Origin of the sequence: Geodermatophilus arenarius (assembly GCF_042654585.1) — a bacterium.
Lineage (GTDB): Bacteria > Actinomycetota > Actinomycetes > Mycobacteriales > Geodermatophilaceae > Geodermatophilus > Geodermatophilus arenarius.
Genome location: NZ_JBHSGR010000022.1, coordinates 1 through 91,563 on the forward strand (window position 1 = coordinate 1; position 91,563 = coordinate 91,563).

Here is a 91,563-nt window from a genome sequence, read left to right on the forward strand (position 1 = left end):
GCACACGACGGCGCCCGTCCCCTCCGGCCGGAGGGGACGGGCGCCGTCGTGTGCGTGCCGGTCGGCTACTCGGCGTCGAGGTCCTGGGCCACCAGGCCGGCGATGTGCTCGACCACCGAGGCGTCGTCGCTGGTCACGGTGACCTCGGCGCCCTTCTGGGCACCGAGCGTCATGATCATCAACGGCGACCCGGCGTCGACGGGGTTGCCTCCGGGGGTGGCCAGGGTGACCGGGACGCCGGCCTTGCCCACGGCCTCCGCGATGAGCGCGGCGGGGCGGGCGTGCAGGCCGACCCGGGAGCCGACGGTGACGGTCTGACTGGGCATGGGATGGATGTCCTCGCTGCTCGGGGTGGGTGGTGGGGTCGAGCCTGCCGTGTCAGGCGCGCGTGGGCGCGTCGACGGTCGCGGCGGGCGCCGCGGTGTGGGCGTGCGCCAGGTCGACGGCGTCCTCGGGGACGGCCTCGGCCTTGGGCCGGCCGATGTTCTTGGCGACGACGACCGCGATGGCACCGACGATCGTGCCGACGAGCAGCGCCAGGAGGAACATCAGGATCCCGTTCATCGCGAAGAACACGAAGATCCCGCCGTGGGGAGCCTGCAGCTCGACGCCGGCACCGGCCACGATGGCCCCGGCAGTCGCCGCGCCCAGCATGATCGACGGGATGACCCGCAGCGGGTCGGCCGCGGCGAACGGGATGGCGCCCTCGGTGATGAACGCGGCACCCAGCAACCACGCGGCCTTGCCGTTGTCCCGCTCGGCCGGGGTGAACACCTTCGGCCGGAGGGCGGAGGCCAGGGCCAGGGCGAGCGGCGGGACCATGCCGGCGGCCATGACGGTCGCCATGATGACCAGCGGGAAGCGGTCCGCGCCGGGGTCGCCGAGGTCGACCGCGGCCAGGCCGGTGGTGGCGAAGGCGTAGGCCGCCTTGTTGACCGGACCACCCATGTCGAAGGCCATCATCAGGCCGAGGATGATGCCGAGCAGGATCACCGAGCTGCCGGACAGGCCGTTGAGCCAGTTGGTGAGGCCCTCGGTCGCGGCGGCGAGGGGCCGGCCGAGCACGAGGAACATCAGCCCGCCGGCGACGAGCGTGGCGCCGAGCGGGATGATCACGACCGGCATCAGCCCCCGGGCGAAGGCCGGCACCTTGAGCCGGGACAGCCACAGCGCGGTCAGCCCGGCGATGACGCCGCCGACGATGCCGCCGAGGAAGCCGGCGCTGACGAAGCTGGCCACGGTGCCCACGACGAAGCCGGGGGCGATGCCGGGCCGGTCGGCGATCGCGTAGGCGATGTAGCCGGCCAGGGCCGGGACGAGGAAGCTGAACGCGAGCTGGCCGAGCTTGAGGAGCACGGCGCCGAGATACGCGGACAAGCCGCCGTCGGGCAGGTCCGCCAGCGAGTTGTTGATGACGATGTCGTCGGCGGTGGCGGTGATGTCGTAGCCGCCGAGGAGGAAGCCGAGGGCGATCAGCAGACCCCCGGCGGCGACGAACGGGATCATGTAGCTCACGCCGGTCAGCAGCCAGCGCCGGATCTCCGCGCCCAGGCTCGGCCTGGGGCCGGTGGCGGCACCGTCGGACGCGGCGGCGGCCGTGCCGGGCACCCGTCGGGCGTTGGGGTCGTCGGCGGCGGCCAGCGCCTCGCGGACCATCACGTCGGGCTCGTTGATGGCCCGCTTGGTCCCCGACTGCACCAGGGGCTTGCCGGCGAAGCGCTCCTGGTCCTTGACGCCCACGTCGACGGCGAAGATGACCGCGTCCGCGGAGCGGATGACGGCCGGGTCCAGGGGAGTGGAACCCGAGGAGCCCTGCGTCTCGACCACCAGGTCGACGCCGGCGGCCTGCGCCGCGGCGGTGAGCTTGTCGGCGGCCATGTAGGTGTGCGCGATCCCGGTCGGGCAGGCGCTGACGGCGACCAGCTTCCGCCGCGCGGCCGGGGCGGCGGCAGGAGCGTCGGCGGGAGCGGCCGACGGCGCCGCGGCGGCCGGCGCGGTGGCGGGGGCCGGGACCGACGGGGCCGCGGTCGCGCCGGCCGCCGGCTGCGGGGAGACGACCTCCTCGACCAGCCGGACGACGTCCTCCGCCGAGCCCGCGGCCCGCAGGGAGGCCACGAAGTCCGGCCGGACCAGCGCGCGGGCCAGCGCCGAGAGCAGGGTGAGGTGGTCGGCGTCGCCGGCGGCGGGCGCCGCGATCAGGAAGACCAGGTCGGCCGCGCCGTCCGCGGCGCCGAAGTCGACCCCCGGGGTCAGCCGGGCGAAGGCCAGCGACGCCTGGGTGACCGCGGCCGACCGGCAGTGCGGGATGGCGATGCCGCCGGGCAGGCCCGTGGCGGCCTGCGCCTCGCGGGCGAGCGCGTCACCGGCGAGCGCCTCGGCGCCGGTGGCCCGGCCGGCGTCGGCCACCAGGCCGGCCAGCCGGCGGACGACCGCGGCCTTGTCGGAGCCGAGGTCGGCGTCGAGGACGACCAGCTCGGGCGTGATGAGTGCGGACATGACGGACCTTCCGGGGCGTCAGGGGACGTCGCGGCCGGCGGCCGGGACGGGCTCGGGGAGGGGAGGGGTGCCGGGCAGGCCGGGGGACACCTCGACGGCGTCCGGGTGGACCTGCTCCGGCGTGGGGACGGCGGAGCCCGGCAGCGCGGCGGCGGCCGAGCCGGTGGCGACCGCGCGGCGCAGCCGCTCGGCGGGCGGGGCGCCGGCCAGGTCGGCCAGCAGGTGGCCGGCCAAGCTCGAGTCGCCGGCGCCGACGGTGCTGCGGACGGCGATCCGCGGCGCGCGCGCCGACCACACGCCGTCGGCCGTGGACAGCACCGCGCCGGCACCGCCCAGGGTCAGCAGCACCTCGCCGACGCCGCCGGCGTGCAGGGCCCGCACCGCCGCGAGGAGGACGGCGGGGTCGGCGAGCAGCGCGGCCTCGGTCGTGCCGGCGACCTGGGCCAGCTCCTCGGCGTTGGGCTTGAGCAGGTCCGGCGCGGACGCGGCGCCCGCGGCGAGCAGCGCCCGCAGCGGCCCCTCGGAGGTGTCGACGGCGACCCGGGCGCCGGTGCCGCGGACGGCGCGGACCAGCTCGGCGTACCAGTCCTCGGGCGTGCCGGGCGGCAGCGAGCCGGACAGCACCACCCAGTCGGCGCCCGCGGCGGCCGCGGCCACGGCGGCGGCGAGCGCGGCGCGCAGGCCGGCGTCCAGCGGGGTGCCGGGCTCGTTGAGCTTGGTGGTGGTCCCGTCGGGCTCGGTGAGCGAGTAGTTGGTGCGCACCGGGGCGCCGGTGGGAACGGTGACCAGCGGCAGGTGCAGCGCGTGCAGCGCGGTCACCAGCGGGTCGGTGGGGTCGGCGGGCACGACGGCGAGGACGTCGGCGCCGGCGGCCGCCAGCGCGCGGGCGACGTTGACGCCCTTGCCGCCGGGCTCGGTGGAGCTCGCGCCCAGCCGGGCGACCTCGCCGCGGGCCAGCGCGCCGGGGAGGGCCAGCGTCCGGTCCAGGCTGGGGTTCGCCGTCAGCGTGACGACCCGTCCCCCGCTCACGCGACCACGACCTCGACGCCCGCGGCGTCCAGCTCGTCGAGGACCGCGGGGTCGGCGCCGTCGTCGGTGACGACGACGTCGACGTCGTCGAGGGAGGCGAAGCGGACCAGGTGCTCGCGGCCGAGCTTGCTGCTGTCGGCCAGCACGACCACCCGCTGCCCGGCCCGCACCATCGCCCGCTTCACCGAGGCCTCGGCCTCGTCCGGGGTGGTCAGGCCGTGGCCGGGGGTGATGCCGTTGGTGCCGAGGAAGGCGACGTCGACCCGCAGCTCGGCCAGCGCCCGCACCGGCGTCTCGCCGACCGCGCACTGGGTGAGCCCGCGGACGCGGCCGCCGAGCAGGTGCAGCGTCACGCCCGGCGCGTTGGCCAGCCGGGCGGCGATCGGCACCGCGTTGGTGGCCACGAACAGCGACCGGTCGACCGGCAGCACCTCGGCCAGCGCGGCGGTGGTGCTGCCGCCGTCGAGCAGCAGGCTGCCGCCGCGGCCGGGCAGCAGGTCCAGCGCCGCCGAGGCGATCTTCCGCTTGGCCTCGGCGCGGGTGGCGTTGCGCTCGGCCAGCGCCGTCTCCATGAGCGTCAGCGACCCGGCGGGGACCGCGCCGCCGTGCACGCGCCGCAGGACACCGGCCCGCTCGAGGACGGCGAGGTCCCGGCGCACCGTCTCGGTGGTGACCCCGAACTGCTCGGCCACCGCGGTGACCGCGATCCGCCCCTGCTCGGCGACCAGCGTGGCGATCGCCTGCTGGCGTTCCTCGGCGTACACCCCGTCGACCCCCTCGGTCGTCGTCCCCGGCGTCCTCCGGAGGCCGGTGGCGGTGCCCGAACATGTGGGAACGGGCTTGTGTCTCTGTGGTTGTACGTTGGTTACGTTGACAAGTCAACACGCTTTCGTGATTGTGGTCACCGACGGACGACGAGGTCCCCGACCGACATCCCTCCGACCGACGCGAGGTCCGCATGTCCACCACCGCCGCCGCCAGCACCGTGCTCACCGGGACCCCGGTCGTCCCCGGCGTGGTCCTCGGTCCCGTCGTCCGGCCCTCCGGTGCCGTCCGGCTGCCCGCCGAGGCGTTCGACGAGCTGCCGGAGTCCGCCCGGGAGGAGGAGCGGGCGCGCTTCACCGCGGCGGCCGAGGCCGTCGCGGGCCGCCTGGCCGACCGCGCCGCGGCGGCGACGGGGATGACCGCGGAGGTCCTGTCGGCGACCGCCGGCATGGCCCGCGACCGCGGGCTGCTCGGCGCGGTGGAGCAGCGGATCGGCGCCGGCGTCCCCGCCGCGGTGGCGACGGTGCAGGCCGCGCAGCAGTTCGTCGACGTCTTCACCTCGCTGGGCGGCGTCATGGCCGAGCGGGTGACCGACGTGCGCGACGTCCGCGACCGCGTCGTCGCCGAGCTGACCGGCCAGGGCGAGCCCGGCGTCCCCGCGCCCGAGCGGCCGTCGGTCCTGCTCGCCGACGACCTCGCGCCCGCCGACACCGCCGGCCTCGACCCCGCCCGCATCGTCGGGCTGGCCACCCGCCTGGGCGGGACCACCAGCCACACCGCGATCATCGCCCGGCAGCTGGGCCTGCCCCTCGTCGTCGCGGTGGAGGGGCTGGACGCCGTCCCCGCCGGCGCGACCGTGCTGCTCGACGCCGAGGAGGGCACCGTCACCGTCGACCCCGACCCGGCGGTGGCCGCCGGCCAGCTCGAGGCCGCCCGCCGCGCGGCCGAGGCCCTGGCCGGCTACCAGGGGCCGGCCGCCACGCGCGACGGCGTCCCGGTCCCCGTGCTGGCCAACGTGCAGGACGGTGACGGCACCCGGGCGGCGCTGGCCGCGCACGCCGAGGGCGTCGGCCTGTTCCGCACCGAGCTCGCCTTCCTCGGCCGGGCCGCCGAGCCGACCGTCGAGGAGCAGGCGAGCGGCTACGCCGACGTCCTCGAGGCCGCGGCCGGCCGCCGGGTCGTCCTGCGCACCCTCGACGCCGGCTCGGACAAGCCGCTGGAGTTCGCGACCCCGCCGGAGGAGGCCAACCCCGCGCTCGGCGTCCGCGGCCTGCGGGTGGCCCGCCGTGACCCCGGCCTGCTCGACCGCCAGCTCGACGCCGTCGCCGAGGCCGCCCGCCGCACCGGCGCCACGCCCTGGGTGATGGCGCCGATGGTCGCCACCGAGGGCGAGGCCGCGGACTTCGCCGCCCGGGTGCGCGAGCGCGGGCTGGTGCCCGGCGTCATGGTCGAGGTGCCCTCGGCGGCGCTGCTGGCCGACCGCGTGCTCCGGCACGTCGACTTCCTGTCCATCGGCACCAACGACCTGTCGCAGTACGCGCTGGCCGCCGACCGGCTCTCCGCGGACCTGGCCGACCTCACCGACCCGTGGCAGCCGGCGCTGCTGGCCCTGGTCGAGCTGACCGCGGCCGCGGGCCGGCGGGCGGGCAAGCCGGTCGGCGTCTGCGGTGAGGCGGCGGCCGACCCGCTGCTCGCCTGCGTCCTCGTCGGCCTCGGCGTCACCTCGCTGTCCTGCGCCGGCTCCGCCGTCGCCGGGGTCGGGGCGCGGCTGGCCACGGTCGACCTCGCCGCCTGCCGGGAGGCCGCGGAGCCGGCGATGGCCGCCGACGACCCGCGCGCCGGCCGCCCCGCCGCCCGGGCGGTGCTCGCCCGCGCCTGACGACACCGCCGCGCGGGTGTCCGCGCCGCCGTCACCTGGTGACCGATCCCACCCTCCCGGGTGAACGATCGTCGGACATCTCCTGACACGCCCTGCGATCCTTCGGAATACTCAGGACGTCACCTGCTTTACTACAGGTGCACGACGACGAGAGCACCGAAGAGGAGACACGGACATGTCCATCGGGACCACCTGGCGGCAGCGTCGGCAGGCGGCTCGCACGCGGCGGGCCATCGACCGGGCCCTCGCCCGCAGCAGCAGCCCGGCGATGCGCGACGAGCTGCTCACCATGGCCAACAGCAACTCGTTCCACACGCGCGGCCTCTGAGCGCCCGGCCGCTCCCCCGCGGCGTACCCGCACGGCCCCGGTCTGCCTCCGCAGCCCGGGGCCGACTGCTGTCCGGGGCACCCCCGGACGGGGGAGCGGCGTCCGGGACCGCGCCGTCCCGCTCAACCCGGCGGCCCCGGGTGCCGATCGTCCCGGCGTGAGCGCAGCAGGACCCGCGGACGGGCCCGTTCCCCCGGTGGAGGCCCGTGAGACGTCGGGTGCGACCACCGGGCTGGTCCTCGCCTTCGTCCGCCAGCACGCCGGCGACGACGCGGCCGAGGAGGTCCTGCGCCGCGCGGGCGTGCCGTTCACGGCCGACGAGCTGTCCCGGCCCTCCACCTGGACCAGCTACGACACCCGCATCCGCCTGTTCACCGCGGCCACCGAGGTGCTGGGCGACCCCGGCGTGATGTTCCGCATCGGGGCGGAGTCCCTGCGGACCGGCATGAACCCGAGCGTCGTCGTCCTCGTGCGGGCCATGGGCTCACCGCGGCAGGTGTTCGCCCGGCTGCCGCGCGCGGTCGCCAACTTCACCACCACCTCGACGATGGAGGTGGTGCGCTCCGACGCCACGTCCGCGACGCTGCGCTACCGGCTGCACGAGGGCTACGCCCACTCGCGGCTGGACTGCGACTACGCGCGCGGGCTGATCAGCATGGTGCCGACCATCTTCGGCCTGGCCCCGGCCGCCGTCGTCCACGAGGAGTGCGAGTCCTCCGGCGGCGAGGCCTGCGTCTACCACCTGACCTGGGAGCGCCGCGGCCGGTGGCCGCGCCGGCGCCGCGGCGCGGACGCGGCCGACCCCGAGCTCGTCGCGCTGCGCCAGCAGGTCCGCAGCCTGCAGTCGGCGGCCACCGACCTGGTCGAGGGCGGGGACCTCGAGACCGTCCTGCGGCGGATCGTGGAGCGCGCGGCGGCCGCCGTCCTCGCCCCCGCCTACCTGCTCGCCGTCTCCTCCCCGCGCGGCGGCGCCCCGCTCGTGCACAGCTCGGGCCTGGCGCCCGCCGAGGTGCCGCCGCTGGTCGCGCGGCTGCTCGCCGGCGCGGACCTGGGCCCCGGCGCGGTGACCGTCGACGTCGCCTCCGCCCGCCGGACCCACGGCCGGCTGGCCGCCCTCCACCGCCCCGGCGACGGCGGCCTCGGCGACGAGCGGGCCATGCTCGCCGCCTACGCCGGCCACGCCGCGGCCGCCCTCGACCTCGTGCTGGCCCTCGAGGACAGCCGGCTGGAGGCCCGCCGGGCCGGCGCCCTCCTGGAGCTGGCGCACGGCCTGGCCCAGGCCGGTGAGGCGCCGGAGGTGTGCGCCGTCGTCGCCGGGGCCCTGCCCGGCATCGTCGGCTGCGGCAGCTCCGGCGTCCTGCTCTGGGACCCGGCCGGCGGCGTGCTGCGGGCGGAGTCCTGCGCCGGGCTGTCCCCGGAGCAGGAGGAGGTCCTGCGGTCGGCGGCCCTGCGGGCCGGGGACGTGCCCGAGGTCTTCGGCATCCTCACCGACCGGGAGCCCCGCGTGATCGGCGCGACCGGCGCCAGCGCCCCGATGCGCGACCTGCTCGCCGCGATGCACCTCACCGACGTCGTCGCCGTGCCGCTGCTCGCCGGCACCACCTTCCTCGGCGTGGTCACCGCCAGCTGGGCCGACGGCGAGGTCAGCCAGGCCCTCGACGCCGACGTCCTCGCCCGGCTGCGCGGTGTCGGCGACCAGGCGTCCACCGCGCTGCAGAAGGCCCGGCTGCTGGAGACCGTCCGGCACCAGGCCACCCACGACGCGCTCACCGGGCTGCCCAACCGGGTCCTCTTCCGCGACCGGCTGGCCGCGGCGCTGGCCGCCGTCGCCCCCACCGGCTCCGTCGGCGTGCTGTTCTGCGACCTCGACCGGTTCAAGGCGGTCAACGACACCCTCGGCCACGCCGCCGGCGACGAGCTGCTGCGCCAGGTGTCGGCCCGGCTGCGGGCCGCGGTGCGCCCCGGCGACACCGTCGGCCGGCTCAGCGGCGACGAGTTCGCCGTCCTGCTGCCCCGGCTGGCCGCACCGGCCGACGCCGACGCCGTCGTGCGCCGGGTGGCGGCGGCCTTCACCGAGCCGTTCCGTCTCGACGGCGTCCCCGCGGCGGTCGGCACGAGCACCGGCGTCGCCGTGCACACCGGCCCCGGCGGCGACGCCGAGCGGCTGCTGCAGGAGGCCGACGCGGCCATGTACCGGCACAAGCACCGCGACCGCCCGGCGGCCCCGGCCCCGCGGTCGGCGGACTAGGCGGCCTCGTCCGGCGAGCACCTCGGCCCCTCCGCGGGGGCGGCGGGGCCTCCCTCAGTCGCGGAGCTTCGCGCGCAGCGCGGCCTGCTCGGCGGCGCCGAAGCCGTGCTCGTCGAGCCAGCCCAGCGGCCCGCCGTGCCGCTCGCCCAGGATCTCCAGCAGCCGGCGCATGGTCGCCGCCCGCGGCGTGTGGCTGGCGACGTCGCGGCGGGTCATGTCGTCGGCGTACGTCGGCGACCGGCGCAGCTTCGCCACCAGTGCCTCGATGACCTCGGCGGTCAGCGCGTAGTCGGCGACGATCTCCTCGTCGGACACCCCGGCCACGGCCAGGCAGAACATGGCGACGACGCCGGTGCGGTCCTTGCCCGCGGCGCAGTGCACGACCGCCGCGCCGTCGCTGGCCACGATCGCCCGCAGCGCCGCCAGCACGTTCTCCGGGCGGTGGTGCAGGTAGCCGAGGTAGGAGCGCACCGCCGGCGGCTCGACCTCGTCGGCCTCGGTGGTCTGCCGCGGCAGCACCGTCTCGGCCCAGTCGGCCGGCAGGTCGGGGACCTCGTCCTCCTCGACGGCGAACACGTCGGTGTGGTGGCCCCGCTCGGGCAGCAGGCTGAGGTGCCGGTGCGTGACCTCGGCGACCGCGCGCAGCGGGCCGCGGCCCTCGAGCAGCACCTCGGCGGTGGTGCGCAGGTCGATCACGTCGCTCAGGCGCAGGTCCTCGAGCAGCCGCCGCACGTCCTCGTCGCTGAGGGTCTGCAGGTTGTCGCTGCGCAGCACGCGGCCGAACGCCGTCACGCCGCCGTCGGTGGTGGGCAGGCCGCCCAGGTCGCGCGTGTTCGTCGTCCCGTCGAGCCGCAGCCAGCGGTCGGTGCGCACGTCATCGGAGGTCGAGGTCACCCGTCCGACGGTACGGGCCCGTGGTGAACGTCCCGTGCCGCCCGGAGAGGTGTGCTCGCTCACCACAGGGACGGGTGTGGCTGTGGAGGTCACTGACATGGGCAGTCCGTGACGGGCTCCCTACGGTGTGGTCCAGACCACGCCGGACGGGACCGTCCGGAGCAGCAACCGTGCACCGCCGCACACACCGAGGAGCTCGCCATGTCGCGTCCCCGCCACCGGTCCCGGACCGCCGTCCTCGCCACGGGCGCCGCGCTGGCCCTGTCGGTCGCCGCCTGCGGCAGCCCCACCGCCGCCTCGTCGGGCGGGAGCGGCGGGGACGGCGGCGGCGAGGGCGAGCCGATCCGGGTCGGGCTCGTCTTCTCCTCCACCGGGCCGCTGGCCACCTACGGCGAGCAGTACCTGCAGGGCTTCGAGGCCGGCCTGGACTACGCCACCGACGGCACCGGCGAGGTCGACGGCCGGCCGATCGAGATCGTCGAGCGCGACGACGCCGGCGACCCCGCCAAGGCCGTCGCCGAGGCCACCGACCTCATCGGCCAGGGCGTGCAGGTGCTCGCCGGGTCCACCGCCTCGGGCGTGGCCACCCAGGTCGCGCCGCTGGCCGAGCAGAACGACGTCCTGTTCATCTCCGGGCCGGCCGCCACCGACGCGGTGACCGGCGTCAACGACAACACCTTCCGGTCGGGCCGGCAGACCTACCAGGACATCCTCACCGCGCAGTCGTTCATCGGCGACGCGCAGGGCAAGACCGTGCTGGTCTTCGCCCAGGACAGCGCCTTCGGCCAGGCCAACGTCGGCGCCGTCACCGCCGTCCTCGGCGAGGCCGGGGCCACGGTCACCCCGCTGCTGGTGCCGGCCAGCGCCACCGACTTCACGCCGTTCGCCTCCCAGGCCCGCGACGCCGGCGCCGACCTGGTCTTCGTCGCCTGGGCCGGGGAGACCGCGCCGGCCATGTGGCAGGCGATGGGCCAGCAGGGCGTGCTCGACTCCACCACCGTCGTCACCGGCCTGGACATCCGCGCCAGCTACGCCACCTACGGCGCGCAGGCCACGCAGATCGACTACCTGTCGCACTTCTTCGCCGAGGCCGTCGACAACGAGGTCAGCCAGGCGATGACCGAGCGGGTCGAGGAGGCCGGCGGCACGGTCGACCTGTTCACCCCGGACGGCTTCACCGCCGCGCAGATGGTCGTGCACGCGCTCCAGGAGGGCGGCGACGACGTCGGCGCCATGGTCGAGGCACTCGAGGGCTGGCAGTTCGACGGCGTCAAGGGCGAGCTGACCATCCGCGAGGAGGACCACGCGCTCCTGCAGCCGATGTTCCAGGCCCGCCTGGAGCAGCAGGGCGACGAGCTCGTCCCGGTGCTCGTCGAGACCCTCGACCCGGAGGCCACCGCGCCGCCGGTCGCCACCTCCTGACCCAGGCGCTCCTCCCGAGGACCGGGCAGTGACCACCTCCCTCCCCGCCCCGGCACCGGCCGCCCGCCCCGCGGGCGAGCCGGTGCTCCGGGTGGCCGGCCTGACCTGCGCGATCGGCGGCGCGGTCATCGTCTCCGACGTCTCCCTCGACGTCGCCCCCGGCGAGTTCGTCGCCGTCATCGGGCCCAACGGGGCGGGCAAGACCTCCCTGTTCAACCTGCTCTCCGGGCTGCTGCCGGTCACCGCCGGCACGATCACCCTGGACGGCACCGACATCACCCGCGCCGGCCCGGCCGCGCGGGCCCGCCTGGGACTGGGCCGGACCTTCCAGTCCTCGTCGGTGTTCGCGGGCCTCGGCGTCCGGGAGAACGTGCGCCTGGCGGCGCAGGCCCGGCTCGGCGGCAGCCTGCGGCCCTGGCAGCGGGTGCGCCCCTCGGACCGGGCGTTCGAGGTGGCCGAGCGGGCGCTGGGCCGGGTGGGCCTCGCCGCCCGCGGCGACGCGCTCGCCGGGTCCCTCTCCCACGGCGACAAGCGCAAGCTGGAACTGGCGATCCTGCTGGCCACCGACCCCGCCGTCGTGCTGCTCGACGAGCCGATGGCCGGCGTCAGCACCGGGGAGGTCGCCGGCCTCACCCAGGTCATCGCCGACGTGCACCGCGAGGAGGGCCGGACGGTGCTCATGGTCGAGCACCACATGGACGTCCTGCTCGGCCTCGCCGACCGGGTCGCCGTCATGCACCACGGCGCGCTGCTCGCCCTGGACACCCCGGCACGGGTCACCGCCGACCCCGTCGTCCAGGAGGCCTACCTGGGGGACCAGCTGTGACCGCCGACCGGCCGGTGCTGCTCCGGCTCTCCGACGTGCACGTCCGGCTGTCCGGATCGCACATCCTGCAGGGGGTCGACCTCACCGTCCGCCGCGGCGGGGTGACGGCCCTGCTCGGCCGCAACGGCGCGGGCAAGACGACGACGGTGAAGTCGGTGCTCGGCCTGGTGCCCTCGACCGGCCGCATCGAGCTCACCGACGCCGCCGGCCGCGTGCACCGGCTGTCGGGCCGGCGCACCCACGACGTCGTCCGGCTCGGCGTCGGCTACGCGCCCGAGGACCGCGAGGTCTTCGGCGGGCTGACCGTGGCCGAGAACCTCACGCTGGCCGAGCGGCGCGACTCCGCGCACCACCACGACCGCGTGTACGAGCTGTTCCCGGAGCTCGCGAAGCGCAGCCGCCAGCTGGCCGGGACCCTCTCGGGCGGCCAGCAGCAGATGGTGGCCATCGCCCGGCTGCTGCTCAACGACAACCAGCTGCTGCTCGTCGACGAGCCGACCAAGGGCCTGGCGCCGCTGCTGGTCGCCGAGGTCGCCGACGTGCTCGCCCGCGCCGCCGAGGAGGTGACGGTGCTGCTCGTCGAGCAGAACCTGTCCGTGGTGCGCCGCATGGCCACCGACGCCGTCGTCGTCGACCAGGGGCGCGCGGTGTGGAGCGGGTCGGCGCCGGAGCTGCTGGCCGACGCCGACCGCACCCGCGAGCTGCTCGGCGTCGCCTCGAGCGGGGGTGCGCACGCAGTGGGCGAGCTCGCGAGCCCACCGGGGACAGAGCCACGGGTGCGCGTGCACCGGACGAGCGCCGGCGAGGCCGGCGCGTGAGCACCATCGTGCTGCTGACCGTCACGGGCCTCGGGCTCGCGGCGCTGTACTTCCTCGTCGCCTCCGGGCTCTCGCTGATCTTCGGGCTGATGGGCGTGCTCAACTTCGCCCACGGCGCCTTCCTCACCATCGGCGCCTACGGCACCTGGTGGGCCTCGGAGAACCTGCCCGGCGCCGGGTCCGGCGGGTGGGGCTTCGCGTTCGCCGTCGCCTTCGGGGTCGCCGTCGGCACGGTCGTCGCGGCGCTGATCGAGCTGCTGCTGATCCGCCCGCTCTACGAGCGGCACATCGAGCAGGTGCTGGTCACCGTGGGGCTGAGCCTGGCGCTGGTCGCGCTGGTGCGGGCGATCTGGGGCGCCGACCCGCGGCCCTTCCCCGCGCCGGCCTGGGCCAAGGACACGACGTCGGTGCTCGGCGCCAGCGTGCCCAACGACCGCTTCCTGCTCATCGGCAGCGCCGTCGTCGTGCTGCTCGCCGTGCTGGCCTTCCTCCGCTACACCCGCTTCGGCCTGGTCATCCGCGCCGGCGTGGAGAACCGGTCGATGGTGACCGCGCTCGGCATCGACGTGCGGCGGGCGTTCACCCTGGTCTTCGCCATCGGCGGCGCGTTCGCCGCGCTGGCCGGCGCCCTCGGCGGCGTCTACCTCGGCTCGATCTCGCCGGGCCAGGGCACCTCGCTGCTGATCTTCGCCTTCATCGTCGTCGTCATCGGCGGGATGAGCTCGATCACCGGCGCCGCGGTGGCGGCGGTCCTCGTCGGGCTGGTGCAGCAGTTCGCCAACTACTACGCGGCCAGCGGGGTGGGGGACCTGTCGGTCGTCCTGCTGCTCGCCGTCGTCCTGCTGACCCGCCCCGGCGGGCTGACTGCGAGGGTGGCATGAGCCGGAACCTGACGCGGCTGGCGCCGCTGGTCGTCCTCGTCGTCCTGGCGGTCCTGCCGTACTCCACGTTGCAGGTCCCGGGCCTCTTCGACGGCGTCCTCAACAGCCCCGGCACCCTCCAGCTGCTGGCGCTGTGCCTTGTCTTCGGCGGGGTGGCGCTGTCCTACGACCTGCTGTTCGGGTTCACCGGGCTGCTGTCGTTCGGGCACGCGCTCTACTTCGCGGCCGGCACGTACGTGGCCAACCTGGCGCTGACCGAGCTCGGCTGGGGCCTGGGCGCGGCGCTCGCGCTGACCACCGTGGTCGGCATCGCGCTGCCGCTGCTGGTCGGCGGGGTGGCGCTGCGGGTGTCGGGCATCGCCTTCTCCATGGTCACGCTGGCCATGGCGCAGGTCGGGTCGATCGTCGTCCTGCGCGACCCCGGCGGCCTGACCGGCGGCGAGGAGGGCCTGGCGCTGGACCGCTCGAACGTGCCCGACGCGTTCGTCGGCGTCCTCAACACCGTCAACCTGTACTGGCTGGCGCTGGCCTACCTCGCCGTCGTCTACGTCGTCGTCGCGTGGGTGACCGGCTCGCGGGCCGGGCGGGTGTGGCAGGCGATCCGGGAGAACGAGCGCCGGGTCGAGGTGCTGGGCCTGCGGCCCTACTCGTTCAAGCTGGTCGTCTTCGTCCTCGCCGGCCTGCTGGCCGCGCTCGGCGGGGTGGTGCACCTGCTGCTGCTCGGCGGCTCCACGCCCCGGACGACGACCGCCGACTTCACCCTCGGCCTGCTGGTCATGGTGGTGCTCGGCGGGGCGGGCAGCCGGTGGGGCGCGGTGCTCGGTGGCGTCCTCTACACCTACCTCGACAGCCGGCTCACCGACCTCGCCTCCTCGCCCGCCGTGCAGGACCTGCCGGCCTGGCTGCGGGTGCCGCTGTCGGAGCCGCTGTTCCTGCTCGGGGCGCTGTTCGTGGTGGTCGTGTTCTTCGTGCCGGGCGGCATCGCGGGCCTGGTCGCCCGGCTGCGCGAGCGCCGCTCGGGCCGCCGTCCCTCGGCGCCCACCGGTGGGGAGACCCCGCCGCCGGGCCGGGTGGTCGAGCAGCTGCGCGAGACGGCGTCCCGCGGGGTGGGCGTCGGCGCGGCCGGCCCCCGCGACGGCGTCTGACGCGGGATCCGCAGCACGATCAGCTGACCTGATCATGCCGCGTCCTGGCTCACCGTCGACCGTGAGCCAGGACGCGCTGCGGTGAGCTAGGACGCCAGCAGCGCGTCGCAGACCTCGACCAGCCGCCGCCGCAGCGGGGCCGCGCGCCCGGCGAACCCCCGCTGCGCGGCCACGTACTCCGCCTTGCCCTCGGCCGTCTCGATCCGCACCGGCGCGTAGCCGCGGTCGGCCAGGTCGTAGGGCGAGGCCCGCATGTCCAGCTCGCGCACCTCGACGGCGAGCTCGAAGCAGTCGGCCACCAGCTCGCCAGGCACCGCGGGGGAGAGCTTGTAGGCCCACTTGTAGAGGTCCATCGTCGCGTGCAGGCAGCCCGGCTGCTCCATCGCGACCTGCGTCTCCCGCGTCGGCTGCAGCCGGTTGAGCCCGACGGCGGACGGCGTGAAGAACCGGAACGCGTCGAAGTGGCTGCACCGGATCGCGTGCGCCTCCACCACGGCGTCGGTGCCCGCCTGCCCCAGCCGCAGCGGGACCGCGTGCCGCCGCTCGTCGGCGCGGTGCACCATCGCCCACTCGTGCAGCCCGAAGCAGCCGGTCTGCGCCGGCCGGGACGCGGTGGCGGCGAGCAGGTCCCGCACGAAGCGGACGGTCGGCGCCCGGTCGGCCAGCCAGGCGGCGACGTCGAGCCGCACCGCGCCGTCGCCGCCGGTCGCGTACCAGCGCCAGGCGGCGTGCGGCGCCGGTCCCTCCGCCGACGGCGCCAGCGCGACGCCCGGGCCCGGGTGCCACCGGCGCAGCCGCGACGGCGTCTCCGAGTAGTAGGTGAACAGGAAGTCCAGCACCGGGTGCTCCTCGCCCCGACGGCGGCGCTCGCGGTGCGGCGCCGTCCACCGCTCCACGCGCGCGGCGGGCGCGGCCGCCCGCGCCGTCCACTCGGCCGCCGGCAGGCAGGGGAGGACGGCGGTCACCGGACCAGGGTAGGAGGGACCTCGGACCCACCGGCCGGGGACGCGACGGTGCCAGCCTGGGGGCCTGCGACGAGGGAGGCGATCGCCATGGCCGGCGACGCGCGGACCACCCCGAAGCCCCTGCTCTGCCGCCTGGGGCTGCACGCCTACGTGCAGCGGCACCCCGACGACGAGCGGCTGCGCGGCCCCGGCCACGAGGTCTGCCGGCGCTGCGGCCGGCGCCGGGACGTCGGGATCGACAGCATCGTCCCGCCGGGTGTCATGGGCTGACCGCTGCGCCCTCGGCGGTGGTCAGCCGGTGCAGCCGCAGCGCCAGCTGCACCTCCAGCGCCCGCTCCGGTGCGGACCAGTCGCGGCCCAGCAGCCGGCCCACCCGGTCCAGCCGCTGGGTGACCGTGTTGACGTGCACGTTGAGCACCTCGGCCGCCCGCGCGGGGGAGCCGCCGGTGTCGAACCAGGCGCGCAGCGTGGCCACCAGGTCGGTGCCGCGGCGGGCGTCGTAGTCGAGCACCGGTGCCAGCGTCGCCTGCACGAAGCCGGGCACGTCGCGGCCCTCGCCCACCAGCAGGCCGACGAAGCCCAGCTCGTCCGCGCTCGCCGACTCCCCGGTGCGGCCCAGCGCCTGCAGCGTCGAGGCGCACCGCCCGGCCTCGGCCCAGGCGCCGGCCACGGCGGCCGGGCCGGGTGCGGGCCCGGCGCCGCCGGCGGTGACCGGCCGCCCGACCGCCGCGGCCACCTCCCGGCGCACGAGCGCGGCCGCCGCCCCCGGCGCGAGGTCGGGCAGGCACAGGACGACGCGGCCGTCGCGGGCCCCGGCGAGCCCGCCGCGGGTGGCGGCGAGGTGCGCGGCGGCGGCCAGCGCCCGGCCGCGGCAGCGCTCCTCCACCCGGACGACGACGACCGACGCCGGCCGGTCCAGGTCGGTGCCCAGCCGGCGGGCGCGCTCGCGCAGGCCGTCGGGGTCGCGCAGCGGGACGGTCAGCAGCTCGTCGAGCAGCTCGCCGCGCACCCGGCTCTCGGCCTCGCCGGCGGTCCGCCGGATGAGCAGCAGCAGCGCGGTGACCAGCGCGGCGCGCTCGAGGATGCGCTGGTCGGCGTCGGACAGGTCGCCCTCGCGCTGCAGCACCAGCCCGCCGAGCAGGTCGCTGTCCACGGTCACCGCCGCGGTCCACCAGTCGCCGTCGCGCACCGTGCGGCCGGTGGAGCGGGCCAGCGCCAGCGCGCCGGCGGGGTCGGGCGGGAGGGCGCCCCCGTCGGCCGCGGGCGACGGGCGGCCCTCCTCGTCGAGCACGGTGATCCGGCCGCCCAGCGCCTCGGTCACCGCCGCGGCCACGCCCTCGACGCCGCCCCCGCGGAGCACGACGTCGATGAACCGGTCGTGCGCTCCCGCGGCCCGCTCCACCGACTCGGTGTGCTCCCGCAGCTCCCGGGTGGCCGCCGACAGCTCCTCCAGGGCGGCCCGGGTCTCCTCCAGCAGCCGCGCGTTGTCCAGCGCGATCGCCGCGTGCGCGGCCAGCGAGCCGAGCAGCGCCACCTCGGACCGGTCGAAGGTCCGCTCGGCGCGGTCGGCGGCGTAGAGCACCCCGATCACCTGCGACCCGCGGATCAGCGGCACGCCGAGGATGGCGACCAGGCCCTCCTCGCGGACGCCGCCGTTGATGTCGTCGGTGTGGTGGAACCGGGCGTCGTCGAAGTAGCTCGCCGTCGCGTAGGGCGCGGCCGTCTGGGCCACGAGCCCGCCCAGCCCCTCGCCCATCGGCAGCCGCAGCGCCTGGAAGCGCGCGGACACCGAGCCGTCGGTCACCCGCATGTAGGTGTCGCCGTGGGCGTCGTCGTTGAGCGTCAGGTACGAGACGTCGGTGCCCAGCAGCTGGCGGGCGCGGCGGACGATCGCGGTGAGCACCGAGTCGACGCCGCGCAGCGTGGCGAGGTCGCTCGCGGTGTCGAACAGCGCCGACAGCTCCGACTCCCGGCGGCGGCGGGCGGCGAAGGCGGCGCGCACCTGCAGCGCCAGGAGCCGGACCCGTTCCAGCTCGGCCAGCGTGGCGGGGTCCGCGCCCGCGGCCCGGGCGCGCACCAGCGGGCCCTCGTACTCGATGGCCGCGGCGTCGTCGAGGACCATCTGCAGGTACTCGGCGGCCGCCGAGGGGACCCGGGACGTGCGGCCGGGGCCGTCGGCGGGCGGTGCTGCGGTCCGGGCCACGACCGGCATTGTCACCGGCCGGGCGATCAGTGGGCGGTCCACCCGCCGTCCATGAGCAGCGAGGTGCCGGTGACCGAGGCCGCGGCGGGGGAGCAGAGCCAGGCGACGGCGTCGGCGACCTCGGCCGGCTCGATCAGCCGCTTGAGCGCCGCCGGCGCCAGCATGACCCGCTCGACGACCTCGTCCTCGGAGATCCCGTGGCTGCGGGCCTGGTCGGCGATCTGCCCCTCGACCAGCGGCGTCCGCACGTAGGCCGGGGCGACGCAGTTGGAGGTGACCCCGTGCGGGGCACCCTCGAGCGCCACCACCTTCGACAGGCCCTCGAGCGCGTGCTTGGCGGTGACGTAGGCGGACTTGAACGGCGACGCCCGGTGCCCGTGCACCGAGCTGACGTTGACCACCCGGCCCCAGCCGCGCCGGTACATGTGCGGCAGCGCGCCGCGCACCAGCCGGAACGGCGCCTCGACCATCAGCCGCTGGATGGTGGAGAAGACCTCGACGGGGAACTCGTGCAGCGGCGCGACGTGCTGGAACCCGGCGTTGTTGACCAGCACGTCGACGTCGAGGTCGAGCGCGTCGACGGCGGTCAGGTCGGAGAGGTCGACGGCGACGGCGGTGCCGCCCACGGTGCGGGCCGCCTCCTCGGCCGCCGCGCCGTCCCGGTCGACGACGACCACCGCGGCACCGGCCTCGGCCAGCCGGGCGGCGACCGCACGGCCGATGCCCGACCCCCCGCCGGTCACCATCGCCCGCCGTCCCTCGAGGTCCTTCGCGCTCATGGCGGCGACGCTAGGCCGCGGGTGCGACCCCTCCCACGGCGGCGGCACACACACCTGCGGCGCCGGTGGTGGGTGCCGCCCACACCGGGTGTCCCGGCCGGTCGGGGCACGGTCCCGCCGCGGGACATGTCCGCGGACCACATGACCTGGTTCACAGAACTGGCCTCCGGCACATGGGCAGGCCCCCGCGCGCTTCCTAGCGTCGGTCGGGTCCGGATCCGTCCACCGAGGAGAACCGCGTGTCCGCACCCGCCCAGACCCACCGGAGACGGAGCTTCGGCCGCGTCGTCGGTGCGAGCATCATCGGCACCACCGTCGAGTGGTACGACTTCTTCCTCTACGGCTCGGCCGCCGCGCTCGTCTTCGGCCCGCTGTTCTTCCCCGACTCGTCCGACTTCGCCGGCGTGCTGCTGGCCTTCGGCACCTACGCCATCGGCTTCGCGGCCCGCCCCATCGGCGCGCTGGTCTTCGGCCACTTCGGCGACCGCGTCGGGCGCAAGAAGCTGCTGGTCGTCTCGCTGCTCATGATGGGCAGCGCCACCTTCGCCATCGGCCTGCTCCCGACCTACGCGACCGTCGGCGCGCTCGCCCCGCTGCTGCTGGTGTTCCTCCGCCTGGTGCAGGGCTTCGCCCTCGGCGGCGAGTGGGGCGGTGCGGTCCTCATCGTCTCCGAGCACGGCCGGCCCGAGAACCGCGGCTTCTGGGCCTCCTGGCCGCAGGCCGGGGCGCCCGCCGGCCAGCTCCTCTCCACCGCCGTGCTCGCGGTGCTGGCTGCCGTCCAGTCCGACGCGGCCTTCGAGTCCTGGGGCTGGCGCATCCCGTTCCTGCTCTCGGCCGTGCTCATCCTGGTCGGCCTGTGGGTGCGGCTGGCGGTCAGCGAGTCGCCGGTGTTCCTCGAGGCCCAGCGCGCCGCCGAGGAGAAGGCCCGGGAGACCGGCGCGGCCGAGCAGGCGCCGATCACCGTCGTCCTCCAGCGCTACAAGCGCGAGGTGCTCGTCGCCATGGGCGCCCGCATCGCCGAGAACGTCGCCTTCTACATCCTCACGGCGTTCACCACGGCCTACCTCACCAAGGCGCTCGGCCTGGACGCCTCGTTCGCCCTGAACGCGCTGCTCGTCGCGTCCGCGGTGCACCTGGTGACGATCCCGATGTGGGGCGCGCTGTCCGACCGCGTCGGCCGGCGGCCGGTCTACCTCCTCGGCGCCGCCGGCACCGGCATCTGGGGCTTCGTCCTGTTCGGCCTGTTCGACACCGGGAGCTTCGCCCTCGTCGTGCTGGCGCTGATCGTCGGCCTGCTGTTCCACGGCGCCATGTACGGCCCGCAGGCGGCGTTCTTCGCCGAGCTGTTCGGCACCAAGGCCCGCTACACCGGCGTCTCCATCGGCGCCCAGCTGGCGTCCCTGGTCGCCGGCGCGCCCGCGCCACTGATCGCGGTCGCCCTGCTCGGCAGCTTCGACGACCCGAGCCCGACCCGCGTGGCCGTCTACCTGGCCGCCTGCGCCGTCGTCACGCTCGTGGCGGTCCTCGCCTACGGCGAGACCCGCGTCCGCGACCTCGCCGCGGACGACGCCGTCGGGACGACGGCGGACCGGGCGGGCGCCCGGGTGTAGCCGCACCCGCTCCCGCCACGGGGCACCCCTGACACGTGTCAGGGGTGCCCCGTGCGTCTGCGGGCCCAGGTCGTGAGGGACGGCACCTGTGCCGGGCCCGGACCGGCGGCAGCGTGGGGACGTGCCCCGGAGGACCGGCCGACAAGGAGCCGGCGGGGCGCGAGGAGGAGGCCCCGTGCAGCTCACCCACCCGCGCGCCGACGTCCGCACCCGCGGGGACGCCGGCGCTCCCGCCGTCGAGGTCACCGACCTGCGCCGCCGTCACGGCGCCGTCGAGGCCGTCCGCGGCATCAGCTTCGAGGTCCACCCCGGCGAGGTGTTCGCCCTGCTCGGCGTCAACGGCGCCGGCAAGACCTCCGCGCTGGAGGTGCTCGAGGGCCTGGCCCCGGCCTCGGGCGGCACCGTCCGCGTGCTCGGCGCCGACCCGGTGGCCGACCGCGCCGCCGTCCGCCCGCACCTCGGCGTGCTGCTGCAGTCCAGCGGCCTGCCCGCCGACCTCACCGTCCGCGAGACGGTGGCGACCTGGGCGGCCACGCTCACCGGACCCCGGCCGGTGGCCGAGGCCCTGGAGCAGGTCGACCTGACCGGCCGCGCCGACGTCCGCGTGCGCAGCCTCTCCGGCGGCGAGCGGCGCCGGCTCGACCTCACGCTGGCGCTGCTCGGCTCGCCGCGCGTCGTCGTCCTCGACGAGCCCACCACGGGGCTGGACCCCGAGAGCCGCCGCGCGGTGTGGGAGCTGGTCCGCCGCCGCGTGGCCGGCGGCGCCGCGGTCGTGCTCACCACGCACCACCTCGAGGAGGCCGAGGAGCTCGCCGATCGGATCGCGGTCATGCGGGCCGGCCGGATCGTCCTCTCCGGCACCGCGGCCGAGATCGCCGCCACCCGGCCCGCCACGGTCCGCTTCACCCTGCCGGCGGCGGCCCCCGGGCTGCCGGCCGTCCCCGGCGCCGAGGTCGTGGCCACGACGCCGCGGGTCGTGCTGCACACCCGCGCGCTGCAGCCCGTCCTCACCCGCCTGCTGGCCTGGGCCGACGAGCACGGGCTGGTCCTCGGCGACCTGCAGGCCCGCGCCGCCTCGCTCGAGCAGGCCTTCCTCGCCGTCGCCGACGGCGCCGACCCGTCCTGACCGCACGATCCGGGAGGAGCCCCCGATGACCGCCACCACCGCGCCCGCCCCGTCCCGCCTGCAGCGGGTCGCCGCGCTCGCCGGCGCCGAGACCCGGCTGCTGCTGCGCAACCGCACCGCCGTCGTCAACTCGCTGCTGCTGCCGCTGTTCCTCGTCGCGTTCGTGCCCGTGGCCGGGCTCGGCGGCGACGGGCCGCTGGGCCCGCGCCTGGTCGTCACCGCGTTCGCCGTGACCCTGGTCTTCCTCACCTACCACAACCTGGTGACCACCTACGTCGCCCGCCGCGAGGAGCTGGTGCTGCAGCGGATGCGCAGCGGCGAGCTCACCCCCGGCGAGGTGCTGCTGGGCACCGCCGTCCCCACCCTGCTGGTGACCCTCGCGCAGGTGGTCCTCGTGCTGGCCGGCACCGCCGTGATCGGGGAGTGGTCGGCTCCGACCGACGTCGTCCTGCCCCTGGTGGCCCTGCTCGGCGGGATGCTCCTGATGACGCTGCTGGCCGCGGCGAGCACCTCGTTCACCCGCACCGCCGAGAGCGCGCAGATCACCACGCTGCCGCTGGTGGTGCTCGCCTCGATCACCTCCGGCATCGTCGTGCCGCTGACCGCCTTCCCCGAGCAGGTCGCGCAGGTGGTGCGGCTGACCCCGATCGAGCCGGTCGTCGAGCTCGCCCGGCTGGGCCTGGCCGGGCAGACGTGGGACGGCCGGTCGGTCGACTGGGCCGCCGCGCCCCAGCCGCTGCTGGTCCTCGCGGCCTGGATCGCCGTCGCCGCCGCCGTGGCGCCCCGGGTCTTCCGGTGGGCGCCCCGCAGGTGAGCGACGCGGCCCCCGGCGGTCGGTACGGCAGCATGGGCGCCGTGCCGACCGTCGCGCGCTGGTGGCGGGACCGCTCGGACCCCCAGCGCCTGGACCTCTACACCCGCTGGTCGTTCTACGCCTGGCTCGGCCTGACGCCGGCGTGGGCGCTGCTGGTCGTCGCCGGTGCGGGTCTCGGCGACACCGGGACCGCGCGGCTGTACCTGGCCGGCTCGGTGCTCGTCGCCGTCACCACGGTGCTGCTCGCGCGGGCCGGGCTGGCCGCCCGCGCGACGCAGCGCCCGCTGCCCGGCCGCCCGCTGGTCGCCGACGCGGTGGCCGCGGCGCTGGCCTCCGCCCTCGGCGTGGCCGCGACCGTCGGCGCGGGCGCCGACCCCGAGGGCCGGTGGCTGGTGGTGCTGCCCCCGGCGATGCTGCTCACCGCGGTCTCCCCGGTGTGGACGTCGCGGGCGCTGGCCCGCGCCGCGGCCGTCGTCGGGCTGGGCGTCGGCGCGCTGGCGCTGGCGTCGGGGGAGGTCTGGCCGGCCGCGCTGGTGCTCGCGGTGACGTTCGCGGTCGCCGTCACGGGCCTCGTGCTCGCCTTCCGCTTCTCCGTGTGGGTGCTCGACGTCGTCGTCGCGATGGAGCGCAGCCGCGGCGTGCAGCTGCAGCTCGCCGTCGCCGAGGAGCGGCTGCGCTTCGCCCGCGACCTGCACGACGTCATGGGCCGCGACCTCTCGGCGATCGCGGTGAAGAGCCAGCTGGCCGGGGAGCTGGTGCGGCGGCAGCGGCCCGAGGCGGCCGACGAGGTCGCGGACATCAGCCGGATCGCCGAGCGGTCGCTGCGCGAGGTCCGCGACGTCGTCCGCGGCTACCGCAGCACCGACCTGGCCGGCGAGCTGGCCGGCGCCCGCTCGGTGCTGCGGGCGGCCGGCATCGCCTGCACGGTGCACGGCGAGGAGCACGGCGCCGCCCTGCCCGAGCCGGTGCAGGCGGCGCTGGGCTGGGTGGTGCGCGAGGCGGTCACCAACGTCCTGCGGCACAGCTCCGCGGCCGAGTGCACGGTCACGCTGACGGCCGGGGACCCGGTGCGGCTGAGGGTGGAGAACGACGGCGCCGGCCGGGCCGGCGCCGGCTGGGGCAACGGACTGCGCGGGCTGTCCGAGCGGCTGGCGGCCGCCTCCGGCCGGCTGTCCGCGGGGCGGCACGGGGACCGGTTCGTCGTCGAGGCCCGGGTGCCCGCCCGGGCGGTGGAGGAGGTGCGGTGATCCGGGTGCTGCTCGCCGACGACGAGAACCTCATCCGCTCGGCGCTGGCGGCGCTGCTGGCGCTGGAGGACGACCTGGAGGTGGTCGCGCAGGCCGCCTCCGGCGACGAGGCGCTGGCCATGGCGCGGGCGCACGCCCCCGACGTCGCCGTCCTGGACCTGCAGATGCCCGACCTCGACGGCATCACCGTCGCCGCCCGGCTGGGATCGCTGGTGCCCGGCTGCGCGTCGGTCATCGTCACCGGGCACGGGCGCGCGGGGCACCTCAAGCGGGCGCTGGCGGCGGGCGTGCGCGGCTTCCTGCCCAAGACCGTGGCGGCGCCGGTGCTCACCGACGTCGTCCGGACGGTGGCGCGCGGCGGCCGCTACGTCGACCCGGAGCTGGCCGCCGAGGCCATCAGCGCCGGCGACAGCCCGCTCACGCCGCGCGAGGCCGACGTCCTGGAGCTGGCCGCGGGCGGCGCTCCCGTCGAGGAGATCGCCGCCCGCGCCCACCTGTCACCCGGGACGGTGCGCAACCACCTGTCGTCGGCCGCGGGCAAGCTCGGCGCGGCCAACCGGCACGCCGCCGTGGAGGTCGCCCGCCGCCACGGCTGGATCTAGCCCGCCGCCGCGGCCGGGATCAGCTGGCCTCGTTGCCGCCGCGCACCACGGAGTCGTCCCGCTGGGCGTCGTCGTCGGTGGTGAGGGTCGTGTCCTGCTCGCCGCCGTCGGACCGGTCCTCGCCGGGGACGCCGTCGACCATGTTGCTCGCGGTCGGACCGTCGGTGGTGTCCGGGGACTCGCGGTAGCCGGTGTGCTCGGTCTCGCTCATCAGTCCGATCTCCCTCCGGAACGGGGCGTGGGTCCCGGGACCTCGCCGGACGGGCCGTCCGTCCGGGCCCGGGCGACGTCGCTGTCGGCGCGTGCCGGCAGGTCGTCGCCGGAGGCGGCGTCCCGCTCGAGGGCCTCGTCGCGGGTGAGGGGGACGTCGTCGAAGCCGGTCCCGGTGCTGCTGTTGTCGCCCGAGCCCGACGCGGTCGGGACGCCCTGCTGGATGCGGTCGCTGCCCTGCGGGTCGGTCATGGTGCCTCCTGTCCGACGACGCTGTCGCGGGAGGCCATGCCCGCCGTCGCCCCCGCGAAACGGACGACGGCCGCGGGCCGCGGTGAGGTCCTGGAACGGCCACCCCGCCGGGCCCGGCGCCGGGCGTGCGGGGCGGGGGGAGGGGGTCCTCCTAGAACGCGCCCTCGGGGACCTCCATGAGCGCGTTGTCGGTGGCCTCGACGATGGCGCGCTCGCCGGCCAGGCGCGGCAGCACCTGGGTGGTGAAGAAGCGGGTGGCGGCGAGCTTGCCCTCGTAGAACAGGCGGTCCTTCCCGCTCACCTCGCCGGCCAGGGCGGCCAGCGCCACCTCGGACTGGCGGACCAGCAGCCACGCGGTGACCAGGTCGCCGACGGCCAGCAGCAGCCGGCTGGTGTTCTGGCCGACCTCGTAGAGCCTGGTCACGTCCTCCTGGGCGCCGGTGAGCTGCCCGAACATGGCGGCGAGCATCGCCTGGACCTCGCCGAGGGCGGTCGCGAGGTGCGCCCGCTCCTCCTTGAGCCGGCCGTTGCCGGCCTCGGCGTCGATGGTGGCCTGGATCTGCGAGGCCAGCCAGGTCAGCGCGACGCCGCCGTCCTTGACGACCTTCCGGAAGAAGAAGTCCTGGCCCTGGATCGCCGTCGTGCCCTCGTAGAGGGTGTCGATCTTGGAGTCCCGGATGTACTGCTCGATCGGGTAGTCCTGCAGGTAGCCCGAGCCGCCCAGGGTCTGCAGCGACTCCTGCGTGAGCAGCTGGGTGGCCCGCTCGGAGCCGAAGCCCTTGACCACCGGCAGCAGCAGGTCGTTGACGCGCGCGGCGAGCCTCGCCTCCTCGCCGTCGGCGGTGCCGGCGGCCTCGGCCTCGGTGACCCGGTCGCGGAAGCTCGCCGTGTACAGGTACAGCGCCCGCATGCCCTCGGCGTAGGCCTTCTGCAGCATCAGCGAGCGGCGCACGTCGGGGTGGTGGGTGATGGTCACCCGGGGGGCGTCCTTCGACGTCGCGGTGAGGTCGGCGCCCTGCACCCGCTCCTTGGCGAAGGCCAGCGCCTGCTGGTAGCCCGCCGACAGGGTGGCGATCGCCTTGGTGCCCACGAACATGCGGGCGTGCTCGATGACCTTGAACATCTGCGCGATGCCGTCGTGCACGTCGCCGACCAGCCAGCCCCTGGCCGGGACCGGCCCGTCGCCGAAGGTGAGCTCGCAGGTCGTGGAGACCTTGAGGCCCATCTTCTTCTCGACGTTGGTCACGTACACGCCGTTGCGCTCACCGAGCGCGCCGGTCCCGAGGTCGACGTGGAACTTCGGGACGACGAACAGCGACAGGCCCTTGGTGCCGGGCTTCGCGCCCTCGGGGCGGGCGAGCACCAGGTGGACGATGTTGTCGGACAGGTCGTGCTCGGCGGAGGTGATGAACCGCTTCACGCCGGTGATGTGCCACGAGCCGTCGGGCTGCTGCACGGCCTTCGTCCGGCCGGCGCCCACGTCGGAGCCGGCGTCCGGCTCGGTGAGCACCATGGTGGCGCCCCACCGGTGCTCGATCATCAGCTCGGCGAGCCGCTTCTGCTCGGCGTTGCCGAGCTCGTGCAGGACGGCGGCGAAGGCGGCCCACGCGCCGTACATGAACACGGCGGGGTTGGCGCCGAGCACCATCTCGAACGCGCCCCAGGTCAGCGCGTGCGGGGCGCCGAAGCCGCCGAGCTCCTCGGGCAGGTCCAGGCGGTACCACTCGCCGTCCTCGATGGCCCGCACCGAGCGCTTGAAGCTCTCCGGCAGCGTCACCGAGTGCGTGGCCGGGTCGAACACCGGCGGGTTGCGGTCGGCGTCGGCGAAGCTCTCGGCGATCGGACCCTCGGCCAGCCGCCGGATCTCGGCGAGCACGCCGCGCGCGGTCTCGGCGTCCATCTGCGCGAACGGGCCGGTGCCGAACCGGTCCTTGGTGTCGAGGAACTCGAACAGGTTGAACTCGAGGTCCCGCAGGTTCGCGGTGTAGTGGCTCATGCGGTCTGGCTCCGTTGCTCCGTACCGGGGGGACGGCGGGCAGGGGTGCCTACTCGCCGGTAACGAACGTTATTACCGGCGGGTAACCAGGAGCAAGGCCGCGGCCCGGGACACGCCCGCAGGGGTCAGGCGCGTCCCGGGCAGGGGTCAGCGGTTGCGGCGGCGGGCGCGCAGCACGAGGCCGGCCAGCGACGCGACGAGCGCCCCGAGCGCCGCGGCGATGAGCAGCGCCACCACCAGCGGCGCCTGCACGTCACCGAAGACGAGGCTGATCTGCACCGTCTGGCCGTTGAACACGACGAACAGCACCAGCAGGACGGTGACGAACAGCAGCAGGCCGAGGGCGAGGCCGCGGCCGACGGTGCGGCCGGCCGCCCCGGCGCGCGACGGCCCGGAGGGGCGGGGCGTCGCGGGGGAGGTGCCGGCGGGGGAGCCGCCGGCGGACGTCGACGGGGTGCCGTAGCCGCCGGCGGACGTCGACGGGGTGCCGTAGCCGCCGGCGAGCGGGTCGCTGCCGGGCGCGGACGTGCCGGACGTGGGGTACCGGGGGTCGGCGGGCGAACCGGGAGCAGTCATGATCACGGACTGTCCGCGGGACGGCTCCCTCAAACCGCGGACCCCGGGGTTCCGCTCGGGGAGCGGGGCCTCAGTCCCGGTGCGCGGCCGGCTCGGTCTCCGCCGGCGGCCAGGACGGGCCGGCGGCGCCGTCGGCCGGGCCGGTCGCCTCGGGGCCGTCGGAGTCGGGCGCCGGCGGGCCGGACGTGCTGCTGCCCAGCGGGCCGACGGAGCGGGGCTCGTCCGGCTCGGGCATCTTCTGCTCGCGGGTGCTCACCCGCCCGAGTCTGCGGCCCCGGCGGGCGGGCGGCGACCGGACGGCGTCAGTCGTCGAGCGCGGGGCCGGCCTCGTGCGCGGGGTGCCCGGCGGTGCGCTCGCGCTGCTTCATGCGCGCTTCGAACACGTGCCGGTCGCCGTCGGCCAGCTCCTCGCGGGCCCGCTCGTCGAAGGCGCGGAACACCGACCAGTAGTTCGCGTCGTAGTCCTCGACGATCTGGAAGGTCCACCGGTCGGCGATGACGTTGCGGCCCACGAGGTCGCGGTCGAGGTCGTCGGCGAGCTCGGTGTGCCCGGCCTTCCGGAACAGCTCCACCGCCTCCTGCAGGAGCAGGTCCGCCTTGCCGGAGTGCTGGTGGAAGCCGTAGAGCTGGCCCCGGGCCTGCTCGATCGTCTCCAGCGCCTCGGAGAGCTTGCCGAGGCCCTCGACGGTCGTGTCGTCCAGGTCGGGGCGGCTGCGGTCCACGGTCACCGGCCCATCCTGCGGGCCCGGGGCCGGGCCCGCCCGGCGAGCGGTGCGGCTCCCCGCCGGGCGCCGGGTCAGGCGGGGACGGCGACCGGCCCGGCGGGAACCGCGGCGGAGGCGGCGACCGCGAGGTCGGTGAGCTGCTCGGCCAGCGCGCGCCCGTGGGCGGCCGGGCCGTCGGGGCCGAGCAGGCCGCCGGAGAGGTACATGCCGTCGATGATCAGGTGGACCTGGGCGGCGAGGTCCTCCCCGAAGCCGGGCGCGACCTGCTCGGCCAGCCGCTCGAGGCGGGCGTGCAGCTCGAACTTGTAGTCGGCGGCCGCGCTGCGGGCCGGGTGCGCCGGGTCGTCGTACTCGCTGCTGACGTTGGTGAACGGGCAGCCGCGGAAGCCGGCGCGGGTGACGTCGGCGTCGACGTACTCGACGACGGCGAGCAGCGCGGCGCGCGGGTCGTGCTCGTGCAGCAGCAGGAGCTCGTCGACGTGCCCGAGCACCGTGGCCGCCTTGCGGGCCAGGTAGGCGCCGACCAGCTCGTCCTTGCTCTTGAACAGCCGGTAGACGGTCATCTTGCCCAGGCCCGTCTCGCGGACGAGCTCGTCCATGCCGACGCTGCGCGAGCTGCGGGCGGAGAACAGCCGCTCCGCGGTGTCGAGGACGATCGCCTCCCGCTCCGCGCGGCTGCGGCGGACCGGGGCGGGGCTGTCGGCGTCGGCGTCGGCGAAGGAGAGGGCGGCGGCGGTCACGCGGTGGATCGTGCCGCCTGCCGTGACGGATCAGTTCGCGGCACGCCGGGTGCCCGGCACGGCTGCGCGCTCGTGGGTGCCGAGGGGCGAACGCGCAGGTCGGGGCGGTGGTGAAGCGTGGGACCGCTGTGACGACGCGGCGGGCGCGTCAGGCGCGGCGGGTGCGGCGCGGGTTGGCCGGCAGCTGGACGACGCGCTCGGCGGCCGCCTGGGCGGCACCGGACCCCGGGGCCGGCGGGGTGCCGGTGGCGTCGTCGCGGATCCGGTCCTCGGGCCGCACCTCGGCCATGCGGGCCGGCCTGCCCCGCTCGGCCCGGGGGAACGGCCCCCGGCGGGGACCGCACCCGCCCGGGGGTGGGACGTCCGCCACCCCGGGGCGCGGCACGGCCGGGCCGTGCCGGGCCCCGGCCGGGACGGGTCCGTCCCGGTCAGACGTCGGGGCTCTCGGCCGGGCCGTCGCCCAGCGGCTGCCCCTCGGCGGGCTCCTCGGAGCGCGGGGTGCGCCCGGCGTCGCCCTCGTCGCCGGGCGGGTCGCCCTCCGCGCGCTCGGGCGTGCGCGGCGGCCGTTCGGGCTCGGTCACGGCGTCCTCCTCGGGATGCGGCGGTGCGGTCGGGGAGGCCTTGCCCACCTGCGCGCCCGCCAACCCCGGGTCAGTCCACGCGCACCGCCGCGGGCACCCGCGGCAGCACCGCCCGGACCGCGGCCGCGTCGGGCAGGGCGCCCCGCGCGCCCGGGCCGGTCGTCGACAGCGCCGCGGACGCGACCGCCTCCCGCACCGCGCCCGCCAGGTCCGCGCCCCGCGCGACGGCGGCGCCTGCAGCAGCACCGGACCGTCCGCCGGCACCACGAGCGCGCCCCGGGCGCCCAGGGTCACCACGGTGGCCGCGGCGCCGAGGGTGCGGGCGAGGGCGGCCAGCTCCGCGGGCGCCCGCGGCCCCGGGTCCGCGCCGGCCAGCTGCACCAGCTCGTGCTCGTTGGGCACCAGCACCGCCACCCGCCGCAGCAGCTCCGGCGGCAGCGGCTGCGGCGGCGCGGGGGTGAGCACGACGGTGCCCGACGCCGCGTCCGCGGCCGCCCGCACGGTCGGCAGGGGCACCTCGAGCTGCAGGAGCACCACCGCGGCCCGCCGCACGGCCGGCACGTCGACGTCGTCCGGCGTCAGCTCCCCGTTGGCCCCGGGGACGACGACGATGAGGTTCTCCCCGCTGCCGTCCTCGACCGGGATCGTCGCCGAGCCGGTCGGGTGCCCCGGCGTCGGGAGGACCAGGGCGGTGTCCACCCCGGCGTCGGCCAGCGCCGCCCGCTGCCGCTCCCCGGCCGGGTCGTCGCCCACCCGGCCGACCATCGCCACCCCGGACCCGGCCAGCCGCCCGGCGGCCGCCGCCTGGTTGGCGCCCTTGCCGCCGGGGGCGAGCACCGCCGCCCGCCCGACGACGGTCTCGCCGCGGCCGGGCAGCCGCCCGACCGCGACCAGCACGTCCTCGTTGAGGCTGCCGACGACGGTGACGGACACGGGCGACCTCCGGGAGCGCGGTGACGACGGCGCTCAGTCTGCGGGCCGCACCCCGTCGTCCGGCGGGCCGGGCCGGTGGGCGGTGTCCGCGCGCCGCGCCCACAGCGGCAGCCCGTACCAGGTCGCCGTCCCGACGAGCAGGACGCCCACCCCGGCGACGACGCCCGGTCCGCGGCCCAGGGCGACGTCGAGGACGAGCAGCACGCCGGAGCTGATCGCCAGCACGAGCAGGGCCAGGCCCACCAGGAGCAGCCGGTCGCCGACCACGACGAGCACCGCCTTGCGCCGCCGGCGGAACACCAGCCGGTGGAAGGCGACCGGGGCGATGAGGGCGACCGTCGCCAGCGCCGAGGCCAGCAGCGTGACGGTGTAGACGGTGAGCTGGAAGCCGTCGAGCTCGGTGAACCGCTGGGTGAAGGCCAGGCCGAGCAGGAAGGCGAACAGCACCTGCACGCCGGTGATCGCGACCCGCAGCTCCTGCAGCAGCTCGGCGAGGTTCCGGTCGAGGACCTGGTCGAGGCTCTCCCCGCGGGCCTCGGCGTTCTGGGTCGCGGTGGCGACGTCGACGCCGCCGGCGCGCCCGCGCGTCGTCGTCCTCCCGTCGCCGTCCCCACCCGGCACCACGGCCCCCGGGTACCCGGGACGGCGCCCGCCTACCCGGTCCGTGCCCGCGCGCCGTTTCCCGAGGTCGGCGCCGCGGTACCGCCCGGGGGAGACCGACCGAGGAGGGGCCGTGGCCGACGACGACCGGGACGCGATCAGGAAGGACTTCGACGGGGCGGTCAACATGAGCGCCTCGGAGCTGGAGCGGTGGCTGGCCACCGACGAGTCGCAGTCGGTGGGGCAGAAGAGCGGCGGGTCGGGGGAGTCCACCGGGCACGAGTCCGGACGGCGGATCGTCGAGCTCCTGCGCAAGGAGCAGGGCGACCTCACCGACGACGACTACGCGCACATGCGGAAGGTCCACGGCTACGTCCAGCGGCACCTGGCTCAGGAGCCGGCGAAGGAGGACGTCGAGGACTCCAGGTGGCGGTACTCGCTGATGAACTGGGGCCACGACCCGCTGAAGAAGGGCTGACCCCGCCCGTGCGCATCGACGACCCCCGCCGCAACGACCCGGCCCAGTACGACGACCTGGCCGACCAGTGGTGGGAGGTCTCGGGCGGCTTCGCCATGCTGCACTGGCTGGCCGCCCACCGGGCCCGGTACATCCCCCCGGCGCCGGGCCCCGGCGCCCTGCTGGTCGACCTCGCCTGCGGCGGCGGGCTCATGGCCCCGCACGCCGCCCGCCTGGGCTACCGGCACGTCGGCGTCGACCTGGGTGCCGCCGGGCTGGCGGTGGCCGCCCGGCACGGGGTGTGCGCCGTCCGCGGCTCGGTGCTCGCGGTGCCGCTGCGGGACGGGTGCGCCGACGTCGTCGTGGCCGGGGAGATCCTCGAGCACGTCGCCGACGACGTCGCGGTGCTCACCGAGGCCGCGCGGCTGCTGCGCCCCGGCGGCACGCTGGTCATCGACGCCATCGCCGCGACCCGGCTGGCGGAGCTGATCGCCGTCCGGCTCATGGAGCGCGTCCCCGGCGGGCCGCCGCCGGGCATCCACGACCCCGCCCTGTTCGTCGACCGGCGCCGGCTGCTCGCCGCCGCCGACGGCCTCGGCCTGGACCTGCGGCTCGTGGGGCTGCGGCCGTCGGTGCGCGACCTGGTCGCCTGGCGGCTCGGCCGGCGCGACGTCGTCCGCATGCGCGAGCTGCCCACGACGGCGGTGCTGTTCGCCGGCCACGGCCGCCGGCGCGACGCTGCGCGTCCGCCGGGTGACGGCACGCCACCCGAGGAGCGCCGCACCGCCTCCGCCCGTACGGTCGGGGCGTGATCGCCTCGCTGAGCAGCGCGTTCCCCCGGGAGCCCCGCGGGTGAGCGCCGCCGTGCTGACCGGCGCCGGAGCCGCCCTCCCGGCGACCCTCGACCAGGACGCGGCGTGGGAGGGCTTCTTCGCCCGCCACTACGAGGGCGTCCGCGCCGCCCGGCGGATCTGGGCGAGCGCCGGCGTGCGCACCCGGCACGCGGTCGCCAACCCGGTCGACGAGGACCTCAGCCGGTGGAGCACCGGCGCGCGCATGGCCCGCTACGTGGAGGAGGCGCTGCCGCTGGGGAAGCAGGCGGTCGCCGGGGCGCTCGACGACGCCGGCCTCGCGCCGGGCGACGTCGGCCTGTTCGCCGTCGCCACCTGCACCGGGTACGCGACCCCCGGGCTGGACATCCGGCTGGCCAGCGACCTGGGCATGCCCGCCGGTCTGCAGCGGTTGCTGGTCGGGCACATGGGCTGCTACGCCGCGCTGCCCGGGCTGGCCGCCGTCGGCGACTTCGTGGCCGCGCGCTCGCGCCCGGCGGTGCTGCTGTGCTGCGAGCTGACCAGCCTGCACGTGCAGCCGGCGCAGCGGGACCTGGACCAGGTGGTCGCGCACGCGCTGTTCTCCGACGCCGCGGCCGCCGTCGTCGTCGAGCCCGGCGCCGCACGCGGGCGGCGGCTGGCCGGCGTGGTCGCGCGCACCGACCCCTCGACGGCCGACCACATGACCTGGGACGTCACCGACCTCGGCTTCCGCATGGGCCTGTCCCCGCGGGTGCCCGACGTGCTGTCCCGGCACGTGGGCGACGTCGTCGCGGAGCTGCTCGACGGCGCGGGCCTGCGGGTCGAGGACGTCGCCGGGTGGGCGGTGCACCCCGGGGGCCCGCGGATCATCGACGTCGCCCGCGACGAGCTCGGCCTCGCCGAGGCGCAGGTCGCGGCGTCCCGCCGGGTGCTGGCCGAGCACGGCAACTGCTCCTCGGCCACCGTGCTGCTCGTCCTCCAGGAGCTCGGCGACGTCGACGGTCCGGTGGTCGCGATGGCCTTCGGACCGGGGTTGACCCTGTACGCAGCGTTGCTCCTGCCGATCTGACCTCGCAGGACCCTCCGTTTCCGCACTACCCTCTGTGATCCTGATCACGATCGTGGAGGGGGGCGGTCATGGTCACCGGTGCGTCCGTCCGCGTGTTCCTGGTCGACGACCACGAGGTGGTGCGTCGGGGCGTGGCCGAGGTCCTCGAGGACGACCCGGGGCTGGCGGTCGTCGGCGAGGCGGGCAGCGTCACCGAGGCCCTGGCCCGCTGCCCGGCGGTCCGGCCCGACGTCGTCCTCGTGGACATGCGGCTGCCCGACGGCGACGGCGCCGAGCTGATCCGCGAGCTGGGGGAGCGGCTGCCCGGGGTCCGCTGCCTGGTGCTGTCCAGCTACGCCGACGAGGCGGCCGTCGCCGCGGCCGCGGCGGCGGGGGCGGCCGGCTACGTCGTGAAGCAGGTGCGCGGCGCGGACCTGGTCTCGGCGGTGCACACGGTCGCGGGCGGCGGCACGCTGGCGGGCTGGCCCGGGCGGCGGCCGGGGTCCGGGCCCGACGGCGACCGGCGCCTGGCCGCGCTCACCGAGCAGGAGCGCACCGTGCTCATGCTGATCGGGGAGGGGCTGACCAACCGGCAGATCGGCGAGCGGATGGGCCTGGCCGAGAAGACGGTCAAGAACTACACCAGCCACCTGCTGGCCAAGCTGGGGCTGGAGCGGCGCACCCAGGCCGCGATCCTGGCCACCGAGCTGCGCGGCCGCCGGTCCTCCTGACCGGCGGGCCGGGCACTCAGGACCGCTGCGCCCACCCCGGCACCGTCCAGGTCACCTCGGTGCCCGCCGGTCCCCCGGTCGCGGTCAGCCGGCCGCCGCGGCGCTCGGCCCGCTCGGCCAGGTTGGCCAGCCCGCTGCGGACCGTGACCGCGGGCAGCCCGCGGCCGTCGTCGGTGACCCGGACGGACACCGGCGCGCCCGGCCCGTCCTCCCCGACCTCGACCGACACCTCGACCCGGCTCGCGTCCGCGTGCCGGACGACGTTGGTCACGAGCTCCCGCACCACCGCCAGCAGGTCGGTGGCCAGGCCCGCGGGCAGGCCGTCGAGGTCGCCGCGCAGCCGCAGCCCGGGTTGCACCGCCGAGCCCTCCGTGGCCTGCCGCACGGCGTCGGCCACCCCCGCGGCCAGGCCCTCGGGGACGACGTCGTCGTGGAGGCCGAAGATCGCCGAACGGATCTGCCGCAGCGTCCCGTCCAGCTCGTCGACGCTGCGCCCGATGCGGCGGGCGGCGTAGGGGTCGACCTCCTCCAGCGCCCGGCTGATCCGGTCCAGCGAGAGCGCCGTCGCGTAGATCCGCTGGACGACGTGGTCGTGCAGGTCACGGGCGATCCGGTCGCGGTCGGCCTGCACCTGCAGCCGGCGCTCGCGCCGCTGGCTGCGCGCCAGCTCCAGCGCCAGCCCCGCCTGACCGGCGAACGCGGACAGCGCCTCGAGGACCTCCGCGTCGAACGGCTCCCGGTCGGCGCGGCGCAGGCAGACCAGGGTCCCCAGGGCCGGGCCGAGCGGGACGATGACCGCGGAGCGGGCGCCGCGGACGAGCTCGACGGCGACCTCGGCGTGCCGGCCCAGCACGGGGTCCGCCGCGACGTCCTCGACCAGCTCCCCCAGCCCGGTGCGGTGCACCCGGCCGACGTGGGTGTCCTCGAGCGGGACCCGCACCCCGTCGAGCTCGCCGGCCATGTAACCGGCCGAGGCCACGATGGTCAGCGCCTCGGGGTCGCCCTCCTGTGCGATGAGCAGTGCCCCGGCCTCGGCGTCGCTCAGCGCGACGGCCCGTTCGGCCACCGTCAGCAGCACCTCGGCCGGGTCCTCACCCGACAGCAGCTCGGTGGCCACCTCGGTGCCGGCCTGCACCCACGCCCGGCGGCGCTCGGCGGCCTCCGCCAGCCGCGCGTTCTCGATGGCCAGGCCCGCGGCCGCGGCCAGCGCCAGCACCGCCTCCTCGTCGGCCTCGGTGAACGGGCCGCCGGTGCGCTTCTCGGTCAGGTAGAGGTGGCCGAAGACGGCGTCGCGGACGCACACCGGCACCCCGAGGAAGGACTGCATCGGCGGGTGGCCGGCCGGGAAGCCGACGGAGTCGGGGTGGGACCCGAGGTCGTCGAGCCGCAGCGGCCGGGGGTGGTCGACCAGCAGGCCGAGGATGCCGGCGCCGGCCGGGAGGCGGTCGATGCCGGCGCGCGTCTCCTCGTCCATGCCGACGATGACGAAGCGGTCCAGCCGCCGCCCGTCGCGGGTGAGGACGCCGAGCGCGCCGTAGGTGGCGTCGGCGTGCGCGACCGCCGCCTCGACGATGGCGTGCAGCGTCGCCTCGAGGTGCTCGCCGGCCGCGGCCGCCCGCACGCCGGCGGCGAGCGCCGGCGGCGTGCCCTCCGGGCCGGGCGGGGTCACGGCCCGTCCGGAGGGGTCCTGCTGCGCGTCGGGGCGGCCGTCCGCCGGGGTGGTCCCGCCGGAGGGTTCACGCACCGTGCGCGAGGCGGCGGCTCGGGTGGCGCGGCACGACCTGCCGCAGGAGGGCGCGTCCCGATCCGTTCACCAGCACCAGGTCACCGCCGCGGCCGGCGCCGACGAGGGCCTCGAGCAGCGGCCGCTCCAGGGTGGCGGTGCGGACGCGGCCGGTCACGCCCGTCTCGGCGATGGCGCGGACGACCTGGGCCTCGATCCGCTCGAGGACCACGGCGCGGGTCTGCTCCGCGGCCGCGCGCTGTCCGGTCAGCGTCCTCTCGCCGCCGTCGACGACGTCGACGGCGAGCACGGTCCCCTCGCGGCGGGCCGCCTCGCGCAGCGCCCAGACCAGGGCGCCGTAGCCGGAGGGCGAGCCGTCGACGTGGACGACGAGCGAGGGCGCGGGACGACGGGAGAACTGCGGGACGAGCCGGACGGGCTCGACGGGCTGAAGGGACCGGTCCTCGGGCGGAACGGGAGCGGTCGGATCTGCCATGCAGTGATCCTCGCGACACGCGGCGCGTCGGGACAGGGACCAAGGGCCCGGTCAGCCCTCGCGGGCCCCCGTGACGACCGCGGTCCCGTCCTCCCCGGGGCCGAGGACGTCCGCCCGCAGCCCGGCGGCGGCGAGCACCGCGGCGAGCACGGGCGCCTGGTCCTCCCCCGCCTCGGCCAGCAGGACCCCGCCCGGGGCGAGCCAGGCCGGGGCGCCCGCGGCCACGCGCCGGTGCACGTCGAGGCCGTCCGTGCCCCCGTCGAGCGCCGTCCGGGGCTCGTGCAGGCGCGCCTCGGGCGGCAGCAGGGGCAGCGCCGCGGTGGGCACGTACGGCGCGTTGACCACCAGGACGTCGACCCGCCCGTGCAGCCGCCGCGGCAGCGCGTCGAACAGGTCGCCGCCGTGCACCTGCCCGCCCACCGGCGCGAGGTTGCGCCGGGCGTGGTGCAGCGCGGCGGGGGCGACGTCGGCGGCGTGCAGCTCGGCCAGCTCGACGGCGGTGGCCAGCGCGAGGCCGACCGCGCCGCAGCCGCAGCACAGGTCGACCGCGACCGGCGGGCGCCCGTGCCGGTCCCGCGCCGCCCGCGCCACCTCCACCGCCCGCGCGACCAGGGCCGCGGTGCGCCGCCGCGGCACGAAGACCCCGGGGCCGACGGAGACCCGCAGGCCGCAGAACTCCACCTCGCCGAGGACGTGCTCCAGCGGCTCGCCGGCCACCCGCCGTCCGGCGAGGGCGTCGAGCTCCTCCGGTGTGGCCGCGGCGGCGGTCAGCAGGCGGGCCTCGTCCTCGGCGAAGACGCAGCCGGCGGCGCGCAGCCGCGCGACGAGGGCGTCGGTGGCCGCGGCGGAGAGCCCGGGGCTCATCCCCGGCCTCCGCGGGACGGGTCCACGGACAGACCCTGGCACGGCCGCCGGTCCGCGGCCCGGCCGGGCGTCAGTGCGGGGACGCGGCCGGGACGTCCTGCCTGGTGGTGCGGGGCACCGGGGCGGCCCGCAGGGCGGCGCCGGGGGAGTGCGGCCGGCGGCGCTCGGCCCCGGTGGCCACCGCCTCCTCGTGGACCGCCTCCTGGTGCACCGCCTCCTCGTGCACCGCCTTCTGGTGCACCGCCTCCTCGTGCGCCGCGGCGGGCAGGGGACGACCGAGGTGGTAGCCCTGCCCGTACCCGACGCCGAGCCCGCGGAGCGCGGCCAGCTCGTCGGCGGTCTCGATGCCCTCGGCCACGAGGTCCAGGCCGAGCGTCTGGCCCAGCTGCACGATCGCGCCGATGACCGCGTGGTCCTCCGGGCTCGTGGCCACGCCGTCGACGAAGGACTTGTCGATCTTGAGGACGTCGATGGGGAACCGGCGCAGGTAGCCCAGTGACGAGTAGCCGGTGCCGAAGTCGTCGAGGGCCAACCGGACGCCGAGGTCCTTGACCTCCTCCAGCTTGCCGGTGGTGGCGGCGGCGTCCTGCACGAGCAGCGACTCGGTGATCTCGAGGGTCAGCCGCCGCGGGTCCAGGCCGGAGCGGTCCAGCGCCTCGGCGACGTCGCCGACGAGGCTGGGGTGCTGGAACTGGCGCACCGACACGTTGACGCTCATCCGCGGGCCGCTGCCGTCCGGTCGCTGCCACGCGGCGGCCTGGCGGGTGGCCTCCCGGAGCACCCAGCGGCCGATCGGGACGATCAGGCCGCTGTCCTCGGCCAGCGCGATGAACCGCGCCGGCGGCACCAGCCCGTGCGTGGGGTGCTGCCAGCGCACCAGGGCCTCGTAGCCGCTGGTCGTGGCCGACGCCAGGTCGACGATCGGCTGGTAGTGGAGGACGAGCTCCTGCCGGTCCAGCGCCTGGTAGAGGTCGGCGAGCAGGCGCTCGCGCTCGAGGTGCGCGGCGTGGTGGCTGGGCTGGAAGGTCTCGTAGCGCCCCTTGCCGCTGGACTTGGCCACGTACATGGCGATGTCCGCCGCGCGCAGCAGGCCCAGGCCGCTGGCGGCGCACGTCGCCGAGGTGGCGATGCCCATGCTCACGCTGGCGCGGACGGCGCGGTCGGCGACGTGGACCGGCTGGGCGAGGGCGGCCAGCACGCGCTCGGCGACCAGGGGCGCCAGCTCTCCGCTGCGCGCGCCGCTCATCAGCACGGCGAACTCGTCGCCGGCCAGGCGGGCGAGGGTGTCCTCGGGGCGCAGGCAGCCGCCGACCCGCTGGGCGACCACCCGCAGCAGGGCGTCGCCGCCGTCGTGGCCGAGGTTGTCGTTGACGGTCTTGAGGTTGTCCAGGTCCAGGAACAGCACCGCCGACGGGGTGCCGGTGACCCGCTCGCGTTCCTCCGCCGCGCGCAGGCGCTCCATGAACAGCGCCCGGTTGGGCAGGCCGGTCAGGGGGTCGTGGAAGGCCTGCACGCGCAGCTGGTCCTCGAGCTCCTTGCGGTCGCTGGTGTCGCGCGTGGTGAGCACGATGCCGCTGACGGCCGGGTCGTCGAGCAGGTTGCGGGCGGCGGTGTCGGTCCAGCGCCAGGAGCCGTTGCGGTGCCGCATGCGGGCGGCCGGCCAGGTCGCCGGCGGCTCCCCGGCGGCCACGCGGCCGAGGTGCTCGCGGAAGCCCCGCACGTCCTCGGGGTGGACCAGGTCGTGGACGTCTGTGCCGATCAGCGTCCCCGGCGGGTAGCCGAGGACCCAGCCCACCGACGGGGTCTGGTACGTCACGGTGCCCGCGGTGTCGACGACGGTGATGACGTCCGAGGCGTTGCGGACCAGCGACCGGAAGTGCTCCCCCGCCTCCAGGGCGTCGAGCAGGCTGTTGAAGGCGCGGGCGGTCTCGCCGAGCTGGTCGTCGGAGTCCACGGTGATCCGCTGCGACGTCGACTGCGACCAGTCCCCGGTCCGGCTGGCGTGCGAGATGGTCTGCGCCACCGAGTGCAGGTGGGTGCTGAGGACGGCCAGCCGCCCACCGACCAGGCACCGGCACAGCGTGTAGCTCAGCCCGCCGACCAGGAAGCCGGCGACGAGACAGGCCGCCCGGAACACCGGGCGGTCGGCGTACTGGGCGGGGACCCCGAGGCCCGTGGCGAACGGCGGGAAGACCAGCCCGACCGCGATGCCGAGGCCGACCATCCACACCGCGAGGTCCCAGAACACCCGCGAGGTGAGACGGAAACCCCGGGGCCGTCGCCGGTCGCCGTCGACCCGGAGCTGCAAGGCACTCATGCCCAGGGACGTCGTCACCGTGCCCGGGCGCTTTGAGGCCGGTGACCGGAGATCACCCTCAGGGGGTGGACCCGGGCGGGAGGCGCGGCGCCGGGCTCGATTTCGGCCGGGACGTGCCGATGGGGATCCCATGCGACTGGTTCCCGACACCTCCCCGGGCCGGCTCGTCGGCGAGGACGTCCGCGTCCCGACGGCCGGCGGGGGGCTCACCCGCTACGTCGACCTCGACGCCGCGGCCACCAGCTCGTCGTCGGTCCGGGTGGCCCGGGCGGTGCAGGAGTTCCTGCCCCGCTACTCGAGCGTGCACCGCGGTGCCGGCGCGAAGTCCCGGTACACCAGCGCCCGCTACGAGGCCGCCCGCGAGACCGTGCTCGCCTTCGTCGGGGCGGACCCCGCCACGCACGAGACCGTCTTCGTCCGCAACACCACCGAGGCGCTGAACGCGCTGGCGTTCCGGCTCGGGCTCGAGCCGGACGACGTGGTGCTCACCACCGCGGTCGAGCACCACGCCAACCTGCTGCCGTGGCGCCGCGCCGCGCGGCTGCGGGTGGTCGAGGTCGGCGCCGGGGGGACCTTCACGGCCGAGGACGTCGTCGCCGCGCTCGACCAGCGCCCGACCCCGCGAGTCCTGACCCTCACCGGCGCCTCCAACGTCACCGGCTGGCTGCCCGACCTGGCCGCCATCACCGCCGCCGCCCGGGAGCGCGGCGTGTTCGTGGTGGTGGACGCCGCCCAGCTGGCGCCGCACCGGCCGATCGACGTGACCGCCCTCGGCGTCGACGCCCTCGCCCTGTCGGGGCACAAGGCGTACGCGCCCTTCGGCGCCGGCGCGCTCGTCGCCCCGCGGAGCCTGCTCGGCCGCGGCGAGCCCCTGCTGGTCGGCGGCGGCGCGGTCCGGGCGGTCTCCTTCGACGACGTCGTGTGGGCCGGTGCCCCCGACCGGGACGAGGCCGGTTCGCCGAACGTCGTCGGCGCGGTCGCGCTGGCCGCCGCGGCCGAGGAGCTGGCCGAGGACTGGCCCGGCCTGCTCGCCCACGAGCGCGCCCTCACCGCGGCGCTGGACGCCGAGCTCGCGACGGTCCCGGGGCTGCGCCGCCTCGGCCCGGTGACGGGGGACCGGCTGCCCGTGGCGGCCTTCCTCCTCGACGACCTCCCGCACGGTCTGGTGGCCGCCCGGCTGTCCGCGGAGTTCGGGATCGGCGTGCGCAGCGGCTGCTTCTGCGCCCACCCGTACATGGCCCGCCTGCTGGAACTGAGCGAGGAGCAGGTCCGCGCCTTCCACGACGCGGCCCGGGCCGGCGAGGTCCGGCTGCCCGGCGCCGTGCGCGCCAGCGCCAACCGCGGGACGACCCTGGACGACGTCGCGGCGCTCGGGGCGGCGCTGCGCACCGTCGCGGCGACGCCGGAGGAGAGCGCCCGCTACCGCGTCGACGAGCGGGGCGAGTACCTGCCCGGTGAGGCGCGGACGCCGGTCCTGCTGGGGGCCTGACCCCGGGAGGTCAGACGCGGGCGAGCAGCGACCTCAGCGGCGGCGGGTACGCCGCGGGCTCCAGCCGCTCGACGAGGGCGCGCGCGTAGCGGGCCTTGCGCCCGCTGGTGGTGCCGAGGAAGCGGCGCAGCTGCGCGTCGGCCGGGCGCCCGCGCTGCGCCGGCTGCCGCCGGAAGGTGGTCAGGGCGTGGGCCTCGCGGTGCTCGGCGACGGCCGCCTCGACCCCGGCCGTCCCCACCGCCCGGACGAGCTCGTCCTCGAGGTCGGCGACGCAGGCGGAGAACCCGGCCGTCGCCGGGTCGGGCACCCCGAGCGCCCGGCGGACGACGTCCCGCTCGGCGAGGTCGTAGAGGCCGGCCACGCGGACGCCGGGACCGATCGCGGCCAGGTGGCGGCGGACGGCGTGCGCACCGCCCATCGCGACCACGTCCACGCCCTCGGCGGCCAGGTCCCGGCCCAGGCCCCGCGCGGCCGCCAGCACGGCCTCGCGGTCGCTGACCCCCTCGACGAGCACCACCGCGCGGAGGACGGGCGGGAGCGGCACGGGCGGACGGTCCCACGCGGGGAGCGGGGAGGCCACCGGGTTGCCGGGTGGAGCGGAGGAGAGCGGGTGACGGGAATCGAACCCGCACTGTCAGCTTGGGAAGCTGATGTTCTGCCATTGAACTACACCCGCGACGGCCTGACGGCCGGACGCCAGCGTAGCAAGGGCGGCGGCATCGGTCGGCAGGCCGGGGTCAGCCGGCGGGCCGGGGGCTGCGGATGGTCACCGTGGTCCCCTCCGGCCCCGGAACCGCGGTGACGTCGGCGAACGCGCTCATGAGCATCGAGCCGCGGCCGCGGTCCATGCTCGACGTCCGCTCCTTCCACTGCCCGTGGTCGCGCACCGCGATCTCCACCGCGCCGCCGTCGACGGCCACCCGGACGTCCACGTACGGCTCGCGCGGGTCCTGCGCGTGCTCCACCGCGTTGGTGGCGGCCTCGCAGGCGGCCAGCACGAGGTCGTGGACGCGGTCCTCGTCCAGGCCGGCGTCGGTGAGCAGCGCCCGCAGCCGGCGGCGCAGCGGCGGGATCGCCGCCGCGCTCGAGGGGAACCGCCAGGTCGTCGTCGTCGCACCCGGGAGGTGCGCCGGGGTCGGCGCCGCGGGGGCGGCCGGGACGGCGTCGGCGGCGCGGGGACGCGGCGGCGCGGGAGCGGGGACGGCCGGGGCGGACGGCGACGGGGCGGCCGGGGGCGCCGGCTCCCGCCGGCCCCGGGAGCGCTCGAGGACCGCGCGCAGCCGGCCGAGCAGCTCCGCGGACTCGAACGGCTTGGGCAGGTAGTCGTCGACGCCGGCGTCGAAGCCCTCGACCGCGGCCTCCTGCCCGGCCCGCGCGGTGAGCATGACCACCGGGACGGCGCGCGTCGCGGGGTCGGCCCGCAGCGCGCGCAGCAGCCCGAACCCGTCCAGGCCCGGCATCATCACGTCGCTCAGGACGACGTCGGGACGCACCCGCGCGACGTCGCGCAGGGCCGCCTCGCCGTCGGCCGCCGTCCGCACCGTCCACGACGGCGACAGCAGCCGGGCGAGGTAGGCGCGCATGTCGGCGTTGTCGTCGACGACGAGCACGGTGCCCAGCGGGTCGGGCGACGGGGCGGGCCGGCGCAGGTCGTCGTCCCACGGGGTGAGCGCGGCCGCGCGGACCGCGGCTGCCGACGCGGGCGGCGGGGTGTCGGTGTCCGGCTCGCCGAAGGGCAGCCGCACGGTGAAGGTGCTCCCGGCGCCGGGCTCGCTCTCCACCTCCACGGTGCCGCCGTGCAGCGCGACCAGCTCCCGGACCATCGCCAGGCCCAGGCCGGTGCCCTCCCGGCTGCGCGCGGGGGAGCCGGTCACCCGGTGGAACCGCTCGAACAGCGCCGGCAGCTCGGCGGCGGGGATGCCCACGCCGGTGTCGGCCACCCGCAGGACCACCTCGTCGCCCTCGGCGCGCAGGGAGACGGTGATGCCGCCGACGAAGGTGTACTTGACCGCGTTGGCGACCAGGTTGAGGACGACCTTCTCCCACATCCGCGGGTCCACCGCGGCGGGGCGGGGCAGCGGCGGGCAGTCGACGTCGAGGGTCAGGCCGGCCCGCTCGGCCGCGGCGCGCAGCACGCCGGCCAGCTCGCCGGTGCAGGCGGCGAGGTCCGTGGCCACCCGCACCGCGGCCGTGCGCCCGGCCTCGATGCTCACGAACTCCAGCAGGTCGTCGACCAGGCGCTTGAGCCGCTGGCCGTTGCGCAGGGCGAGGGTGAGCCGCTCGCGCACCGGCTCCGGCAGCTCCCCGCCCGAGTCGGCGAGCGCGTCGGCGATCGGGGCCAGCAGCAGGGTCAGCGGCGTGCGCAGCTCGTGGCTGACGTCGGAGAAGAACGTCGTCTTGGCCCGGTCCAGCTCGGCCAGCGCCTCCGCCCGGGCGCGCTCGGCGGCGTAGGCGCGCGCGTCGGTGACCGCGCCGGCGACCTGCGCGGCCAGCAGCTGGTGGAAGGTGCGGTACTCCTCGTCCAGCGCCCGGTTGGGGCTGACGCCGACCAGCAGGGCGCCCACCGTCTCGCGCCCCGCTCCGCCCGACAGCGGCAGCGCGACCGCCCGCTCCACCTCGTCACCGAACGGCCCGCCGGGCACGTGCAGGCCGGCGACGTCGACCGCGCCGAGCTCGGCCGCCGCGCCCACCGCCGCCGGCAGCGCCGCGGCGCCGACGCCCGCGGTGGCCACCCGGTGCAGCCGGCCCTCGCCGTCGCCCAGGTAGACCGCGGCGAACGGGACGTCGAGCGGGTCGGCCCCCAGCGCCCCGCACACCCGGACGGCCAGGTCGCGCTCGTCCTCGCGCCGGCCGGCCGCGGTGGCCACCTCGTGCAGCAGCCGCTGCCGCCGCTCGGCCACCACCTGGCGGGTCACCTCGGTGCACACCGCGTGCATCCCGGCCACCTCGCCGTCGTCCCCGAAGGCGGGGGCGTGCGAGACGGTGAAGTAGGTCTCCTCGCGGTAGCCGGCGCGCTCGAGCAGCAGCAGGAGCTGCGGGATCCACGAGGCCTCGCGGGTGGCCATCGCCCGCTCGACCGGCTCCTGCAGCGCGGCCCAGCCCTCGGCGAGGGTGATCCGCAGGTCGTCGCCGATGGCGCCGGGGTGCTTCGCGCCGATCAGCGTGGCGTAGGCGTCGTTGTAGAACTGCGTGTACTCCGGGCCCCAGGTCAGGATCATGGGGAACCGCGAGGCCAGCACGGTGCGGACGGCGTAGCGCAGGCTCGCCGGCCAGCTCTCCACCGGCCCGACCGGCGTCGTCGCCCAGTCGAAGGCGGCCATCAGCCGGCCGTTCTCGCTGCCGCCGGCGAAGACGTCCTCGGTCCCGGGGCCCGCCGCGACGCCGCGGACCCCGCCGGACGCGACGGGATCCGGCGCCACGCACACCTCCCGGCACAGCCGTGCGGACGCGGGCGGGACCGCCGCCGGCGCGTCAGGACCTCGGGAGCCGAGCTGCTCCCCGCTGCTCGAACGGTACATCCGTGACCCGGGACCCCACCGGCCGTGCCGGGGTCAGCGCCGCATCTCGGCCAGGAACCCGGTGGCCTCCGAGCGCAGCCGCTCGGCCATCTGGGACAGGCCGGTGACGTCGGTGTCCGCGGTGCCCAGCGACGCCGTGCCGTCGACGGCCGCGGCGATCCCGTCGACCAGGCCGTTCATGTCGGTGACCGTGGTGCCGACCGAGCCGATGACGGCGGTGACGTCGTCGCAGGCCGCGCGGATCGCCTCGACCTGCGCGGTCACCCGCTCGGTGGCCTGCGCGGTCTGGTCGGCGAGGTCCTTGACCTCGGAGGCGACGACGGCGAAGCCCTTGCCGGCCTCCCCGGCGCGGGCGGCCTCGATCGTGGCGTTGAGCGCCAGCAGGCGGGTCTGCGCGGCCACGGACTCGATGAGGGCGATGACCTCGCGGATCTCGGCCGAGGTGCGGGTCAGGGAGCCGAGCGTGCCGGTCGCGTTGCCCACCTCGGCCGACGCCGCCGACGCCGCGCTGGTCAGCCCGGCGGCGGACGCACTCATCTCCGTGGCCGCCGTCGCGACCTGCTCGCTCATCGCCAGCACCACCGACTCGAACGCGTCGGCCAGCCGCAGCCGCGAGGTCTGCGCCTCGGTGACCCGCCCGGCGGTCGCCCGCATGGCGTCGCGGGCGGTGTTGATGTCGGTGGCCGCGTGCCGGTAGGCGCCGTGCAGCCCGGTGCGCAGCACGCTGCGGTGGAAGCGGCCCTCGGCGGCGGCGGCCAGCGCCGCCCGGGACTCGCGCACGAAGGCGTCGCTGACGTCGAGCGCGCGGTTGACGCCGTGCCGCAGCGCGGCCAGTTCCGGCACGGCGTCCGAGCCGTCGACCGGCACGGCCCGCGCCTCCAGGTCGCCGCGCGCGGCCGCCTCGCAGGTCTCGGTCAGCCGGCGCACGAACGCGCGGTGGACCTCGAGCTCCGCGGCGTCGGAGCGGGTGCGGGAGCGTGCCATCTCAGTCCTCCTCCTCGGCGATGACCGACCACACGAAGTCCGCGTAGGACGCCGCGTGCTCGCCGATCAGCCGGTCGAACAGCTCGGACGACGCCGCGACGGCCGCGCGGGCGTTCGGGTGCCGCCGCTCCTCGGCCAGGAGGCGCTCGTAGATCGGGCGGACGCGGTCGACCGCCCGGCGGGAGGGCCGGCGGCGGTTGGAGTGGTAGCCCACGACCGACCCGTCGGCGCCGTAGGACGGCGTCACGTGCGCCAGCACCCAGTAGTGCGCGCCGTCGGCGGCCAGGTTGTCGATGTAGGCGAATAGCTCCTGCCGGGCGGCGAGGGTGTCCCACAGCAGCGTGAACACCGCGCGCGGCATGTCGGGGTGCCGGATGAGGTTGTGCGGCTGCCCGATGACCTCGTCGAGGGTGTAGGCGCCCACCCGCAGGAACACGTCGTTCGCGTACGTGATCACCCCGCGCGGGTCGGTCTTGGAGACGATGAGCTCCTCGGCCGCGAACGTCCGTTCCTCACCCGTCGGCCGCACGGCGAGGCGGCCGGCGCGCGGTGCGGTCCGGGGGCGGGTGTCCAGCACGCGGTGTCCTCCTGCGTCCGGCGGGTCGTCCCGGCAGGTATCGGCAGGAACCGTCCGGACACGACCCGAACCGGGGGGTCCGGGACCTCCGTCCCGCGGGAAGCGGAGGGGGCGCCCGGCGGCCTCCCTAGACTCCGCGCCATGCTGCTGTCCGACCGCGACATCCGCGCCGCGATCGCCGAGGGGCGTCTCGGCATCGAGCCGCACGACGCGGGGCTGGTGCAGCCCTCGAGCATCGACGTCCGGCTCGACCGCTACTTCCGGGTGTTCAACAACGCCCGCTACACCCACATCGACCCCGCCCAGCAGCAGGACGACCTGACCACCCTGGTCGAGCCCGACGGCGACGAGCCGTTCGTCCTGCACCCCGGCGAGTTCGTCCTCGGCTCCACGCTCGAGGTCGTCACCATCCCCGACGACCTCGCCGCCCGGCTGGAGGGCAAGAGCTCGCTCGGGCGCCTGGGGCTGCTCACCCACTCGACGGCGGGCTTCGTCGACCCCGGCTTCTCCGGCCACATCACGCTGGAGCTGTCGAACGTGGCCAACCTGCCGATCACGCTGTGGCCGGGCATGAAGATCGGCCAGCTGTGCCTGTTCCGGCTCACCGGCCCGGCCGAGCACCCGTACGGCTCGGCGGTGTACGGCTCCCGCTACCAGGACCAGCGCGGGCCGACGCCGTCTCGCTCGTTCCGGAACTTCACCCGCGCGGAGACCCGGCGGGCGCAGGGCTGACCGCCGCCGCCGGCGACCAGCCGGGCACCTCGTCGTCGACGAACCGGTCCCGGGTGACCAGCCACCCGGTGACCGTGAGCCCGACGGTGGCGACGGCGACGAGCACGAACATGCCGGTGTAGCCGCCGGTCGCGCCGCGCAGCACGCCGACCAGCAGCGGCCCGGCGCCGGCGAGGACGTACCCCCAGCCCTGCGTGACCGTGGACAGCGCGGCCGTCGTCTCCGGCGTCCGGGCGCGCAGCCCGATCAGCGCCAGCACCATGCTGAAGGTGCCCATGCCGACGGCGAGCACGCTCATCCACAGCCACGGCAGCGTGCGCGGGGCCAGCCACAGGCCGCTCCAGCCGACGACGTAGCAGGCCATGAAGCCCAGCAGCAGCGGCCGCTGCCACCGCTGGCGGACGGTGAGCGACGGGGTGACCGCGTTGACCGGGATGACGACGACCGAGTTGATCCCGAGCAGCAGCCCGGCGGTGGCCGCGCTCAGGCCGGAGTCGCGCAGGTACTGCGCCGACCAGCCCATGACGACGTAGGCCTGCGTCGCCTGCAGGCCGAAGAACGCCGCCAGGGTGAGCGCCAGCGGGCTGCGCGCCAGCGGCGCCATCCGCACCGCGCGGTGGGTGCCCCGGCTCGCACCGGGGGGGCGCGGGGCGAGGAACCACGGCACCGCGGCGACCAGCGCGAGCAGCGCCCACACGCCGATGGCCCACCGCCAGCCGCCCGGGCCGACGGCGGCGGCGATCGGCGCGGTGGAGATTGCCGCGACGGCCCCGCCGATGGCCATGGACGCGCTGTAGGCGCCCACCAGCAGGCCGGTGCGCGCGGGGAACCAGCGCTTCACCAGGCCGGGCAGCAGCACGTTGCCCAGCGCGCCGCCGACCATCGCCAGCACCGTGCCGGCGACGAACAGCGGGAACGAGTCGACGACTGCCCGCAGCACCAGCCCGGCGGCCATGGTGAGCAGCGCGCCGGCCAGCACGTGCGCGTCCCGGAACCGGGCGGCCAGCGGCGGCCCGGCGAAGCCGATGGCGGCGAAGCACAGCACCGGCAGCGTCGTCACCACGCCGGCCGCGGCGCTGGAGACGCCCAGGCCGCGCTCGAGCTCCTCGAGCACCGGGCCGACGGTGCTCACCGCCGTCCGCAGGTTCGCGGCGGTCAGCACGATGGCGACCGCGACGAGCGCGAGTCCGCGCCGTCGCTCGCCGGCCGTCGGGATCGGGGGAGCGTCGTCGGCCGTGCGGGTCACCCGTCGATGGTCCCCCGCACGTCCGGCCCGCCCGGAGGCGGGTGCACGGGCCAACCGTCTAGGTGCGCAGTCCCGTGCGTGGCGTGGCCTCGAAGCGGGGCAGCACCTGGGGGACCCGCCGCCACAGCACCCGCTGCAGGAGCAGCGTGACCACGGCGGCCAGCAGGATGCCGGCGAGGTTGATCCCCAGCTGCAGGGCCGCGCGCCAGAACTCGGCGCCGCCGCCCAGGGCCAGCGACACGGCCATGTCCGCGGCGGCGGGCACCGTCGTCACGGAGATGAAGACGCCGACCAGCGCCCCGCTCTTCGCCGACGTCAGCGACAGCACGCCGGCGATGCCGGCCAGCACCGCCACCACCACCGACCAGTGGTCCGGCGCGGTGATGAACCCGGTCTGCGGGCGGTCCGTGGTGAGCACCCCGGGGTCGACCCAGCCCAGCCCGCGGGCGGCGAGCGCGGCCAGCGCGGTGACCGCGATCGCCAGGACGAAGCCGGCGAGCAGCGCGCGGGCCGCCGCCCGCGCGACCCCGCGCCGCCGGTGCACGAGCGCGACGGCGAGCCCCGCCAGCGGGGCGAACTCCGGGCCGAGCACCATCGCGCCGATGACCAGGACCGCCGAGTCGTTGACGATCGCGATGCCGGCCAGCAGCGTCGCGATGGTCAGGAACGACAGGTAGGAGACCGACAGCGACGAGTCCGCGGCCGTCGTCCGCACCACCTGCTCCCAGACGACGGCGTCCGAGCCGTCGCCCGGCGCGGCCTCCTCCGCCCGCTCGGCGACGGCGGAGACGGCCGTGTCCACGGCCTCGATCGCGATGCCGCCGTCGCGGTCGACGTGCAGCTCGCGCAGCGCCCCGACGAGGGCGTCGGCGGACTCGCGGGCGACGTCGGCGAGGAGCAGGTCGCCGGGCGGCTCGACCGAGGCGCCGGGCAGCACGGCGAGGTGGGCGGTCCCGGGGCAGCGGGTGAACAGGTCGCGGACGGCGTCGGTCCGGTCGGGCGGGACGGTCACCCGCAGCTGCAGCAGCACGCGCGGTGTTCTACCGGAGGACCGGCCCCCGAGACGGCGGACGCCGCCGGCGAGGAGCTGCCTTGCCGACGGCGTCCGTCAGGGTGGTGCGGGTCCTCGCTCAGGCCTGGCCGTGGCCGGTGGCGGCGGAGCCGGTGCCCGCGACGTCGTCGTCCGCGGTGCCGACCTCGGCGCCGTGCTCGGTGCCCGGGGTGCCGACCGGCGCCATCGAGCGCAGCAGGATCTGGCTGACGTCGAGGACCTCGACGTGCTCGGCGGCCTCGCCGTTCTGCTTCTTCGCCGTCAGGGCGTCCGACAGCATCGTGATGCAGAACGGGCACGCCGTGGAGATGACGTCCGGGTCGAGGCCGAGGGCCTCCTCGGTGCGCTCCACGTTGATCCGCTTGCCGATCTTCTCCTCCATCCACATGCGCGCCCCGCCGGCGCCGCAGCAGAAGCCGCGGTCCTTGCAGCGGTGCATCTCCTGGGTGGAGAGGCCCTGCACGCTGTCGAGGATCTCCCGCGGCGGCGTGTAGACCTTGTTGTGCCGGCCCAGGAAGCACGGGTCGTGGTAGGTGACCTTGCGGTCCACCGGCGTCACCGGGGTGAGCCGGCCCTCCTCCACCAGCTGGCTGAGCAGCTGCGTGTGGTGGACGACCTCGTACTCGCCGCCGACCTGCGGGTACTCCCGGCCGAGCGAGTTGAAGCAGTGCGGGCAGGTCGTGACGATCTTGCGGGTGCCCGGCACGCGGCCCTCGAAGACGCCGTTCAGGGTCTCGACGTTCTCCTGGGCCATCATCTGGAAGACGAACTCGTTGCCCATGCGGCGGGCGGGGTCGCCCGAGCAGGTCTCCCCGGAGCCCAGGACGGCGAACTCGACGCCGGCGGTGTGCAGCAGCTCGGCGACGGCCTTGGTGACCTTCTTGGCGCGGTCGTCGATGGCGCCGGCGCAGCCGACCCAGAACAGGTACTCGACGTCGTAGGGCAGCGGGCCGTCGGCCATGCGGACCTCGAAGTCGACCTCCTTGATCCAGTCCTCGCGGGTGCTCGGGCTGACGCCCCAGGGGTTGCCGCGGTTCTCGAGGTTGCGCAGCATCACGCCGGCCTCGGACGGGAAGTTCGACTCGATGAGCACCTGGTAGCGGCGCATGTCGTCGATGTGGTCGATGTGCTCGATGTCGACCGGGCACTGCTCGACGCAGGCGCCGCAGTTGGTGCAGCTCCACAGGACGTCGGGGTCGATGACCCCGCCCTCCTCGAGGGTGCCGACCAGCGGGCGGTGCGCCTGCGCGTCGTTGGTGCCCTCGATGCGCGCGTAGCCGGAGGCCCAGACCTGCTCGTCGCTGGGCTTGAGGACGTCGAAGTCCGGGGCGGTCTCGGCGGCGGTCTTCTCACCCAGGAGGTACGGGGCCTTGGCGTACAGGTGGTCCCGCAGGTCCATGATCACCATCTTGGGAGACAGCGGCTTGCCCGTGTTCCAGGCAGGGCACTGGCTCTGGCACCGCCCGCACTCGGTGCAGGTGGTGAAGTCGAGCATCCCCTTCCAGGTGAAGTCCTCGATCTTGCCGCGACCGAAGACGTCGTCCTCGCCCGGGTCCTCGAAGTCGATCGGCTTGCCGTTCGAGGTCATGGGCTGCAGCGGGCCGAGGGCCGGGGCGCCGCTGGTGCCCTCGCGCTTGAAGTAGATGTTCGGGAAGGCGCTGAACCGGTGCCAGGCGACGCCCATGTTGAGCGTGCGGCTGAGGACGACCAGCCAGACCAGCGAGACGACGATCTTCACGAACGCGACGACGCTGAGCAGGTCCGGGCTGTCGGGCAGCACGGTGGCCAGCAGGCCCGAGACCGGGTGCGACCAGGCCGGCGCCTCGGTGAGGTCCGAGGAGATCTTGAGCGCGCGGATCAGCAGGATGCAGATGCCGACGGTCAGGACGACGGCCTCGACGAAGTAGCCGCGCCCCTCGTTGGACCCGGCGAAGCGGCTCGCGCGGCCCTGGCGGCGCGGGTGGTCCTTCTGGCGCCGGTAGATCAGGTACAGGATGCCGAGGATCGTCCCGGTGCCGATGACGTCGGCGAAGAGGTTCCACAGGCTCCACTCGCCGAGCAGCGGCAGGTGGAAGGCCGGGTTCCAGACCTCGCCGAAGGCCTCGACCAGGGTGAGGAACAGGCCGTAGAAGCCGACGAAGACGAACCAGTGGGCGGCGCCGATGGCCGACCACTTGAGCATCCGGGTGTGGCCGAGCGACTCGACCAGCAGGGTCTTCATCCGCGGGCCGAACGGCCCGAACCGGCTGCTGTCGGCCTGGCCGGTGCGGATGATCCGGACCATCGCCCGGACGGCCTTGTAGGCGAGGACGACCGACACGATGAGGAACAGCACGCTGATCGTGCCGAGCACGATCTGCAGGGGGCCCGTCATGATTCCCTCTCCCCACGCCTCTGCGGCGTCGGTTGACTCCGTCCGCACCGGACGACGAGAAGGGTCCCGCCGCCGTCTCCGGCCCTGAGGACCGGGGGCGGATCACGCGCGGGCTGCGGTGCCCACGCAGCCCAGCACGATAGCCGGGGTGCGTTTAGGTTACTCGGCAGTAACCGGAGGCGGGGCGCCCCGATCCGAGGCGGTCCGACGGTGCTCCCCGCCCACCGACCGGCGTCCTGACGTGCGGTTTCGCGACCTGGGGATCCGGCTGGAACACGACGGAGGCGTGTTTCCGCGCAGGCGCCGTCGGGGTGGGGAGTGACCGGGCTCACGCCCCCGGGTCACGCCCCGGTCACCGCGTCCCGGCCGTCGCATGATCAGGCCGCCTGATCGTGCCGCGTCCTGGTGCAGCGCCGACGGTGAGCCAGGAGGCGTCGTGGTGAGCCAGGACGGTGTCGCGACGTCGTCCACAGGTTCCGTGGGGACCTCGGCGCGGTCGCCGCAAGATCGAAGACTGTCGACGTGCACCCGGAACTCGCCCGCCTCGCGGCCGCCCGACTCGGCGTCTTCACCGCGCGAGAGGCCGTGCGCGTCGGCTACCGACCCGACGAGATCCGCTCCGAGCTGAGCGCCGGCCACTGGCGCTGGTTGCGGCGAGGCGTCTACGTCCGCGCCCGAGACCTCGCTGCCGCCGAGTCGGACGTCCGGCTCCGGCACCTCCTCGACTGCGTCGCGGTCCTGCTCGCCCTGGCTCCCGGTCCGGTCCTGAGCCACACCTCCGCCGCCCGGGTCCACCGCCTCGTCCTCCCCGAGGACGTCGACGGGGCCGTGCGGCTGACCCACCCGGGCCAGTGGCGGCGCGGTCGGGGTTACGTCGTCGCCCGGGCTTCGCTCCCGGACGGTGACCTCGGGCGACTCGCCGGATTCGGCGTGACCGCGCCGGCGCGGACGCTCGTCGACTGCGCCCGGGAGTGGGACCTCGTGGACTCGGTGGTGGCGATGGACGCCGCACTGCACGACCGGCTCGCCGGACGGGAAGACCTGCAGGCTGCCGTCCTCCGTGCGGTGCACTGGGTCGGCATCGGCGACGCGGCGCGGGCCCTCGGGCTCGCGGACGGCCGCGCGGAGTCCCCGCTCGAGTCCCGTGGTCGGCTCGCGTTGATCGAGGCCGGACTGCCCCGTCCGGAGTTGCAGGTCGAGGTGCACGGTCCGCGAGGCTTCGTCGCGCGGGTCGACGCCTGGTACGACGACGCCGGAGTCGCCATCGAGTTCGACGGGCGGGTGAAGTACCTCGACCCCCTCGACGGCCGGCATCCCGGGGAGGTGCTCTGGCGGGAGAAGCGGCGCGAGGACCTCCTGCGCGCGCTGGGCATCCGGGTCGTGCGCCTGGCACACGAGGACCTCGTGCCCGGACGGCGGCGCGAACTCGAGGCCCGGGTGGGTGGGCTCCTGGCGGCCCCGGCGGTCGGGCCACGCCGGTATCGCGTCGTCCGCACCGTCGAGCCCACCAGGGGGACCGGGCCGATCGCGGCGTCGTCGACCTAGCTCGCCGTCGTGCGTCCTGGCTCACCGCCGACGCTGAGTCAGGACGCAGCACGATCAGGCCGCCTGATCGTGCGCAACTCGACCCCTCGGGAACACCGCCGGGTGGTCTGCCGTTACGGTGGGCAGGAAAGTTGAGCGGACCCCGCGCAAGGCGGGAGGTCCCTCGACCGACCCCCACGACACCCAGCACCACCCGAGCACACGGAAGAGGAGCCAGCTCCATGGCACGAGCGGTCGGCATCGACCTCGGCACCACCAACTCCGTCGTCACCGTCCTGGAGGGCGGCGAGCCGACGGTCATCGCCAACAGCGAGGGCTCGCGCACCACGCCCTCGGTCGTCGCGTTCGCCAAGAACGGCGAGGTCCTGGTGGGCCAGTCGGCCAAGAACCAGGCGGTCACCAACGTCGACCGGACCATCCGGTCGGTGAAGCGCCACATGGGCACCAACTGGCAGACCGGCGAGATCGACGGCAAGCGCTACACGCCGCAGGAGATCAGCGCCCGCATCCTGCAGAAGCTCAAGCGGGACGCCGAGACCTACCTGGGCGAGACGGTCACCGACGCCGTCATCACCGTCCCCGCCTACTTCGAGGACGCGCAGCGCCAGGCCACCAAGGAGGCCGGTGAGATCGCGGGCCTCAACGTCCTGCGCATCGTCAACGAGCCGACCGCGGCCGCGCTGGCCTACGGCCTGGACAAGGGCGAGACCGAGCAGACGATCCTCGTCTTCGACCTCGGTGGCGGCACGTTCGACGTCTCGCTGCTCGAGATCGGCGAGGGCGTCATCGAGGTGAAGGCCACCGCCGGTGACAACCACCTCGGCGGTGACGACTGGGACGAGCGGATCGTCAAGCACCTGGTGCAGACGTTCAACGCCCAGAACGGCATCGACCTGTCCAAGGACAAGCTGGCCATGCAGCGCCTCCGCGAGGCCGCCGAGAAGGCCAAGATCGAGCTGTCCGGCGCGCAGTCGACCAACGTCAACCTGCCCTACATCACCGCCGGCGCCGAGGGCCCGCTGCACCTCGACGTCACGATGACCCGCGCCGAGTTCCAGCGGCTCACCCAGGACCTGCTCGACCGCACCCGCGCGCCGTTCAACCAGGCGATCCGCGACGCCGGCATCTCCGTCGGCGAGATCGACCACGTCGTCCTGGTGGGTGGCTCGACCCGCATGCCGGCCGTCACCGACCTGGTCCGCGAGCTGACCGGCGGCAAGGAGCCCAACAAGGGCGTCAACCCGGACGAGGTCGTCGCCATCGGCGCCGCCCTGCAGGCCGGCGTCCTCAAGGGCGAGGTCAAGGACGTCCTGCTGCTCGACGTCACCCCGCTGTCCCTCGGCATCGAGACCAAGGGCGGGATCATGACCAAGCTCATCGAGCGCAACACCACGATCCCGACCAAGCGCTCCGAGATCTTCACGACGGCCGACGACAACCAGCCGTCCGTGCAGATCCAGGTGTTCCAGGGCGAGCGCGAGATGGCGATGTACAACAAGAAGCTCGGCATGTTCGAGCTGACCGGTCTGCCGCCGGCGCCGCGCGGCGTCCCGCAGATCGAGGTCGCCTTCGACATCGACGCCAACGGCATCGTGCACGTGTCCGCCAAGGACCTGGGCACGGGCAAGGAGCAGTCGATGACCATCACCGGCGGCTCGGCCCTCCCCAAGGAGGACATCGAGCGGATGATGCGCGACGCCGAGGCCCACGCCGAGGAGGACAAGCGCCGCCGCGAGGAGGCCGAGACCCGCAACCTGGCGGAGTCGCTGCAGTACCAGACCGAGAAGTTCCTCGCGGAGAACGGCGAGCGCATCCCGGCCGACAAGAAGGAGGAGCTCGGCGAGGCCCTGACCGAGCTGCGCTCCGCCCTCGGCGGCTCGGACATCGCCGCGATCAAGTCGGCGCAGGAGAAGGTCGCCCGCGTCTCGCAGGAGGTCGGCGGCGCGCTCTACGCCCAGCAGGCCCAGGCGGGTGACGGCGCCGGCGCCGGTGCCGGTGCCGCGGGCGCCTCGGGTGACGGGTTCGGCGCGTCGGCCCCGTCCGGCGACGACGACGTCGTCGACGCCGAGATCGTCGACGAGGACACCGACCGCCGATGAGCCAGGGGGACGAGCAGCCGCGGGTCGTGATCCGGGACAAGCGGCGGATCGACCCCGTCAGCGGTGAGGTGCGGACGCCGGCCGGCGAGCAGCCGGCCGGCGTCCCGCCCCGCCCGGCTCCGGCACAGACACCGGCCCACCCATCGCCAGGGGAGCAGATGACCGAGAACCAGACCGCCGCCCCGGAGGCCCCGGCGGCGCCGGTCGTCGACAGCGCCGCGGACGGCGACCTGTCGCGCCAGCTGACCGAGCGCACCGAGGACCTGCAGCGGGTCACCGCCGAGTACGCCAACTACCGGCGGCGGGTCGACCGGGACCGGCAGCTGGTCGTCGACCAGGCGGCCGAGCGCTTCGCCGCCCAGCTGTTCCCGATCGTCGACGACATCGAGCGGGCCCGGGACCACGGCGACCTGACCGGCGCCTTCAAGGTGGTCGCCGACCGCGTGCTCGGGCTGCTCGACGGCCTGGGCGTGGAGGCCTTCGGCGTCGCGGGGGACCCGTTCGACCCGTCGCTGCACGAGGCCGTCCTGCACGACACGTCCGACCACGTCACGGTGCCCACCGCGACGACGGTCCTGCGGCAGGGTTTCCGCCGGGGCGACCGCGTGCTGCGCACGGCCATGGTGTCCGTGACCGAGCCCGCGGGCGGCGCCGCGGACGCCCCCGAGCAGGAGGCGACCGGCGGCGGCGTGCCGGGGGAGACCCCGGCCGCCGGCTGACCGGCCGCCACCAGACGCAGAGAGGAGGCGTCCGATGAGCACCCGGGACTTCATCGAGAAGGACTACTACGCCGCGCTGGGCGTCTCCCAGGGCGCTGACGCCGCGGAGATCAAGAAGGCCTACCGCCAGCTCGCCCGCGACCTGCACCCGGACAAGAACCCGGGCAACACGCAGGCCGAGGCGCGCTTCAAGGAGGTCTCCGAGGCCTACGACGTGCTGTCCGACCCCAAGCGGCGGGCCGAGTACGACGACGCCCGCCGGCTGTTCGGCTCCGGCGGCGCCGGGGCGCGTGCCGGGTTCCCCGGGGGCTTCCCCGGCGGGACCGGCGGCGGCCAGCCGTTCGACCTGGGCGACCTCTTCGGCGGAGCCGGGGGCGCCGGGACGCGCGGCGGGGGCGGCGGGCTCGGCGACCTGTTCGGCAACCTCTTCGGCGGTGCCGCACCGGGCTCGGCCCGGGCCCGCTCCCAGGCGGCGTCCGGGCCGGCCCGCGGGCAGGACGTCGAGACCGAGGCCACCCTCTCCTTCGAGGAGGCCGTCCTCGGTGTCACCGTGCCGCTGCGGATGCAGAGCCCGGGCACCTGCCCGACCTGCTCCGGCAGCGGCGCCCGCCCGGGCACCTCGCCGCACACCTGCGAGGTGTGCGGCGGCGCCGGGGTCACCAGCCGCAGCCAGGGCGCGTTCGCCTTCTCCGAGCCGTGCCGCAACTGCCGCGGCACCGGCCAGGTGGTCGACGACCCGTGCCCGACCTGCCAGGGCGACGGCGTCACCACCCAGACCCGCACGATCACCGTGCGGATCCCGGCCGGCGTCAAGGACGGGCAGCGGATCCGGCTGGCCGGCAAGGGCGCGCCGGGACGGCGGGGCGGCCCCGCCGGCGACCTGTTCGTGGTCGTGCACGTCAGCGACCACGAGCTGTTCGGCCGCAAGGGCGACGACATCACCCTCACCGTGCCGGTCACCTTCCCCGAGGCGGTCCTCGGCACGACGCTGACCGTGCCGACCCTGGACGGCAACGTCACGCTCAAGGTGCCCGCCGGCACGGCGAGCGGCCGCACGCTGCGGGTCCGGGGCCGGGGCGTGCCCGGCCGCGGCCGCAACGGCGACCTGCTGGTGACCGTGGAGGTCGCCGTCCCGCAGCGGCTCTCGGCCGAGGCCGAGCGGGCGGTGAAGACCCTCGACGCCGAACTGGGCGACCCGCGCCCGCAGATCACCGCGGCCACCCAGCGCAACGCCGAGCGCGGGAGCACCCGGTGAGCGCCGCGGGGACCGAGGGCCGGGAGCGCGCCGACGCGAGCCGCGCCGTCGCCGACGACGCGCCGGTCTTCGTGATCTCCGTGGCCGCGCAGCTGGCCGGCATGCACGCCCAGACGCTGCGCCAGTACGACCGGCTCGGCCTGGTCACCCCGGGCCGCACGGCGGGCGGCGGGCGGCGCTACAGCCCGCGCGACGTCGCGCTGCTGCGCGAGGTCCAGCGGCTGTCCCAGGAGGACGGCGTCAACCTGGCCGGCATCAAGCGGATCATCGACCTGGAGTCCCAGGTCGAGGCGCTGCAGCAGCGCGTGCACGAGCTGGTCGCCGAGCTCGAGGAGTCCGAGCACCGGCGGATCGCCGCGGAGACGGCGATGCGCAGCGGCTACGGCCGCGACCTGGTCGGCACCGACCTCGTGCCGGTGCGGCGGCAGCACACGTCCGCGCTGGTCGTCTGGCGCCCGAGGGAGGCGCAGCGGTGAGCGGGAACCCCGGCGGCGCCGTCGTCGTCCAGGGAGACGTGACGAGCGCGCGCCGGGAGCAGCAGCACGAGTCCTTCGTGCGGCTGGAGCGCGAGATCGGCCTGCTGCTGCGCCGGTCGCGGGCCATCTCGGCCCGGCTCGCCCGCGAGCTGCACCCCGACCTCGACGGCGCGGCCTACGGCCTGCTCGCGCTGCTGGCCGACGCCGGCCCGCTGCGCGCCAGCGACCTGGTCGCCCGGCTCGGCCTCGACAAGAGCACGGTCAGCCGCCAGGTGGCCTCCCTCGTGGCACTCGGCATGGTCGACCGCGAGCCCGACCCCGCCGACGGGCGGGCGCAGGTGCTCACCCCGTCCCCCGAGGGCGCGGCCCGGCTCGCCCGCATCCGCGACGCCCGCCGGGCGCGCTGGGAGGCCGACCTGTCCGGCTGGCCGGCCGAGGACGTCGCCCAGCTCGGTGAGCTGCTGGCCCGGTTCAACCGGCTCGGCGAGGCCCGCGAGGCGGGGGACGCCGCGGTCCCCGCGTCCTGACCCCGACCCTCCCGCACCACGCCACGACGGCGCCCGGACCCCCGCGGTCCGGGCGCCGTCGTCGTGTCGGGGAACACGCCGGGCGGGTAGGAGGTTGTAGACAGCAACCAACCGGACGTATGGTTGTGGTCTGCAATCACCTTGTCCACGAGGTCGCCATGCCCATCACCTCCCGGACGCGCGAGCGGCTCACCGCCGGCATCGCGCGCCTCGTCCGGGCCGGCCGGCACGTGTCCGGCCGGGCCGCGGACTCCGTCTACGGAGAGCTGCCCTCCTTCGGCTGGGCGCTGCTCGTCCCGCTCGAGCGCGACGGCGAGCAGCGCTGCAGCGCGCTGGCCGCGCAGGCCGGCGTCGACGTCTCGGTCGCCAGCCGCCAGGTCGCCGCCCTCGAGAGGGCCGGCCTCGTCGAGCGCCGGCCCGACCCGCACGACGGCCGCGCCAGCCTCATCCGGGTCTCCGCCGCGGGCGTCACCGCCCTGGCCCAGACCCGCGCGCTGCGCTCGGAGTGGGCCACCCGGGCCCTGGCCGGCTGGGACGAGGCCGACGCCCACCGGCTCACCGAGCTGCTCGAGCGGCTGGCCGACGACCTCGACCGCGCCGCGCCGCCGCCCGCCCGCTCGCCGCACGCCGGCTCCCCGCACGCCGTCGGGGCCGCCTCGTGACCACCGCCCGCCCGTCCGGGCCGCCGTCCGCACCCGATCCCGCACCGACCAGGAGCACCGTGACCACCACCCGCGAGCCCGCCGTCGCCGCCCCGGCGGCGGAGGCGCCCGCCGAGCAGCAGGGCCGCATGACGCACCGGCAGATCCTCGAGGCCCTCTCGGGGATGTTGCTGGCGATGTTCGTGGCGTTCCTGTCCTCGACCGTCGTCTCCAACGCCCTGCCCACGATCATCACCGACCTGCGGGGCAGCCAGAGCCAGTACACCTGGGTCGTCACCGCCACCCTGCTCGCCTCGACGGCGTCCACGCCGATCTGGGGCAAGCTCGCCGACCTGTTCAGCAAGAAGCTGCTGATCCAACTGTCGATCGTCGTCTTCATCGTCGGCTCGATGCTCGCCGGCCTGTCCCAGTCGGTGGGCACGCTCATCGGCTGGCGCGTGCTCCAGGGCCTGGGTCTCGGCGGCCTGCAGGCGCTGGTGCAGATCGCGATGGCCGCGATGATCAGCCCCCGCGAGCGCGGCCGGTACTCGGGCCTGCTCGGCGCGGTCATGGCCGTGGCCACCGTCGGCGGCCCGCTGCTCGGCGGCCTGCTGGTCGACACCAGCTGGCTCGGCTGGCGCTGGTGCTTCTACGTCGGCGTGCCCTTCGCCGCCGTGGCGCTGGTGCTGCTGCAGCGCACGCTGCACCTGCCGGTGACCAGGCGCCGGGTCCGCATCGACTACCTCGGCGCCGCGTTCCTCACCGCGGGCGTCTCCGCGATGCTCATCTGGGTCACCCTCGCCGGCGACCGGTTCGCGTGGGCCTCGGTCGAGACGGCGCTGTTCCTGGGCGGCAGCGCGCTCGCCGTCGTCGCCTTCGTCGTGACCGAGCTGCGGGCGCCCGAGCCGATCGTCCCGCTGCGGCTGTTCCGCGACCGGACCACGACCCTCGCCATCGTGGCCAGCGTCGCGATCGGTGTGGCGATGTTCGGGTCCACCGTCTTCCTCGGCCAGTACCTGCAGATCTCCCGCGGCTACTCGCCGACGGCGGCCGGCCTGCTGACGATCCCCATGGTCGGCGGCCTGCTCGTCTCCTCCACCGTCTCGGGCATCCTCATCACCCGACACGGCCGGTGGAAGCGGTTCCTGGTGGCCGGGTCGCTGCTCGTCGTCGCCGGGTTCGGCCTGCTGGCGACCGTCGACCACGAGACGGACATGGTCCTGCTCGGCGTCTTCCTGTTCGTCCTCGGCGTCGGCATCGGCATGACCATGCAGAACCTGGTCCTCGCGGTGCAGAACACCGTGGCCGCGAGCGACCTCGGCGCGGCGTCGTCGGCGGTGGCGTTCTTCCGCAGCCTCGGCGGCACCGTCGGCGTCTCCGTGCTCGGCGCGGTGCTCAGCAACCGGGTGACCGACCTGATCACCGCGGGCCTGCCGCCGGAGGCGGCCGCGGCCGGCGGCGGCTCGGGCGGCGTCGGCCTGGCGAGCCTCGCGGACGCGCCGCCGGCCATCCAGGAGCTCATCCGGGTCTCCTACGGCGACGCGACCGGCCGGGTCTTCCTCGTCTCCGCGGTCATCGCGGTGGTCGCCGTCGCGGCCATCCTGCTCATCCGCGAGGTGGCCCTGCGCACCGAGAGCGGCGAGGAGCGGCTGGCCCGCGAGTCCCGCCCCGCGCCCGCCGAGGACGAGGCGGTCGGCACCGCCCGCTGACAGAACGCACGACGGCCCGCTCCCCAGCTGGGGAGCGGGCCGTCGTGCGTCCCGGGGTCAGGAGTCCAGCTGGGCGTCCAGCGTGATGTCGACGGCGGCGAGCGCCTTGCTGACCGGGCAGCCGACCTTCGCCGCCTGCGCGGCCTTCTCGAACCCGTCGGCGTCGAGGCCGTCGACCTCGGCGCGCACGGTGAGCTTGATCCCGGTGATCGTGGCGCCGTCCTGGAGGCCGAGCGTGACGTCGGCCGTGACCTCGAGCGACTGCGGCGTGCCGCCGGCCTTCGCGATCTCGTTCGACAGGGCCATCGAGAAGCAGGCGGAGTGGGCCGCGGCGACGAGCTCCTCGGGGCTGGTGGAGCCGCCGGCCTCGTCGGAGGTCCGCTTCGGCCAGCTCACGTCGAAGGTGCCGAGCTTCGAGCTGGACAGCTCGACCTGGCCGGATCCGTCCTGGAGGGTGCCGTTCCAGGCGGTGCGGGCGGTGCGGGTGGGCATCGGGCTGCCTTCCGGTCGAGGGGCGCGCCGGCGTCGTCTCGCCGGCGCGCGGGACCCCGCGGCCCTACCCCGGCGGGTTGCGGGCAACCCACCGCCCGGGTCACACGGCGCGCGGCGCCTCGGTGACCCGCTGGGTCAGCACGTTGAGCGTCTGCTTGAGGTCGGAGAAGGACTCCACGTCCAGGTCGAGCGCGCAGATCATGTCCTGCGAGATGGCGAAGGCCTTGTCGCGCAGGGCCCGGCCGGTGTCGGTGAGGGCGATGGCCACCGACCGCTCGTCCTCCACGCGGCGGTGGCGCGTGACCAGCCCGGCCGCGGTGAGCCGCTTGAGCAGGGGGGACAGGGTGCCGCTGTCGAGCGCCAGGCGGGCGCCGAGCTGGCCGACGGTCTGGTGGTCCTCTTCCCAGAGCAGCATCATCACCAGGTACTGCGGATAGGTGAGCCCCAGCTCCTCGAGCATCGGCCGGTACCGGGCGGTCATCGCGCGGGACGCTGCGTACAGCGCGAAGCACAGCTGATCGTCCAGAGCCACGCTCGGGGCAGGGCGGCGCGGGTCTCCGGTGGTCGTCATGCCTTGAGTGTAGGGACCATCCGGTCGCGTGGCATGCAGTTGTGCCGGATGTCAACCCCTCGGGGCGCCTCCTCGACCACCTCCTGCCCCACGAGGCAAGTTGAGCGGAACAGACTCAACCCCTGGTCCGTTGCACCGGACGACAGGATCCCCCGCCGGGACCCCGGCACGCCCAGGAGAGGACCGAGCGCACCGACCATGGAGAGCAAGCTGACCACCCGTTCGCAGGAGGCGTTCGCGGCCGCCCAGCGGCTGGCGGTCGACCGGGGGCAGGCGGCGCTGGAGCCGCTGCACCTGCTCGTGGCGCTGCTGCAGCAGAGCGACGGCATCGCCGGCCCGCTGCTGACCGCCACCGGAGCGGACCCGGCCGACGTCCGGGCCAAGGCCGAGGCCGCCCTGCGCCGCATGCCGAGCGTCAGCGGCGCCACCGTCGCCGCGCCGTCGCCGTCGCGTGAGCTGCTGCGGGTGGTCAACGCCGCCGGCGAGCAGGCCAGCGCGCTGGGCGACGAGTACGTCTCCACCGAGCACCTGCTGGTCGGCCTGGCCGGCTCCGGGGGCGAGGCCGGCACGGTGCTCACCAGCGCCGGTGCCACCCGCGACGCGCTGCTGGCCGCCTTCCGCACCGTCCGCGGCAACCGCAGGGTCACCACGGCCGACCCCGAGAGCACCTTCCAGGCGCTGGAGAAGTTCGCCGTCGACCTCACCGAGCGCGCCCGCGAGGGGAAGATCGACCCGGTCATCGGCCGGGACACCGAGATCCGCCGCGTCGTGCAGGTGCTCTCCCGCCGCACCAAGAACAACCCGGTCCTCATCGGCGAGCCCGGCGTCGGCAAGACGGCGATCGTCGAGGGCCTGGCCCAGCGGATCGTGGCCGGCGACGTCCCCGAGAGCCTCAAGGGCAAGCGGCTGATGGCGCTGGACCTGGCGAGCATGGTCGCCGGCGCCAAGTACCGCGGCGAGTTCGAGGAGCGGCTCAAGGCCGTCCTGCAGGAGATCGCCGAGTCCGAGGGGCAGGTCGTCACCTTCATCGACGAGCTGCACACCATCGTCGGCGCCGGCGCCACGGGCGACTCGGCCATGGACGCCGGCAACATGATCAAGCCGATGCTCGCCCGCGGCGAGCTGCGCATGGTCGGCGCGACCACGCTCGACGAGTACCGCGAGCACATCGAGAAGGACCCGGCGCTGGAGCGCCGCTTCCAGCAGGTCTTCGTCGGCGAGCCCTCGGTCGAGGACACGATCGGCATCCTGCGCGGGCTCAAGGAGCGCTACGAGGTGCACCACGGCGTCCGGATCACCGACGCCGCGATCGTCGCCGCCGCCACGCTGTCGGACCGGTACGTCACGGCCCGCTTCCTCCCCGACAAGGCGATCGACCTGGTCGACGAGGCGGCCAGCCGGCTGCGCATGGAGATCGACAGCCGCCCGGTGGAGGTCGACGAGGTCGAGCGCGCCGTGCGCCGCATGGAGATCGAGGAGATGGCGCTGGAGAAGGAGGACGACCCGTCCTCGCTCGACCGGCTGGCCGCGCTGCGCGCCGACCTCGCCGACCGGCGCCAGGAGCTCGCCGAGCTGACCGCGCGCTGGCAGCAGGACAAGGGCGCGATCGTCCGCATCCAGCAGCTCAAGGAGGAGCTGGAGCGGCTGCGCACCGAGTCCGCGCGCGCCGAGCGCGAGGGCGACCTCGCCCGCGTCGCCGAGCTCCGCTACGGCGTGATGCCGCAGCTGGAGAAGGACCTCGCCGCGGCCGAGGAGTCGGTGGCCGCCCAGGCCTCCATGCTCAAGGAGGAGGTCGGCCCCGACGACATCGCCGAGGTCGTCCAGGCCTGGACCGGCATCCCCGCCGGCCGGCTGCTCGAGGGGGAGACGGCGAAGCTGCTGCGGATGGAGGACGAGCTCGGCAGGCGGGTCGTCGGCCAGCCCGACGCCGTCCGCGCCGTCTCCGACGCCGTCCGCCGCGCGCGGTCGGGCATCGCCGACCCCGACCGGCCCACCGGCTCGTTCCTGTTCCTCGGCCCCACCGGCGTCGGCAAGACCGAGCTGGCGAAGGCGCTGGCGGAGTTCCTGTTCGACGACGAGCGGGCGATGGTCCGCATCGACATGAGCGAGTACTCCGAGAAGCACTCGGTGGCCCGGCTGGTCGGCGCCCCTCCGGGCTACGTCGGCTACGAGGCAGGCGGCCAGCTCACCGAGGCGGTCCGGCGGCGGCCCTACACCGTCGTGCTGCTCGACGAGGTGGAGAAGGCCCACCCCGACGTCTTCGACGTGCTGCTGCAGGTCCTCGACGACGGCCGGCTCACCGACGGCCAGGGGCGGACGGTGGACTTCCGCAACACCATCCTGATCCTGACCTCGAACCTCGGCTCGCAGCTGATCGCCGACCAGTCGCTGCCGGAGGAGGCGCGGCGCTCCGCGGTCATGGACGTCGTCCGGTCGCACTTCAAGCCGGAGTTCCTCAACCGCCTCGACGACGTCGTGGTGTTCCGGGCGCTGGGCAGCGAGGAGCTGGCCGGGATCGTCGAGATCCAGGTGGGCGTGCTCGCCCGCCGGCTGGCCGCCCGCCGGCTGACGCTGACCGTCACCGACGCCGCCCGCGAGTGGCTGGCGCTCAACGGGTTCGACCCGGTCTACGGCGCCCGCCCGCTGCGCCGCCTGGTGCAGTCGGCGATCGGCGACCCGCTGGCCCGCGCGCTGCTGGCCGGGGACATCCGCGACGGCGACGAGGTCGTCGTCGACGCGCCGGACGACCTGGCAGAGGAGGGCCTCACCGTCCGCCGCGGCTGACGCGAGGAGCTCCTCACCCGGGCCCGCCGTCCCTCGGGGCGGCGGGCCCGTCGCGTCCCCGGGGGCGGGATGCGGGGAGGCGCCGCGCACGGCACGGGCACGATGGCGGCAGGACGTCGAGGAGAGGAAGGGGACGACGTGACCGAGGAACGGGGAGGACGACTCCCGGGCTACGGGAACGCGCCGTCGGCGCCCGGCGCCGAGCCCCGGCCGCCGGCCGAGCGACCGGTCGCGGTGCGGGTGGGGATCGGCGCGTTCATGGCCGCGCTGATCCTCGGCCTGGTGTCCTCGGGGGTCACGCTGTCCGACGTCGACGGGATCGTCGCGGAGGTGCAGGCCGCCGCGGGGGCCGAGGTCCCCGAGTCGACGGCGCGGGCCGCGTTCTGGGTCGGCGCGGGCTTCGGGGCGGTGCTGGTGGCCCTGGAGGCGCTGGTCATCCGGTTCGCCTGGACCGGGCGCAACTGGGCGCGGGTGGTGCTCCAGGTCCTCGGTGCGGTCAACGTCCTCGGCGGGCTGTCCGGCCTCACCGGTCCCGGGGCGACCGGCTCGGGGTTCCTCGGGTCGCTGTCGGTGTTCATCACCCTGATCAGCGCGGTCGGGCTCGTCGCGCTCGCCCTGCGGCCGGCCTCCGAGTGGTACCGGGCCGAGGGGGAGCGCCGGCGGTCGTCCGCCCGCTGACCGCCGGCCGGGCGCGCTGCGCGCCCGGGGGTGGCCGGACGGCGGCCCGTCGATCATGATGCGCGGGCGACCGCCACGGGAGAGGACGGACATGACCGCAGGACAGGGCCCGCAGGGCTGGGACCAGCCGGGGCAGGACCCCTACGGCCAGGGCGCGTACGGCCAGGGCGCGTACGACCAGGGCGCGTACGGCCAGGGCCCCCACGGGCAGGGCGCCCACGGCGGGTACGCGTCCGCGCCGGCGGCGCCCGACGGCTTCGGCGCGCCCGCCCCGGTCGAGCGCCCCTCGGCCGTGGTGCTGGGCGTGGGCGCCTTCGCGGCCACGCTCGTCCTGGGCCTGGTGAACGCCCTGGTCACGTTCGCGGACGTGGACGGCTTCATCGCGCAGGTGCAGGCCGCCTCGCCCGACGTCGCGATCAGCGAGTCGGCGGCGCGGGCCGCCCTGGTCGCCGGCGCCGGCTTCGCGCTGGTCCTGGTGGCGCTGCAGGTCCTGTTCCTGTGGTTCGCGTGGAAGGGCCGCAACTGGGCGCGGATCGTGCTCTGGGTGCTGGGCGGCCTGGGCGTGGCCGGCTCGCTGGTCGGCTTCCTCGGCGGCGGTGCCCCGACCGTCTCGGGCCTGCTGACGGTGCTGTCCCTCGCCTCGCTCCTGCTCACCGTGGTCGGCATCGTGGCGCTGGCGCAGAAGCCGGCCAGCGCCTGGTACCGCTACCAGGGCTGGCGGCGGGCACAGGGACGCTGATCCGTCGCACGCGATCAGATCTCGTCATCATCTCGTCACCTCCGGTGGTGAACCGCTCGCCCGGCCGGCCCGAACGCCGGACGTGACCACCACCGAGCAGGCCCCCGCGCCGGCCACCGGGCCGGACGGGGCCGCCCGCCCCGCCGGCCGCGGCACGCGCCGGCTGCTCGCCGCCCTCGCCGGGCTGCCGGCCGCCGCGGTCGCGCTGGGCGTGGCCGAGCTGGTCGCCGCGTCCGTGGGGCCGGCGTCCTCGCCGGTCGTGGCGGTCGGCGACACGGTCATCACCCTGGTCCCCGAGCCGGTGAAGCAGTTCGCCGTCGCGACGTTCGGCGAGGACGACAAGGTCGCCCTCGTCGTCGGCACGCTGGTCCTCGTCGGGCTGTACGCGGTGCTCGTCGGGCTGGTGTCGCTGCGCTCCCGGCGGACCGGCGTGGCGGGGATCGCGCTGTTCGGCGCCGTCGGCGCCCTCGCCGCGGCCACCCGGCCCGCGGGCGGCCCGCTGGACGCGCTGCCCTCCGTCGTGGGCGCGGGGGCCGGCGTCGTCGCCCTCCTCCTGCTGGTGGCCCCGCTGACCGTGCCGGCCCCCCGGAGTGACGACGAGGCGGTCACGGACCGGCGGCCCGGCGCGCCGCCGACGGCCGACCGCCAGGGCGCCGGCATGGACCGCCGCCGCTTCGTCCTCACCGGCGCCGCCGCCCTGGGCGCGGCCGCGGTCGCCGGCGGCGGCGGGCGGTTGCTGCAGCGTCGGTTCGACGTCAGCGGTGCCCGCGGAGACCTCACCCTCCCGACGCCGTCGTCCCCGGCCGCCGCGCTGCCCCCGGGCGCCGACCTCGCCGAGCGCGTCGAGGGGCTGACGCCGCTGTTCACGCCCAACCGCGACTTCTACCGGGTGGACACCGCGATCACCGTCCCGCAGATCCGCCCCGCCGATTACCGGCTCGAGCTGACCGGGATGTTCGACTCCCCGCGCACGTACACGCTCGCCGACCTGTTCGACCGCGACGACGTCGTCGAGCGCGACGTCACGCTCACCTGCGTCTCCAACGAGGTCGGCGGCGGCCTGGCCGGCACCGCGCGCTGGACCGGCGTCCCGCTCGGCGCCCTCCTCCGCGAGAACGGCGTCTCCGACCGCTCCGACCAGCTGGTCTGCCGCTCGGCCGACGGCATGACCATCGGCGCGCCCACCCGCGCGGCGCTGCAGGTCGAGGACGCGATGATCGCCTTCGGGATGAACGGCGAGCCGCTGCCGGTCGAGCACGGCTTCCCGGTCCGGATGCTCATCCCCGGGCTGTACGGCTACGTCTCCGCCTGCAAGTGGATGACCTCGATCGAGGCCACCACCTACGACGCCTTCGACGCCTACTGGGTCCAGCGCGACTGGGCCGCCCAGGGCCCGGTCAAGGTGGCCTCCCGGATCGACACCCCGGCCCCCCTGCGCCGGTTCCGGGCCGGCCGGCGCCCGATCGCCGGCGTCGCCTGGGCGCAGACCCGCGGCATCGCCCGGGTCGAGGTCCGGGTCGACGACGGCGAGTGGCGGGAGGCCGAGCTCGCCCCGGCGGTGGACGCCGACGTGTGGCGGCAGTGGCGGCTGCCCTTCGACTTCGCCCCCGGCTCCTACCAGCTCACCGTCCGGGCCACCACGGCCGACGGCGAGGTGCAGACCGGGGAACGCGCCCGGCCCTTCCCGAACGGGGCCAGCGGCCTGCACTCCATCCGGGTGATCGCGACCTAGCGGCCCCCGCCCCGCGGGGCGGCACCCGGCACACCCCAGAGCCCGTCTCGGCCACCCGGCCGCAGACGCCTCTCCCGACCCCTCGAACGGGCCGGGGGACCATGGACCGACGACCGAGGAGCACACCCCGTGAAGAGCACCCTGACCCGCGGCCTCCTGCTGGCCTCCGCCTCGACCCTCGCGGTCACCCTGAGCGCCTGCGGCTCGGAGGACACCGGCGCGGCCTCCGACAGCCCGCCCTCCGCCAGCAGCTCGCCGGCGGCGGACGGCGCCGACTCGACGGGGAGCAGCAGCCCGATGGCCGAGCCGGCGTCCGACGAGCCCTTCGGGGCCGCCTGCTCCTCGGTCCCGGCCGACGGCGAGGGCAGCTTCGCCGGCATGACCGACGACCCGGTGGCCACCGCGGCCAGCAACAACCCGGTGCTGTCGACGCTGGTGCAGGCGGTCACCCAGGCCAACCTGGTGGACACGCTGAACACCACCGACGACATCACCGTCATCGCCCCGGCCGACCCGGCGTTCGAGGCGATCCCGGCCGACCAGCTGCAGGCCGTGCTGGCCGACCAGGCGATGCTGACCCAGGTCCTGACCCACCACGTCATCCCGGGCCGGCTCTCGCCGGACCAGCTGGCCGGCACGCACACCACCGTGGCCGGCGACGAGGTCACCATCGAGGGCTCGGGCGAGAGCTTCACCGTCGCCCGGACCGTCACCGGCACCCCGGCCTCGGTGATCTGCGGCAACGTGCAGACCGCCAACGCCACCGTCTACGTCGTCGACCAGGTCCTGGCGCCCGCGCAGGGCTGAGGCGCGACGGCCACCGGCCCGGTTCCCTCGCGGGAGTCGGGCCGGAACCGTGCGTAGATTCGCCTCCATGACGGCGCCCGCTGCCCAGCCCGACCGCGACCGCCTGCTCGAGCTGGTCGTCGACCTCGCCGTCGTCCACGGGCGGGTCACGCTGTCCTCCGGGCGCCAGGCCGACTGGTACATCGACATGCGCCGGCTGACCCTCCACCACGAGGGCGCGCCGCTGGTCGGGCGGGTGATGCGCCAGCTCACCCGCGACCTGCGCTACGACGTCGTCGGCGGGCTCACCCTCGGGGCCGACCCGGTCGCCACGGCGATGCTGCACGCCGCCGCCGACGGCGAGGGCTTCCTCGACGCGTGCGTGGTCCGCAAGGCCGGCAAGGCGCACGGGCTGCAGCGGCGGATCGAGGGGCCCGACGTCGCCGGGCGGGCGGTGCTCGTCGTCGAGGACGTCTCCACCACCGGCAGCAGCCCGCTGACCGCCGTCGAGGCGCTGCAGGAGGCCGGGGCCGAGGTCATCGCCGTCGCGGTGGTCGTCGACCGCGGCGGGCGGGCCGCCGTCGAGGCCGCCGGCCTGGAGTACCGCGCCGCCTTCGAGCTGTCCGACCTCGGCCTGTCGTAGCCGCGCACTCCCGCGGAGGAGCACGGGACGTCGCCGCGGACGTGCCCGGGATCGGCCGTACGGTGTGGCGGTGACCACACTCGCCACCGCGTGGGTCGACGAGCTCGCCGCCGTGCTCGGCCGCGACGGCGTCCTCACCGACCCCGACGTCACCGCCGCCTACGCCCGTGACCAGGCGATGCTCGCCGAGGCCGGCACCCCCGCCGCGGTCGTCCTCCCCCGGAGCACCGACGACGTCGCCGCGGTCATGCGGGTCGCCTCCCGGCACGGCGTCCCGGTCGTCCCGCGCGGCGCGGGCTCGGGGCTGGCCGGCGCGAGCAACGCCGTCGACGGCGCGATCACCATGGTCATGACCCGCATGGACGCCGTCCTGGAGGTCAGCGCCGCCGACCGGCTCGCCGTCGTCCAGCCCGGCGTGGTCAACAAGCAGCTGCGCGACGCCGTCGCCGGCTCCGGGCTGTTCTACCCGCCGGACCCCTCCAGCTACGACTGGTGCACGATCGGCGGCAACCTCTCGCAGAACTCCGGCGGCCTGTGCTGCGTGAAGTACGGCGTCACCACCGACTACGTGCTCGGCCTCGAGGTGGTCCTCGCCGACGGGCGGGTGCTGCGCACCGGGCGCCGCACGGTCAAGGGCGTCGCCGGCTACGACCTCGCCCGGCTGTTCGTGGGCTCGGAGGGCACCCTCGGCGTCATCACCGAGGCCACGCTCGCGCTGCGCCCGGCGCCGCAGCAGCCGGTGACCCTGGTGGCCACCTTCGCCACCACCGCGCAGACCGGGCAGGTGGTCGAGCGGGTGGTGACGTCCGGGCTGGTGCCCAGCCTGCTGGAGGTCATGGACAACACCTGCATCTGCGCCGTCGACGACCTGCTGCACGCCGACCTCGACCGGGCCGCGCACGCCCTGCTCGTCGCGCAGTCCGACGCCGGGGGAGAGGCGGCGCTCGCCGAGGTCGAGGTGCTGGCGCGGCTGTGCCGCGAGGCCGGCGCGGAGCTCGTGCACACCACCGCCGACCCCGCCGAGGGCGACCTGCTGCTCGCCGCCCGCCGGATGGCGCTGCCCGCGCTCGAGCAGCTGGGCAGCACGCTCATCGACGACGTCGCCGTGCCCCGCTCGCGGATCGCCGAGTTCCTCGACGGCTGCGACGGCATCGCCGTGCGGCGGGGACTGACCATCGGCGTCGTCGGGCACGCCGGCGACGGCAACATGCACCCGACGGTCTGCTTCGACCCCACCGACCCCGACCAGCGGGCGCGGGCGTTCGCCGCCTTCGACGACGTCCTGGAGCTGGGCCTGGCGCTGGGCGGCACGGTCACCGGCGAGCACGGCATCGGCTCGATCAAGGTCGAGTGGCTGGAGCGCGAGATCGGCGAGGTGTCGCTGGACGTACACCGCCGGATCAAGGACGCCCTCGACCCGGCCGGCCTGCTCAACCCCGGCAAGGTGCTGCGCCGCAGGGGTTGAGACGGGGGCCTGTCGGGGGTTCCGCGCCCGGGAGATACTGACCGCCGACCAGCGTCGATCGACAGGAGTGCCCCGATGCCCATCGCGACCCCCGAGGTCTACGCCGACATGATCAGCCGGGCGAAGGAGGGCGGCTTCGCCTACCCGGCCATCAACTGCACCTCGTCGGAGACGATCAACGCGGCCCTCCGCGGGTTCGCCGACGCGGGCAGCGACGGCATCATCCAGTTCTCCACCGGCGGCGCGGAGTTCGGCTCCGGCACCCGGGTCAAGGACATGGTCACCGGCGCCGTCGCGCTGGCCGAGTTCGCGCACGTCGTCGCCGAGAAGTACCCGGTCAACGTCGCGCTGCACACCGACCACTGCCCCAAGGACAAGCTGGACTCCTACGTCCGGCCGCTGATCGCGCTGTCGAAGGACCGGGTCGACGCCGGCCAGGCGCCCCTGTTCCAGTCGCACATGTGGGACGGCTCGGCGATCGACCTGGAGGAGAACCTCCAGATCGCCGAGGAGCTGCTCGAGAAGACCGCGGCGGCCAAGATCGTGCTCGAGCTGGAGATCGGTGTCGTCGGCGGCGAGGAGGACGGCGTCGCCCACGAGATCAACGAGAAGCTCTACACCGCCCCCGGCGACTTCGTGGCCACCGCCAAGGCGCTCGGCCTCGGGGAGCGCGGCGTCTACCTGCTGGCGGCGACCTTCGGCAACGTCCACGGCGTCTACAAGCCGGGCAACGTCAAGCTGCGCCCGGAGGTCCTCAAGCAGGGCCAGGAGGTCGTGTCGCAGGAGTTCGGCCTCGGGGACGGCGGCAAGCCGTTCAACTTCGTCTTCCACGGCGGCTCGGGCTCGCTGCAGTCGGAGATCCGCGAGGCGCTGTCCTACGGCGTCGTGAAGATGAACGTCGACACCGACACCCAGTACGCCTTCACCCGGCCGATCGCCGGGCACATGTTCAGCAACTACGACGGCGTGCTGAAGATCGACGGCGAGGTCGGCAACAAGAAGACCTACGACCCGCGCAGCTACCTCAAGGCCGCCGAGACCGGCATGGCCGCCCGCGTCGTCACCGCGTGCGAGGACCTGCTGTCGGCCGGCCAGTCGCAGGGCGCCTGAGCCGTGACCCACGCGCACCAGAACCTGCTCGGCGAGCCGCCGGCCACGCTGCTGCCCGGCGACCCCGAGGCGGAGGCCGCGCTGGCGGCCGGCACGGACCCCGCCGAGGTCGCCGCCGGCCACCCGCGGGCCAGCGCGGCCTGGGCGGCGCTGGCCGAGGCCGCACTCGCGGACGGCCGCACCATCGAGGCCTACGCCTACGCCCGCACCGGCTACCACCGCGGCCTGGACGCGCTGCGGAAGAACGGCTGGCGGGGCCACGGCCCGGTGCCGTGGTCGCACGAGCCCAACCGGGGCTTCCTGCGCTGCGTCACCGTGCTCGCCCGCGCCGCCGAGGCGATCGGCGAGACCGACGAGCAGGAACGCTGCACCCAGCTGCTGCGCGACTGCGACCCCTCGCTCGCACCCTGACCCGGGCTCCTTCCCCGGGACCCGGCCCGGATCACCCACGGTCACCGTGACGGGTGAGGCCGCCCCCGCACCACTGCGTTCACCGGGCGGGGCGGCCTCGCCGGGAGAACACTCCGTGACCAGCGCGCCCCGCCGGGGCGCCCGTCACAGGAGGTGTCCGTGGCAACGCTCCTCTGGATCCTCGCCGTCGTCCTGGTGGTCGCCGGCATCTTCGCGATCCTCCGCAAGCAGCTGCTCTGGGGCATCGTGCTGATCGTCGTGGGCCTGCTCGTGGGCCCCGGCGGCGTCAGCCTCTTCACCTGACCCACCCCCGGGCTCGGCGGCCTAGCGGTCGCCGAGCTCGGGGTGCAGCTCCTGCAGGCGGGTGGTCAGCGCGGTGAGCTCCTCACCGCCGGCCATGAGCCGGGTGAGGTCGTCGGCGTCGACGTCGGCGCGGGTGAGGTCGCCGGCCACCTGGCCACGTGCCAGCAGCAGGAAGCGGTCGCCCACCAGGTGCGCGTAGCGCGGGTTGTGGGTGACGACGACGACGGCGAGCCCCTGCGCCCGCGCGCCGAGCACCGCCTGCCCGACCAGCGTGTGCTGGGCGATGGTCATCGGCTCGGTCGGCTCGTCGATCACCAGCGCCCGCGAGCCGTAGTGCACCGCCCGCGCGATCGCCAGGCTCTGCCGCGACCCCGGCAGGAGCGTGTTCACCGGCTGGTCGGGGTCGATGCCGGTGACGCCGATGCGGTCCAGGGCGCGCACGGTGGTCTCCCGGGCGGCGTCGACGTCCAGGCGGCGCAGCGGCCACGGCCGGCGGGTCGGCTCGGCGCCCAGGCACAGGTTGCGCCACACCGGCAGCAGCGGCGCGACGGCGAGGTCCTGCCAGACCGTGGCGATCCCCGCCGCCCGCGCCGCCCGGGGGCTGCGGAAGCGCACCGGGACGCCGTCGAGGAGCAGTTCCCCCTCGTCGTGCCGGCGCAGCCCCGACAGCACCGACACCAGCGTCGACTTGCCCGCGCCGTTCTCGCCGAGCACGCAGGTGATGCGGCCGCCCTCCAGCGCGACCGCGACCCGGTCCAGCGCCGGCACGCCGCCGTGGCGGACGCTCAGCCCGCGCAGCTCCAGCACCGGTGGCACGGCGGTCACGAGCGCGGCGCGGCCCGCAGCCGGGCGCGCACCACCCCTCCCACCAGCAGTGCGACCAGCAGCACGACGCCGAGCAGCGCCTGCGACCAGCGCGGGTCCCACCCGGCGAGCTCCACGCCCTCGCGGGCGGCGGCGTAGAGCAGCGCGCCGACCGCGGCGCCGGCCATCGACCCCTGCCCGCCGGTCAGCAGGCAGCCGCCGATCACCGCGACCACCACGTAGTCGATGGCGCTCACCAGGGCCGGGGTGGCGCCGACGCTCGCGGCCGGCACCAGCGCCAGCGTGCCGAGCAGCCAGCCCGCGGTCGCGGTGAGCGCGTAGAGCACCAGCGTCGTCCGGCGGACCGGCACGCCCAGCTCGCGGGCCGCCCGGCGGGAGCCGCCCATCGCCAGCACCTCGTTGCCGAACCGCGTCCGCCACAGCAGCCAGCCGGCGCCCGCGGTGACGGCCAGCCACCACAGCAGCGACACCGGGAAGGTGCCGCCGCCCACCTCGGCGGTGGCGCCGAACACGGCGGACGCCGAGGACCAGCCGGGCGCCTCGTCCAGGCCGCTGATCCGCGGCGCGCCCGCGACGAGCGGGACGCCGGACAGGGTGGTGCCCTGCAGCACCAGCGCGGTGGCGAGGGTGGCCAGGAAGCTCGGCAGCCCGGTGCGCACCACCAGCCAGCCGTTGACCAGCCCGACGGCGAGGGCCGCGGCCAGCGACGTCGCCAGCGCGGGCCAGATGCCCCACCCGGCGGGGCCGGCGAGCAGCGCGGTGAGGACGGCGCTGCCGAGGGTGACGGTGCCGATCGACAGGTCGAAGTGGCCGCCGACCATGAGCAGGCCCACCGCCACGCCGCCGATGCCGAGCAGCGCCGCGGCGTCGAGGACCCCGCCCAGCCCGGCCGGCGTGAGCAGGTCGGGTGTCCGGAGCCCGAACAGGACGAGGACGATCACCAGCCCGAGCACCGCGACCAGGCTGGGCCGGGCGAGGGCCCGGTCGAGCAGCCGCCGGCGCGGCGGGGCGACGCGGAACGCGGGCAGGCGGTCGACGGTCACCGGGCCACCGGGGGGAACGGTCGCAGGAGGGCCTCCTCGGTCTGGAGTCCCTCCAGTGTCCACGACGGCGGCCGCGATCGCGTCCCCCTCAGGGGCGCAGGCGCCAGCGCACCCGGTCGTCGGCGTACCAGGTCCAGCGGGAGACCGGCCGCGGGTAGGGGACGCCGTCGCGGGTGACCCGGGCCGGGTCGCTGGCCAGCTGCAGCGCGCGGCCGGAGCTCCGCCGGGGCGGGCGCATCAGCTGCGGGGAGACGACGACGCGGATCGTGTCGACGGCGGTCCAGTCCGGCCGCACGTCGATCCGCGCCACCATCCCGTCGGCCACCCGGGCGTCGTCGTGGTGGGCCTGCACGCCCAGGCGCGCGGCCAGCGGCAGCCGTCCCTTCTCGGCGGCCTCGTAGCGGCCGTGCTGCAGCAGCACCCCGCCGTGGTCGTCGCGGACCAGCGACAGCTCCCGCTCCCCGCCGCTGCCGATGCCCAGGTCCCGGGCCAGCCCCCGGGAGGCGCTGTCGTCGGCGGGGTCCCAGGACACCGGGACCTCCGCCGTCCGGCCGGCGGCGTGCAGCACGGCCAGCACGCCCGCGAGCGCCGGCACGGGGCCGCGCACCAGCAGGGAGTCCGCGTCCGGCGCCTCGGCGAGGACGGCCCGCTCGGGCGCCCGTCCGGGCGCGAGACCGCGCAGGTCGAACTCGACGAGGGGCATGCCGATACCCTGCCACCTGCCAGCCGGTCGACCGCCGGTGACGAGTCCTGAGGGGGACGACAGCGAGATGCCGGCAGTCGTGCTGATCGGCGCCCAGTGGGGCGACGAGGGCAAGGGCAAGGCCACCGACCTGCTCGGGGGGCGCGTGCCCTACGTGGTCCGCTACCAGGGCGGCAACAACGCGGGGCACACCGTCATCACGCCCGACGGCGAGCGCTACGCCCTGCACCTGATCCCGTCGGGGATCCTCACGCCGGGCTGCACGCCGGTCATCGGCAACGGTGTCGTCGTCGACCCGCAGGTGCTCATCGGGGAGCTCGCGGGGCTGGAGGAGCGCGGGGTCGACACCTCGCGGCTGGTCATCTCGGCCGACGCCCACCTGATCATGCCGCACCACCGCGCGCTGGACCGCGTCACCGAGCGGTTCCTCGGCAAGCGCAAGATCGGCACCACCGGTCGCGGCATCGGCCCCGCGTACGGCGACAAGGTCGCCCGCACCGGCATCCGGGTGGCTGACCTGCTGGACCTGTCGATCCTGCGGCAGAAGCTTGAGGGCACCCTGATCGAGAAGAACCAGGTCCTGGTCAAGGTCTACAACCGCAAGGCCATCGACGTCGACGAGGTGGTCGAGGAGTACGCCGGCTACGCCGAGCAGCTCAAGGGCCGCATCGCCGACACCCGGCTGATGCTCGCCGACGCGCTCGACGCCGGTGAGTGGGTGCTGCTGGAGGGCTCGCAGGGCACCCTGCTCGACGTCGACCACGGCACCTATCCGTTCGTGACGTCGTCGAACCCGACGGCGGGCGGCGCGGCCACCGGCAGCGGCATCGGCCCCACCCGCATCTCCCGGGTGGTCGGGATCCTCAAGGCCTACACGACCCGCGTGGGCTCGGGCCCGTTCCCGACCGAGCTGTTCGACGCCAACGGCGAGTACCTGCGCAAGCAGGGCGGCGAGGTCGGCGTGACCACCGGCCGCGACCGCCGCTGCGGCTGGTTCGACGCCGTCGTCGCCCGCTACGCCAGCCGGGTCAACGGGATCACCGACTACTTCCTCACCAAGCTCGACGTGCTCTCCGGGCTGGAGACGGTGCCGATCTGCGTCGCCTACGACGTCGACGGCGTCCGGCACGAGGAGATGCCGATGACCCAGACCGGCTTCCACCACGCGAAGCCGGTGTACGAGGAGATGCCGGGCTGGTCCGAGGACATCCGGCACTGCCGCTCCTTCGACGAGCTGCCCGCCGACGCGCAGGCCTACGTCCGCCGCCTCGAGGAGCTCTCCGGCGCGCGGATCAGCGTGATCGGCGTCGGCCCGGGCCGTGACGAGAACGTCGTCGTCCACGACCTGATCGACTGACGGAGGACCCCCCGCCCCCGCCACTCGCAGGCTCGCGGCGGGACCCTGCGGGGGCCTCCCCGTCGGGCGGCTCCGGTCAGGCGGCTCCGGTCAGGCGGCGGTGTCCACCGCGGTGTCGATCGCGGGGGCGGCCGTCTGCTCCAGCTCGGCGCGGGCGGCGACGACGACGTCGGGGTTGTCGGTGATGATCCCGTCGACCCCGAGGGCGAGCAGCAGCCGCGCGGCCCCGAGCGCGTCGCCCCGGGCGGCCGGGTCCTCGCTGCTGCGCAGGTGCAGCGGGAGGAACTCGTTCTCCGCCGCCAGCGTCCACGGGACCACCGTGAGGCCGGCGGCGTGCGCGCGGGGCAGCAGGTCGGACACGCCGGTCATCCGCTGGTCGGCGTCGCGCAGCAGGACGTGGTCCACGCAGGGCGCGATGCCCTGCGCGTAGGTGGACACCGCGCGCAGCCCGGCGTTGGTGAGCAGGTGGTCGTCGCAGGCGGTGACGTCGACCAGCTGGAACATGGTCGGGCCGTCGTCCCCGAGGTCGGCGCGCAGCCGGCGCAGGGCCGCGGCGTCGAAGGACTGGACGACGACGGTGCCGTCCGGGGAGGTCGCGTCCAGCCGCCGCAGCTCGGCGGCGACCAGCTCGACCATCGGCTGGCCGCGCTCGGCCGACCAGCTGGGCTTCTTGAGCTCGGCGAGCACGCGCACCTGCCGCAGCGGCGTCGACCGCCGGCGGGCCAGCTCCACGACCTCCTCGAGGGTGAGGACCCCGAACTGGCCGTCGTAGGCGGTGTTGAGCGGGCGCAGGTCCGGCCGCCGCTCGACGGCGCGCAGGGTGCGCAGCTCGGCGAGGGTGAAGTCCTCGGCGAACCAGCCGGTGCGCCGCTTGCGGCCCACCCGGCGGGTGGTGCGGCGGTCGGCGAACTCCGGCCGGGTGGCGACGTCGGTGGTGCGCGACAGCTCGTTCTCGTGCCGCGCGATCAGCGCGCCGTCCTTCGTGACGACGATGTCGGGCTCGATGAGGTCGGCGCCCATGTCGATGGCCAGCTCGTAGCTGGCGATCGTGTGCTCCGGCCGGTAGGCGCAGGCACCGCGGTGCCCCACCACGAGCGGACGGGAGGACCGGGCCACGGCGGGAGTCGCAAGCGACTCGATCGCGTGCATGCCATCCAGAACACCCGACGGAGGTGTCGGGATGGCGAACGCGGACTGGCGAGTCTCTGAGAATTGGGAGGACACCGCGCTGACCTGCGCGGGACCATCCACCCCGTGACACATCTCTCAGGGATCGGCTGGTCCCGGGCGCGTCTGGAGCAGCTCCCGCCGGGGACCGAGCCCGGACGGGTGGCGCGGGTCGACCGCGGCCGGCTGACCGTGCTCACCGCCGACGGCGAGCGGCGCGTGCACCCCGCCGCCGCGCTGCACGACCCCGACGGCGTGGCGGCACCCGCGGTCGGCGACTGGGTGGCGCTGCGCGGGGAGCTCGCCGTCGCGCTGCTGCCCCGCACCTCGGCGTTCACCCGCACGGTCGCCGGGCGCACCTCCGCCGCACAGGTCGTCGCCGCGAACCTGGACCTGGTCCTCGTCGTCGACGCGCTCGCCGGCCCGACCCGGGCCCGCCGCGTCGAGCGCTACCTCGCCGTCGCGTGGGGGAGCGGGGCGACGCCGGTCGTCGTCCTCACCAAGGCCGACCTGTGCGACGACGTGGCCGCCGCCGTCGCGGAGGTGGCCGAGGACGCCGTCGGCGCGCAGGTGCTGGCCGTCAGCGCGCGCACCGGCGCGGGCCTGGACGCGCTGCGGGCGCTGCTCGGGCCCGGCGTGACGGCGGCGATGGTGGGGCCGTCCGGCGTCGGGAAGTCCTCGCTGGCCAACGCGCTGGCCGGCCGCGAGGTGGCGCCCACCCGGGAGATCCGGGAGGCCGACGGCCGCGGCCGGCACACCACCACCTCCCGCGAGCTGCACGTCCTGCCCGGCGGCGGCCTGCTCGTCGACACCCCCGGCATGCGCGAGCTCGGCCTCCACGACGACGAGGGCGTGGACACCGCCTACGCCGACGTCGCCGAGCTGGCCGCCCACTGCCGGTTCCGCGACTGCGAGCACCGCACCGAGCCCGGGTGCGCCGTCGCCGCGGCGATCGACGAGGGCCGGCTCGACCCGGGCCGCCTGCTGGGCTGGCGCAAGCTGCAGGCCGAGGCGCGCCGCCAGCTGCTGCGGGCCGACGCCCGCGCCCGCGCCGCCGAGCACCAGCGGGTCAAGGCGCTGCACCGGGCGTACCGCTCCCAGCCGAACCGGGTGCGGTAGCAGGCCCCGTCCAGGGCACCGCCCCGAGCGTGCGAGGGGTGGGGAGGACGGGGTCCTCCATGGGTAGGGTCGCGGTCCGTGCGCGTGCTCGTGATCGGCTCCGGTGCCCGGGAGCACGCCCTGTGCGTCGCTCTGCAGTCCGACCCCGCGGTGACCGCGCTGGCCTGCGCGCCGGGCAACGCGGGCACCGCCCGCATCGCCGAGCAGGCCGCGCTCGACGTCGCCGACCCGGTGGCGGTGGCCGCGCTGGCCACCGGCTGGGCCGCCGACCTGGTCGTCGTCGGCCCCGAGGTGCCGCTGGTCGCCGGCGCCGCCGACGCCGTCCGCGACGCCGGCGTCGCCTGCTTCGGCCCGTCGCAGCAGGCCGCGCAGATCGAGGGCAGCAAGTCCTTCGCCAAGCACGTCATGGCCGCCGCCGGGGTGCCGACCGCCCGCTCCTGGCCCGTCGGCGGGCCCGCCGAGCTGGAGACGGCGCTCGACGAGGCAGGCGCGCCGTACGTGGTCAAGGACGACGGGCTGGCCGCCGGCAAGGGCGTCGTCGTCACGACCGACCGGGACGCCGCGGTCGCCCACGGGCACCGGGTGCTCGACGCCGGGGGAGCGGTGCTGGTCGAGGAGTACCTCGACGGCCCCGAGGTGTCGCTGTTCGCCGTCACCGACGGGACGACGGTGCTGCCGCTGCTGCCCGCGCAGGACCACAAGCGCCGCGACGACGGCGACGCCGGCCCCAACACCGGCGGGATGGGCGCCTACGCCCCGCTGCCCTGGGCGCCGCCGGGCCTGGTCGACGAGGTGCTGGCCACCGTGCTGCAGCCGACCGTCGACGAGATGCGCCGCCGCGGCGAGCCGTTCAGCGGGCTGCTCTACGCGGGCCTGGCGCTGACCTCGCGCGGTGTGCGGGTGGTCGAGTTCAACGCCCGCTTCGGCGACCCCGAGACCGAGGTCGTGCTGCCGCTGCTGGAGACCCCGCTGGCCGGGGTGCTGCACGCCGCGGCCACCGGCACGCTCGCCGGCCACCCGCCGCTGCGCTGGCGGTCCGGCGCGGCCGTCACCGTCGTCGTCGCCGCCGCCGGCTACCCCGAGGCGCCGCGCACGGGCGACCCGGTGACCGGCGCCGACGGCGAGGGCGTGCTGCACGCCGGCACCACCGTCGACGCCGAGGGGACCGTCCGCTCGGCCGGCGGGCGGGTGCTCGCGGTGACCGCGACCGGCGCCGACCTCGCCGCGGCGCGGCAGGCGGCCTACGAGCGGGTGGCCGCCGTCCGGCTCGCCGGCGCGCACTGGCGCAGCGACATCGCGCTGGCCGCCGTCGAGGGCCGGATCGCGGTCCCGGGATGACCGACCCGGCCGACGCGGTCTGGAACCGCGCCTGCGACCCGGACGGGCCGTCCCCCCACCCCGGCGACGCCGCCCTCGCCGCGGTCCTCCTCTGCCACGGGATGGCGGTGAACGGCGGCCTGCTGCACGCGGTGCAGGGCCTGGAGCCCGATCAGGTCGAGCGGGCGGTGGCCGGGTTCCGGCTGTTCGGGCTGGACGCGGCCGCGGAGGCCGTGGCGGACGTCGCGCGGCAGGCCACCGGGCTGGGGGAGGACGACCTCGACGCCGCCGAGCGGCTGGAGGTCGAGGCGGACCGCCGCTACGCCGCCGCGCTGCCCGAGTGGGACGAGACGGTCGAGCAGGCCTTCCGGGAGCACCTCCGCCGCTCCCCCGGGGACTACGCGCCCGTCCAGCCCCGGACCCCGACCGCCGGGCGGGCCCGCTCCGGGCGCGGCTCGGGCGGCCGCGGGCCGTCGTGGCGCCGGGACAGGTAGGTGCCGGCGACGTTCGCGCAGGCCACCACCGGCACCGCGATCAGCGCGCCGAAGATCCCGGCGACGAGCAGGCCGGCGGCGATCGCCAGCACGACCGCCAGCGGGTGCACGTGCACCGCCTTGCCCAGCAGCAGCGGCTGCAGGACGTGCCCCTCGAGCTGCATGACCAGGACGACGATCGCCAGCGCGATCAGCGCCTTGATCGGGCCGACGGCGACCAGCGCGACCAGCACCGCGATCGAGCCGGCCAGGAACGACCCGATGATCGGGATGAACGCGCCGAGGAACACCAGCGCGGCCAGCGGGATCACCAGCGGCACGCCGAGGACCGCCAGGCCGATGCCGATGCCGACGGCGTCGACCAGCGCCACGGCGACGGTGGCGCGGACGTAGGAGATGAGCGTGCGCCACGACCGGCGGGCGGCCTCGTCGATGAACGCGCGCGAGTCGCGGGGGAACAGGCCGACCAGCCACAGCCAGATGGACCGGCCGTCCTTGAGGAAGAAGAAGAGCGTGAACAGCGCCAGGACGACGCCGGTGAACACCTCGCCGACCGTGGCGGCCGTGGTGAGCGCGCCGGTGGCCAGCGTCTCCCGGTTGGACACGATGGCGTCCTGGGCGGCGGTCACCGCGTCGTCGATCTGCCGCTGGGTGACCGGGAAGGTCTCGACGACGAAGTCGCGGATCTGGTCCAGGCCCTGGCTGACCTGGTCGGCGAGGTCGGAGAAGCCGGCGCTGAACCGCTCGACGACCAGCGTGATGATCCCGGCGACGACGGCCAGCCCGACCAGCAGCATCGCCATTGCGGCCAGCGACCGCGGCCACCCGCGCCGGATGAGCGCGGCCGCACCCGGCTGCAGCAACGCCGCCAGCAGCAGCGCGACCATGACCGGGACGATCACCACGGCGACGTACGCCGCCGCGTAGAGCAGCACGTACAGCCCCGCGAGGACGACGATCAGCCGCCACGACCAGGCCGCCGCCGTGCGCAGCGCGCCGGGTACCGCGGCGTCGCCCTGCGGGGCCTCGCGGCCCGGGCCCAGCAGCCGGCGGCCGCGCTCGGCGGCCCGGTGCGGGCGCCCGCCTTCCGGGGGGCCGCTCACCCCGCCCGCGCCCAGCGGCCCGTCGAGGTCGGGGGCGCCGGGCTCGGGACTGCCGAGCGGCGGCTCACCGTCGGCCAGCGGGTCGACGGGACCGGCGTCGGCCTCCTCGTCGTACACCTCGTCGTGCACCAGGATCGCCCGGTCGTCGTCGCGCTCGGGCCACGCGTGCGGGTCCCGCTCACCCGCCGCCCGGATGCGCTCACGCGCGCGGGCGACCAGGGAGCCGGCCTGTCGCAGCATGGGGTCCTCCGCGGTCGGTGGGGGCCGTTCTCGATCACGCTAGCGCTGCGGGAGGATGCTCCCGTGTTCCGACGACTCGACCGGCTGCCGGGGGTACCCGCGTGATCGACCGCTACACGCTCCCCGAGATGGGCCGGGTCTGGAGCGACGAGCACAAGTACGAGCTGTGGTGCCGGGTGGAGACGCTGGTGCTGGAGGCGCACGCGGCCGCCGGGCGGGTCCCGGCCGACGTCGTCGAGCCGGTGCGCAACGCCCCGCCGCCGACCGCCGCCCGCGTCGCGGAGATCGAGGAGACGACGCAGCACGACGTCATCGCCTTCCTCACCGCCTGGGCCGACAACACCGAGCCCCGCTCGGCGGCGGCCTACGTGCACCACGGCATGACGTCGTCGGACCTGCTCGACACCGCGCTCGCCGTGCAGCTCACCGAGGCCACCGACGTGCTGCTGGCCAAGGCCGACCGGCTGGTCGCCGCGCTGCGCCACCACGGCCTGGCGCACCGGGAGACCCTGCGGGTCGGGCGCACGCACGGCGTGCACGCCGAGCCGGTGGTGTGGGGGCACCGGGTGGCCGACCTCGCGTTCGCGACGGCCCGCTCCCGCGACCGGCTGCGCGCGGCGCGCGAGCGGGTCGGCGTCGTCGCGATCTCCGGCGCCGTCGGCACCTACTCGCTCATCGACCCGTCGGTGGAGGTCGTGGTCGCCGAGGCGCTCGGGCTGCGGCCGGCCGACGCCTCCACCCAGGTGGTCATCCGCGACTCGATCAGCGAGTGGGTCGCCGCGCTGGCGGTCATCGCCACCGTCTGCGAGACCATCGCGCTCGAGGTCCGGCACGGGCAGCGCACCGAGGTGCGGGAGCTGTCGGAGGCCTTCGGCTCCGGCCAGAAGGGCTCCAGCGCGATGCCGCACAAGAAGAACCCGATCCGCTCGGAGCGGATCGCCGGGCTCGCGCGGGTGGTGCGTGCCGCCGTCGTCCCGGTGATGGAGGGCATCCCGCTGTGGCACGAGCGGGACATCTCGCACTCGTCCACCGAGCGGGTGTTCCTCCCCGACGCCGCGATCACCACCGACTACCTGCTGCACCTGACCACCGGCCTGGTGGAGAACCTGGTCGTCGACGTCGACCGGATGCGGGCCAACCTCGACCTCACCGGCGGGCTGATCTACACCTCCGCCGTGCTGCTGGAGCTGGTCGAGTCCGGGCTCTCGCGCGAGGACGCCTACGCGCTGGTGCAGGGCGCGGCGATGGAGACGTGGAACTCCGGGACGCCGTTCCGGTCGACGCTGCGGACCCGCGCGGACTCCTCCGGCGTGACGCTCGACGAGCCGCGGCTGGACGAGATCTGCCGCCCCGAGGGCTACGTGCGCAACCTCGGCCCGCTGTTCGACCGGCTGGCCGCGCTGACGTGACCGTGGACCTGCCCCTGGTCGCCCGCGGCAAGGTGCGGGAGGTCTACGACGCCGGCGACGACCGTCTCCTGCTGGTCGCCTCCGACCGGATCTCGGCCTACGACCACGTGCTGCCGACGCCGATCCCGGACAAGGGTCGGGTGCTCACCCAGCTGTCGGTGTGGTGGTTCGAGCAGCTGACGCCGGTGCTGTCCGCGTTCGGCGCCACCCACCACCTGGTGTCGGCCACCGACGTGCCGGCCGGCGTCGCCGGGCGGGCGATGCTCGTGCGGCGGCTGGACATGCTGCCGGTCGAGTGCGTGGCGCGGGGCTACCTGTCCGGCTCGGGGACCGTCGAGTACTCGCGCACCGGTTCCATCCGCGACGTGACGCTCCCGCCCGGGCTGGTCGAGGGCTCGCGGCTGCCGGAGCCGGTGTTCACGCCGTCGACGAAGGCCGAGGTGGGGGAGCACGACGAGGCGATCGACTTCGCGCGCGTGGTGTCCCTCGTCGGCGCCGCGCGGGCGGAGGAGCTGCGGGAGCTGACGCTGGCGCTGTACCGGCGGGGCGCGGAGGTCGCCGCGGGGGCGGGCATCCTGCTGGCCGACACGAAGTTCGAGTTCGGCCTCGGTGCCGACGGCGGCCTGGTGCTCGGCGACGAGGTGCTCACGCCGGACTCGTCGCGCTTCTGGCCGGCGTCGTCGTGGGCGCCCGGGGCCCCGCAGCCCTCGTTCGACAAGCAGTACGTCCGCGACTGGCTGACCTCCTCGGGCTGGGACCGCGTCTCGCCGCCGCCGGAGCTCCCCGACGACGTCGTCGCCGCCACCCGCGAGCGCTACGTCGCCGCCTACGAGCAGCTGACCGGCACCTCCTTCCGCTGATGCGGACGCGCGCGGGCATCGAGTACCGCTCCGGCGGGTCGGGCGGGGACCTGCTCCTGCTGCTGCACGGGCTCGGCGCGACCGGCGCGGTGTGGGACCGGCTGCTGCCGCTGGTCGAGCGGTCCTGGCCCGGGTCCTGGGCGGTCCCCGACCTGCGCGGGCACGGCCGCTCGGTGGCCGAGCCGCCCTACGGGTACGCGGTGCACGCCGCGGACGTGGCCGCGGTGGCGGCCGACCGCGGGGCCACGCGGGTGACCGTGCTCGGGCACTCCTTCGGCGGCGTCGTCGGCGCGGTGCTCGCCGGCGGCTGGTACGGCGTCGACGTCGTCCGGGTCGTCGCCGTCGGGGTCAAGATCGACTGGACCGACGACGAGGTCGCGCGGGCCCGCTCGCTGGCCGGCCGCCCGCCGCAGGTGTTCCCGACCGCCGCCGAGGCCGCCGCGCGGCACCTGCGGCTGGCCGGGCTGACCGGACTCGTGGACCCGGCCTCCGAGGTGGCGCTCGCCGGGGTCCGCGAGGCCGGCGGCGGGTTCACCGCGGCGCTGGACCCGCGCGCGTTCGGCGCCGTCGGCCCGCCGGTCGAGGAGGTCCTGTCCCGCGCGGAGGCGCCGCTGCGGCTGGCCGCCGGCGCGGCCGACCCGATGGTCGGTCTCGACGCGATGCGACGGGTCGACCCCGGCGCGGTGCTGCTCGAGGACGCCGGGCACAACGCGCACTGGGAGCGCCCGGACGAGGTCGTCGCGCTGCTGCGCTGACGGCGCCGGTCAGATCGACGCGGCCGGCGACTCGGCGCCGAGCCACTCGCGGAAGACCGGCACGACCCGGTAGGCGTAGGTCTGGGTGGTCCACCCGCGGGTGTCCGTGCAGCTCGTCGTCGTCACGACGCCGGCGGTGCCCGTCCCCGACACCGGGCCGCCGGTGCAGGTGCCGCTGGTCACGGGACTGGGACCGGTCCCGCTGTAGCGGCGGACGACGTAGCCGGTGACCGGCTGGCCGGCGAGGGTGACGGCGGGCCAGGAGACGGTCACGGTGCCGGTCAGGCCGTTGCGCGAGAGGGTGGGCAGGGGACCCGGCGACAGCGCGGTGGCCGCGGCGTCCGGGCCGCCACCGCCGGAGGCGACCCAGCCGGCCGACGCCTGCTGGGGGCCGGCGAGCAGCACGGCACACGCGAGGGACGCGACCAGGGCGCCGGCGCGTACGGGCAGCGGAGCTCGCGGTGCACGGCGCGCGGCGGAGGTCCCGGTGGCCATCAGGCGCTGGTGCCGGTCAGCGTCACGGGCACGGTGAAGGTGGCGCGCTGGCACTCGTTCGGTGCGGTCGGCAGCATCCGCACGACGTCCGGGAACGTCACCGTCTGGACCGGCGAGTCCGCCGCGAGCCGGATGGGCTGGGCGAGGGTCACGGTGGTCTGGACGGGGACGACGCTGCCCGCCGCGCAGCCGCCGGTGACGGTCCCGTACTGCACGGTGGTGAGGGTGACGGCGTAGGGGTTGGGGTTGCGCAGCCGCAGGACGACGTCGCCGGTGCCCCCGGGGTAGAGGTCGGCGACCGGCTCGGCCTGGTCGTCGACGAGGATCGGCTGCGCGCTCAGGGCCGTGGCGTCGGCGTCCCCGTCGCCCTGCGCGACCCAGGCGGCCGTCGCCGCCCCGCCGCCGCCGAAGAGGACCGTGCCGGCCGCGACCACCGCCAGCCGGCGGCACGCGCGGGACCGCGTCCGGGCGTGGCGGCCGCTCGCGGGGCGGGCGTGGCGTGCGGGAGCAGGCCGTGCCGGAGCGGCGCGGTGCCGCCCTCGCGACTGGCGGGTGCTCACGGGACCTCCGGCGGATGACGTGGGCTGCGGGGGACCTCGACCCCGGCAGGCGGACCATCGGCTCGGCGCGGCCGGTGCTCGAGGGACCGCCGGGACGGGACCGGGACGGGTCGGTGCCACCGCCCGGCCGCCGCGCGGTGCGCCGGCCGGGCGGGACGGGTCAGGCGACCTGGAGGCCCTCGACCGTGACGCGGACGCTGAAGGTCGCGCCCTTGCACTCGTCTGGCGCGGCGAAGGTCATGGCGACGGCGTCGGCCAGCGTCAGCTCGTGCCAGTTGCCGTCGGAGAGCGTCACGGAGCCGGGGATCGGCATCGAGGCCGCCACCGCCGAGACGCTGTCCTGCGGGCAGTCGCCGCCGGCGGTCACGGTGCCGAACCTCGCGGTCTGCAGCACCACCGGATAGGGGTTGGGGTTGCGCACGCGGACCACCACGTCACCCGTCGCGCCCGGGTACAGGTCGGCGACCGCCGCGGCCTGGTCGTCGACCTGCAGCCGGTCGGGGGCGATCGCCTGCGCGTCACCAGGGCCCTCGCCGGAGATGCTCCAGGCGGCCATGGCGGCGCCACCGCCGAGCAGCACGACGCCCCCGACCGCGGCAGCGGTGACCCGGCGCCGGCGGGACGTCGGGCGCCGGTGGGACGTGGGAGCCGACCCGGCCTCGACGGCGCGGTGCCGGCCCTGGGACTGGCGGATGCTCACGGGTGTCTCCGGTTCCTCGGCGGTCCGGGACGGTCGCCCGGCTGGGGTTAGGTCGCCCGAGCAGGTGACCTTGACCACGCCGGGTGGCTCCTCACCCCCGGGGGTGAGGACGGGGGTGCGGGTCACCTCCCCGGCGGCGACCGGGTGCCCACGGGGACCGGTTAGCCTGGAGCCGTGCCGCAGGTGGTCGTCGACGTCGTCCTCAAGCCGGAGATCTCCGACCCGCAGGGGCAGGCGGTGCTCGGCGCACTCGGCCGCCTCGGCCACACGCAGGTCACCGGGGTCCGCCAGGGCAAGCACTTCGTCCTCGACGTCGAGGGCACCCCGGACGAGGCGGAGCTCAAGCAGATCGCCGAGACGCTGCTGGCCAACCCCGTCATCGAGGACGTCGAGCTGCACCTGCCGGGGGCCTGAGCCGTGCGCATCGGTGTCATCACCTTCCCGGGTTCCCTCGACGACGTCGACGCCGCCCGCGCGGTGCGGCTGGCCGGCGCCGAGCCCGTCGTCCTCTGGCACGCCGACCACGACCTCGAGGACGTCGACGCCGTCGTCCTGCCCGGCGGGTTCTCCTACGGCGACTACCTGCGTGCCGGCGCCATCGCCGCCCGCGCGCCCCTGGTGCAGGACGTCGTCGACCGGGCGCGGAAGGGCATGCCGGTCCTCGGCATCTGCAACGGCTTCCAGATCCTCTGCGAGGCGGGGCTGCTGCCCGGCGCGCTCACCCGCAACAGCCACCTGCACTTCCGCAACCGGGACCAGCGGCTGCGCATCGAGCGGGCGGACACCGCGTGGACCTCGGCCTACGCCGAGGGCCAGGAGATCGTCGTCCCGGTCAAGAACGGCGAGGGCCGCTACGTCGCCGCGCCGGCCGAGCTCGAGCGGCTCGAGGGCGAGGGCCGGGTCGCGGTCCGGTACGTCGGCGGCAACCCCAACGGCAGCCTGCGCGACATCGCGGGGGTCACCAGCGAGGACGGCCGGGTCGTCGGGCTCATGCCCCACCCCGAGCACGCCGTCGAGGACCTCACCGGACCGTCGACCGACGGGCTCGGCTTCTTCACCAGCGTCCTGAAGGCGGTCGTCAGCGCATGACGCAGGGTCTCTCCGACCTCGACACGGGCCCCGGCCCGCTGGCCGACCGGCTCGACACCGTCGCGCTCGCGGAGAGCACCCCGGACGTCGGGCAGCCCTTCGCCGAGCTCGGACTGAAGAGCGACGAGTACGCGCGGATCCGCGACATCCTCGGCCGCCGGCCCACCACCGCCGAGCTGGCCATGTACTCGGTGATGTGGAGCGAGCACTGCTCCTACAAGAGCTCCAAGGTGCACCTGCGCCGGTTCGGCGACCTGCCGCGCAGCGAGCACCTCCTGGTCGGCATCGGCGAGAACGCCGGCGTCGTCGACGTCGGCGACGGCTACGCGGTCACCTTCAAGGTCGAGTCGCACAACCACCCCAGCTACGTCGAGCCGTACCAGGGCGCGGCCACCGGGGTCGGCGGCATCGTCCGCGACATCCTCACCATGGGCGCCCGGCCGGTCGCCGTCATGGACTCGCTGCGCTTCGGCCGGGCCGACGCCCCCGACACCGCCCGGGTGCTGCCCGGCGTCGTCGCCGGCGTCGGCGGCTACGGCAACTGCCTGGGCCTGCCCAACATCGGCGGCGAGCTGCTGTTCGACGAGTGCTACGCCGGCAACCCGCTGGTCAACGCACTGTGCGTCGGCGTGATGAGGCACGAGGACGTCCGCCTGGCCAAGGCCGAGGGCGCCGGCAACAAGGTCGTCCTGTTCGGTGCCCGCACCGGCGGTGACGGCATCGGCGGCGTGAGCGTGCTGGCGAGCGAGACCTTCGACCAGGAGGGTCCGGCCAAGCGGCCGAGCGTGCAGGTCGGCGACCCGTTCACCGAGAAGCTGCTCATCGAGGCCTGCCTGGAGATCTTCGCCGCCGACCTGGTCACCGGCATCCAGGACCTCGGCGGCGCCGGGCTGTCCTGCGCCACCTCCGAGCTGGCCAGCGCCGGCACCGGCGGCATGCACGTCGACCTCGACCGCGTCCCGCTGCGCGACAGCACCCTGACGCCCGCCGAGATCCTCATGAGCGAGTCGCAGGAGCGCATGTGCGCGATCGTCGAGCCGGCCAAGGTGGACGCCTTCCTCGCCGTCTGCCGCAAGTGGGACGTGCTGGCCACCGTCATCGGTGAGGTCACCGACGGCGACCGGCTCACCGTCGACTGGCACGGCGAGCGCATCGTGGACGTCCCGCCGCGCACCGTCGCCCACGAGGGCCCGGTCTACGAGCGGCCGATGCAGCGCCCCGCCGACCTCGACGCCCTGCAGGCCGACGACCCGGCCGCGCTGCCCCGCCCGGCCACGCCTGAGGAGCTCACCGCGCACTGGCTGGCCGTCGTCGCCAGCCCCGACGGCGCGGACAAGACCTGGGTGACCGAGCAGTACGACCGCTACGTCCGCGGCAACACCGTGCTCGCCCAGCCCGACGACGCCGGCGTGGTCCGCATCGACGAGGACACCCACCGCGGCATCGCCCTCGCCCTGGACGGCAACGCCCGCTTCACCCGGCTGGACCCCTACGCCGGCGCGCAGCTCAACCTCGCCGAGGCCTACCGCAACGTCGCCGTCACCGGCGCCCGGCCGCTGGCGGTCACCAACTGCCTGAACTTCGGCTCCCCCGAGGAGCCCGAGGTCATGTGGCAGTTCGCCGAGGCCGTCCGCGGCCTGGCCGACGCCTGCCGCGCCCTCGGCCTCCCGGTCACCGGCGGCAACGTGAGCCTCTACAACCAGACCGGCGACGTCGCCATCAACCCGACGCCGGTCATCGGCGTCCTGGGCGTGCACGACGACGTCCGCACGCGGGTCCCCACCGGCTGGCGGGCCGCCGGCGAGACCGTGCTGCTGCTGGGCGAGACCCGGCCGGAGTTCGGCGGGTCGGCGTGGGCGAGCGTCGTCCACGGCCACCTCGGCGGCCGCCCGCCGGCCGTCGACCTCGAGGCCGAGCGCACCCTCGGCGAGCTGCTCGGGGCCCTGGGCCGCGAGGGCCTGGTCACCTCCGCGCACGACCTCGCCGACGGCGGCCTGGCCCAGGCGCTGGCCGAGTCCGCGCTGCGGTACGGCACCGGGGCGACGCTGCGGCTCGGAGACGACGCGTTCACCGCGCTGTTCAGCGAGTCCGGCGCCCGCGCCGTCGTCACCACGACCGACCCCGACGCGGTGCGCACCACCGCCGAGTGGGCCGGCGTCGCGGTCACCGAGCTCGGCACCACCGACGGCGACGTCCTCGCCGTCGAGGGCGTCGGCGAGCTGCCGCTGGCCGAGCTCCGGGCGGCGTGGACGGCGACCCTCCCGGCGCTGTTCGGGTCGCCGGAGGCCACCGTGGGCACCGTCCCGGCGGGCACCGTCCCCACCAGCTGATGCCCGCGCAGCAGCCGATCCCCGCCGAGGAGCTGCGCGCCGCCGTCGACGCCGTCCGCCCCTGGCTGGCCGGGGAGGCCGAGCAGCCCCCGCGGTCGGTGCTGGGCGCTGCGGTGAAGACGACCGCGCGGTGGCTGGCCCAGCAGGTGCCCGGCCGCTCGGTGGAGCTGCGGGTGCCGCCGCACGTCGCCGTCCAGCTGGTGCCCGGGCCGCGGCACACCCGGGGCACCCCGCCGAACGTCGTCGAGACCGACACGGCCACCTGGCTGCGGCTGGCCACCGGCGGGCTCGGCTGGGCCGAGGCCGTCGCCGGGGGGCTGGTCAGCGCCAGCGGCAACCGCGCCGACCTGTCCGCCCACCTGCCGCTGCCTCCGCTGCGGCGGGCGTGACGACGTGCAGGTCCGCGGAGGTGCACGGCGCACCTCCGCGGACCTGCACGGAGGACCTCAGCCGGTGAACAGCGTCAGCGCGGTCTTGACCGTCTGGTACAGCCCGTAGGCCAGCGGGACGCCGACCAGCGTCCACGCGAACGCGATCAGCCCGGTGGGCGTGTGCACGGGCTGCTGCCCGTCGGGCGAGGTCGTCTTCGACAGCGGCGTGCTCATCGGGCGGCGCTCCGTTCCGGGGTCGAGGGGGCGGCCGGGGCGGCGTCGCGGTGCGGCTCGTGCCACTTGCTGGCCACCGGTCGCACCAGCAGGTTCGCGACGAACCCGACGGCGAGCAGGCCGACCATGATGAACAGCGCCGGCCGGTAGTTGGCCGCCACCAGGCTGCCCGGCTCACCCTGGGTGTCCAGGACGCTGTTGACGATCAGCGGCCCGGCAACACCGGCCGCCGACCACGCGGTGAGCAGCCGGCCGTGGATGGCGCCCACCTGGTAGGTGCCGAACAGGTCGCGCAGGTAGGCCGGGACGGTGGCGAACCCGCCGCCGTAGAACGAGATGATCACCGCGGCGAGCAGCACGAACACCCAGGTGGCGCTGTTGCCGATGGTGGCCAGCGCGACGTAGAGCAGCAGGCCGACGCCGAGGTAGACCATGTAGATCGGCTTGCGGCCGATGTAGTCCGACGTCGAGGACCACACGAAGCGGCCGGCCATGTTGCCCAGCGACAGGACCCCGACGAAGCCGGCCGCCGCGGTCCCGGCCACCAGCGACGTGTCCCCGGTGCGGAAGAAGTCCTGGATCATCGGCGCGGCCTGCTCGAGGATGCCGATGCCCGCTGTGACGTTGCAGAACAGCACCACCCAGAGGAGCCAGAACTGCGGGGTCTTGATCGCGTTGTTGGCCGAGACGCTCTCGGTGGTGACCAGGGCCTTCTGCTTGATCGTCGACGGGTCGAAGCCGGCGGGCTTCCAGCCCTCGCCGGGCACCCGCACGATGGAGGCGCCGAACATCATGAAGACCAGGTAGAGCGCGGCGAAGGTGAAGAACAGCGCCGCGACGGCGTCCCCGTTCGGCACCGAGCCCTGGGTGCCGGGGTCGTAGGCCGGGTCGTACCAGCTCATCACCTGCCGGGACAGTGGCGAGGCGATCAGCGCGCCGCCGCCGAAGCCCATGATGGCCATGCCGGTGGCCAGGCCCGGCCGGTCGGGGAACCACTTGATCAACGTGGAGACCGGCGAGATGTAGCCGATGCCCAGGCCGATGCCACCGATGACGCCGTAGCCGAGGTAGACCAGCCACAGCTGGCGGGTCTCGATCCCCAGCCCGCCCACGAGGAAGCCGGTGACCCAGAGGCAGGCCGCGGTGAACATCGCCGCGCGGGGGCCGTTGCGGTCGACCCACGTCCCGAACAGGGCGGCCGACAGGCCCAGCATGACGATGGCGATCGAGAAGATGATGCCGATCGCCGTCAGCGACGTGTCGAAGTGCTCGACCAGCGCGGGCTTGTAGACGCTCGTGGCGTAGGCCTGCCCGATGCACAGGTGCACCGCCAGGGCCGCCGGCGGGATCAGCCAGCGGTTGAAGCCGGGACGGGCGACGATGCGCTCACGGCGCAGGAAGCCGGGCAGCGCCACGGGGGACCTCCACGGGGACGACGACTGTGGGGAACGCTACGGCCGGGTCCGGGAACCTGCCCGTCGGGGCGGGGTTCCCGGCCAGCGGGAGCAGCGGGCGCGGACCCCGCCGGGCCGCCCATAGGCTCCCGGCATGGCCTACGAGGTGAGGGGCGTCGTCGCCCGCGGCAAGGGAGAACCGGT

At 75.8% G+C, this 91,563-nt stretch carries 90 protein-coding genes and 1 tRNA gene; 49 read left to right on the plus strand and 42 right to left on the minus strand.

Features of this window, described 5'->3' with window-relative positions:
* Nucleotides 1-65: 65 nt before the first annotated feature.
* Genes ACFO3M_RS17955 through ACFO3M_RS17970 form a run of 4 tightly spaced genes read right to left on the minus strand, consistent with a single transcriptional unit; the run spans nt 66 to nt 4,289 of the window.
* Nucleotides 66-326 (minus strand): HPr family phosphocarrier protein, encoded by a 261-nt coding sequence (locus ACFO3M_RS17955; protein WP_387991904.1) that lies wholly within the window; start codon nt 324-326, stop codon nt 66-68.
* A 52-nt stretch (nt 327-378) separates the two neighbouring features.
* Complete coding sequence (locus tag ACFO3M_RS17960) at nt 379-2,496, minus strand: PTS fructose transporter subunit IIABC (RefSeq protein WP_387991907.1); 2,118 nt, start codon at nt 2,494-2,496, stop codon at nt 379-381.
* A gap of 18 nt (nt 2,497-2,514) precedes the next feature.
* Complete coding sequence (locus tag ACFO3M_RS17965) at nt 2,515-3,525, minus strand: 1-phosphofructokinase family hexose kinase (RefSeq protein WP_387991910.1); 1,011 nt, start codon at nt 3,523-3,525, stop codon at nt 2,515-2,517.
* Entirely contained in the window at nt 3,522-4,289 is a 768-nt protein-coding gene (locus ACFO3M_RS17970) for a DeoR/GlpR family DNA-binding transcription regulator (protein ID WP_387991913.1), read from the minus strand. The genes ACFO3M_RS17965 and ACFO3M_RS17970 overlap by 4 nt, the downstream gene beginning before the upstream one ends.
* Before the next feature lie 194 nt (nt 4,290-4,483).
* On the opposite strand from ACFO3M_RS17970, the gene ACFO3M_RS17975 reads away from it, so the two are divergent.
* The 3 genes from ACFO3M_RS17975 to ACFO3M_RS17985 all read left to right on the plus strand — a co-directional run bounded on the left by ACFO3M_RS17975 (nt 4,484) and on the right by ACFO3M_RS17985 (nt 8,745).
* Nucleotides 4,484-6,169 (plus strand): putative PEP-binding protein, encoded by a 1,686-nt coding sequence (locus ACFO3M_RS17975; RefSeq protein WP_387991916.1) that lies wholly within the window; start codon nt 4,484-4,486, stop codon nt 6,167-6,169.
* 175 nt (nt 6,170-6,344) lie between these two features.
* A complete protein-coding gene (locus ACFO3M_RS17980) occupies nt 6,345-6,497 on the plus strand; it encodes a hypothetical protein (protein ID WP_387991919.1) in 153 nt (50 codons plus the stop codon).
* A gap of 157 nt (nt 6,498-6,654) precedes the next feature.
* Complete coding sequence (locus ACFO3M_RS17985) at nt 6,655-8,745, plus strand: diguanylate cyclase domain-containing protein (RefSeq protein WP_387991922.1); 2,091 nt, start codon at nt 6,655-6,657, stop codon at nt 8,743-8,745.
* A gap of 54 nt (nt 8,746-8,799) precedes the next feature.
* On the opposite strand, the gene ACFO3M_RS17990 is transcribed toward ACFO3M_RS17985, so the two are convergent.
* Nucleotides 8,800-9,639, minus strand: a complete 840-nt coding sequence (locus tag ACFO3M_RS17990) for a tyrosine-protein phosphatase (protein WP_387991925.1) — start codon at nt 9,637-9,639, stop codon at nt 8,800-8,802.
* Nucleotides 9,640-9,840: 201 nt separating this feature from the next.
* Between ACFO3M_RS17990 and ACFO3M_RS17995 the strand changes: the two genes are divergently transcribed.
* From ACFO3M_RS17995 to ACFO3M_RS18015, 5 genes are read left to right on the plus strand one after another with little or no spacing between them, the layout of a single operon-like run.
* Nucleotides 9,841-11,061, plus strand: coding sequence for a substrate-binding domain-containing protein (locus ACFO3M_RS17995; protein ID WP_387991928.1), 1,221 nt, complete (start codon nt 9,841-9,843; stop codon nt 11,059-11,061).
* Between the two features lie 28 nt (nt 11,062-11,089).
* Nucleotides 11,090-11,887, plus strand: coding sequence for an ABC transporter ATP-binding protein (locus ACFO3M_RS18000; RefSeq protein WP_387991931.1), 798 nt, complete (start codon nt 11,090-11,092; stop codon nt 11,885-11,887).
* On the plus strand, nt 11,884-12,705 hold the full coding sequence (locus ACFO3M_RS18005) for an ABC transporter ATP-binding protein (protein WP_387991934.1): 822 nt from the start codon (nt 11,884-11,886) through the stop codon (nt 12,703-12,705). Before ACFO3M_RS18000 ends, ACFO3M_RS18005 begins: the two co-directional genes overlap by 4 nt.
* The gene (locus ACFO3M_RS18010; protein ID WP_387991938.1) at nt 12,702-13,586 is read left to right on the plus strand and encodes a branched-chain amino acid ABC transporter permease; all 885 of its coding nucleotides are present in this window, start codon (nt 12,702-12,704) and stop codon (nt 13,584-13,586) included. Before ACFO3M_RS18005 ends, ACFO3M_RS18010 begins: the two co-directional genes overlap by 4 nt.
* The gene (locus ACFO3M_RS18015) at nt 13,583-14,731 is read left to right on the plus strand and encodes a branched-chain amino acid ABC transporter permease (RefSeq protein ID WP_387991941.1); all 1,149 of its coding nucleotides are present in this window, start codon (nt 13,583-13,585) and stop codon (nt 14,729-14,731) included. The genes ACFO3M_RS18010 and ACFO3M_RS18015 overlap by 4 nt, the downstream gene beginning before the upstream one ends.
* 86 nt (nt 14,732-14,817) lie before the next feature.
* On the opposite strand, the gene ACFO3M_RS18020 is transcribed toward ACFO3M_RS18015, so the two are convergent.
* Entirely contained in the window at nt 14,818-15,696 is an 879-nt protein-coding gene (locus ACFO3M_RS18020; RefSeq protein WP_387991944.1) for a 3-methyladenine DNA glycosylase, read from the minus strand.
* 87 nt (nt 15,697-15,783) lie between these two features.
* Here ACFO3M_RS18020 and ACFO3M_RS18025 point away from each other — a divergent pair, with 87 nt between their 5' ends.
* Nucleotides 15,784-15,966 (plus strand): hypothetical protein, encoded by a 183-nt coding sequence (locus tag ACFO3M_RS18025; protein ID WP_387991947.1) that lies wholly within the window; start codon nt 15,784-15,786, stop codon nt 15,964-15,966.
* Here ACFO3M_RS18025 and ACFO3M_RS18030 read toward each other — a convergent pair.
* Nucleotides 15,956-17,908, minus strand: coding sequence for a helix-turn-helix domain-containing protein (locus tag ACFO3M_RS18030; protein WP_387992163.1), 1,953 nt, complete (start codon nt 17,906-17,908; stop codon nt 15,956-15,958). The two genes, ACFO3M_RS18025 and ACFO3M_RS18030, sit on opposite strands and share 11 nt — an antisense overlap.
* A 17-nt stretch (nt 17,909-17,925) precedes the next feature.
* A complete protein-coding gene (locus ACFO3M_RS18035; RefSeq protein WP_387991950.1) occupies nt 17,926-18,678 on the minus strand; it encodes a 3-hydroxybutyrate dehydrogenase in 753 nt (250 codons plus the stop codon).
* Between the two features lie 239 nt (nt 18,679-18,917).
* Here ACFO3M_RS18035 and ACFO3M_RS18040 point away from each other — a divergent pair, with 239 nt between their 5' ends.
* The 5 genes from ACFO3M_RS18040 to ACFO3M_RS18060 all read left to right on the plus strand — a co-directional run bounded on the left by ACFO3M_RS18040 (nt 18,918) and on the right by ACFO3M_RS18060 (nt 24,077).
* Nucleotides 18,918-20,288: an MFS transporter gene (locus tag ACFO3M_RS18040; RefSeq protein ID WP_387991953.1), complete on the plus strand. Its 1,371-nt coding sequence runs from the start codon at nt 18,918-18,920 to the stop codon at nt 20,286-20,288.
* Between the two features lie 175 nt (nt 20,289-20,463).
* Nucleotides 20,464-21,414 (plus strand): ABC transporter ATP-binding protein, encoded by a 951-nt coding sequence (locus ACFO3M_RS18045; RefSeq protein WP_387991955.1) that lies wholly within the window; start codon nt 20,464-20,466, stop codon nt 21,412-21,414.
* Nucleotides 21,415-21,439: 25 nt separating this feature from the next.
* Nucleotides 21,440-22,228 carry an ABC transporter permease gene (locus ACFO3M_RS18050; RefSeq protein ID WP_387991958.1) on the plus strand — a complete coding sequence of 263 codons (789 nt, stop codon included), beginning with the start codon at nt 21,440-21,442 and terminating at the stop codon, nt 22,226-22,228.
* A 41-nt stretch (nt 22,229-22,269) separates the two neighbouring features.
* Complete coding sequence (locus tag ACFO3M_RS18055; RefSeq protein ID WP_387991961.1) at nt 22,270-23,475, plus strand: sensor histidine kinase; 1,206 nt, start codon at nt 22,270-22,272, stop codon at nt 23,473-23,475.
* Nucleotides 23,472-24,077 carry a response regulator gene (locus ACFO3M_RS18060; protein ID WP_387991964.1) on the plus strand — a complete coding sequence of 202 codons (606 nt, stop codon included), beginning with the start codon at nt 23,472-23,474 and terminating at the stop codon, nt 24,075-24,077. Before ACFO3M_RS18055 ends, ACFO3M_RS18060 begins: the two co-directional genes overlap by 4 nt.
* A gap of 19 nt (nt 24,078-24,096) precedes the next feature.
* Here ACFO3M_RS18060 and ACFO3M_RS18065 read toward each other — a convergent pair whose 3' ends face one another.
* The 10 genes from ACFO3M_RS18065 to ACFO3M_RS18110 form a co-directional block, all read right to left on the minus strand.
* Nucleotides 24,097-24,288: a hypothetical protein gene (locus tag ACFO3M_RS18065; RefSeq protein ID WP_387991967.1), complete on the minus strand. Its 192-nt coding sequence runs from the start codon at nt 24,286-24,288 to the stop codon at nt 24,097-24,099.
* Nucleotides 24,288-24,539, minus strand: a complete 252-nt coding sequence (locus tag ACFO3M_RS18070) for a hypothetical protein (RefSeq protein ID WP_387991969.1) — start codon at nt 24,537-24,539, stop codon at nt 24,288-24,290. The genes ACFO3M_RS18065 and ACFO3M_RS18070 overlap by 1 nt, the downstream gene beginning before the upstream one ends.
* Before the next feature lie 151 nt (nt 24,540-24,690).
* Entirely contained in the window at nt 24,691-26,535 is a 1,845-nt protein-coding gene (locus ACFO3M_RS18075; RefSeq protein ID WP_387991972.1) for an acyl-CoA dehydrogenase, read from the minus strand.
* Nucleotides 26,536-26,682: 147 nt separating this feature from the next.
* Nucleotides 26,683-27,111, minus strand: coding sequence for a lipopolysaccharide assembly protein LapA domain-containing protein (locus tag ACFO3M_RS18080; protein WP_387991975.1), 429 nt, complete (start codon nt 27,109-27,111; stop codon nt 26,683-26,685).
* 70 nt (nt 27,112-27,181) lie between these two features.
* The gene (locus ACFO3M_RS18085) at nt 27,182-27,367 is read right to left on the minus strand and encodes a hypothetical protein (RefSeq protein WP_387991978.1); all 186 of its coding nucleotides are present in this window, start codon (nt 27,365-27,367) and stop codon (nt 27,182-27,184) included.
* Nucleotides 27,368-27,413: 46 nt separating this feature from the next.
* Entirely contained in the window at nt 27,414-27,839 is a 426-nt protein-coding gene (locus tag ACFO3M_RS18090; RefSeq protein WP_387991981.1) for a hypothetical protein, read from the minus strand.
* Nucleotides 27,840-27,907: 68 nt separating this feature from the next.
* Nucleotides 27,908-28,576, minus strand: coding sequence for a TetR/AcrR family transcriptional regulator (locus ACFO3M_RS18095; RefSeq protein ID WP_387991984.1), 669 nt, complete (start codon nt 28,574-28,576; stop codon nt 27,908-27,910).
* A 148-nt stretch (nt 28,577-28,724) separates the two neighbouring features.
* Nucleotides 28,725-28,865: a hypothetical protein gene (locus ACFO3M_RS18100; RefSeq protein ID WP_387991987.1), complete on the minus strand. Its 141-nt coding sequence runs from the start codon at nt 28,863-28,865 to the stop codon at nt 28,725-28,727.
* A 139-nt stretch (nt 28,866-29,004) separates the two neighbouring features.
* A complete protein-coding gene (locus tag ACFO3M_RS18105) occupies nt 29,005-30,090 on the minus strand; it encodes a PfkB family carbohydrate kinase (protein ID WP_387991990.1) in 1,086 nt (361 codons plus the stop codon).
* A 33-nt stretch (nt 30,091-30,123) separates the two neighbouring features.
* Nucleotides 30,124-30,714 (minus strand): DUF6328 family protein, encoded by a 591-nt coding sequence (locus tag ACFO3M_RS18110; RefSeq protein ID WP_387991993.1) that lies wholly within the window; start codon nt 30,712-30,714, stop codon nt 30,124-30,126.
* A gap of 109 nt (nt 30,715-30,823) precedes the next feature.
* On the opposite strand from ACFO3M_RS18110, the gene ACFO3M_RS18115 reads away from it, so the two are divergent.
* From ACFO3M_RS18115 to ACFO3M_RS18130, 4 genes are all read left to right on the plus strand, one after another.
* Nucleotides 30,824-31,168, plus strand: coding sequence for a DUF3140 domain-containing protein (locus ACFO3M_RS18115; RefSeq protein WP_387991996.1), 345 nt, complete (start codon nt 30,824-30,826; stop codon nt 31,166-31,168).
* Nucleotides 31,169-31,176: 8 nt separating this feature from the next.
* Complete coding sequence (locus ACFO3M_RS18120) at nt 31,177-31,959, plus strand: methyltransferase domain-containing protein (protein ID WP_387991999.1); 783 nt, start codon at nt 31,177-31,179, stop codon at nt 31,957-31,959.
* 40 nt (nt 31,960-31,999) lie between these two features.
* A complete protein-coding gene (locus ACFO3M_RS18125; protein ID WP_387992002.1) occupies nt 32,000-33,028 on the plus strand; it encodes a type III polyketide synthase in 1,029 nt (342 codons plus the stop codon).
* 68 nt (nt 33,029-33,096) lie between these two features.
* The gene (locus tag ACFO3M_RS18130) at nt 33,097-33,738 is read left to right on the plus strand and encodes a response regulator transcription factor (RefSeq protein WP_387992005.1); all 642 of its coding nucleotides are present in this window, start codon (nt 33,097-33,099) and stop codon (nt 33,736-33,738) included.
* Between the two features lie 16 nt (nt 33,739-33,754).
* Here the strand turns inward: ACFO3M_RS18130 and ACFO3M_RS18135 are convergent, their stop codons facing one another.
* The 4 genes from ACFO3M_RS18135 to ACFO3M_RS18150 all read right to left on the minus strand — a co-directional run bounded on the left by ACFO3M_RS18135 (nt 33,755) and on the right by ACFO3M_RS18150 (nt 39,138).
* Nucleotides 33,755-35,407, minus strand: a complete 1,653-nt coding sequence (locus ACFO3M_RS18135) for a sensor histidine kinase (protein WP_387992008.1) — start codon at nt 35,405-35,407, stop codon at nt 33,755-33,757.
* Nucleotides 35,408-35,474: 67 nt separating this feature from the next.
* Complete coding sequence (locus ACFO3M_RS18140) at nt 35,475-35,957, minus strand: universal stress protein (RefSeq protein WP_387992011.1); 483 nt, start codon at nt 35,955-35,957, stop codon at nt 35,475-35,477.
* 51 nt (nt 35,958-36,008) lie between these two features.
* On the minus strand, nt 36,009-36,821 hold the full coding sequence (locus ACFO3M_RS18145; RefSeq protein WP_387992014.1) for a putative protein N(5)-glutamine methyltransferase: 813 nt from the start codon (nt 36,819-36,821) through the stop codon (nt 36,009-36,011).
* A gap of 70 nt (nt 36,822-36,891) precedes the next feature.
* A complete protein-coding gene (locus ACFO3M_RS18150) occupies nt 36,892-39,138 on the minus strand; it encodes a putative bifunctional diguanylate cyclase/phosphodiesterase (protein ID WP_387992017.1) in 2,247 nt (748 codons plus the stop codon).
* Between the two features lie 130 nt (nt 39,139-39,268).
* Between ACFO3M_RS18150 and ACFO3M_RS18155 the strand changes: the two genes are divergently transcribed.
* Nucleotides 39,269-40,627, plus strand: coding sequence for an aminotransferase class V-fold PLP-dependent enzyme (locus tag ACFO3M_RS18155; protein WP_387992020.1), 1,359 nt, complete (start codon nt 39,269-39,271; stop codon nt 40,625-40,627).
* 10 nt (nt 40,628-40,637) lie between these two features.
* Here the strand turns inward: ACFO3M_RS18155 and ACFO3M_RS18160 are convergent, their stop codons facing one another.
* The 5 genes from ACFO3M_RS18160 to ACFO3M_RS18180 all read right to left on the minus strand — a co-directional run bounded on the left by ACFO3M_RS18160 (nt 40,638) and on the right by ACFO3M_RS18180 (nt 45,706).
* Nucleotides 40,638-41,171 carry a TOPRIM nucleotidyl transferase/hydrolase domain-containing protein gene (locus ACFO3M_RS18160; protein WP_387992023.1) on the minus strand — a complete coding sequence of 178 codons (534 nt, stop codon included), beginning with the start codon at nt 41,169-41,171 and terminating at the stop codon, nt 40,638-40,640.
* Nucleotides 41,172-41,232: 61 nt separating this feature from the next.
* A tRNA-Gly gene (locus ACFO3M_RS18165) sits at nt 41,233-41,303 on the minus strand.
* Between the two features lie 61 nt (nt 41,304-41,364).
* Nucleotides 41,365-44,046: an ATP-binding protein gene (locus ACFO3M_RS18170; RefSeq protein ID WP_387992026.1), complete on the minus strand. Its 2,682-nt coding sequence runs from the start codon at nt 44,044-44,046 to the stop codon at nt 41,365-41,367.
* 132 nt (nt 44,047-44,178) lie between these two features.
* The gene (locus tag ACFO3M_RS18175) at nt 44,179-45,129 is read right to left on the minus strand and encodes a methyl-accepting chemotaxis protein (protein WP_387992029.1); all 951 of its coding nucleotides are present in this window, start codon (nt 45,127-45,129) and stop codon (nt 44,179-44,181) included.
* Between the two features lies 1 nt (nt 45,130).
* Nucleotides 45,131-45,706: a PAS domain-containing protein gene (locus ACFO3M_RS18180; RefSeq protein WP_387992032.1), complete on the minus strand. Its 576-nt coding sequence runs from the start codon at nt 45,704-45,706 to the stop codon at nt 45,131-45,133.
* A gap of 141 nt (nt 45,707-45,847) precedes the next feature.
* Here ACFO3M_RS18180 and dcd point away from each other — a divergent pair, with 141 nt between their 5' ends.
* Nucleotides 45,848-46,438 (plus strand): dCTP deaminase, encoded by a 591-nt coding sequence (gene dcd, locus ACFO3M_RS18185; protein WP_387992035.1) that lies wholly within the window; start codon nt 45,848-45,850, stop codon nt 46,436-46,438.
* Here the strand turns inward: dcd and ACFO3M_RS18190 are convergent.
* The 3 genes from ACFO3M_RS18190 to ACFO3M_RS18200 all read right to left on the minus strand — a co-directional run bounded on the left by ACFO3M_RS18190 (nt 46,404) and on the right by ACFO3M_RS18200 (nt 51,109).
* Nucleotides 46,404-47,684 (minus strand): CynX/NimT family MFS transporter, encoded by a 1,281-nt coding sequence (locus ACFO3M_RS18190; RefSeq protein WP_387992038.1) that lies wholly within the window; start codon nt 47,682-47,684, stop codon nt 46,404-46,406. The genes dcd and ACFO3M_RS18190 overlap by 35 nt on opposite strands.
* A 58-nt stretch (nt 47,685-47,742) precedes the next feature.
* Nucleotides 47,743-48,714: a DUF389 domain-containing protein gene (locus ACFO3M_RS18195; protein ID WP_387992041.1), complete on the minus strand. Its 972-nt coding sequence runs from the start codon at nt 48,712-48,714 to the stop codon at nt 47,743-47,745.
* 100 nt (nt 48,715-48,814) lie between these two features.
* Entirely contained in the window at nt 48,815-51,109 is a 2,295-nt protein-coding gene (locus tag ACFO3M_RS18200; RefSeq protein ID WP_387992044.1) for a heterodisulfide reductase-related iron-sulfur binding cluster, read from the minus strand.
* Between the two features lie 522 nt (nt 51,110-51,631).
* Here ACFO3M_RS18200 and ACFO3M_RS18205 point away from each other — a divergent pair.
* The 8 genes from ACFO3M_RS18205 to ACFO3M_RS18240 all read left to right on the plus strand — a co-directional run bounded on the left by ACFO3M_RS18205 (nt 51,632) and on the right by ACFO3M_RS18240 (nt 60,080).
* Entirely contained in the window at nt 51,632-52,654 is a 1,023-nt protein-coding gene (locus ACFO3M_RS18205; RefSeq protein ID WP_387992047.1) for a hypothetical protein, read from the plus strand.
* 221 nt (nt 52,655-52,875) lie between these two features.
* On the plus strand, nt 52,876-54,753 hold the full coding sequence (gene dnaK / locus ACFO3M_RS18210; protein ID WP_387992050.1) for a molecular chaperone DnaK: 1,878 nt from the start codon (nt 52,876-52,878) through the stop codon (nt 54,751-54,753).
* Nucleotides 54,750-55,472 carry a nucleotide exchange factor GrpE gene (gene grpE / locus ACFO3M_RS18215; protein WP_387992053.1) on the plus strand — a complete coding sequence of 241 codons (723 nt, stop codon included), beginning with the start codon at nt 54,750-54,752 and terminating at the stop codon, nt 55,470-55,472. The genes dnaK and grpE overlap by 4 nt, the downstream gene beginning before the upstream one ends.
* Before the next feature lie 34 nt (nt 55,473-55,506).
* Nucleotides 55,507-56,727 (plus strand): molecular chaperone DnaJ, encoded by a 1,221-nt coding sequence (gene dnaJ / locus ACFO3M_RS18220; protein WP_387992056.1) that lies wholly within the window; start codon nt 55,507-55,509, stop codon nt 56,725-56,727.
* The gene (locus ACFO3M_RS18225) at nt 56,724-57,203 is read left to right on the plus strand and encodes a heat shock protein transcriptional repressor HspR (RefSeq protein ID WP_387992059.1); all 480 of its coding nucleotides are present in this window, start codon (nt 56,724-56,726) and stop codon (nt 57,201-57,203) included. Before dnaJ ends, ACFO3M_RS18225 begins: the two co-directional genes overlap by 4 nt.
* Entirely contained in the window at nt 57,200-57,730 is a 531-nt protein-coding gene (locus ACFO3M_RS18230) for a MarR family winged helix-turn-helix transcriptional regulator (protein ID WP_387992062.1), read from the plus strand. The genes ACFO3M_RS18225 and ACFO3M_RS18230 overlap by 4 nt, the downstream gene beginning before the upstream one ends.
* Before the next feature lie 158 nt (nt 57,731-57,888).
* Nucleotides 57,889-58,392, plus strand: a complete 504-nt coding sequence (locus ACFO3M_RS18235) for a MarR family winged helix-turn-helix transcriptional regulator (protein ID WP_387992065.1) — start codon at nt 57,889-57,891, stop codon at nt 58,390-58,392.
* Between the two features lie 59 nt (nt 58,393-58,451).
* Nucleotides 58,452-60,080, plus strand: a complete 1,629-nt coding sequence (locus tag ACFO3M_RS18240; RefSeq protein ID WP_387992068.1) for an MFS transporter — start codon at nt 58,452-58,454, stop codon at nt 60,078-60,080.
* 57 nt (nt 60,081-60,137) lie between these two features.
* On the opposite strand, the gene ACFO3M_RS18245 is transcribed toward ACFO3M_RS18240, so the two are convergent.
* Nucleotides 60,138-60,572, minus strand: coding sequence for an OsmC family protein (locus ACFO3M_RS18245; protein ID WP_387992071.1), 435 nt, complete (start codon nt 60,570-60,572; stop codon nt 60,138-60,140).
* 100 nt (nt 60,573-60,672) lie between these two features.
* Nucleotides 60,673-61,143 (minus strand): MarR family winged helix-turn-helix transcriptional regulator, encoded by a 471-nt coding sequence (locus ACFO3M_RS18250; RefSeq protein ID WP_387992074.1) that lies wholly within the window; start codon nt 61,141-61,143, stop codon nt 60,673-60,675.
* 198 nt (nt 61,144-61,341) lie between these two features.
* Here ACFO3M_RS18250 and clpB point away from each other — a divergent pair, with 198 nt between their 5' ends.
* The 10 genes from clpB (at nt 61,342) to ACFO3M_RS18300 (ending at nt 71,794) form a co-directional block, all read left to right on the plus strand.
* Nucleotides 61,342-63,927 carry an ATP-dependent chaperone ClpB gene (gene clpB, locus ACFO3M_RS18255; RefSeq protein WP_387992077.1) on the plus strand — a complete coding sequence of 862 codons (2,586 nt, stop codon included), beginning with the start codon at nt 61,342-61,344 and terminating at the stop codon, nt 63,925-63,927.
* Nucleotides 63,928-64,065: 138 nt separating this feature from the next.
* Nucleotides 64,066-64,605 (plus strand): hypothetical protein, encoded by a 540-nt coding sequence (locus ACFO3M_RS18260; protein WP_387992080.1) that lies wholly within the window; start codon nt 64,066-64,068, stop codon nt 64,603-64,605.
* 91 nt (nt 64,606-64,696) lie between these two features.
* Nucleotides 64,697-65,344 carry a hypothetical protein gene (locus ACFO3M_RS18265; RefSeq protein ID WP_387992083.1) on the plus strand — a complete coding sequence of 216 codons (648 nt, stop codon included), beginning with the start codon at nt 64,697-64,699 and terminating at the stop codon, nt 65,342-65,344.
* An 82-nt stretch (nt 65,345-65,426) separates the two neighbouring features.
* A complete protein-coding gene (locus tag ACFO3M_RS18270; protein ID WP_387992085.1) occupies nt 65,427-67,076 on the plus strand; it encodes a molybdopterin-dependent oxidoreductase in 1,650 nt (549 codons plus the stop codon).
* Between the two features lie 129 nt (nt 67,077-67,205).
* Nucleotides 67,206-67,883: a fasciclin domain-containing protein gene (locus ACFO3M_RS18275; protein ID WP_387992088.1), complete on the plus strand. Its 678-nt coding sequence runs from the start codon at nt 67,206-67,208 to the stop codon at nt 67,881-67,883.
* Nucleotides 67,884-67,950: 67 nt separating this feature from the next.
* Entirely contained in the window at nt 67,951-68,505 is a 555-nt protein-coding gene (pyrE, locus tag ACFO3M_RS18280; protein WP_387992091.1) for an orotate phosphoribosyltransferase, read from the plus strand.
* A gap of 70 nt (nt 68,506-68,575) precedes the next feature.
* Nucleotides 68,576-69,970, plus strand: a complete 1,395-nt coding sequence (locus ACFO3M_RS18285) for an FAD-binding oxidoreductase (RefSeq protein WP_387992094.1) — start codon at nt 68,576-68,578, stop codon at nt 69,968-69,970.
* Between the two features lie 75 nt (nt 69,971-70,045).
* Nucleotides 70,046-71,080: a class II fructose-bisphosphate aldolase gene (gene fbaA / locus ACFO3M_RS18290; protein WP_387992097.1), complete on the plus strand. Its 1,035-nt coding sequence runs from the start codon at nt 70,046-70,048 to the stop codon at nt 71,078-71,080.
* A gap of 3 nt (nt 71,081-71,083) precedes the next feature.
* Nucleotides 71,084-71,491: a DUF3151 domain-containing protein gene (locus ACFO3M_RS18295; RefSeq protein ID WP_387992100.1), complete on the plus strand. Its 408-nt coding sequence runs from the start codon at nt 71,084-71,086 to the stop codon at nt 71,489-71,491.
* Nucleotides 71,492-71,650: 159 nt separating this feature from the next.
* Nucleotides 71,651-71,794: a GPGG-motif small membrane protein gene (locus ACFO3M_RS18300; protein WP_387992103.1), complete on the plus strand. Its 144-nt coding sequence runs from the start codon at nt 71,651-71,653 to the stop codon at nt 71,792-71,794.
* Nucleotides 71,795-71,815: 21 nt separating this feature from the next.
* On the opposite strand, the gene ACFO3M_RS18305 is transcribed toward ACFO3M_RS18300, so the two are convergent.
* The 3 genes from ACFO3M_RS18305 to ACFO3M_RS18315 form a co-directional block, all read right to left on the minus strand.
* The gene (locus ACFO3M_RS18305; RefSeq protein ID WP_387992106.1) at nt 71,816-72,619 is read right to left on the minus strand and encodes an ATP-binding cassette domain-containing protein; all 804 of its coding nucleotides are present in this window, start codon (nt 72,617-72,619) and stop codon (nt 71,816-71,818) included.
* Nucleotides 72,616-73,662, minus strand: coding sequence for an ABC transporter permease (locus ACFO3M_RS18310; RefSeq protein WP_387992109.1), 1,047 nt, complete (start codon nt 73,660-73,662; stop codon nt 72,616-72,618). Before ACFO3M_RS18310 ends, ACFO3M_RS18305 begins: the two co-directional genes overlap by 4 nt.
* 88 nt (nt 73,663-73,750) lie before the next feature.
* Entirely contained in the window at nt 73,751-74,365 is a 615-nt protein-coding gene (locus ACFO3M_RS18315) for a hypothetical protein (protein WP_387992112.1), read from the minus strand.
* Between the two features lie 67 nt (nt 74,366-74,432).
* Between ACFO3M_RS18315 and ACFO3M_RS18320 the strand changes: the two genes are divergently transcribed.
* A complete protein-coding gene (locus tag ACFO3M_RS18320) occupies nt 74,433-75,722 on the plus strand; it encodes an adenylosuccinate synthase (protein WP_387992115.1) in 1,290 nt (429 codons plus the stop codon).
* 90 nt (nt 75,723-75,812) lie between these two features.
* On the opposite strand, the gene ACFO3M_RS18325 is transcribed toward ACFO3M_RS18320, so the two are convergent.
* Nucleotides 75,813-76,814 (minus strand): glycerophosphodiester phosphodiesterase family protein, encoded by a 1,002-nt coding sequence (locus ACFO3M_RS18325; protein WP_387992118.1) that lies wholly within the window; start codon nt 76,812-76,814, stop codon nt 75,813-75,815.
* A 162-nt stretch (nt 76,815-76,976) separates the two neighbouring features.
* Here ACFO3M_RS18325 and rsgA point away from each other — a divergent pair, with 162 nt between their 5' ends.
* From rsgA to ACFO3M_RS18340, 3 genes are all read left to right on the plus strand, one after another.
* On the plus strand, nt 76,977-78,008 hold the full coding sequence (gene rsgA / locus ACFO3M_RS18330) for a ribosome small subunit-dependent GTPase A (RefSeq protein WP_387992121.1): 1,032 nt from the start codon (nt 76,977-76,979) through the stop codon (nt 78,006-78,008).
* 78 nt (nt 78,009-78,086) lie between these two features.
* Nucleotides 78,087-79,346, plus strand: coding sequence for a phosphoribosylamine--glycine ligase (purD, locus tag ACFO3M_RS18335; RefSeq protein ID WP_387992123.1), 1,260 nt, complete (start codon nt 78,087-78,089; stop codon nt 79,344-79,346).
* Nucleotides 79,343-79,819 (plus strand): hypothetical protein, encoded by a 477-nt coding sequence (locus ACFO3M_RS18340; protein ID WP_387992166.1) that lies wholly within the window; start codon nt 79,343-79,345, stop codon nt 79,817-79,819. The genes purD and ACFO3M_RS18340 overlap by 4 nt, the downstream gene beginning before the upstream one ends.
* Here the strand turns inward: ACFO3M_RS18340 and ACFO3M_RS18345 are convergent.
* Nucleotides 79,723-81,162, minus strand: coding sequence for an AI-2E family transporter (locus ACFO3M_RS18345; RefSeq protein WP_387992126.1), 1,440 nt, complete (start codon nt 81,160-81,162; stop codon nt 79,723-79,725). The genes ACFO3M_RS18340 and ACFO3M_RS18345 overlap by 97 nt on opposite strands.
* A 101-nt stretch (nt 81,163-81,263) precedes the next feature.
* Between ACFO3M_RS18345 and purB the strand changes: the two genes are divergently transcribed.
* The 3 genes from purB to ACFO3M_RS18360 are packed head-to-tail and all read left to right on the plus strand — an operon-like array spanning nt 81,264 to nt 84,186.
* On the plus strand, nt 81,264-82,571 hold the full coding sequence (gene purB, locus ACFO3M_RS18350) for an adenylosuccinate lyase (protein ID WP_387992128.1): 1,308 nt from the start codon (nt 81,264-81,266) through the stop codon (nt 82,569-82,571).
* A complete protein-coding gene (locus tag ACFO3M_RS18355) occupies nt 82,568-83,431 on the plus strand; it encodes a phosphoribosylaminoimidazolesuccinocarboxamide synthase (RefSeq protein ID WP_387992131.1) in 864 nt (287 codons plus the stop codon). Before purB ends, ACFO3M_RS18355 begins: the two co-directional genes overlap by 4 nt.
* Nucleotides 83,431-84,186, plus strand: a complete 756-nt coding sequence (locus ACFO3M_RS18360) for an alpha/beta fold hydrolase (RefSeq protein ID WP_387992133.1) — start codon at nt 83,431-83,433, stop codon at nt 84,184-84,186. The genes ACFO3M_RS18355 and ACFO3M_RS18360 overlap by 1 nt, the downstream gene beginning before the upstream one ends.
* A gap of 9 nt (nt 84,187-84,195) precedes the next feature.
* Here ACFO3M_RS18360 and ACFO3M_RS18365 read toward each other — a convergent pair whose 3' ends face one another.
* The 3 genes from ACFO3M_RS18365 to ACFO3M_RS18375 form a co-directional block, all read right to left on the minus strand.
* On the minus strand, nt 84,196-84,591 hold the full coding sequence (locus ACFO3M_RS18365; protein ID WP_387992136.1) for a hypothetical protein: 396 nt from the start codon (nt 84,589-84,591) through the stop codon (nt 84,196-84,198).
* An 89-nt stretch (nt 84,592-84,680) separates the two neighbouring features.
* Nucleotides 84,681-85,115, minus strand: a complete 435-nt coding sequence (locus ACFO3M_RS18370) for a hypothetical protein (RefSeq protein WP_387992139.1) — start codon at nt 85,113-85,115, stop codon at nt 84,681-84,683.
* A gap of 286 nt (nt 85,116-85,401) precedes the next feature.
* Entirely contained in the window at nt 85,402-85,941 is a 540-nt protein-coding gene (locus ACFO3M_RS18375; protein WP_387992142.1) for a hypothetical protein, read from the minus strand.
* A 174-nt stretch (nt 85,942-86,115) separates the two neighbouring features.
* Between ACFO3M_RS18375 and purS the strand changes: the two genes are divergently transcribed.
* From purS to ACFO3M_RS18395, 4 genes are read left to right on the plus strand one after another with little or no spacing between them, the layout of a single operon-like run.
* The gene (gene purS / locus ACFO3M_RS18380) at nt 86,116-86,355 is read left to right on the plus strand and encodes a phosphoribosylformylglycinamidine synthase subunit PurS (protein WP_387992145.1); all 240 of its coding nucleotides are present in this window, start codon (nt 86,116-86,118) and stop codon (nt 86,353-86,355) included.
* Nucleotides 86,356-86,358: 3 nt separating this feature from the next.
* Nucleotides 86,359-87,030 carry a phosphoribosylformylglycinamidine synthase subunit PurQ gene (gene purQ / locus ACFO3M_RS18385; RefSeq protein WP_387992148.1) on the plus strand — a complete coding sequence of 224 codons (672 nt, stop codon included), beginning with the start codon at nt 86,359-86,361 and terminating at the stop codon, nt 87,028-87,030.
* Entirely contained in the window at nt 87,027-89,360 is a 2,334-nt protein-coding gene (purL, locus tag ACFO3M_RS18390; RefSeq protein WP_387992151.1) for a phosphoribosylformylglycinamidine synthase subunit PurL, read from the plus strand. The genes purQ and purL overlap by 4 nt, the downstream gene beginning before the upstream one ends.
* On the plus strand, nt 89,360-89,749 hold the full coding sequence (locus ACFO3M_RS18395) for a sterol carrier family protein (RefSeq protein WP_387992154.1): 390 nt from the start codon (nt 89,360-89,362) through the stop codon (nt 89,747-89,749). Before purL ends, ACFO3M_RS18395 begins: the two co-directional genes overlap by 1 nt.
* Before the next feature lie 57 nt (nt 89,750-89,806).
* Here the strand turns inward: ACFO3M_RS18395 and ACFO3M_RS18400 are convergent, their stop codons facing one another.
* A complete protein-coding gene (locus tag ACFO3M_RS18400) occupies nt 89,807-89,965 on the minus strand; it encodes an MFS transporter small subunit (protein ID WP_387992157.1) in 159 nt (52 codons plus the stop codon).
* A complete protein-coding gene (locus tag ACFO3M_RS18405) occupies nt 89,962-91,380 on the minus strand; it encodes an OFA family MFS transporter (RefSeq protein ID WP_387992160.1) in 1,419 nt (472 codons plus the stop codon). The genes ACFO3M_RS18400 and ACFO3M_RS18405 overlap by 4 nt, the downstream gene beginning before the upstream one ends.
* Between the last annotated feature and the right edge of the window lie 183 nt (nt 91,381-91,563).

What these genes read in the sequence shown, in the direction of transcription:
- ACFO3M_RS17955 (WP_387991904.1), bottom strand. Translation starts at nt 326, where the DNA reads ATGCCCAGTCAGACCGTCACCGTCGGCTCCCGGGTCGGCCTGCACGCC.
- ACFO3M_RS17960 (WP_387991907.1), bottom strand. Translation starts at nt 2,496, where the DNA reads ATGTCCGCACTCATCACGCCCGAGCTGGTCGTCCTCGACGCCGACCTC.
- ACFO3M_RS17975 (WP_387991916.1), top strand. Translation starts at nt 4,484, where the DNA reads ATGTCCACCACCGCCGCCGCCAGCACCGTGCTCACCGGGACCCCGGTC.
- ACFO3M_RS17980 (WP_387991919.1), top strand. Translation starts at nt 6,345, where the DNA reads ATGTCCATCGGGACCACCTGGCGGCAGCGTCGGCAGGCGGCTCGCACG.
- ACFO3M_RS17995 (WP_387991928.1), top strand. Translation starts at nt 9,841, where the DNA reads ATGTCGCGTCCCCGCCACCGGTCCCGGACCGCCGTCCTCGCCACGGGC.
- ACFO3M_RS18015 (WP_387991941.1), top strand. Translation starts at nt 13,583, where the DNA reads ATGAGCCGGAACCTGACGCGGCTGGCGCCGCTGGTCGTCCTCGTCGTC.
- ACFO3M_RS18025 (WP_387991947.1), top strand. Translation starts at nt 15,784, where the DNA reads ATGGCCGGCGACGCGCGGACCACCCCGAAGCCCCTGCTCTGCCGCCTG.
- ACFO3M_RS18030 (WP_387992163.1), bottom strand. Translation starts at nt 17,908, where the DNA reads ATGCCGGTCGTGGCCCGGACCGCAGCACCGCCCGCCGACGGCCCCGGC.
- ACFO3M_RS18035 (WP_387991950.1), bottom strand. Translation starts at nt 18,678, where the DNA reads ATGAGCGCGAAGGACCTCGAGGGACGGCGGGCGATGGTGACCGGCGGG.
- ACFO3M_RS18050 (WP_387991958.1), top strand. Translation starts at nt 21,440, where the DNA reads ATGACCGCCACCACCGCGCCCGCCCCGTCCCGCCTGCAGCGGGTCGCC.
- ACFO3M_RS18065 (WP_387991967.1), bottom strand. Translation starts at nt 24,288, where the DNA reads ATGAGCGAGACCGAGCACACCGGCTACCGCGAGTCCCCGGACACCACC.
- ACFO3M_RS18070 (WP_387991969.1), bottom strand. Translation starts at nt 24,539, where the DNA reads ATGACCGACCCGCAGGGCAGCGACCGCATCCAGCAGGGCGTCCCGACC.
- ACFO3M_RS18075 (WP_387991972.1), bottom strand. Translation starts at nt 26,535, where the DNA reads ATGAGCCACTACACCGCGAACCTGCGGGACCTCGAGTTCAACCTGTTC.
- ACFO3M_RS18080 (WP_387991975.1), bottom strand. Translation starts at nt 27,111, where the DNA reads ATGACTGCTCCCGGTTCGCCCGCCGACCCCCGGTACCCCACGTCCGGC.
- ACFO3M_RS18100 (WP_387991987.1), bottom strand. Translation starts at nt 28,865, where the DNA reads ATGGCCGAGGTGCGGCCCGAGGACCGGATCCGCGACGACGCCACCGGC.
- ACFO3M_RS18130 (WP_387992005.1), top strand. Translation starts at nt 33,097, where the DNA reads ATGGTCACCGGTGCGTCCGTCCGCGTGTTCCTGGTCGACGACCACGAG.
- ACFO3M_RS18140 (WP_387992011.1), bottom strand. Translation starts at nt 35,957, where the DNA reads ATGGCAGATCCGACCGCTCCCGTTCCGCCCGAGGACCGGTCCCTTCAG.
- ACFO3M_RS18145 (WP_387992014.1), bottom strand. Translation starts at nt 36,821, where the DNA reads ATGAGCCCCGGGCTCTCCGCCGCGGCCACCGACGCCCTCGTCGCGCGG.
- ACFO3M_RS18150 (WP_387992017.1), bottom strand. Translation starts at nt 39,138, where the DNA reads ATGAGTGCCTTGCAGCTCCGGGTCGACGGCGACCGGCGACGGCCCCGG.
- ACFO3M_RS18155 (WP_387992020.1), top strand. Translation starts at nt 39,269, where the DNA reads ATGCGACTGGTTCCCGACACCTCCCCGGGCCGGCTCGTCGGCGAGGAC.
- ACFO3M_RS18175 (WP_387992029.1), bottom strand. Translation starts at nt 45,129, where the DNA reads ATGGCACGCTCCCGCACCCGCTCCGACGCCGCGGAGCTCGAGGTCCAC.
- dcd (WP_387992035.1), top strand. Translation starts at nt 45,848, where the DNA reads ATGCTGCTGTCCGACCGCGACATCCGCGCCGCGATCGCCGAGGGGCGT.
- ACFO3M_RS18200 (WP_387992044.1), bottom strand. Translation starts at nt 51,109, where the DNA reads ATGACGGGCCCCCTGCAGATCGTGCTCGGCACGATCAGCGTGCTGTTC.
- dnaK (WP_387992050.1), top strand. Translation starts at nt 52,876, where the DNA reads ATGGCACGAGCGGTCGGCATCGACCTCGGCACCACCAACTCCGTCGTC.
- grpE (WP_387992053.1), top strand. Translation starts at nt 54,750, where the DNA reads ATGAGCCAGGGGGACGAGCAGCCGCGGGTCGTGATCCGGGACAAGCGG.
- dnaJ (WP_387992056.1), top strand. Translation starts at nt 55,507, where the DNA reads ATGAGCACCCGGGACTTCATCGAGAAGGACTACTACGCCGCGCTGGGC.
- ACFO3M_RS18235 (WP_387992065.1), top strand. Translation starts at nt 57,889, where the DNA reads ATGCCCATCACCTCCCGGACGCGCGAGCGGCTCACCGCCGGCATCGCG.
- ACFO3M_RS18245 (WP_387992071.1), bottom strand. Translation starts at nt 60,572, where the DNA reads ATGCCCACCCGCACCGCCCGCACCGCCTGGAACGGCACCCTCCAGGAC.
- ACFO3M_RS18250 (WP_387992074.1), bottom strand. Translation starts at nt 61,143, where the DNA reads ATGACGACCACCGGAGACCCGCGCCGCCCTGCCCCGAGCGTGGCTCTG.
- clpB (WP_387992077.1), top strand. Translation starts at nt 61,342, where the DNA reads ATGGAGAGCAAGCTGACCACCCGTTCGCAGGAGGCGTTCGCGGCCGCC.
- ACFO3M_RS18265 (WP_387992083.1), top strand. Translation starts at nt 64,697, where the DNA reads ATGACCGCAGGACAGGGCCCGCAGGGCTGGGACCAGCCGGGGCAGGAC.
- pyrE (WP_387992091.1), top strand. Translation starts at nt 67,951, where the DNA reads ATGACGGCGCCCGCTGCCCAGCCCGACCGCGACCGCCTGCTCGAGCTG.
- fbaA (WP_387992097.1), top strand. Translation starts at nt 70,046, where the DNA reads ATGCCCATCGCGACCCCCGAGGTCTACGCCGACATGATCAGCCGGGCG.
- ACFO3M_RS18315 (WP_387992112.1), bottom strand. Translation starts at nt 74,365, where the DNA reads ATGCCCCTCGTCGAGTTCGACCTGCGCGGTCTCGCGCCCGGACGGGCG.
- ACFO3M_RS18320 (WP_387992115.1), top strand. Translation starts at nt 74,433, where the DNA reads ATGCCGGCAGTCGTGCTGATCGGCGCCCAGTGGGGCGACGAGGGCAAG.
- ACFO3M_RS18340 (WP_387992166.1), top strand. Translation starts at nt 79,343, where the DNA reads ATGACCGACCCGGCCGACGCGGTCTGGAACCGCGCCTGCGACCCGGAC.
- ACFO3M_RS18345 (WP_387992126.1), bottom strand. Translation starts at nt 81,162, where the DNA reads ATGCTGCGACAGGCCGGCTCCCTGGTCGCCCGCGCGCGTGAGCGCATC.
- ACFO3M_RS18360 (WP_387992133.1), top strand. Translation starts at nt 83,431, where the DNA reads ATGCGGACGCGCGCGGGCATCGAGTACCGCTCCGGCGGGTCGGGCGGG.
- purL (WP_387992151.1), top strand. Translation starts at nt 87,027, where the DNA reads ATGACGCAGGGTCTCTCCGACCTCGACACGGGCCCCGGCCCGCTGGCC.
- ACFO3M_RS18395 (WP_387992154.1), top strand. Translation starts at nt 89,360, where the DNA reads ATGCCCGCGCAGCAGCCGATCCCCGCCGAGGAGCTGCGCGCCGCCGTC.
- ACFO3M_RS18400 (WP_387992157.1), bottom strand. Translation starts at nt 89,965, where the DNA reads ATGAGCACGCCGCTGTCGAAGACGACCTCGCCCGACGGGCAGCAGCCC.